Source organism: Acidovorax sp. SUPP3334, assembly GCF_030159055.1.
In the GTDB taxonomy this organism is placed as follows: Bacteria; Pseudomonadota; Gammaproteobacteria; order Burkholderiales; family Burkholderiaceae_C; genus Paracidovorax.
Genome location: NZ_BQXQ01000019.1, coordinates 1 through 94189, shown reverse-complemented (window position 1 = coordinate 94189; position 94189 = coordinate 1). Strand labels below are relative to the sequence as shown.

At 63.3% G+C, this 94189-nt stretch carries 88 protein-coding genes, 1 tRNA gene and 3 pseudogenes; 28 read left to right on the top strand and 64 right to left on the bottom strand.

Features of this window, described 5'->3' with window-relative positions; genetic code table 11:
• The 12 genes and pseudogenes from AVHM3334_RS12850 to AVHM3334_RS12795 form a co-directional block, all read right to left on the bottom strand.
• Nucleotides 1–180: pseudogene (locus AVHM3334_RS12850) on the bottom strand (IS5/IS1182 family transposase); the annotation flags it as partial.
• 184 nt (nt 181–364) lie between these two features.
• Nucleotides 365–441: transfer RNA gene (locus AVHM3334_RS12845), tRNA-Pro, on the bottom strand.
• 29 nt (nt 442–470) lie between these two features.
• A complete protein-coding gene (locus AVHM3334_RS12840; RefSeq protein WP_284412806.1) occupies nt 471–887 on the bottom strand; it encodes a MerR family transcriptional regulator in 417 nt (138 codons plus the stop codon).
• 99 nt (nt 888–986) lie between these two features.
• Nucleotides 987–1343, bottom strand: a complete 357-nt coding sequence (locus AVHM3334_RS12835; RefSeq protein ID WP_502869902.1) for an integration host factor subunit alpha — start codon at nt 1341–1343, stop codon at nt 987–989.
• On the bottom strand, nt 1343–3787 hold the full coding sequence (gene pheT, locus AVHM3334_RS12830; RefSeq protein ID WP_284412805.1) for a phenylalanine--tRNA ligase subunit beta: 2445 nt from the start codon (nt 3785–3787) through the stop codon (nt 1343–1345). The genes AVHM3334_RS12835 and pheT overlap by 1 nt, the downstream gene beginning before the upstream one ends.
• A gap of 73 nt (nt 3788–3860) precedes the next feature.
• Nucleotides 3861–4913: a phenylalanine--tRNA ligase subunit alpha gene (gene pheS, locus AVHM3334_RS12825; RefSeq protein WP_284412804.1), complete on the bottom strand. Its 1053-nt coding sequence runs from the start codon at nt 4911–4913 to the stop codon at nt 3861–3863.
• Between the two features lie 111 nt (nt 4914–5024).
• On the bottom strand, nt 5025–5387 hold the full coding sequence (rplT, locus tag AVHM3334_RS12820) for a 50S ribosomal protein L20 (protein WP_284412803.1): 363 nt from the start codon (nt 5385–5387) through the stop codon (nt 5025–5027).
• Between the two features lie 25 nt (nt 5388–5412).
• On the bottom strand, nt 5413–5616 hold the full coding sequence (gene rpmI, locus AVHM3334_RS12815; protein ID WP_092745026.1) for a 50S ribosomal protein L35: 204 nt from the start codon (nt 5614–5616) through the stop codon (nt 5413–5415).
• Nucleotides 5617–5788: 172 nt separating this feature from the next.
• A complete protein-coding gene (infC, locus tag AVHM3334_RS12810) occupies nt 5789–6385 on the bottom strand; it encodes a translation initiation factor IF-3 (RefSeq protein ID WP_284412815.1) in 597 nt (198 codons plus the stop codon).
• 79 nt (nt 6386–6464) lie between these two features.
• The gene (gene thrS / locus AVHM3334_RS12805; protein WP_284412802.1) at nt 6465–8384 is read right to left on the bottom strand and encodes a threonine--tRNA ligase; all 1920 of its coding nucleotides are present in this window, start codon (nt 8382–8384) and stop codon (nt 6465–6467) included.
• A 263-nt stretch (nt 8385–8647) separates the two neighbouring features.
• On the bottom strand, nt 8648–9967 hold the full coding sequence (gene aceA / locus AVHM3334_RS12800) for an isocitrate lyase (RefSeq protein WP_284412801.1): 1320 nt from the start codon (nt 9965–9967) through the stop codon (nt 8648–8650).
• 253 nt (nt 9968–10220) lie between these two features.
• Nucleotides 10221–10649: a gamma-glutamylcyclotransferase family protein gene (locus tag AVHM3334_RS12795; protein WP_284412800.1), complete on the bottom strand. Its 429-nt coding sequence runs from the start codon at nt 10647–10649 to the stop codon at nt 10221–10223.
• A gap of 45 nt (nt 10650–10694) precedes the next feature.
• Here AVHM3334_RS12795 and AVHM3334_RS12790 point away from each other — a divergent pair, with 45 nt between their 5' ends.
• Nucleotides 10695–11618, top strand: coding sequence for a DMT family transporter (locus tag AVHM3334_RS12790; RefSeq protein ID WP_284412799.1), 924 nt, complete (start codon nt 10695–10697; stop codon nt 11616–11618).
• Nucleotides 11619–11695: 77 nt separating this feature from the next.
• On the opposite strand, the gene AVHM3334_RS12785 is transcribed toward AVHM3334_RS12790, so the two are convergent.
• Complete coding sequence (locus AVHM3334_RS12785; RefSeq protein WP_284412798.1) at nt 11696–12169, bottom strand: Lrp/AsnC family transcriptional regulator; 474 nt, start codon at nt 12167–12169, stop codon at nt 11696–11698.
• Between the two features lie 212 nt (nt 12170–12381).
• On the opposite strand from AVHM3334_RS12785, the gene yedA reads away from it, so the two are divergent.
• The 8 genes and pseudogenes from yedA to AVHM3334_RS12745 form a co-directional block, all read left to right on the top strand.
• Nucleotides 12382–13302, top strand: a complete 921-nt coding sequence (gene yedA / locus AVHM3334_RS12780) for a drug/metabolite exporter YedA (protein ID WP_284412797.1) — start codon at nt 12382–12384, stop codon at nt 13300–13302.
• Nucleotides 13303–13490: 188 nt separating this feature from the next.
• The gene (locus AVHM3334_RS12775) at nt 13491–13799 is read left to right on the top strand and encodes an SWIB/MDM2 domain-containing protein (protein WP_284412796.1); all 309 of its coding nucleotides are present in this window, start codon (nt 13491–13493) and stop codon (nt 13797–13799) included.
• A 194-nt stretch (nt 13800–13993) separates the two neighbouring features.
• Nucleotides 13994–14266: a (2Fe-2S)-binding protein gene (locus AVHM3334_RS12770; RefSeq protein WP_092745018.1), complete on the top strand. Its 273-nt coding sequence runs from the start codon at nt 13994–13996 to the stop codon at nt 14264–14266.
• A 97-nt stretch (nt 14267–14363) separates the two neighbouring features.
• Nucleotides 14364–15065 (top strand): energy transducer TonB, encoded by a 702-nt coding sequence (locus tag AVHM3334_RS12765; protein ID WP_284412795.1) that lies wholly within the window; start codon nt 14364–14366, stop codon nt 15063–15065.
• Nucleotides 15066–15080: 15 nt separating this feature from the next.
• Entirely contained in the window at nt 15081–15797 is a 717-nt protein-coding gene (locus AVHM3334_RS12760) for a MotA/TolQ/ExbB proton channel family protein (protein WP_284412794.1), read from the top strand.
• A 4-nt stretch (nt 15798–15801) separates the two neighbouring features.
• Nucleotides 15802–16209 (top strand): ExbD/TolR family protein, encoded by a 408-nt coding sequence (locus tag AVHM3334_RS12755; RefSeq protein WP_092745015.1) that lies wholly within the window; start codon nt 15802–15804, stop codon nt 16207–16209.
• Between the two features lie 91 nt (nt 16210–16300).
• Entirely contained in the window at nt 16301–16519 is a 219-nt protein-coding gene (gene hemP, locus AVHM3334_RS12750) for a hemin uptake protein HemP (RefSeq protein WP_284412793.1), read from the top strand.
• Between the two features lie 225 nt (nt 16520–16744).
• Nucleotides 16745–17059 (top strand): annotated as a pseudogene (locus AVHM3334_RS12745) (transposase domain-containing protein); the annotation flags it as partial.
• A gap of 152 nt (nt 17060–17211) precedes the next feature.
• On the opposite strand, the gene AVHM3334_RS12740 reads toward AVHM3334_RS12745, so the two are convergent.
• Nucleotides 17212–17619, bottom strand: a complete 408-nt coding sequence (locus AVHM3334_RS12740; RefSeq protein WP_284412792.1) for a GlcG/HbpS family heme-binding protein — start codon at nt 17617–17619, stop codon at nt 17212–17214.
• Between the two features lie 215 nt (nt 17620–17834).
• On the opposite strand from AVHM3334_RS12740, the gene AVHM3334_RS12735 reads away from it, so the two are divergent.
• Complete coding sequence (locus tag AVHM3334_RS12735) at nt 17835–18527, top strand: Bax inhibitor-1/YccA family protein (protein ID WP_092745013.1); 693 nt, start codon at nt 17835–17837, stop codon at nt 18525–18527.
• Between the two features lie 162 nt (nt 18528–18689).
• Entirely contained in the window at nt 18690–19067 is a 378-nt protein-coding gene (locus AVHM3334_RS12730; RefSeq protein ID WP_284412791.1) for a hypothetical protein, read from the top strand.
• Nucleotides 19068–19116: 49 nt separating this feature from the next.
• Here the strand turns inward: AVHM3334_RS12730 and rlmD are convergent, their stop codons facing one another.
• From rlmD to AVHM3334_RS12715, 3 genes are all read right to left on the bottom strand, one after another.
• A complete protein-coding gene (gene rlmD / locus AVHM3334_RS12725; protein WP_284412790.1) occupies nt 19117–20556 on the bottom strand; it encodes a 23S rRNA (uracil(1939)-C(5))-methyltransferase RlmD in 1440 nt (479 codons plus the stop codon).
• Between the two features lie 45 nt (nt 20557–20601).
• Nucleotides 20602–20916 carry a hypothetical protein gene (locus AVHM3334_RS12720; protein WP_284412789.1) on the bottom strand — a complete coding sequence of 105 codons (315 nt, stop codon included), beginning with the start codon at nt 20914–20916 and terminating at the stop codon, nt 20602–20604.
• 122 nt (nt 20917–21038) lie between these two features.
• Nucleotides 21039–21515 carry an Lrp/AsnC ligand binding domain-containing protein gene (locus tag AVHM3334_RS12715; RefSeq protein WP_284412788.1) on the bottom strand — a complete coding sequence of 159 codons (477 nt, stop codon included), beginning with the start codon at nt 21513–21515 and terminating at the stop codon, nt 21039–21041.
• 61 nt (nt 21516–21576) lie between these two features.
• Between AVHM3334_RS12715 and putA the strand changes: the two genes are divergently transcribed.
• Nucleotides 21577–25389, top strand: a complete 3813-nt coding sequence (putA, locus tag AVHM3334_RS12710) for a trifunctional transcriptional regulator/proline dehydrogenase/L-glutamate gamma-semialdehyde dehydrogenase (RefSeq protein ID WP_502869901.1) — start codon at nt 21577–21579, stop codon at nt 25387–25389.
• A 366-nt stretch (nt 25390–25755) separates the two neighbouring features.
• Here the strand turns inward: putA and AVHM3334_RS12705 are convergent, their stop codons facing one another.
• From AVHM3334_RS12705 to AVHM3334_RS12615, 19 genes are all read right to left on the bottom strand, one after another.
• Nucleotides 25756–26505: a DUF2325 domain-containing protein gene (locus AVHM3334_RS12705; protein WP_284412787.1), complete on the bottom strand. Its 750-nt coding sequence runs from the start codon at nt 26503–26505 to the stop codon at nt 25756–25758.
• Between the two features lie 507 nt (nt 26506–27012).
• Complete coding sequence (tssH, locus tag AVHM3334_RS12700; RefSeq protein ID WP_284412786.1) at nt 27013–29820, bottom strand: type VI secretion system ATPase TssH; 2808 nt, start codon at nt 29818–29820, stop codon at nt 27013–27015.
• Between the two features lie 36 nt (nt 29821–29856).
• A complete protein-coding gene (gene tssG / locus AVHM3334_RS12695) occupies nt 29857–30987 on the bottom strand; it encodes a type VI secretion system baseplate subunit TssG (RefSeq protein WP_284412785.1) in 1131 nt (376 codons plus the stop codon).
• Nucleotides 30984–32858: a type VI secretion system baseplate subunit TssF gene (tssF, locus tag AVHM3334_RS12690; RefSeq protein WP_284412784.1), complete on the bottom strand. Its 1875-nt coding sequence runs from the start codon at nt 32856–32858 to the stop codon at nt 30984–30986. Before tssF ends, tssG begins: the two co-directional genes overlap by 4 nt.
• A 66-nt stretch (nt 32859–32924) precedes the next feature.
• The gene (tssE, locus tag AVHM3334_RS12685; RefSeq protein WP_092745005.1) at nt 32925–33449 is read right to left on the bottom strand and encodes a type VI secretion system baseplate subunit TssE; all 525 of its coding nucleotides are present in this window, start codon (nt 33447–33449) and stop codon (nt 32925–32927) included.
• Nucleotides 33450–33472: 23 nt separating this feature from the next.
• Nucleotides 33473–34252, bottom strand: coding sequence for a type VI secretion system accessory protein TagJ (locus tag AVHM3334_RS12680; protein WP_284412783.1), 780 nt, complete (start codon nt 34250–34252; stop codon nt 33473–33475).
• Between the two features lie 193 nt (nt 34253–34445).
• Nucleotides 34446–35942, bottom strand: a complete 1497-nt coding sequence (gene tssC / locus AVHM3334_RS12675) for a type VI secretion system contractile sheath large subunit (protein WP_092745004.1) — start codon at nt 35940–35942, stop codon at nt 34446–34448.
• Between the two features lie 18 nt (nt 35943–35960).
• Nucleotides 35961–36503 (bottom strand): type VI secretion system contractile sheath small subunit, encoded by a 543-nt coding sequence (tssB, locus tag AVHM3334_RS12670; protein ID WP_284412782.1) that lies wholly within the window; start codon nt 36501–36503, stop codon nt 35961–35963.
• Between the two features lie 313 nt (nt 36504–36816).
• Entirely contained in the window at nt 36817–37830 is a 1014-nt protein-coding gene (gene tssA, locus AVHM3334_RS12665; protein WP_284412781.1) for a type VI secretion system protein TssA, read from the bottom strand.
• Between the two features lie 69 nt (nt 37831–37899).
• Nucleotides 37900–38616: a type VI secretion system-associated protein TagF gene (tagF, locus tag AVHM3334_RS12660; RefSeq protein ID WP_284412780.1), complete on the bottom strand. Its 717-nt coding sequence runs from the start codon at nt 38614–38616 to the stop codon at nt 37900–37902.
• Nucleotides 38598–42227 carry a type VI secretion system membrane subunit TssM gene (gene tssM / locus AVHM3334_RS12655; protein WP_284412779.1) on the bottom strand — a complete coding sequence of 1210 codons (3630 nt, stop codon included), beginning with the start codon at nt 42225–42227 and terminating at the stop codon, nt 38598–38600. Before tssM ends, tagF begins: the two co-directional genes overlap by 19 nt.
• Nucleotides 42228–42229: 2 nt before the next feature.
• The gene (locus AVHM3334_RS12650; RefSeq protein ID WP_502869903.1) at nt 42230–43564 is read right to left on the bottom strand and encodes a DotU family type VI secretion system protein; all 1335 of its coding nucleotides are present in this window, start codon (nt 43562–43564) and stop codon (nt 42230–42232) included.
• A 14-nt stretch (nt 43565–43578) separates the two neighbouring features.
• A complete protein-coding gene (gene tssK, locus AVHM3334_RS12645; RefSeq protein ID WP_284412776.1) occupies nt 43579–44913 on the bottom strand; it encodes a type VI secretion system baseplate subunit TssK in 1335 nt (444 codons plus the stop codon).
• A gap of 5 nt (nt 44914–44918) precedes the next feature.
• Nucleotides 44919–45488: a type VI secretion system lipoprotein TssJ gene (gene tssJ / locus AVHM3334_RS12640; protein ID WP_284412775.1), complete on the bottom strand. Its 570-nt coding sequence runs from the start codon at nt 45486–45488 to the stop codon at nt 44919–44921.
• A 29-nt stretch (nt 45489–45517) separates the two neighbouring features.
• Nucleotides 45518–46306, bottom strand: coding sequence for a PP2C family protein-serine/threonine phosphatase (locus tag AVHM3334_RS12635; RefSeq protein WP_284412774.1), 789 nt, complete (start codon nt 46304–46306; stop codon nt 45518–45520).
• Entirely contained in the window at nt 46303–48504 is a 2202-nt protein-coding gene (gene tagH, locus AVHM3334_RS12630; RefSeq protein ID WP_284412773.1) for a type VI secretion system-associated FHA domain protein TagH, read from the bottom strand. Before tagH ends, AVHM3334_RS12635 begins: the two co-directional genes overlap by 4 nt.
• Before the next feature lie 27 nt (nt 48505–48531).
• Complete coding sequence (locus tag AVHM3334_RS12625) at nt 48532–49011, bottom strand: TssQ family T6SS-associated lipoprotein (RefSeq protein WP_284412772.1); 480 nt, start codon at nt 49009–49011, stop codon at nt 48532–48534.
• Between the two features lies 1 nt (nt 49012).
• Nucleotides 49013–49825: a PEGA domain-containing protein gene (locus tag AVHM3334_RS12620; protein ID WP_284412770.1), complete on the bottom strand. Its 813-nt coding sequence runs from the start codon at nt 49823–49825 to the stop codon at nt 49013–49015.
• A complete protein-coding gene (locus tag AVHM3334_RS12615; protein WP_284412768.1) occupies nt 49822–51783 on the bottom strand; it encodes a serine/threonine protein kinase in 1962 nt (653 codons plus the stop codon). Before AVHM3334_RS12615 ends, AVHM3334_RS12620 begins: the two co-directional genes overlap by 4 nt.
• Before the next feature lie 623 nt (nt 51784–52406).
• Here AVHM3334_RS12615 and AVHM3334_RS12610 point away from each other — a divergent pair.
• The gene (locus AVHM3334_RS12610) at nt 52407–52889 is read left to right on the top strand and encodes an Hcp family type VI secretion system effector (RefSeq protein ID WP_092744991.1); all 483 of its coding nucleotides are present in this window, start codon (nt 52407–52409) and stop codon (nt 52887–52889) included.
• Nucleotides 52890–53051: 162 nt separating this feature from the next.
• Here AVHM3334_RS12610 and guaA read toward each other — a convergent pair whose 3' ends face one another.
• Both guaA and guaB read right to left on the bottom strand, forming a co-directional pair.
• A complete protein-coding gene (guaA, locus tag AVHM3334_RS12605) occupies nt 53052–54671 on the bottom strand; it encodes a glutamine-hydrolyzing GMP synthase (RefSeq protein WP_284412765.1) in 1620 nt (539 codons plus the stop codon).
• Nucleotides 54672–54745: 74 nt separating this feature from the next.
• Nucleotides 54746–56221: an IMP dehydrogenase gene (gene guaB, locus AVHM3334_RS12600; protein WP_284412811.1), complete on the bottom strand. Its 1476-nt coding sequence runs from the start codon at nt 56219–56221 to the stop codon at nt 54746–54748.
• 106 nt (nt 56222–56327) lie between these two features.
• On the opposite strand from guaB, the gene AVHM3334_RS12595 reads away from it, so the two are divergent.
• On the top strand, nt 56328–56837 hold the full coding sequence (locus AVHM3334_RS12595) for a DUF4124 domain-containing protein (protein WP_284412763.1): 510 nt from the start codon (nt 56328–56330) through the stop codon (nt 56835–56837).
• A 59-nt stretch (nt 56838–56896) separates the two neighbouring features.
• Here AVHM3334_RS12595 and AVHM3334_RS12590 read toward each other — a convergent pair whose 3' ends face one another.
• Nucleotides 56897–57235, bottom strand: coding sequence for an RnfH family protein (locus AVHM3334_RS12590; protein WP_284412761.1), 339 nt, complete (start codon nt 57233–57235; stop codon nt 56897–56899).
• A complete protein-coding gene (locus AVHM3334_RS12585; RefSeq protein WP_284412759.1) occupies nt 57228–57668 on the bottom strand; it encodes a type II toxin-antitoxin system RatA family toxin in 441 nt (146 codons plus the stop codon). Before AVHM3334_RS12585 ends, AVHM3334_RS12590 begins: the two co-directional genes overlap by 8 nt.
• A gap of 140 nt (nt 57669–57808) precedes the next feature.
• On the opposite strand from AVHM3334_RS12585, the gene smpB reads away from it, so the two are divergent.
• The 4 genes from smpB (at nt 57809) to AVHM3334_RS12565 (ending at nt 60150) form a co-directional block, all read left to right on the top strand.
• Nucleotides 57809–58282 (top strand): SsrA-binding protein SmpB, encoded by a 474-nt coding sequence (gene smpB, locus AVHM3334_RS12580; protein ID WP_284412757.1) that lies wholly within the window; start codon nt 57809–57811, stop codon nt 58280–58282.
• Between the two features lie 95 nt (nt 58283–58377).
• On the top strand, nt 58378–58761 hold the full coding sequence (locus AVHM3334_RS12575; protein WP_284412756.1) for a COG4315 family predicted lipoprotein: 384 nt from the start codon (nt 58378–58380) through the stop codon (nt 58759–58761).
• Between the two features lie 28 nt (nt 58762–58789).
• Nucleotides 58790–59311: a sigma-70 family RNA polymerase sigma factor gene (locus AVHM3334_RS12570; RefSeq protein ID WP_284412754.1), complete on the top strand. Its 522-nt coding sequence runs from the start codon at nt 58790–58792 to the stop codon at nt 59309–59311.
• Nucleotides 59312–59322: 11 nt separating this feature from the next.
• Entirely contained in the window at nt 59323–60150 is an 828-nt protein-coding gene (locus AVHM3334_RS12565; RefSeq protein ID WP_284412752.1) for an anti-sigma factor family protein, read from the top strand.
• 49 nt (nt 60151–60199) lie between these two features.
• On the opposite strand, the gene AVHM3334_RS12560 is transcribed toward AVHM3334_RS12565, so the two are convergent.
• The 5 genes from AVHM3334_RS12560 to AVHM3334_RS12540 form a co-directional block, all read right to left on the bottom strand.
• On the bottom strand, nt 60200–61297 hold the full coding sequence (locus tag AVHM3334_RS12560; protein ID WP_284412750.1) for an enoyl-CoA hydratase/isomerase family protein: 1098 nt from the start codon (nt 61295–61297) through the stop codon (nt 60200–60202).
• 147 nt (nt 61298–61444) lie between these two features.
• Nucleotides 61445–62479 carry an IS630 family transposase gene (locus tag AVHM3334_RS12555; protein WP_284412748.1) on the bottom strand — a complete coding sequence of 345 codons (1035 nt, stop codon included), beginning with the start codon at nt 62477–62479 and terminating at the stop codon, nt 61445–61447.
• Nucleotides 62480–62619: 140 nt separating this feature from the next.
• The gene (locus AVHM3334_RS12550) at nt 62620–63111 is read right to left on the bottom strand and encodes a CreA family protein (RefSeq protein ID WP_502869900.1); all 492 of its coding nucleotides are present in this window, start codon (nt 63109–63111) and stop codon (nt 62620–62622) included.
• Nucleotides 63108–65681 (bottom strand): cyanophycin synthetase, encoded by a 2574-nt coding sequence (gene cphA, locus AVHM3334_RS12545; protein ID WP_284412747.1) that lies wholly within the window; start codon nt 65679–65681, stop codon nt 63108–63110. Before cphA ends, AVHM3334_RS12550 begins: the two co-directional genes overlap by 4 nt.
• 74 nt (nt 65682–65755) lie before the next feature.
• Nucleotides 65756–67960 (bottom strand): cyanophycin synthetase, encoded by a 2205-nt coding sequence (locus AVHM3334_RS12540; protein ID WP_284412745.1) that lies wholly within the window; start codon nt 67958–67960, stop codon nt 65756–65758.
• Between the two features lie 221 nt (nt 67961–68181).
• Here AVHM3334_RS12540 and AVHM3334_RS12535 point away from each other — a divergent pair, with 221 nt between their 5' ends.
• The 3 genes from AVHM3334_RS12535 (at nt 68182) to AVHM3334_RS12525 (ending at nt 71700) form a co-directional block, all read left to right on the top strand.
• Complete coding sequence (locus AVHM3334_RS12535) at nt 68182–70500, top strand: cyanophycin metabolism-associated ABC transporter (protein WP_284412743.1); 2319 nt, start codon at nt 68182–68184, stop codon at nt 70498–70500.
• Nucleotides 70501–70518: 18 nt separating this feature from the next.
• Complete coding sequence (locus AVHM3334_RS12530; RefSeq protein ID WP_284412741.1) at nt 70519–71052, top strand: cyanophycin metabolism-associated DUF1854 family protein; 534 nt, start codon at nt 70519–70521, stop codon at nt 71050–71052.
• A 216-nt stretch (nt 71053–71268) separates the two neighbouring features.
• Complete coding sequence (locus AVHM3334_RS12525) at nt 71269–71700, top strand: hypothetical protein (protein ID WP_284412739.1); 432 nt, start codon at nt 71269–71271, stop codon at nt 71698–71700.
• Between the two features lie 106 nt (nt 71701–71806).
• On the opposite strand, the gene AVHM3334_RS12520 is transcribed toward AVHM3334_RS12525, so the two are convergent.
• From AVHM3334_RS12520 to AVHM3334_RS12505, 4 genes are all read right to left on the bottom strand, one after another.
• Complete coding sequence (locus AVHM3334_RS12520) at nt 71807–72262, bottom strand: EF-hand domain-containing protein (protein ID WP_502869899.1); 456 nt, start codon at nt 72260–72262, stop codon at nt 71807–71809.
• Between the two features lie 89 nt (nt 72263–72351).
• Nucleotides 72352–73257: a 5'-nucleotidase gene (locus AVHM3334_RS12515; RefSeq protein WP_284412737.1), complete on the bottom strand. Its 906-nt coding sequence runs from the start codon at nt 73255–73257 to the stop codon at nt 72352–72354.
• 31 nt (nt 73258–73288) lie between these two features.
• Nucleotides 73289–74524, bottom strand: coding sequence for a type II secretion system inner membrane protein GspF (gspF, locus tag AVHM3334_RS12510; protein ID WP_284412735.1), 1236 nt, complete (start codon nt 74522–74524; stop codon nt 73289–73291).
• 146 nt (nt 74525–74670) lie between these two features.
• Nucleotides 74671–75678 (bottom strand): LLM class flavin-dependent oxidoreductase, encoded by a 1008-nt coding sequence (locus AVHM3334_RS12505; RefSeq protein WP_284412734.1) that lies wholly within the window; start codon nt 75676–75678, stop codon nt 74671–74673.
• 133 nt (nt 75679–75811) lie between these two features.
• Here AVHM3334_RS12505 and AVHM3334_RS12500 point away from each other — a divergent pair, with 133 nt between their 5' ends.
• The 3 genes from AVHM3334_RS12500 to AVHM3334_RS12490 all read left to right on the top strand — a co-directional run bounded on the left by AVHM3334_RS12500 (nt 75812) and on the right by AVHM3334_RS12490 (nt 77383).
• The gene (locus AVHM3334_RS12500) at nt 75812–76255 is read left to right on the top strand and encodes a helix-turn-helix domain-containing protein (RefSeq protein ID WP_284409849.1); all 444 of its coding nucleotides are present in this window, start codon (nt 75812–75814) and stop codon (nt 76253–76255) included.
• The gene (locus tag AVHM3334_RS12495) at nt 76255–76926 is read left to right on the top strand and encodes an IS630 family transposase (RefSeq protein WP_284412732.1); all 672 of its coding nucleotides are present in this window, start codon (nt 76255–76257) and stop codon (nt 76924–76926) included. Before AVHM3334_RS12500 ends, AVHM3334_RS12495 begins: the two co-directional genes overlap by 1 nt.
• A 166-nt stretch (nt 76927–77092) precedes the next feature.
• Nucleotides 77093–77383: a hypothetical protein gene (locus tag AVHM3334_RS12490; protein WP_284412730.1), complete on the top strand. Its 291-nt coding sequence runs from the start codon at nt 77093–77095 to the stop codon at nt 77381–77383.
• 45 nt (nt 77384–77428) lie between these two features.
• Here the strand turns inward: AVHM3334_RS12490 and AVHM3334_RS12485 are convergent, their stop codons facing one another.
• From AVHM3334_RS12485 to gspG, 10 genes are all read right to left on the bottom strand, one after another.
• Nucleotides 77429–78790, bottom strand: coding sequence for a GspE/PulE family protein (locus tag AVHM3334_RS12485; protein ID WP_284412728.1), 1362 nt, complete (start codon nt 78788–78790; stop codon nt 77429–77431).
• Nucleotides 78791–78793: 3 nt separating this feature from the next.
• The gene (gene gspD, locus AVHM3334_RS12480) at nt 78794–81208 is read right to left on the bottom strand and encodes a type II secretion system secretin GspD (protein WP_284412726.1); all 2415 of its coding nucleotides are present in this window, start codon (nt 81206–81208) and stop codon (nt 78794–78796) included.
• Between the two features lie 4 nt (nt 81209–81212).
• Nucleotides 81213–81968 (bottom strand): type II secretion system protein N, encoded by a 756-nt coding sequence (gspN, locus tag AVHM3334_RS12475; RefSeq protein WP_284412808.1) that lies wholly within the window; start codon nt 81966–81968, stop codon nt 81213–81215.
• Between the two features lie 148 nt (nt 81969–82116).
• Nucleotides 82117–82713, bottom strand: coding sequence for a type II secretion system protein M (locus AVHM3334_RS12470; RefSeq protein ID WP_284412724.1), 597 nt, complete (start codon nt 82711–82713; stop codon nt 82117–82119).
• Entirely contained in the window at nt 82710–83945 is a 1236-nt protein-coding gene (gene gspL / locus AVHM3334_RS12465; protein WP_284412722.1) for a type II secretion system protein GspL, read from the bottom strand. The genes AVHM3334_RS12470 and gspL overlap by 4 nt, the downstream gene beginning before the upstream one ends.
• A gap of 56 nt (nt 83946–84001) precedes the next feature.
• Nucleotides 84002–84997: a type II secretion system minor pseudopilin GspK gene (gene gspK, locus AVHM3334_RS12460; RefSeq protein ID WP_284412720.1), complete on the bottom strand. Its 996-nt coding sequence runs from the start codon at nt 84995–84997 to the stop codon at nt 84002–84004.
• On the bottom strand, nt 84994–85752 hold the full coding sequence (locus AVHM3334_RS12455; RefSeq protein ID WP_502869898.1) for a PulJ/GspJ family protein: 759 nt from the start codon (nt 85750–85752) through the stop codon (nt 84994–84996). The genes gspK and AVHM3334_RS12455 overlap by 4 nt, the downstream gene beginning before the upstream one ends.
• The gene (gene gspI / locus AVHM3334_RS12450; RefSeq protein WP_284412717.1) at nt 85688–86071 is read right to left on the bottom strand and encodes a type II secretion system minor pseudopilin GspI; all 384 of its coding nucleotides are present in this window, start codon (nt 86069–86071) and stop codon (nt 85688–85690) included. The genes AVHM3334_RS12455 and gspI overlap by 65 nt, the downstream gene beginning before the upstream one ends.
• Nucleotides 86068–86505, bottom strand: a complete 438-nt coding sequence (locus tag AVHM3334_RS12445) for a pilus assembly FimT family protein (protein ID WP_284412714.1) — start codon at nt 86503–86505, stop codon at nt 86068–86070. The genes gspI and AVHM3334_RS12445 overlap by 4 nt, the downstream gene beginning before the upstream one ends.
• An 84-nt stretch (nt 86506–86589) precedes the next feature.
• The gene (gene gspG / locus AVHM3334_RS12440; protein WP_284412712.1) at nt 86590–87042 is read right to left on the bottom strand and encodes a type II secretion system major pseudopilin GspG; all 453 of its coding nucleotides are present in this window, start codon (nt 87040–87042) and stop codon (nt 86590–86592) included.
• Nucleotides 87043–87089: 47 nt separating this feature from the next.
• Here gspG and AVHM3334_RS12435 point away from each other — a divergent pair, with 47 nt between their 5' ends.
• Nucleotides 87090–87533 (top strand): type II secretion system protein N, encoded by a 444-nt coding sequence (locus tag AVHM3334_RS12435; protein ID WP_284412710.1) that lies wholly within the window; start codon nt 87090–87092, stop codon nt 87531–87533.
• Between the two features lie 75 nt (nt 87534–87608).
• Here AVHM3334_RS12435 and AVHM3334_RS12430 read toward each other — a convergent pair whose 3' ends face one another.
• The 3 genes from AVHM3334_RS12430 to ilvA form a co-directional block, all read right to left on the bottom strand.
• Nucleotides 87609–88220 (bottom strand): histidine phosphatase family protein, encoded by a 612-nt coding sequence (locus AVHM3334_RS12430; RefSeq protein ID WP_284412709.1) that lies wholly within the window; start codon nt 88218–88220, stop codon nt 87609–87611.
• Nucleotides 88217–89029, bottom strand: a complete 813-nt coding sequence (locus AVHM3334_RS12425; protein ID WP_284412707.1) for an adenosylcobinamide-GDP ribazoletransferase — start codon at nt 89027–89029, stop codon at nt 88217–88219. The genes AVHM3334_RS12430 and AVHM3334_RS12425 overlap by 4 nt, the downstream gene beginning before the upstream one ends.
• Before the next feature lie 75 nt (nt 89030–89104).
• Complete coding sequence (gene ilvA, locus AVHM3334_RS12420) at nt 89105–90670, bottom strand: threonine ammonia-lyase, biosynthetic (protein WP_284412705.1); 1566 nt, start codon at nt 90668–90670, stop codon at nt 89105–89107.
• 305 nt (nt 90671–90975) lie between these two features.
• Between ilvA and AVHM3334_RS12415 the strand changes: the two genes are divergently transcribed.
• Nucleotides 90976–91425, top strand: a complete 450-nt coding sequence (locus AVHM3334_RS12415) for an OsmC family protein (RefSeq protein WP_284412703.1) — start codon at nt 90976–90978, stop codon at nt 91423–91425.
• A gap of 9 nt (nt 91426–91434) precedes the next feature.
• On the opposite strand, the gene coq7 is transcribed toward AVHM3334_RS12415, so the two are convergent.
• Entirely contained in the window at nt 91435–92052 is a 618-nt protein-coding gene (coq7, locus tag AVHM3334_RS12410; protein ID WP_284412701.1) for a 2-polyprenyl-3-methyl-6-methoxy-1,4-benzoquinone monooxygenase, read from the bottom strand.
• A 307-nt stretch (nt 92053–92359) separates the two neighbouring features.
• On the opposite strand from coq7, the gene AVHM3334_RS12405 reads away from it, so the two are divergent.
• Together AVHM3334_RS12405 and AVHM3334_RS12400 are read left to right on the top strand one after the other, a co-directional pair.
• Nucleotides 92360–93394 carry a porin gene (locus AVHM3334_RS12405; protein ID WP_284412699.1) on the top strand — a complete coding sequence of 345 codons (1035 nt, stop codon included), beginning with the start codon at nt 92360–92362 and terminating at the stop codon, nt 93392–93394.
• Between the two features lie 217 nt (nt 93395–93611).
• Nucleotides 93612–94013, top strand: a pseudogene (locus tag AVHM3334_RS12400) (porin); the annotation flags it as partial.
• Nucleotides 94014–94057: 44 nt separating this feature from the next.
• On the opposite strand, the gene AVHM3334_RS12395 reads toward AVHM3334_RS12400, so the two are convergent.
• The coding region (locus AVHM3334_RS12395) for an integrase core domain-containing protein (protein ID WP_284412807.1) at nt 94058–94189 on the bottom strand (132 nt) is incomplete at its 5' end.

Below are 94189 nucleotides of genomic sequence, written 5' to 3'. Positions count from 1 at the left end.
CGATGGGCCGAACAGATCGTCCTGCGCAACGGCGCGGCCCTCACGCACATGGCGGGCAAAGTGCGGCGCCAACGCCGCCTCGATCTGCGCCCAGGGCAGCCGGGCAGCCAGCACCGCCAGCGGGTGGCGCGGATCGATCATCTCGGCCAGCGGCTGGCGCCAGAAATCGGTCTCGGACATCTGCAAAACTCCCAGAAAACAAAATCTGATTTGTTGATTCTCGGGGGATCAAGCAACCAGCGGAACTGGCGAAAACCCAGTGTTCATGCGGGTTGCCAGGGTTTTGCAGGGGCGACTCAGTAAGGTCATGCCCAAGAAAAAACGGACTACCGCGTTAGCGATAGTCCGTTAATTTTTGAATAAATGGTCGGCGTGGCGGGATTCGAACTCGCGACCCCTTGCACCCCATGCAAGTGCGCTACCAGGCTGCGCTACACGCCGACAAGACTTGGATTATATGCAGAAAAAACTCACTTCAAGGAAAGCAGCGCTCGAATTTCAAATAATTCCTGTCGCAGCACTTGCGCGTCCAAAGTCTTGATCGCGTGCAAGGAATGTGGAGCAAAAAGCTTGCCCGAGTCCACAACCCCATCCAGCAACGAGGTGGCTGGGTCTGCCTCTGAAGAGGACAACTCGGCTTCCTGGAGCCGGTTTCGTGCGCCACTGATGGTGAAACCTTGCTCATACAGCAGATCACGTATCCGCCGAATCATGAGCACTTCATGGTGCTGGTAATAGCGGCGGTTGCCCCGTCGCTTCATGGGTCGCAGCTGCGTGAACTCTTGTTCCCAATACCTCAGCACGTGCGGTTTAACGCCGCACAGTGCAGCAACCTCGCCAATGGTGAAATACCGTTTGGCCGGAATGGGAGGAAGCGGTGTGCCCATGAGACGCGGTTTTTAACAATCGAGCGATCAAGCGTACTGCAGCAGGACCAAAGGCGCCAGCCACATCCCCTCAAACAAAGACGAGAAAGCGACAGCGTTTCAAGTCACGCTCCCACCCGTCTGGATCTGCTCCTTGAGCTTGCTGCTGGCGTGGAAGGTCACTACACGACGGGCCTGAATCGGGATGGCCTCTCCAGTTCTCGGATTTCGTCCTGGGCGTGGGGCTTTCGTGCGAATCTGAAAATTCCCGAATCCCGACAGTTTGACGTCCTTACCATCGACTAGCCGCTGCGCGATCAGATCGAAAAAAGCATCGATCATGTCTTTCGATTCGCGTTTGTTCAAGCCGATGTGATCGAAGAGAAGATCCGCCAACTGGGCCTTGGTCAAGGCGGGGGTTTCCAGGCCTTCTACCGCAAATTCCATCACGTCAGCGCTCCCGTTCAACATAACCATCACCGCAATCTCGCACCAGTGCGATGGGACAGATGTTCAACCACCGATTGAATCGTGGCGTCGATTTCAGCCTCTGTCAGCGTGGCATCGTCAGCGCCAAGCGTCAGACGGACAGCCAAACTCTTTTCACCAATAGAAAGACCTCCTCCCACAGCCACCTCTCCGTCGCGCAAAGGCTTCGGCCGGAACACATCGAACAGCACCGCGTTGCGCAAACGCGTGGCGGGCACGGCGGCTTTGATTGCATCCATGACATCCGTATGGGTCACGCGCTCAGCGACGGCAACCGCCAAGTCCCGCTCCACTGTTTGGTGCTTGGCAACCGGGTGGAAAGAAGGCATTGGCCGCCGTATGACTGCCGCAAGCTCCAGCTCAAACATGACAGGGGCCTGTGGAAGCTCCCAAGACTGGCGCCAGCGGGGATGCAGCTCCCCGACGAAACCGATAGGACGCCCATCCAACAACACACGGGCACAGCGGCCTGGATGCATGGCCGGATGTGCCGCAGGCTCAAACTCGGCCTTGAACGGCGCCAGCAGGGCTTCGACGTCTCCCTTGGCGTCAAAAAAATCAACGCCTTGTTCCTTGCGTGCCCACTGCAGCATGTCCGAAGCACCGTAAGCGAGACCGGCCACACGGATGGGCTGATGAAAACCCTCCACCGTGGTGTCGGACCCAGCAATGGACTTGTCGCGAATAAAGACTCTTCCCAATTCGAAAACCCGGACGCGCTGGGATTTACGATCGAGGTTGAATTTCAAAACTTGTAGCAAAGAACCCAGTAGAGACGAGCGCATGACGCTCATCTGGCTGGCGATGGGATTCAACAGGCGGATCGGCTCGGGGTTCCCGGCCAGCTCATGCTCCCAGTGTTCTTCCACAAAGCTGAAGTTAATGGTTTCCCGATACCCCAACCCCGCCAATGCTCGCCGGATCGCGAAGGGCCCGCGTTGCTCCTCTGCCCTCAACTTTGGAGTGATGGGTGCTAAAGGGGGCGTAGTCGGCAACTGCTGGTAGCCCACCATGCGGGCCACTTCTTCGATCAAATCTTCCTCAATGGCCAGATCGAAGCGATAAGAAGGCGGCAGTACCGTCAACGTGCCCTCTCCCAAGGTCACAGGCAGGCCCAGACGATGCAACGCGTCGAAGCACTGCTGCTGGGTCAACGGCATTCCGATGACCTTTGCTGCGCGCGCGACTCGCAATGTGACAGGCTTGGCCTCGGGCAGGTTGGGACGCTGATCGTCCATCGGACCGCAAACCGTCTCCGAAGTACCGCAGATATCGATCACCAATTGGGTAATGCGCTCGATATGCTCGGCTGTCTGGCTCGGGTCCACACCGCGCTCAAAACGATGTCCTGCATCGGTGGAAAAGTTGTACCGGCGCGAGCGGCCCGCAACCGCCTTCGGCCACCAAAAAGCAGCTTCGATATAGATATGGCGCGTGGCATCTGACACAGCGGTCGCATCGCCGCCCATGATGCCCGCCAATGATTCAACCTGGCGCTCGTCAGCAATGACGCCGACCGTGTCATCGAGCGTGACGGTGCTGCCATTCAACAGCTTGAGCTCTTCACCCACGTGTGCCCAGCGCACATTCAGGGTGCCATGGATCTTGTCCAAATCGAAGATGTGAGACGGGCGACCCAACTCGAACATTACGTAATTGGAGATATCGACCAACGGTGAAACGCCTCGTTGTCCGCAGCGCGCCAAACGGTCCAGCATCCACTGCGGAGTTACCGCCTGGGTATTGACGTTGCGTACGATCCGACCCGTGAAGCGCCCACAAAGATCTGGAGCACTGATATTGACCGGTAGAACGTCCGAATGACCCGCCGTCACAGCGGGAAACTGAAGTGGTTTCAAAGGTGCTCCTGTGAGAGCAGACACTTCGCGTGCAATGCCATAAACGCTTAAGGCATGCGCCAGATTTGGGGTGAGCTTGAGAGTGAACAACGTATCGTCCAACTTCAGGTGCTCACGAATATCCTGGCCCAGTGGAGCATCGGCAGACAACTCCAAAAGGCCGCCATGGTCCTCAGAAAGCTTGAGTTCCCGTGCAGAACACAGCATGCCCTGGCTCTCTACACCACGCAGCTTACCCACCTTGATCAAGAACGGCTTGCCGTCGTCACCGGGTGGCAATTCAGCACCAACGAGGGCACAAGGGACCTTGATGCCCACCCGTGCATTCGGAGCGCCGCAAACGATGTTGAGCAAGTCGCCCTGCCCCACATCGACCCGACAAACACGCAAGCGATCAGCGTTCGGGTGTTGCGCTGCTTCCTTGATTTGGCCCACCACGATCTTGGCAAAGGGCGGAGCCACAGGCTGCAGTTCCTCGACTTCGAGCCCTGCCATGGTCAACGTCTCTGCCAACTCAGTGGTCGAAATCGGAGGGTTGCAGAACTCGCGCAACCAGGATTCTGGAAATTGCATATTCAGTTTTCGATGATTCTTGAATGCGGACGTTTGAAGAGCAAAACCTGTCCGCCAGCGGCACTCTTGCGGTTTATTGGAACTGCGAAAGGAAGCGAATGTCGCCGTCGAAAAACAGGCGCAGGTCATTGACGCCATAACGCAGCATCGTCAGCCGGTCAGGCCCCATGCCAAAAGCAAAACCGATGTACTTCTCGGGATCGAGTCCCATGTTGCGCACCACATTGGGGTGAACTTGCCCCGAACCCGCAACTTCCAGCCAACGCCCAGCAAGAGGCCCCGTCTGGAACTGAATATCTATCTCGGCGCTAGGCTCTGTGAACGGAAAAAAACTGGGCCGAAAGCGCAAGACCAAATCTTCGCTTTCAAAAAAGGTTCGACAGAAATCGGTGAAAACGACCTTCAAGTCTTTGAAACTGACATTTTCGCCAATCCAGAGCCCCTCACACTGATGGAACATCGGTGAATGCGTGGCATCGCTGTCCACGCGATAAGTACGCCCTGGCGCGATCACCCGAATCTCAGGCATCGCCTGTCCCGCATCAATGAGGTTCCGGTGTTTTTTGACATGCTGAACGGCATGGCGAATCTGCATGGGACTCGTATGGGTGCGCAGCAGATTGGGAGCGGTTTCAGTGCCGCCCTCCACATAGAACGTATCGTGCATGGAGCGCGCAGGATGATCCTCTGGCGTATTCAATGCTGTGAAATTGAACCAATCCGATTCAATTTCAGGGCCTTCCGCCACGTCGAATCCCATAGAACCAAAAATACTCTCTATGCGCTCAAGGGTCAGTGAAACCGGATGCAGCCCCCCTTGCCCACGCTGGCGGCCCGGCAAGCTCACATCCAGTGATTCTGCTTGAAGCTGTGCCTCCAACTCTGCGTCAGCCAACGCCTTGCGGCTGGCATTCAGCGCAGCTTCGATGGCCTGCTTGGCCAAGTTGATTGCGGCACCACGGGATTTCTTTTCCTCAACGGATAGCTGAGCCATCCCCTTCATGAGCTCGGTCACGCGCCCGGACTTGCCCAAAAACTGGGCTTTGGCGTTTTCCAGATCGGCGGGGGTAATGGCTTGCGCAAACAGTTGCCGCGCGCTTTCGACCAGGGAGTCCAACTCGTTCATACCAACTCTCATCGTCTCTTGGAAATAAACAAGGGCTAGTGCCTTTTCAAGCGCTAGCCCTTGCGTTTATTGCGCAAGCAGCTATCAATAAGATAGCTGCAAGTCGTGAACTCAAACAGCAGCCAGCTTGGCCTTGACTTGCTCCACGATGCTGCCAAAAGCAGCCTTGTCGTGCACCGCGAGGTCGGCCAGCATTTTGCGGTCGATCTCGATGGCAGCCTTTTTCAAGCCGTTCGTGAATTGGCTGTAGGTCAGACCCAATTCGCGCGAGGCGGCGTTGATACGAGCGATCCACAGTTGGCGGAACACGCGCTTCTTGGTGCGGCGGTCACGGTAGGCATATTGCCCAGCTTTCATTACCGCCTGTTTGGCGATCCGGAAAACATTACCGCGGCGACCACGGAAACCCGTTGCAAGGGCGAGAACTTTCTTGTGACGGGCACGGGCCGTTACACCACGTTTGACGCGAGGCATGTGAGTACTCCTTGTTCGTCAGTTATTAAAGGCCAGCACCGGGCAGCATTTGTGCGATGGAGCCCATGTTGGTCTCATGCACAGAAACTGCACCACGCAAATGGCGCTTATTCTTGGTGGTCTTCTTGGTCAAAATGTGACGTTTGAAGGCTTGACCGCGCTTGACGGTGCCACCTGGACGAACGCGGAAACGCTTCTTCGCGCTGCTCTTGGTCTTCATTTTGGGCATATGAATGCTCCTTTTGTTTGTGCTCGCGAGGCGTTTGCAGACCGATCCGCAACCTTGTTGGCCCCGAGCCACTTTTTGACGGCAAACCTCGGTTTGCCGTTCGACGCCGCTTTCGCAGCGTCTTGCCCAGAGCAGGTTCGAAGCTGCTCCAGTCAATCCGTCCGAAACAACCTCAGACAGGAGAGGTTGCACCTTCTGCCGCAGGCTTGCCAGCGGGCTTTTTCTTACCAGGAGCAATCATCATGATCATCTGCCGGCCTTCGAGCTTCGGGAACTGCTCGATCAAGATGGTGTCGCCCAAATCATCTCGAATGCGATTGAGCAAGGCCAAACCCAATTCCTGGTGGGTGATTTCCCGCCCCCGGAAACGCAGCGTGATCTTGCACTTGTCGCCTTCCGCCAGAAACCGGCGGATATTGCGCATCTTGATGTTGTAGTCGCCATCGTCCGTGCCAGGACGGAATTTGACTTCCTTGATCTCGATGACCGTCTGCTTGGCCTTGGCCTCAGCTGCGCGCTTTTGCTCCTGATACTTGAACTTGCCATAGTCCATCAGGCGGCACACAGGTGGGTTGGCCGTGGCAGCAATCTCCACCAAGTCCACATCCAGCTCGCCCGCCATGCGGAGGGCTTCCATGAGGCTCACGACACCGAGCGGCTCATTCTCAGGACCCGAAAGGCGAACCTCAGGGGCCATGATTTCACGGTTCAGGCGGTGCTTGCGCTCTTCGCGCTGGCGACGATCACGAAATTCAGTAGCGATGGCTATCTTCCTTCAATCAAAAAGCTACGAACAGCGTAGCTGACTCCGTACGACCATGTGACTAAAGCAGGTGTTTGTCATCCAATCAAGCTTTAGCGGCGATGTCTTGTTCTATGAGCGCAACAAACGCTTCCAAAGACATCACACCAAGATCCCGATTGCCTCGGGCACGCACTGCGACGGTTCCCGCTGCCTTTTCCTTGTCGCCGGCGACAAGGATGTAAGGCAGCTTTTGCAACGAATGCTCTCGTATTTTATACGTAATCTTTTCGTTACGCAGGTCAAGCGCTACCCTAAGGTCTTGATTCGGCAGTGCTTTTTGCAGCTTTGCAGCAATTTCACGACAGTAATCGTCCTGAGCGCCAGTGATATTGAGCACACTCACTTGCACTGGCGCCAGCCATACCGGCAGCGCACCGGCATGCTGCTCGATCAGGATTCCGATGAAACGCTCCAGACTGCCCACGATCGCACGGTGCAACATGATAGGTCGATGACGGGCGCCGTCCTCACCCACATATTCGGCCCCCAAACGCTCTGGCATGGACGGGTCGACCTGAATGGTTCCGCACTGCCAGTGGCGGCCAATGGCATCACGCAGCGTGTATTCAAGTTTCGGCCCATAAAAAGCACCATCGCCTACGGCGATCTGATAGTCGCAACCGGATGCCTTAAGGCTTTCTATCAGTGCGTTCTCAGCCTTGTCCCAACTCTCTTCAGAGCCGATGCGCTTCTCAGGGCGCGTCGCGACCTTGTAGATGATGTCTGTGAACCCGAAATCCTTGTAGACCTTCTGCAATAAGGAAGTGAAGTTGATGCACTCCTGCTGGATCTGATCCTCCGTACAGAAAATGTGGCCATCATCTTGGGTGAAGGCACGCACGCGCATGATTCCATGCAAGCCACCCGTTGGCTCGTTGCGGTGACACTGCCCGAATTCTCCGAATCGCAAAGGCAGATCACGGTAGCTCTTGACGCCTTGATTGAAGATCAAGATATGGCCTGGGCAGTTCATGGGCTTGAGCGCGTAGTCATGCTTCTCGCTCTCCGTCGTGAACATGTTTTCTCGGTACTTGTCCCAGTGACCGGTTTTTTCCCAGAGGTGCTTGTCAAGGATTTGCGGACCCTTCACTTCTTGATACCCGTTGTCGCGATAGACCTGGCGCATGTATTGCTCTACGCCCTGCCAGATCGTCCAGCCCTTGGGATGCCAGAAAACAGTTCCGGGCGAGTGCTCGTCGATGTGAAACAGATCCAATTCCCGGCCCAAACGGCGATGATCGCGTTTCTCGGCCTCCTCGATGCGCTTGACGTACGACTCCAGGTCTTTCTTGTCCGACCATGCTGTGCCGTAGACGCGTTGCAGTTGCTCGTTCTTCGCATCGCCGCGCCAATAGGCACCAGAAACTCGGGTGAGCTTGAACACTTTCAAAAAGCGCGTGTTGGGTACGTGGGGACCGCGGCACATGTCCACATATTCCTGGTGGTAGTACAAGCCCATGGCTTTTTCCTCAGGCATGTCCTCGACCAGGCGCAGTTTGTAATCCTCGCCACGGGCTTTGAACACCTCAATCACTTCGGCCCGGGGCGTCATCTTTTTCACGACTTCGTAGTCCTGCGCAATCAATTCCTTCATGCGCTGCTCAATAGCCGCGAGATCATCAGGAGTGAAGGGCCGCTCATAGGCGATGTCGTAATAAAACCCTTCTTCGATGACTGGACCAATGACCATTCGAGCCGTCGGATAGAGCTGCTTCACCGCATGTCCGACCAAGTGGGCGCAAGAGTGGCGGATGATTTCGACGCCTTCCTCATCTCGCGGCGTGATGATCTGCAGGCGCGCATCGTGGTCGATCAAATCGCTGGCATCTACCAATCGTCCATCCACCTTTCCGGCAACCGTCATCTTGGCCAAGCCGGGCCCGATGGACTGAGCCACCTCTGCCACGGTCACCGGGCCGGGATATTCGCGTTGGGAGTTGTCGGGAAGCGTGATCTGAATCATTGAGAATCCTTGTCTAACGTGGCAAGCGCAGCGCCACAAAGCAAAAAGCGCGGAACGAAGTCCGCGCTTTTAAAAAGAATGCAATCTGTGCAGGCGCGAACATGCAGCCTTAACGGCCGATCGAGTGCTCCGATGTAGTTCGCGGTGTCATAACCAGATGTGCCTTTCTCGCTCTTGTGCTGATGTGAAGATTGGCGGATTCTAACCGGCCAAATAAAAAAGCCCGGCGCCGTGAGGCACCGGGCTTTTCATCGACCCAATAGTCAGTGGAATTGCTCTTCTTCCGTTGAACCGGTAAGTGCCGTCACGCTGGACTTGCCCCCTTGGATCACGGTGGTCACATCGTCAAAATACCCCGTGCCAACCTCTTGTTGATGGGACACGAAGGTATAGCCACAGTCACGGGCTGCAAACTCGGGTTCTTGCACCTTTTCGACATAGGCCGACATGCCGCGCTTCACATAGTCCTGGGCCAAGTCGAACATGTTGAACCACATGCTGTGGATACCGGCGAGCGTGATGAACTGGTACTTGTAACCCATCGCGCCCAGTTCACGCTGGAACTTGGCGATGGTGGCATCGTCCAGATTTTTCTTCCAGTTAAAGGAAGGCGAGCAGTTGTAGGCCAGCAATTTGCCCGGATGCTTCGCATGCACGGCATCTGCAAACTTCTTCGCGAACTCCAAATCAGGCGTGCCCGTTTCGCACCACACGAGGTCAGCATATTCTGCGTAAGCAACGGCCCGGCTGATGGCCTGATCCAACCCTTTCTTGGTCTTGTAGAACCCTTCGGCCGTACGCTCACCCGTCAAAAATGGCTTGTCATTGGCGTCGTAGTCGCTGGTGATCAAGTCAGCGGCTTCTGCATCAGTGCGGGCGATCACCAGTGTGGGGACGCCATATACGTCAGCCGCCATGCGGGCAGCCACCAGTTTTTGCACCGCTTCCTGAGTCGGAACCAGCACTTTTCCGCCCATATGGCCGCACTTTTTCACCGAGGCCAACTGGTCTTCAAAGTGAACGCCTCCCGCGCCTGCGCGGATCATGGCCTTCATCAATTCATAGGCGTTCAGCACGCCGCCAAAGCCTGCTTCAGCATCCGCCACGATCGGGGCGTAATAGTCCACAAAACCCGCATCGCCATGATTCAGTCCCTTGGACCACTGGATTTCGTCGGCGCGGGTGAAGGCGTTGTTGATGCGCTCCACGACCTTGGGCACAGAATCGACCGGGTACAGAGATTGGTCTGGATACATGGCCGCATATTCGTTGTTGTCCGCCGCCACTTGCCAACCAGACAGATAGATCGCCTTGATACCGGCCTTTACCTGCTGCATTGCTTGTCCGCCAGTGAGCGCCCCAAGGCAGTTCACATAGGGCTCGCTGCTCACCAGGCTCCATAATTTTTCGGCACCGCGCCGTGCCAAGGTGTGCTCTACCTGGAAAGAGCCGCGAAGCCGGACCACATCTGCAGCGCTGTAACCGCGTTTGATGCCTTTCCAGCGGGGGTTCTGCGCCCAATCTTTTTCGAGGGCAGCAATTTGCTGTTCGCGGCTGAGCTGTTCATTGAAGGATTGCGGCATAAAGTCACTCCAGAGGTTGGTTGAACATCGGGCGGCAAGCGCTGCCCTTGGGAACGACTTTAAGTCTTGTATAAGAGTTGTGCAATCTCTTATGTCTTATATAAGAGATAAATTTTCTCTTTTAAATTCAATGGATTACGCGAATGAAATCACGATATGAAAATTCACTTCTCATATCGAGAAATTTTGCGGCGATGCACCAATTTTTTATTTCACATCGTGGAAGAAAATTTTTGCGATGTAAAAACTGCCGTCAATGGCGGCGCCCAAGCATCCAGTCTCCGTGAGCGATGAGCGGCGCACTGAGCAGGTGATCAGGATTGATCTCATAGATCAGGCATTGCAGGGACTCTCCTTTGACGACCACAGCAATCTGCCGCTTGATGTATTCGCCGTTGGGTTCCGGAAGCAACCCTTCAATTACATCCAAGCGCGCTTCGAGATCCGCTGAGATCGCGTAGACCTCGCCGTGCACCGGCAGATCTCCAGCCTCCGATGTATCTTTCAAATGCAAAGCCACCCCAGGGTAGGCGCCCAGATCGTAGAGCGATCCGCAGACAGTAGCCTCCCCCACAAACTTTGCACGAGGTGTCAATTGGGTGATGTCATTGCTCCCGCCTCGGCGCAACGTGCCGTACACGAAGACGTATCGAGAAGGAATGGGAAAGGTCTCATCGGGCATGATTGGCGCTCCAGGATTTACTTCCAAAGTCTAGCCCTCATCCCCATGCCAAGCCGCCCCGTCGCCTATCTTTGCCTTGCACTCAGCATGTCGCTCGTAGGCAGCTATGTCGCTTTGTCCAAACCGCTGGCCGCTGCCATTCCAGTGTTTTTACTGGCTTGGTTGCGCTTCGGTATCGGTGGCTTGGGCATGCTGCACTGGCTCAGAAAACCCAAGGATGAGGGCCTGATGACCCCGGAGGTTCGCCGCCTGCTCTTTCTGGAGTCTTTCCTCGGCAACTTCCTTTTCACGCTTTGCATGATTTCCGGCGTGAGCTTGACCAGTGCGGTCTCGGCCGGCGTCACGATGGCTGGCATACCTGCGGCGGTGGCGGTGATGAGTTGGTTTTTCTTGAAGGAGAAGGTCTCTGTACGAACCTGGATTGCCGTCGGCTGTGCAGTGGCGGGCATCGCACTTTTTTCGCTATCAAATTCAGAGCACCACTTCCAAGATAGTTCACGGCAGCCAGGCGAAAGTGCCTCAGATCTGGCTTGGCTCGGTCAGTTGTTGTTGTTGGGCGCCGTACTTTGCGAAGCAGCTTATTCAGTCATCGGTAAAAAATTGACTGGCACGCTCGGACCACGCCGCATTACGTCGCTGATCAATCTTTGGGGATTCGTGCTGGCCACTCCGATGGGAATCTATGCAGCGTGGAAATTCGATTTCGCTGCGCTCACGCCAGGTTTGTGGACGTTGCTTGTTTTTTATGCGCTGGCTGCCAGCATGTGGACGGTATGGTTGTGGATGACGGGACTCAAGGTGGTCCCCGCGGCACAAGGTGGGGTGTTCACCGTCATGCTCCCCATCAGTGCTGCGCTGGTCGGCGTGATGGTGCTGGGCGAAAGCCTCTCGCTCCTGCAGATCATGGCATTCGGCATCGCCCTCGCCAGTGTGGTCTTGGCAACGCTGCCGAGCCGATCCCCCCCTTGATAACAGGCCTGTCGAAAAAAAGGCGGTCGCTGAATGATTCGTTCAGCAGCCCCACGCTGAACAGCGCAATGTCCTGACTACCGCCCGGTCACTTTGCGAATGGGTGGCTTGATGCTCTCGCGCCGGGCGGGCAAAACCGGCGCGTGCTCGCGCGGGGCGTTAAGCACGATACACGTCGATGTCTCCGCCAGCAGACAGAACCCAGTCACAACGGCATCGAGATGGCTGACATCGATCACAGCGATTTCCAAAACCCAGCTGTCCTCGCCCGTGACGTTGTAGGCGTTCAAGACCTCCGGTGTTTCGTCGATCAACCGCACCACCCGCGCATATTCGGCGCGGCCTACACGAATGATTGCTCGGATGCCGTAGCCCAGACGGCTGTAGTCCAAGCGAGCGCCGGAGCTGCGGATCACGCCCGAGGCCTCCAGCTTTCGCACCCGCTCCGTGACCGCTGGCTGGCTGAGGTGTACTCGGCGCCCCAATTCCGCCATCGAAATGCGAGCGTCCTGCTGCAATTCGGCCAATATCCGGGCGTCGTGGGAGTCCATCATTACTCATAAGACGGTAACTTGCCGAGCACGCCAAGACAAGAAAGCCAGCATTCATGCGGTTTTCGAGGCGATCAATGTTCCCCAAGTTACTGACTTCTCAGTAATTGATCGATCATCCGCTCATTTAATCATCAATAAAAAGGCAATCGTCATTTCTCACCTTTGAATTGCCATGGAAAAGAGCGCCTTGCCTGCATAGCATTTGCAGAATGAATTCATCCACTGCCACCACCGCTTCCGCCGCCAAACGCCTGCCGACTCTGGTCATCCTTGCGCTGCTGGCTTGTTACTTCATCTGGGGATCTACCTATCTTGCGATACAGGTGGCGCTCAACAGCTTTCCGCCTTTCTTCCAGATGGGAGGCCGCTTTCTGGTGGCCGGTTCGCTTTTGATGGCTTGGGCCGTCTGGCGTGCCCCTCGGGGACGTATGAAGACCGCTTTGCCCACAAAACGCCAATGGATCAACGCGTGGGTCGTGGGCGCCCTGATGCTGGGCGGCGGCATGGGTTTGACCGCCACGGCCAGCGTGCATATCGGCTCAGGGCTGATCGCAGCCTGTGTGGCCGTGGTGCCGATGATGATCGCTGCCTGGGGGCTGATGTGGGGGCGGCGCCCCACGACCGGGGAGGGCGCGGGGATGGCGCTGGGCGCGATTGGAGTACTGATGCTCATGCAGGGCAGCAGTTTTTCAGCCTCTCCTGCCAGCATGGCTTGCATCCTGGCCGCCACGATGGCTTGGTCTCTGGGCTCGGTCTTGTCCACGACCCGACTGCCGCTGGCTGACGGGGCCAGCGGCTTCGCCAGCGAGATGCTCTGCGGGGGCGCCGTCCTCATGGCCGTTTCGCTGGCCCTGGGCGAGCAACCGGTGTGGCCGCCGCAGCCCAGCGCCGTCGCGGCCTGGCTTTACCTGGTGAGCCTGGGCTCTTTGATCGGTTTCAGCGCCTACATGTATCTGCTGCGCCATGCCACACCCGCCTTGGCGTCCAGCTATGCATTCGTTAATCCGCTCATCGCGCTGCTTCTCGGGAGTGCACTTGCGGGAGAGCATCTGACGGCTGGCGAGTGGTCTGCCTGCGCCGTGATCTTGACCGCGGTTTTGGTGATTTTCCTGTCGCGCCGGACGCGCTGACATCTCTTCCTGGTCATGCCGCCGGAAATCAGGCTCGGTCGATTGCGCTGTGCTCACGCAACAAATGGAGGCAAAAAAAGCGCCTTCTCCCTTGGAAACGCGTTTTTTTCCCAGTAGCATCTGCGGGCCAGTGGAAAAGCAGGTTTTCGCTGGTGACGATATTTCACTTCCAACAAGGAAAACCCAACATGGCAACTGCAAAGAAAGCGCCGGCCTCCGAAGCCAAGGCCGCAGCACCCGCGAAGAAGCGCACCCCGAACGCCGCTTTCATGAAAGCCCTTACGCCCAGCCCTGCCCTGGCTGCCGTCGTAGGCTCGACGCCCTTGCCCCGCACCGAAATCATCAGCAAGCTGTGGGTCTACATCAAGGCCAACAATCTGCAGGACGCCAGCAACAAGCGAATGATCAACGCTGACGCCAAGCTCAAGGAAGTGTTCGGCAAGCCCCAGGTCTCCATGTTCGAGATGGCTGGCCTGATCGGCAAGCACGTCAAGTAAATCCCTGCGTCTGCCTTTCAGGCAGACAGCGGATGAAGCCGGCATGACAGCCGGCTTTTTTTTGCCTGTGTCGAGCCGAGGACCAGCCAGACAAGACGCAATGTTTTCTTTCAGAAACACCCTTGGATTGCAAATGCGATGAATTCGCATTTATAATGATTCATTGTCAACAGCCAGCCAACACTGCCTGCCCCATGATCGTTTGTGTTTGCCGCCGGGTTTCTGATCGCGAGATCGCACGCCATGCACATGCGGGCATGAGTTTCGACGAGATTCAGTTCGAGCTGGGTGTCGCCACCCAATGTGGCCGATGCGAGAGTTGCGCGCGGGACGTCGTGGCCCAGTGCAGCGTCTCCCACCCTGTCGCTGCCCTGCACAAAGAGATCCCGTCGCAGACGATCCAGCTTGCCAACTCCATTTTGGAAAGCAAAGCATGGAACTGCTCTCAACCCTCGCAGGCAGCCTGATCTTCGTCATCGGCTCGGTGTGGTGGATCTTCCGTAAGTAACCTGGTCTTTTAGGCCTCTAGCGCTTGCTACGCTTGCGCTGGCAGCTATCATTTTTATGTCCCAATTTGATCGATATGGTTCCTCGCGGGGCGTGAGTCGCAACGTCGTGATAGCGGGATCGGTTGTGCTTTTGCACGTGGCCGGATTGTGGGCACTGCAGTCAGGCCTGTTGCGCAAAGCGGCAGAGGTGATCGTTCCTGCGGAAGTGTTGAGCGAGTTCATCACGCCCCCGCCCCCCCCCGCCCCACCTGGTCCACCGCCACCGAAACCTGCGCCGCCTCCTCAGCCGAAGCCCGCGCCCAAGGCGCCGGCACCTCGCCCAGCGCCAATGCCGGTCGCAATCCCCGACCCAACTCCCGCACCGAATGCTCCTACAGGCATCACGGCGCCTCAACCGCCGGCACCACAGATCGAGGCGCCCGCAGCGCCGCCAGCACCTCCCCCTGCGCCGCCCGCCCCGCCAGCGCCGCCCAAGATCGAGCGGCCCTCCAGCGACGCGGCTTACCTTAACAACCCCCGACCAACCTACCCGGCGATCAGCAAAAGGCTGGGTGAACAGGGGAAAGTCGTGCTGCGCGTGCTCATCGGCACCGACGGGCTGCCTCAGCAGGTCGAAATCAATAAGTCCAGCGGTTTCGACCGGTTGGATCGCCAGGCACAGGAGGCGGTCATGCGCTGGCGCTTCGTGCCTGGCAAACGCAATGGTGTTCCAGAGACCATGTGGAACCTGGTGCCCGTCAATTTTGTTCTCGAATAATTTTCAGGAGTTTTCATGGAATCGCATTTCGGCATAGCCAACGTTTGGATCCAGGGTGACTTTGTCACCCGCGCCGTCGCCGTACTGCTGCTCGGCATGTCCCTCGCCTCCTGGATCGTCATATTGATCAAGGCCATGGACATCATCCGGTTCAAAAAGCATGCGCGCGGCGCCCGCGATTTCTGGCACAGCGAGGACTTTGCCGCAGGCCTGAGCAAACTGGGAGACGATCCAGCCAACCCCTTTCGACATCTGGCCCTCGAGGGCCGGGAAGCCACTGCGCACCACCGCAACACCAAGGCCCACCTGCATGACAGCCTGGACGTGAGCGACTGGGTTACCCGCAGCCTGCGCAATTGCATCGACGAGTTCACCGCCCGTGTGCAGTCCGGCCTGGCCGTGCTGGCGTCCGTTGGCTCGACGGCTCCATTCATCGGCCTGTTTGGCACGGTCTGGGGCATCTACCATGCCTTGGTCGCGATCGGTACCTCGGGCCAGTCCACCATCGACAAAGTGGCGGGCCCGATCGGCGAGGCACTGATCATGACGGCGCTCGGATTGGCCGTGGCGATTCCTGCAGTGCTGGGCTACAACGCACTCGTGCGTGGCAACAAGTCGATCTTGAACAACCTCAACAGTTTTGCACACGACCTGCACGCGTATTTCGTGACGGGTGCACGGGTCAGCGCACCTGGCGAACAAGCCAAGGTTCTGCCGATCAAGAAGGGCTGAAGCCATGTCTTTCGGAACCCAGGACGACGCCGACGAGGTAATGAACGAAATCAACATGACGCCGCTGGTCGACGTCATGCTGGTGCTGCTCATCATCTTCATCATCACCGTACCCGTGATGAAGCATGCCGTGCCGGTTGACTTGCCTCGCGCTTCGAACCAGCGGGAGGATGTGAAGCCCGAGACGATCCGCCTCAGCATCACTGCGGACGGCAAATACCACTGGAATGAATTGACGATTGGAGATGACGACCTGGAACCTCGCCTGAAAGCCGAGGCTGCCAAGGACCCTCAGCCCGATCTGCACATTCGTGGAGACAAGGAAGTGCGCTATGAGCGCGTGGCGCTGGCCATGTCGGCAGCACAGCGTGCAGGGGTGCGCAAGATCGGGTTCGTGACCGAACCTCAATGATAAATATTTACAAGATAGGCACGCATCGCCCTTGACGAATAATTGAGAATGGTTATCATTAACCCAATCGCAAAGCACAGAGGGATTTCTCATGCACGCTAGTCTTAACGCCCTGCCTTCTTCTTCCTTTTTTGGTTCCGCCGTCTTCCAGGAACGCGAGCCAGCGGGCGCCGCCCATCTGGCAAGTTCTGCACCGGCCGTCGACAGCCGGGAGTTGCTGAAGGGACAGAAAACGGTTGCCATCAGCCATAACGGGTCGGTGTACCGTCTGCAAGCTACGAAGCTCGGCAAGCTGATCCTGACCAAATAGTTTCATCGTGGGGCGACTCCAGGGCACGCTCAGTGCCCAGAGGGTCGTATTTGCCAGCCAACGGGTTGCCCGCGTAGCCAGGCTTTTTTTACCCATCAGCGCATAAAAAACCGGCCCTTGAGGCCAATGCCAGTAAGTTAAGCAAAGGCCCTTCGGGGCCTTTGTTGTTTGTACAGTGCAGGCTTGATCAATCGAGCTTTGACCATAGAGGTCAAGCGATAGCCAATGCTGCTGCAAGAGTACCTGAGCGATACCCACGACTTTGCAACCCCCGAGCAATGGGGCGTGGTCCAAAGCAGCGTACCCCAGCAGTGGATTGAGCAGGCCCTGCAGATGAGCGGCGTGGCGACACTGCGCAAGCGGCGATTGCCCATGGAGCAGGCACTTTGGTTGGTATTGGGTGTTGCCTTGCTCAGAGACCGTTCCATCGTGAACGTGGCAGAGGTACTGGAGCTGGCGCTGCCTGGGCAGCACGATGAACCCATCAGCTCCAGCGCGCTGAGTCAGGCGCGCCAACGGCTGGGCAGTGAGCCCCTGCAATGGCTATTTCGACATACCGCTGCACATTGGACGCACCAGGAGGCCAGTCGCCACCGCTGGCATGCGTGTGGCCTTGGAGTGGCTACAAAGCCAGAGATGGGAAGGCAGTCGCCCCCACGACCCGGACCGATCAGGCTGCACTCGTGTCGAAGTCAAAGACCCAGCGCCGCGATGCCGGCCTTGGCGATCTGTGCATCCTCGGTTGACTTTACGCCGCTAACCCCCACTGCGCCGAGGCATTGCCCGTCTTTCATGATCGGTACACCGCCTTCCAGCAGTCCGTCGATGAAGGGCGCGCTGAGGAAGGCCGTACGGCCTCCGTTGACGATGTCTTCATACACCTTGCTTTCGCGGCGCCCCAGTGCGGCGGTGCGGGCTTTTCCCGGCGCGATGTGGGACGAAACAGCGGCTGCTCCATCAAGGCGCTGCAGAAACAGCAGATGGCCGCCGTCATCGACAATGGCGATGGTCACCGGCCACTGGTTTTTGAGGGCTTCAGCCTCGGCAGCAACAGCGATCTTCTTGACGTCGGCGGCTTCGAGTTCGAGTTTGTTTTTCATGGCGTGTGCGGTCCAGTGCAGTTTAAAGAAACAGGGGCCGGTGGCCCGTGGTAGGGTCAAGCATACCGGCTGGCCCTGGCAAGACCCTGCTGGCATCAGGCAAAAGATTCCATCCTTAAAAGTACGGGATCAAAAGAGGGTATTTGAAACCGCTTGCATCGTCACCACCTAGAATTTGTTGGCCTGCGCTGTGCAGGCCTCAAAGGAGATAGAAGATGAACGACCAAGTCACCACCCTGGGCTCTGCGGGATATGGAGTCTCGCAAGAAGAGCGGCAGAGGGTGCTGCGCAACACCTATTGGCTGCTCGCGCTGAGCATGCTGCCCACGGTGCTGGGCGCTTGGGTGGGCGTCGCAACGGGCATCACCCAGTCGCTGCGTGGCGGCGTCGGGCTGATCGTTTTTCTCGGTGGCGCCTTCGCCTTCATGTTCGCCATCGAAAAGACCAAGCGCTCTGCGGCAGGCGTGCCCGTGCTGCTGGCTTTCACCTTCTTCATGGGGCTGATGCTGTCCCGCCTGATTGGCATGGTGCTGGGCTTCAAGAACGGCACCGAACTGATCATGACGGCGTTCGCAGGCACCGCGGGCGTGTTCTTCGTGATGGCGACCCTGGCCAGCGTGATCAAGCGTGATCTGTCGGGCATGGGCAAATGGCTGTTCGTCGGCGCCATGGTGCTCATGGTGGGCGCGATCATCAATGTGTTCGTGGGCTCTTCCGCCGGCATGATGGCCATCTCGGTCGCGGCCATCGGTATTTTCAGCGCCTATATGCTGTACGACCTCAAGCAGATTCTGGACGGCGGCGAGACCAACTACATCAGCGCTACGCTGGCCCTGTACCTGGACGTGTTCAATGTGTTCCAGAGCCTGCTGGCCTTGCTGGGCATCGTGGGCGGTGAGCGCGACTGATTTTGCGGTGCCACGGCACTGATGGGTTTTCTCCGAAAAAGGCCTCGAAAGAGGCCTTTTTCAATGGTGCGGAAGTTTTTTGACAGCTTCCGCGAATTAATTTCTGCCTGAATCAGCAGTGGGCCCTCAATCCTTCAGGCCCCGTGCCGATAATCAAGGAACATGGCTTACTTACCAGCGCCCATCTCCCGCACGCGTTGCGCTGCCCTGCTCGTTTTGCTGCTTTTGTCGGGCTGCGAAATTCCAGGCCTGGGGCCAGACCCCCGCGCGGTGCAAAAGGAAGCCGAAGCCAAAGCCATCGGCGGGGCCTGCCGGCATGCGTTGCGCGGCCTGGAAGATTGCTTCACGCTGAACCCCAAAGCCGCAAAGGCGTCCGTCTTCGCCGGCTGGAAGGACATGGACCAATACATGCGCGACAACAAGCTGGAAGGCGCTCCTTCCGTGCTCGGCAAATTGGAAACCAAACCAGAGCGCGCAAACCGCTCCGGCGACGCGGGCGAGGCCAGCGAAGCAGGCGCCGGCACCCGCAATCGCAGCTGATCGGGTTTGAATTGGTCGATGCCGCCCGACCGAGCGGCATTTCCAGTCTTTAAGCCCGCTCGAACACCGCCATGCTCTCGACGTGCGCCGTGTGCGGGAACATGTTGACCACGCCTGCTGCCACGCAGCGGTAACCCGCCTGATGCACCAGCAGCCCGGCATCACGGGCCAGCGTGGCGGGGTTGCAGCTCACATACACGATGCGCTGTGGAGGCACCCAGTCTTGCGCCCCGGCAGGCAGCGCGGGCGCCTCTTCGGCACCGGTGCGGGCTTGGTGAATATCGGCCAGCGCCTTCGTCAAAGCAAAGGCCCCTTCCCTCGGAGGATCGACCAGCCACTTGTCCGCAACCCCGTCGGCCACCAGCATCTCCGGCGTCATGTCGAACAGATTTCTGGCAACGAAGTCCGTCGCCGCCAACGCTTTTCCGCCCATCGAACGAGACTGGTTGAGTTGGTAGTTCTCCCGCGAGCGCGCCACCAGCGCCTCGCTGCCCTCGATGCCCAGGACTTCGCGTGCTTGCGTCGCGATGGGCAGGGTGAAATTGCCCAGGCCGCAGAACCAGTCGATCACCCGCTCGTGCTGACGTGCATCCAGCAGACGCAGGGCACGTGACACCAGCACGCGGTTGATGTGGGGATTTACCTGCGTGAAATCGGTCGGACGAAACGGCATGGTGATGCCGAAGTCAGGCAGGGCATAGGACAGTTGCTCCCCCCCGGAATCGAGCAATTGCACGGTGTCCGGCCCTTTGGGCTGCAGCCACCATTGCACGTTCTGCTCCAAGGCAAAGGCCCGCAGCTTGGCCAGGTCGCCGGTGCTCAGCGGTTCCAGGTGCCGCAGCACCAGCGCTGTAACGTCGTCGCCGCAGGCCAGTTCGATCTGCGGACAGGTGTCGCGCGCCTCCATGGACGAAATCAGGTTGCGCAGCGGCACGAGCATGGCGCTCACATGGGGCGGGAGCACCGGGCACACTTCCATGTCTGCCACATAGCGGCTCTTGCGTTCGTGAAAGCCGACGAGCACCTGGCCCTTCTTGATCACGTAGCGGACCGACAGGCGCGCACGGTAGCGATAGCCCCAGGCCGGCCCTTCGATCGGGCGCATGATGGTCTCGGCCTTGACCTTGCCCAGGTGCCAGAGGTTGTCTTCCAGCACCCGCTGCTTGACCGCGACCTGCGCTGCGACGTGCAGATGCTGCATCTTGCAGCCACCGCAGGCTCCTCCATGCAATCCGAAATGCGGGCAGCCGGGTCGCACGCGCTGAGACGATTCACGGTGGATCGCCGTCAGGCTGGCCTGCTCCCAATTGTTCTTTTTGCGGTGGGTGTTGGCGGTGACGAGTTCCAGGGGGAGCGCGCCATCGATGAAGACGACCTTGCCATCGGGCTTGCGGGCCACGCCTTGCGCGTCCATGTCCATGGACGTGATTTCCAGCCAGCCTTCAGGCAGTTCGTTCGTGGGGATCTGTGGTTCTGTGGGGTCGCTCATTCCCCGATTGTCTCAGGCCGCAACCGCCTTCTGGCAAGGCCTGCCTCAGCTGCGGTCGGCGCGTGCGCGGCGCGGTGTCATGCGAGCCGGCTGCGCAGACGTTCCCGCCATGGAGGCCGATGCCGGCAGGCGGTTGATCTCCAGCTCACAGCCGTAATTGTCCAGCGAGAAGACCAGCGTGCCGCCTGGCACGGTGCGTGGCAGGGTCTCATGCACCTGGCGGGCAAGGTCCACCGGCGGCCGCTGCGAGCGGTAGATGATCTGCTGGTCGGCGCTATAGACCAGGTAGCAGGCGGCGGAGGCGCCCTGGGAGAAGAAGCCGGCCAAAAGCGCGGCGGCAGCATAGCGGATGGCTGGCATGGTGGGAGACCCTTCTTGGATGCGTTCACGCAGATGAATGGCGCCGATTATTGCGGAGTTCCGTGCCGATGGCGCATCGGACAATGCCGATGCCTGCAAGCCACCGCAAGGCAGGCGTCTTGTCACCCGAGATGCAGGTGGGTGGAATGCTTGACTTCTTCCATCACCGCATAGGTGCGCGTCTCGCGCACACCGGGCAGTTGCCACAGCACGTGCCCGGCGAATTCCCGGTAGGCCCTCATATCAGCCGACCGGGTCTTGAGCAGGTAGTCGAATCCACCGGCCACCATGTGGCACTCGAGGATCTCCGGGTACACCTGCACGGCCGCCTTGAATTGATCGAACACGTTGGGCGTCGTGCGGTCCAGCAGCACCTCGACGAAAACGAGCAGGCCCGCGCCGAGCTTGAGCGGATTGAGCCGCGCCTCGTAGCCCAGGATGTATCCATCGCGGGTCAGCCGCTGCACCCGCGACAGTACCGCAGTGGGAGACAGCTCGACCCGCTCGGCCAGTTTCAGGTTGGCGATGCGGCCGTCTTCCTGGAGCGTCTGCAGGATGCGGCGGTCGATGCGATCCAAATTGGGTTCTGAGTCCTGCATTGTTAGTTTTTTATTCTGCTAACTGGCTTTTTTTGGAAAGAAATTCAGATTGATCGCTTGCATGATAGTCAGGTCTCCAGCGCTGCTGGTCTTGTCTTTCTACACCGCCATGCCCCTCACCGCCGACTCTGCTGCCGCTCCCGCAACGAACGCCGCCCCTTTTGCGCCACGCGCTCAGGACATCCACCCGCTGCGCCATGCGATCACCCATGCGTACCGGCAGCCGGAGCCCGAGGCGCTGGCGCCACTGCTGGACCTGGCGCGGCTGCCGGCCAGGGTGTCCACAGGCATCCAGGCCCTGGCCCTGCGGCTGGCGGACACCCTTCGGCACCGAAAGAGTGCGGGAGGGCGCGCCGGCATCGTGCAGGGGTTGCTGCAGGAGTTTGCCTTGTCTTCGCAGGAAGGGGTGGCGCTCATGTGTCTGGCCGAAGCCTTGCTGCGCATTCCCGACGCCGCCACGCGTGATGCACTGATCCGCGACAAGATTCGTTCCGGCGATTGGGAGCCCCACCTGGGCAAGAGCCCTTCGCTGTTCGTGAATGCCGCCACGTGGGGCCTGCTGCTGACGGGCAAGCTCGTGGCCACGCACAGCGAGCGGGGCCTGACTTCCGCACTGCGGCACTTGACGGCCAAAGGCGGGGAGCCGCTGATCCGCAAGGGCGTGGACATGGCGATGCGCATGATGGGCGAGCAGTTCGTCACGGGCGAGATGATCGAACAGGCGCTGTCCAACGCCCGAACGATGGAGTCGCAGGGCTTTCGCTACTCCTACGACATGCTGGGCGAAGCCGCCCTCACTGCGGACGATGCCGCACGCTATCTGCGCTCTTACGTGGAAGCGATCCATGCGATCGGCCGGGCATCCGCCGGACGCGGCGTGTATGAAGGGCCTGGCATCTCGATCAAGCTCTCGGCCCTGCACCCCCGCTACAGCCGAGCGCAATATGCCCGCGTGATGGACGAGCTCTACCCCCGGGTGCTGCAACTGGTGGAGTTGGCCCGCCAGTACGACATCGGCCTGAACATCGATGCCGAAGAGGCCGACCGGCTGGAGTTGTCGCTGGACCTGCTCGAGCGGCTGTGCCGTGCGCCGTCGCTCGCGGGGTGGAACGGCATCGGCTTCGTGATCCAGGCGTATCAAAAGCGCTGTCCGCACGTGATCGACTGGGTGATCGACATTGCCCGCAACACCGGCCACCGCCTGATGATCCGCCTGGTCAAGGGTGCGTACTGGGACAGCGAAATCAAGCGTGCCCAGCTGGATGGACTGGCCGACTATCCGGTCTATACGCGCAAGGCACACACCGATGTTTCCTACATCGCCTGCGCGCGCAAGCTGCTGGCCGCCACCGACGCGGTGTATCCCCAGTTCGCCACGCACAACGCGCAGACGCTGGCCACCATCTACGAATTGGCCGGCCCGGATTACCAACCCGGGCAGTACGAGTTCCAGTGCCTGCACGGCATGGGCGAGCCGCTCTACGAACAGGTCGTGGGCGCGCCGTCGGCCGGCAAGCTGGGCCGCCCCTGCCGCATCTATGCCCCCGTGGGCACGCACGAGACCCTGCTGGCCTATCTGGTGCGCCGGCTGCTGGAAAACGGCGCCAATACCTCGTTCGTGAACCGCGTGGCGGACACCACGCTGACGCTCGAAACACTCGTCAGCGACCCGGTCGCCACCGTGGACGCCGCCGCTGCGGACGAGGGCGCCGCCGCCCTGCCCCATCCGCGCATTCCGCTGCCTGCGGACCTGTTCGGGGCACGCCGCGCCAATTCGGCGGGCCTGGACCTGTCCAACGAATCGGTGCTGTTCCATCTGTCGATCGCCCTGGCGGTCGAAGCACGGCAGTTCTGGCAAGCCGAACCCCTCATCGATGGCGAGGTGGCAGAGACCGACACGACGCAGGCCGTGCGAAACCCTGCAGACCCCACGGACGTGGTGGGCCATGTGCAAGAGGCGACGGATGCCGACGTGGATTGCGCACTGCAGGCAGCCTGCGATGCGGCGACGGCCTGGGCCGCCACCGAACCTGGCGCCCGGGCCACGGCGCTGCGGCGAACCGCCCAACTGCTCGAAGCCGGCATGCCGCAGCTGCTGAGCCTGCTGATGCGCGAGGCGGGCAAAACGTGCGCCAACGCCATCGCTGAAGTGCGCGAGGCAGTGGATTTTCTGCGCTACTACGCCGTGCAGACCGAAGGGCATTTCGACAACGCCACGCACCGGCCGCTCGGTCCGGTGGTGTGCATCAGCCCCTGGAATTTCCCGCTCGCCATCTTCCTGGGCCAGGTGGCCGCGGCACTGGCGGCTGGCAATACGGTACTGGCCAAGCCGGCCGAGCAAACCCCGCTGATCGCCGCCGAAGCCGTGCGCCTGCTGCACGAGGCCGGCGTTCCGCCAGGGGCCGTGCAACTGCTGCCGGGGCGCGGCGAGACGGTGGGCGCACGGCTGGTGGGCGACGCACGCGTGATGGGCGTGATGTTCACGGGCTCCACCGACGTGGCCCGCATTCTTCAACGCACCGTGGCCGGCCGGCTCGATGGCCAGGGCCGCCCTATTCCGTTGATCGCCGAGACGGGCGGGCAGAACGCGATGATCGTGGACTCTTCCGCGCTGGTGGAGCAGGTCGTCGGCGACGTGGTGGCCTCGGCCTTCGACAGCGCGGGCCAGCGCTGCTCCGCCCTGCGCGTGCTGTGCGTGCAGACCGATGCCGCGGACCGCGTGATCGCCATGCTCAAGGGCGCCATGGCCGAACTGACGGTGGGCAACCCCGCCCTGCTGGCGGTGGATGTGGGACCGGTGATCGACGACGAGGCCCGCGCCGGCATCAAACAGCACATCGCGACGCTGCGGGCCAACGGCCGGGCGGTATTCCAGCCCGCAGTGGACGCCGAAGTGCTGGCGCGCGGCACCTTCGTCGCCCCCACATTGATCGAGCTGGCCAGCATCGGCGAGCTCAAGCGCGAGGTGTTCGGTCCGGTCCTGCACGTGGTGCGCTATGCCAGCGACGGGCTGGACACGCTGCTCGACCAGATCAACGCCACCGGCTATGGCCTCACGCAGGGCCTGCACACGCGCATCGATGAAACGGTGGAACGCGTCGTTCGGCGCGCGCATGCCGGCAATGTCTATGTGAACCGCAACATGGTCGGCGCGGTCGTGGGCGTACAGCCCTTCGGCGGCGAAGGGCTGTCGGGCACCGGCCCCAAGGCAGGCGGGCCGCTGTACCTGCTGCGCCTGCTCTCGCAGCACCCGGCAGAAGCGGCACGCAAGGCCATCGACAGCACCGCCGCTGCCGAACCCGATCTGGCGGCGCGCACGGTGTTGCAGGGCCCGCTGAAGGCGCTGACCGACTGGGCGCCGGGGGCGGGCCAAGCGGCTCTGGCGTCCACGTGCACCGCCCTGGCCGATGCCGCCGTGGCAGGCCTGGTTTGCACGCTGCCCGGGCCGACCGGCGAGCGCAACCAGTACACCCTATCGCCCCGCGCTCGCACCCTGTGCCTGGCGACCCGCGATGCAGACCGCCTGACCCAGCTGGCTGCCGTGCTGGCCGTCGGAGGCACCGCAGTGTGGCCCGCAGCCGAGACGCAGCGCCTGCATGCACAGTTGCCGGCCAGCGTGCAGACGCGCATCGCGCTGGTGAACGACTGGCACAGCCCGAGCGTGGCACTGGACGCGGTGCTGCACCAAGGCAGCAACGATGCGCTGGCGGCGCTGTGCCAGCAGATGGCGGCACGGCCGGGACCGATCGTGGGCATCACCGTGCTGCCGGAAGGCGCCACCTCCGTGCCGCTGGAGCGGCTGGTGATCGAACGCGCGTTGAGCGTGAACACCGCAGCCGCCGGCGGCAATGCGAGCCTGATGACGATGGCCTGAAAGAGGCTTGGGGTCAAAAACGGCTCCAGCGCATGATTCACTAGGGGGTTCCGCTATCGATTGCATAGCAATGCTCTCGAATGCCGAGGTCGACGGCGGCCGCGCTCCATGGGCGACCGCCGCCCTTGCGGCGCGAGAGATCGCCCGCAGGCAGCCGCCGGCCATCGATGCGACGCGCGCAGCCTGTGGTGATCGCACTGGCGGACACCGGTCGCAATAGGTTTTAGAACAAAAGTGGCTCCAGCGCATATTCCTCTAGGGGATATCGCTACACTTTTAATAGCAATCAATCTCCCGGCATGGCGGTGCAGTTGAGACGCGGCACGGTCAATGGAACTCCCGTTCACCGTGCCGGTTTCTGCACCTTCACTCCGGCACCAACCGATCCTGCGGTTGGGCCAATCCCCGCATGATCTGAACCACCTGGGGCTGATCGACCAGCACGCAGGGCTTGCCCGTGCGCTTGCAATGGTCCTGCACGCGCCAGTAATCGTCGTGGCCCACGCAGCCGGTCTGGCAGATCACGAAATCAGCAGCCACCAGGCTGGCTTCGAGCGCGGCATCGCTGCCCGCCGAAACCGCTGGGCTCTCAGCCCCCCCAAAGGCCGCCTGGCGACCGCCCACCGGCTGCGCGACGAGGCTGCCGTCAGCGTTTGGGGCAATGCACACCACCGAACGCATCGCCGCCGTCTCCGCCGGGTTCGTCGGTGGCTGCGGTGATCCCGCCTTGGCACCAGAACCGGCACCCGGCCCTTCGGCCAGCAACGGAGACAGGGCACCGGGCCGCACCGCGCGCCATTGCCAATGCAGCACCTCACGCATCAGGTCCTGAATGCGCTGCCCCAGCGCTTCGATCTGACGGCCCATGGCGCGGCGCCGCAGGGCGCCTGGGATTGCAAGCGCGGCGGCGTTCTCGGCATGCGCCTCCCGCGCAAAAGCCAAAGCGGTCTCCGCCACGATGGCCCGCCCCCGCAGGCGGATGGCTTGTGCCTGCAGCCGCTCGATTTCGGCGGCCTGCAAGGCCAGCAGGCGGCTGCAGCGGACCTGTGCGCGGCCATATCCGTCCAGCAGGACGCGGTGCTCCTCGATGAGGTCTTCCAGCAAAGTGGCGGTCATTTGCGCTCCCATTCATTTGCGCTCCCATGTGTTCGGTATCAAAGCCGGGCCGCTCTTCGGCGGGTGCTGCCGCCGGAGGCCTGGCCTTCGCCCATCAGCCATTTGATGGGCAATCTATTGATTGATAACCATTCTCATTTAATGATACACTGGCGTCAATCGCTGACCGGTCTTCGGGAGGTTCCTTTCGCGAACCGATCGATGCTTGCGCTCAGCCAACGAACAGCTTCATCGTGGGGCGACTCCCGGACTCCGTCCGAAGGGTCGTTTTTTGCCAGCCAACGGGCGTGCTCGCGTAGCCAGGCTTTTTTTCTGCGATGGGGATAGGTGATGCCGCTGCCTGGACCGGCACCGGCTGACCGGATGGCACGGGCCCGAACGACGGCCCGCCGCGATTTTCAGGGGTCAGGTGCATGGCCCAAACCTCGGGAACCTGTTGCCCTGCCCCGTCAAAGCAACCAGCCCATGGCGGCGGTCGATCCGCCGGCCCATGGGCTTGGGCTCACCTCAACTGAATGCGATGTCGAAATCGCTGTCCGACGCGCTGAGCTCGATCTTGCGGATCACATGCGCATCCACGGACGACTGCAGGAACTGCATGGCCAGCCGCGGCAGCAGGTTCTGGGTGATGATGCCGTCCACCATGCGGGCGCCGGACTCCACTTCGCTGCAGCGCTGGCGGATCAACTGCACCGCCGCTTCGTCGAAAGTGAACTGCGCGTTGTGCCGCTCCAGAATCCGCGTCTGGATGCGCTGCAGCTGCAGCCGGATGATCTGGTCCAGCATCGAATCCGAGATCGGAAAGTACGGCACCACCACCAGGCGGCCCAGCAGCGCGGCAGGGAATTTCTCCAGCAGCGGCTGGCGCACGGCCTTCGCCAGCGCCTCGGGCGGCGGCACCAGATCGGGGTCGCGGCACATGCCGGCGATCAGTTCGGAGCCGACGTTGGAGGTCAGGATGATCACCGTGTTCTTGAAGTCGATGTAGCGGCCTTCACCGTCCTCCATCCACCCCTTGTCGAACACCTGGAAGAACAGTTCGTGCACATCCGGGTGGGCCTTCTCGATCTCGTCCAGCAGCACCACGCTGTAGGGGCGGCGGCGCACGGCTTCGGTGAGCACGCCGCCTTCGCCGTAGCCCACGTATCCGGGGGGGGCTCCCTTCAGGGTCGATACCGTGTGCGCCTCCTGGAACTCGCTCATGTTGATGGTGATGAGGTTCTGCTCGCCGCCGTAAAGGGCTTCGGCCAGCGAGAGCGCGGTTTCGGTCTTGCCGACGCCCGACGGGCCCGCCAGCAGGAACACGCCGATGGGCTTGCCAGGGTTGTCCAGTTGCGCGCGTGCGGTCTGGATGCGGCGGGTGATCGCCTCCAGGCCGTGCCGTTGGCCGATCACCCGCTTTTCAAGCGTGTCCGCCAAAGTGAGCACCGATTTGACCTCGTCGCGCACCATGCGGCCGACCGGAATACCGGTCCACTCCGCCACCACGGCGGCCACCACGCTGGCGTCCACCACGGGCTGCAGCAGAGGGTCTTCGCCTTGCATGCGCAGCAGTTCGCCACGCAGTTCGCTCAGTTGCTGAACGGCTGCGGCGCCAGCGCCATCCGCACCACTCGCACCAGCGGCTGCGGCATGGGTGGATTCGGATGCGGGTGGGGATGCGGATATTGCAGCCGCGGCCCCGCCAGCCTCCACGGGGGTGTCGGCACCGTGCGGCGCAGCTTGCGCGCCGGGCGTTGCCTGTACCGCAGCGGCTTCCTTCGCCAGGCGACGGGCCAGCACGGCCGCCTCGGCATCCACGATCTGCTGGACCATGCCCTTTTCGGTTTCGAAACGGGCCTTGAGCACTTCATGCTCGGCCTCCAGCCTTGCCAGGGAAGCCTGGATTTCGTCGAAGCGTTCGGTTTCGCCCACGCCCAGATCCAGTTCGCGCTGCACGATGTCTTTTTCGACCGCCAGCGACTCCAGTTGCCGGATCACCGCTTCCAGGCGCGCGGGGGTGGCGTGCAGGCCCATCGCCACACGCGAGCAGGCCGTGTCCAGCAGGCTCACGGCCTTGTCGGGAAGCTGCCGCGAAGGGATGTAACGGTGCGACAGGCTGACGGCTGCGGCCACGGCGTCGTCCCCGATGCGCACGCGGTGATGGCCTTCAAGCTTGGCGGCGACGCCACGCAGCATGAGCACCGCCTTGGCTTCGTCGGGCTCGTGGATCTGCACCAGTTGAAAGCGCCGGGTGAGCGCCGGGTCTTTTTCGATGTATTTCTTGTACTCGGCCCAGGTGGTGGCGCCGATGGTGCGCAACACACCGCGTGCAAGCGCCGGCTTGAGCAGATTGGCCGCATCGCCCGTGCCGGCCTGTCCGCCAGCGCCGATGAGGGTGTGCACTTCATCGATGAACAGCACGATCGGTGCGGTGCTCGCCTGCACTTCATCCAGCAGGGCACGCAGGCGGTTTTCGAACTCGCCCTTCATGCTGGCGCCGGCCTGCAGCAGCCCGATATCGACAACGCGCAATTGCACGTCCTTGAGAGGCGGCGGCACATCGCCCGCGGCAATGCGCAGCGCCAGGCCTTCGACCACTGCCGTCTTGCCCACGCCGGCCTCGCCGACAAGGATGGGGTTGTTCTGGCGGCGGCGCATGAGGATGTCGACCATCTGGCGCACTTCCTCGTCGCGCCCGGTGACGGGGTCGAGCTCCTGCTGTCGCGCGCGTTCCGTCAGATCGACTGTGTACTTTTGCAGCGCCTCGCCACGGCCCGAACCGGCCGGGCCGGTGGCGCCGCTCGCTTCGCCGGGCACGCCGGACAGGCCGGAGCCGTCCGCGGCGCCCAGGCGGGATTCCGGCGAGTCGGGCAGCAGGCGCGCGAACGCGTCGCTCAAGCCTGGCTCCGTCAGCCGGCCCAGTTCGCTGGAGATGGCACGCAGTTCGTTGGCCAGCGCACGCGTGCGCACCATGCCGGACAGCCAGTAGGCGCTGCGGATCTGCGACTCGCCGAACATCAGCGTGGCATAGACCCAGCCACGTTCGATGGCGGTTTCGATCTGCGCCGAAAAATCGCTGATCGACGTCGCCCCGCGCGGCAGGCGGTCCAGGCTCTGCAGCACATCGGCGGCGAGCTTCTCGGCATCGATTTCGAAATGGCGAAACACGCGCACGAGATCGGAGTCGGTCTCTTGCAGCAACTGGTGCAGCCAGTGCACCAGCTCCACGTAGGGGTTGCCACGCAGCTTGCAGAACACCGTGGCACTTTCCAGCGATTTGAACAGCAGCGGATTCAGTTTTCCGAAAAGGGCTTGCCGGCTAATTTCAGACATGGGACCTCGGTCAGTCAGTTTTTAAAAAGGAATGCGTCAGGCATGCACGGAGGCAGGCGGTGGAGTCGCGCGGCGGGCTGCGCCTTTGCGCAGGGTCAGCCAGTGTTCGGGGTCGAGGCGGAAGTCGTCAGGGTCGCGGGTGGCGGGCGCCGACAGCGACCAGGTCGTCCAGCCCAGCCGCGTGGCGCCGCCGAGCTGGCAAGGCGGCACGTCTTCGCGGCGCAGAACCAGTTCGAAGTCCCAAGCGAACTCGATGCCCAGATAGTTGCGCACCCAGTCCACCAGGGCCTGGAAGTCTTCGCCGGCCGGCAAAAACCGTTCGTACTGCGCCAGCGTGAGCGGTCCGATCCGAAGGCGGAACTTGCTCTGCGCATCGGGCACGCGGCTTCCGACCACGGTGTCCACACCCAGTTGCGAATTGCAGGCGTTGCGCGAAAGCCGGGTCTGCTGGCGGGGCTCCAGCTCAAGGTAGTGCAAGGTGTATTCGATCAGCTCCACCGGCACGCCGAAGTACACGCGAATCGCGGCCATCAGGCCTTCGGGGTTGCGTGTCCAGCGCGTCAGGTGCCCCGCCATGTATTGCTTGGCATGGTCGGGCACCGCATCACGGCCCATTTGCGTCGGCTCGCCCAAGCCGACCAGGCTGCGCACATGTCGCCCGAACGCGTCGTCGCCCGCGCGGTCCAGCGAGGTGGTCGGCTGCGGGTCCGACCAGGCGCGGAAGAACAGCAGCAGCAGCCGGTGGTGAAAGATGTCCGAAAAACGGGCGAGCGTGGGGTCGTCGTACTGCCGCAGCCGCTCGCGCACGTATTCCGTCAGGTGCGTGGGCATCGGCCCGTTGGGTCCGTAGAGCCCGAAATTCCACACCATCAGCCGTTCGGGCTGGCCCGCCGTCGCCGGCAGCACTTCGGCCAAGGTGGCTGGCGCAAACGCCAGCGAAGGGTCCTGCCCCAGCCGCAGTGATTCAGCCTGCGGCCGCAGCGCTCGGCCGAACCGGGGGAGGCCAGGCTGGCGCGCCTGCAGCAGCCGCAGCGTGAAGAACAGGTCGAACTCGTGCGGGTTGGCCTTCAGCTTTTGCCAAAAGCGCGCCACGCCAGCGCTGTCGGGCGCCTGCGGGCTGCGTGCATCCCGGCCTTCGCCCCCGCCGAGCGTGGGCAACTGGCTCATGTGCAGGGCCTTTGTCCAGGCCGCACGCGCCACTGCGCGATCCGGCCCCGCTGGCGCGAATCGAGGGCCAATTCGGTATAGCTGTTCACGCCCACATGCCGGGCGAAAAACCGCTCCAACACCGCCATCAGCGGCCAGGGGCTGACGCCGGCCAGGGAGCTTTCGTCCACGCCGACCGCCACCCCCACGCCCCGGCCATACACGAGTTGCCCGTGCTGCGGCAGCCGGCGGGTGATGGCCGAGATACCCAGCCCCTTGATGCTGGACACCTGGCCCGACAAATCCTTGTCGCCCAGATCGAGGTAGAGGCGAAGCAGGTCACGCAACGTCGCCGCGCCCTCCTCCTCCGACAGGTCCGTCATCGCCAGATAGTTCAGCGACAGGTGCGAAATGAGGCGCCAGGTGATTTCGTTTTCGGCCACGCTCGATGTGGGCCGCGTGGGCCCCGCCACCGTGCGGACGCGGTCCACCGGGACCGACTCCACCGTGGTGAAGTCGCCTTCGCTGCTGCGCCCACCCATCAGCAACGGCAGATCGCGGTTGGTGCACAGCGTACGGACGCTGAGTTGCTTGAGGTCGTCGGAGAACGGAGCCTCCCGCTGATCGACCAGCGAAATGAAAACCTCACTGCCCAGGTACTGGGTGCGGGGACCGAAGCGCGCTGCATGCTCGGAGAAAAGCCTCGGCTCCCGGCGTGCTGCAAAGTAAGCCTGGTCGCTCGACCGGATGCCGTGGATCGATGAAAACAACGGCACGAACTCGCGATCGTTGAGCTGGCCTTCGCGATGCCCGGTGACACCCAGAACGCTATAGACCTCGAAGTCGCGCGGGCGCGTGCGATCGGGAACCACGTGGTACTCGTTGACATTCGGCGCCACATGGATCCGGTCGGCGGGACGTTCGAACAAGTTGATGGCAGGCACGCAGTGCAGCAGAAACTTGTGCCGATCGACCTGCGCTTCCAGGCTCGGCTGCGCACGGCGCAGCAGCAGGGTGATGGCCACGTTCTTCGTCTCGGCCTTGGCGAAGGCTGCGCGCAAATCGCGCACCGAAAAGAAACGAAAACGCGCCGGAAACGCGAAATACTCGTGGAGCAACCGGTGCCCCTGAAAACTGCGGTGCGAGTAAGGCAGCAGCGCTTGCGACTGCTCATAGCCTTCGGCCTGCAGCGCCTCGGCCGGCAGATGCGCCCAGACGCGCGAAGGATCCTGCGCATCATGGACGACGATGCCGATCAGCGATTCGTGGATCAGCTCCTGCAGGTGCGACGCCACCGCATCGCCCGCGGAAATGTGCACGTCCAGACGGGCCATGCGCAGGTCGCAGAACCTCAGCGCGCCGCGCGTCGAAAGATCGATGCGCAGGTGTCCGGCCGGCTCTTCGGGCAAACGCAGGCGCGACAAGGGCAGGTCGAGCGGAGGGCCGCCCAGCCGTGCATGGGTCAGGTCGATGGGCCAGAGCGTGAGCTCGTGGCCGGTGCGGAAATCGCACGGCGTCTGCTCTTGCGCGGTCTTGCGGGCCCGCAGCACGCTGCCCACGGGCAGCGTGTAGCCATCGGCCAGGCTGCCTTCGCTGGCACTCGGCTCCATCTGCACCACCACCATGGACGGTGTAGGCGCCAGGTAGTGCGGGCAGACCATTTCCAGAATGCGCTGCGACAGGCGCGGGAACTCCGCGTCCATCTTCATCTGGATGCGGGCGGTCAGGAAGCTGAATCCCTCGAGCAATCGCTCGACGTAAGGATCGGCCACTTCCAGTTCGCGAATCGACAGGCGGCCTGCCACCTTGGGAAAGGCGGCAGCGAACTCGGCGCCCAGTTCACGCAGGTAGCTGAGCTCGCGGTTGTAGTACTCGACCAGACGCGGGTTCATCGGGCAACGCCCTTCACGACGTCATCACCCGTTCGGATTGCGCAAAGATGCATGGCCTGGATCACTTCACCGTAAATCAGAGACGACCACCTGCCCTGTTTCCAGGTCGAGACTGGTCTTGAGCAGCAGCTCCAGCGGATACGGCGCCGACCAGAACTGGCAGCGGATTTCGAACTGCAGGGTGTTGTGGTGGCTGAACAATTTGCTGGACGGCGCGAGTGCGACCACCAGCGTGTCGCGCAGGATGCGTGGCTCATGGGCGAGGATGGACCGGAGAATGGCCTTCTCGATGTCCTTCCAGTCCAGTTCGGAGAGCAATTGCCCCGCCAGCGGCGTCATACCGTAGTTGAGGACGGATCGCTCGGCTTCGGGAAGGCCCTCGAAATCGATGTGCGATGTCGCGTCGGAAGCATTGAGCAACCAGTTCAAATCCCGCAACAGGGCTTGGCGCAGGCGCGCCTCGGTGACATAGACGGCATCGGCGCGTTCGGTGCGCTTGGTGGGCTCGTGGTCTGTCAACCGGTCGAGCAAGGCCGGCTGAAGACGGTCTTTTCCGTTGCCGAAATTGTCGTTGGGCCGCGTGGTCGCCATGGGACGGAACTGCCTCGAATCCATCAGGCCGAGAACTGGATCCGGCGTACGTCCAGCAGCGCGTGATCGGCCTGATCGGAGATCCAGACGCGCTGGCCGAGTCCGGAAACCTGCTCTTGACCCAGTTCGGTCCATTCGGTGGTGCGCGACAGGCGCACGCCATCGGAACCAGCGCTTTCCGAGCCGGGATACCGGGTGGGAATGAACCCGAGCATCTGGCCGCCATTGACCAGCGTGATCTCGCAGGCCGACCAGACCAGATCGCGCAAATCCTGAGGCTTCTCGAAATTGATCTGCTGGACCGCCGTGAAAGGCACCCAGTAATAGCCACCATTGGCGTAGAGCTCGCAAACCGGTCCCAGCCGCGCGTCGGAATCAGCCAACCATTCGAAAGGACTGCCGTCCAGTTCGCCCGCTGAGCCAGGCGCTTCTTCGAAAGCGCTGCTGCGCAATTGCGCCGCCTTGTCGTGCTGGCCATCTGCCGCGCATTTGAGCGCCTCGACCATCCAGCCCAGCCAGGCGGAGGGGTCACCCAGGACCTGTGGGGTGCGTTTGCCGGCGAACACGTCGCGCCGAGCGACTTCGCAAAGAATCACCTCCCGATAGGCCTTGGCCATGGGGGCGGTCTTGCTGTCCAGCTGAGCGCAGATCTGGAGCTGGTCGAGCGCCTTCTGCCATTCACCGAACAGCACCAGCATCTGGAAGTAGAAGACGCGCAGGGATGCATCCGCCGGGTCTTTGCGAATGGCATCCTTCAAGGAACTCAGTTGCGTGTCCAGCGGAAGCTTGGAATCGAAGATCATGGGACGGATCGGTCTTGAACGATGGGAGCGTGGAGGCAGGCGCCGCCGTTGCTCCATCAGAAATGGTGGCAGCGCAGGAGCGACGCCACCCCGCAATACGAAATGGCGCCAGGCTGAAGGCGCCACCTGAAAAGTCAGCAACGGAGTGCGCAGGGAAGCAGGGTAAAAACCCCTTCTCCCAGCGCACGAACGCTCAATTGCCGGCTTGCTTGACGGAAGGCAGCTTGGACACCAGACGCAGCGAAACCGTCAGGCCTTCGAGCTGGTAATGCGGGCGAAGGAAGAACTTGGAGGTGTAGTAGCCAGGGTTGCCCTCGACTTCTTCCACTTGCACTTCGGCAGCCGCCAGGGGCTTGCGTGCCTTCGTTTCCTGCGACGAATTGGCTGGGTCGCCATCGACGTAGTTCATGATCCAGTCGTTGAGCCAGAGCTCCATGTCGGAACGCTCTTTGAACGAACCGATCTTGTCGCGCACGATGCACTTGAGGTAATGCGCGAAACGGCAGCATGCGAACATGTAAGGCAGACGCGCCGACAGGTTGGCGTTGGCCGTGGCGTCGGCATCGTAGTACTCGGCAGGCTTGTTCAACGACTGCGCACCGATGAAGGCGGCCACATCGGAGTTCTTGCGGTGTACTAGCGGCATGAAACCGTTCTTGGCCAGCTCGGCTTCGCGGCGGTCGCTGATGGCGATTTCCGTCGGGCACTTCATGTCCACGCCGCCATCGTCCGTCGGGAACGTGTGCGCCGGCAGGTTGTCCACCGCCCCGCCAGACTCCACGCCCCGAATGGAAGTGCACCATCCGTAGTACTTGAAGGAGCGGTTGATGTTCACCGCCATGGCGTAGGCCGAATTGGCCCAGCAATACTTGCTGTGGTCGCCACTGGCGGTTTCTTCTTCGAAGTCGAACTCATCGACCGGATTGGTCTTCGCACCGTAAGGCAACCGCGCCAGGAATCGGGGCATGGCCAGGCCGATGTACTTCGAATCATCGGACTCGCGCAAGCTGCGCCAGGCGGCGTACTCGGTGTTGGTGAAGATCTTGGTCAGGTCGCGGGGATTGGCCAGCTCCTGCCAGGACTCCATCTGCATCATGGAAGGCGATGCGCCGGCGATGAACGGGCAATGCGCCGCAGCGGACACCTTGGCCAGCTCACCCAGCAGCTCGACATCGGTCGGGCTGTGATCGAAGTGATAGTCGCCGACCAGGCAACCAAAGGGTTCGCCACCGAACTGACCGTACTCTTCCTCGTACACCTTCTTGAAGATGGGGCTTTGGTCCCAGCCCACGCCCTTGTAGCGCCGCATGTTGCGATGCAGTTCCTTCTTCGAGATATTCATTACCCGAATCTTGAGCATCTCGTCCACTTCGGTGTTGTGGACCAAGTGGTGCAGCCCGCGCCACGCGCCTTCCAACTGCTGGAACTCGCTGTGGTGGATGATCTGGTTGACTTGCTCGGACAGCTTGCGATCGATCTCCGCAATGATGGCCTGCACCGTCTGGTAGGCATCGTCGGAAAGCGTGGCCGAGGCGGCCAGGGCTTGCTGGGCCAGCGTCTGCACCGCAGCTTCGACGGCCTCGCGGGCCTGGTCGGTCTTGGGCTTGAATTCTTTTTGCAGCAACGAAGCGAATTCATTGCCTTCGAGCGTCTGAGCGGCTGGTGCCGCTTCCATTTGGCGTGCGTTCATGGTCTGGTCACTCCTCGCTTATTTGACGTCCGCCGATGGCTCGGCGGTGGTATCTGCAGGCTTGGGCATGGCCGCCAGCGACTTGAGCAATGCAGGGTCCTTCAAGACCTTGCTGATCAGTTCTTCAGCCCCTTGCTTGCCATCCATGTACGACAGCAGGTTGTGCAGTTGGGTGCGCGCTTCCAACATGGAATTGAGCGCGCCCACCTTGCGCGCAATGGCGGCGGGTGAAAAATCTTCCATGCTGTCGAACGTGAGTTCGATGTGCAGGCGGCCATCGCCCGTCAGCGTATTGGGCACATTGAAAGAGACGCGTGGTTTGATGGACTTCATGCGCGCATCGAAGTTGTCGATGTCGATTTCCAGAAACTTCCGGTCTGCGATTTCTGGCAGCGCTTCCACGGGCTTGCCGGAAAGGTCGGCCATGACCCCCATGACGAAGGGAATCTGCACCTTCTTTTCTGAGCCGTAGATCTCCACGTCGTATTCGATCTGAACCCGTGGTGCGCGATTGCGAGCAATGAATTTCTGACCACTCTTACCCGTTTTGCTCAGTGTCATGATGTAACTTCTCTTTTCCTAGGATTTATAAAACGTGAGCGTAGGTTCTTGTGAAGGCATTGCAATTACAACGACTTCACCAAACACCAACTTACAAATTCACAACAAAGTGGAGCATCGATTTTCAGGATGCTCTCCGCGATCCAAGGTCGCCCAGTTCTTCAACCGCGTGATCTCAGCCACCTCCATAGCCATGGCCTATAAACGCGAACATCTGGGTATCAAGGGAACTTCAGATACACCGAAGTATCCTGGCAGAACTCCATCCCGTCAGTATCCCCATGGTCCAGCTTTCAAATGCTACAAAACGTTTTCAAAGCGGGCTCTTCACGCCGGTAATATTTTCCACCTGCGCCACGCTTTCCGGGGACAGCTCCCGAAGAATGTCGAGAAAATCCAGCCCCATCAATCTGACTGCCCGCCGGATCAGCAAAGGAGCGGGGTTGGTCGGTTCCGTCTTGTCCAGAAATTCAGCGATTTCCATCAACCTTGCCACGGCGTCAGCCCGTGACCGCAATGCAAACCCGGTTTGGACCTGGGGCGCAGAGACCGATTCATGGCTGGCAACAGCACCGTTTTCTGCATCTTCCGCCAATGCTGCAGCGACACTGTCATCAGCGTCTTTTGGAATCAGGTCACGGAGTACCGTGAGCAATCCCTGAATCTGGTCCAGGTCGGGCCGCTGGCTCGCTTCCAGACGGTCCCTGAAGACGGCCTGCATCGCCTGGAAGGCTTCGTTGGCCACCACCCAGGCCCGCAGGGATTCGTTGCCTTGCCGCCAGGCATCGGCCACTGCGCCACGCAGCTGGTCGAGCGACATCTTGATAGTGCCATCAGCCGCCGTGCCGCGGGCCAGGGCCTCCGCATCCCGGACATTGATGGAACCCGCCGCCGACCGAAGGAAGTCCTGCTGCCGCAAATCACGCAGCTGACCAGTGACATCGTTCAAAGAGGCGACTGCATTCATTCGCATGAAATGGTCGCCGTCTTCGGGCAAGGGATGGACTTCCTCCCAGTATTGGCCGAACACGGCAGCCATCAATTGCACGCCCTGGGACAGGCCTCGCACACCCTGCGTGTTCGTCAGCGCCTGTGACAGCTTTGCCACCACCCGAACGTCTTTGGTGCGAGAAAGAAGAGCGATGGACCGTTTTTCAACCTCACGCCAGTCTGGCGGCTCCGCCGGAATCACGGTTTCACCAAACTGCTGCTCGGGCTTGCCGCTGGCCGCATTTTCAAGGGCGAGAAACTCCGCGTCGTACGTCAGGTCTTCCCCGCATGGGGGGGTGTCGCCGGTGGGAACCAGCAGAGCATCAAGATCAATCATTCAATACCCGTCAGCGCCCATGAATATGTTCGCTTGCTTATTTGAGGAAGGATGAAGGAACCAACTTTTCTAGACCGCGATTTTCGTGAAAAGCCGGGCGAAGAGGTGTTCATCGAAGGGGCCGTTGTGCTCCACCATTTCACTGCCGCCTGGGGCATCCGGCCACCAGACACTGCGGGGCTGCTTGGAGCGCAATACGTCTCGACCCACCCCCCAGGGCCGGCCACCTGCTGCCGCGGTGCCTTGCGATGGGCTCAGTCCGAGGTCCGCCAAAATGCCTGCCATTGAGGGTGACGCCACTGCTGGCGCCTTGTCGGCATTGAACGGCCACGGCAACGAAGTCAGTTTTGCATCCAGTTCGTCTGCCGGCCATGCAAGCCTTCGAGCATCCACGATGGCTTCACGGGTGCCGGAAAAGAACCGCTCGAGCATCGAATCAGGCGCCAGGGAGCATGCACGATCCGAAGCGATGGCCAAGGCGGTAATGGGATAGCAGCGGCCGATGCGGTCTGCACTCGGAGCAAGAACGCCACAGATGGGAAATGTTTTTCCACCGAGGCTGGCCACGAAGAACCACAGCGGCGACTGGATGAACCCAGGCTCCCACTGGCCGGACCCTTTGGCACGCAACTGTTCCAAGCCGCGGCTCAGCCATGCATCCCATTCGTCCCCCACCGCACGCGGCATTCTGCGACCGACAAAATCCCCTTGACCCGGAAGCTTTCCAAACCAGGCAATGCGGGACTCCAGTTGCGGCGATGCTTGACTCAGAGGTTGCCAGGACACTCGAACTCCTCCATGGCTTTGAGACGGAAAGGATTCAACACACTGCCCGTGGTCACTTCGAACCGCAGGCGTCGCCCCTCCACATTGAAGGCCGCAATGAAACGCTCCGGTGCATTGCCCGGCGATATCTGCGCCTTGTCGAAGAACCGGTGCAAAGCCCAAGGGCCCTCGGTCACCATGCCCGTGTTTTCAGCGCCGGAGCCTGTCAACTGGAGCCGGACCTGACCGGTGCCGCGGGCACCCGGCCAGTTCACCGACTTGGGGATCTGAGGCCCGTGCTGGTAGCGCAAGACCTCGCCATCCACATCGAGCACCATTTGCGTGATTGCAGCATCCATCTCCAGCGGCTTGATGTCCAGCCGAATCGAAGGCGCCTTGCCTCCCGCACGGAAATAGACGTCCCGGATGACGGCAGCGCGCTGGAACGATGCCAAAGCGGCGGAGCCACCCACCGGCGAACCATCCACTCCCTGTTTGAAGCTCCAGGGATTGGTGGAGATATCCACCATGGGCTGCAAGGTGGTCCGGAAGAACTCGTCCATCGTGCCGCCCACGGAGAACAGGCGTGCGAAGTCATCCGTCGTGACGTCGCGGCTCGCGCTGCGCGTGAATGGATAACGGCCGAGGATGGCGCGCCTGCAAAATGCTCCGATCGTCGCGTTGAGGTTGCCGCCCACGGCGGCGCGCACGTCACGCCCCACGAAGGCCGACGTGGCGCCTGCCAAGTCTTCATACATCACGTTGAGTGGTGGAGGAACCCGCTTGGCCTCAGTGCGCACCCGCTCCAAGGTAGCCGAAAGCGAGGGAGGGACCGTTCCCCCCGCACTCACCTGTTGCCGCGCCGACGCGATGACCGCAGCCGCCTCGTTGAGCACCTGCAGGCTGGCGGTCATTGGTGAAGAACCTGAGCCGTTGGACGTCGCCAATCGCCGGTACTCGCGGAAACGGAAGTCGACCAGATCCGCTTCCAGGGTGCCGCTGGAGGTAAGCCCTGCAACATTGACCTGCTTGCCCGTCAATCGGCTCAGTTGCTCCTGTTCTTCCTTGATGCGATTGATCTTCTCGCCCAACCAGCTGCTGGTGCCGGAGCCTGCGGAAGGCCGTTGACCCAGCGTGGTTTCCTTGGCCACCGCGCGAATGAACTGTTCGAGACTGGAGTTGGCCGCCGAGTAAAGGCGTGCTTGTTCGCCGGCCTGATCGAGCGAGGCGATTCGCACAGGGCGTACATCGGCCAGAAAGTCTTCCCACAGCTTGGCGTATTCCATCAGGTACAGCCGCTTGACCTCCAGCGCCAATTGGCCGGTCAACACCTCATTGGCGGTACTCCGCCGTCCGTCTGCCTTGCCCAGCACCCAGCTTTCTTCCTGAGAAAGCAGTGCGGTCACTTTGGGGAGCTCTTGCGCAAAGGCACCGTAATACCCATCGTACGTAAACAAACCGGAAATGCCCTGCGTCAATGGACGTCCACTGCGGCGCGAGAAGACCTGTGGCGCTTCGGGGCCGCTGGCACGAACCACCGTGAATTCGGGTGGCAGCGAATTTCCCGTCAACAGCAATTGCTTGACGCGGCTGTAAGCCCGCTGTGCCGGAGACATCTGAGCGAGCCGCTGGCGGACCTCGGCCACCAATTGCTGGTCCATCGGAACGGGCGCCACCAAAGCGCGGTCTTCCATCAAATTATCCAGATGGTGGGCCAGTTGATTGACCACGCCGGATTGCACCAGACCGGGCGGAAGCGAAGTCTCCCAATCGTTCACCATCCATGCACGGATGGCCTTTGCGTTGAAGCGCTCGGGCTCATACAGCATCAAATAGACCTTCAGCGCTTCAAAGCTCGCTTCGGGATTGCTGGTGGAGGTTTGCTGCAGCGACCGGCGCAAATGCCGGGACAGGCGCGGCAGCCAGGCATCTTCCAGAAGTCGCATGTAAGTTGCGTCTGCCGCCGTCTGTACCTTCGGGACCTGGAGCAAGCCCTGGCGCCAACTCAACGGAGCAGAGTCACCCTCATAACGCTGGCTGACCGCCAGCGATTCCGCGTTGTTCAGCAATGGAAGCAGGCTCACCATATCTTCGGGATCTGCATCGCGCGCGTCGTTCACTGCCTGCTTGAGTGCGGGCACGCGGTCTTTCACCTCGCCGATGTAGGCCACGTTGTTGTCGTGACTGATCGCCCAGCCGACGGTCACCCCGACCAATGCCAAAACCAGCGCAAGCAAACCTCCTGCCTGCGCTATTCGCAGTTGGCGCTCCTTTTTGGCATTGCGCCCCGTCAAGCCTGCCTCATTGAACATGACGCCTTTGAGCAGCGTTTCAATGAAGTAGCTCTTCCCGGTCTTGCCGGCTCCTACCGAAGCACCCGCCGGTGACGGCACTGCGAAGCGCCGGGAAAGGGCCGAGAGCACGCGGTCGAATGGCATGCCTTCTTGTGTCCCGCTGGTGAAGTACACGCCACGGAACAGCGGCTTTTCCTTGAAGCGGGACGAAGCGAAGATGACGGAGAGGGTTTCCTGCACCACATCGCGCAGCCCTACGAATTGCTGTGGCAGACCATAGATCAGGCCGCGCCGTGCAAGGTCAGGCTCGCTGAGCAGGCGCTGGGGCAGCAGTCGGTTGATTTGCCCAGCCAACTCGTCGAATTCAGCCCGGAAGCGGGCTGCAGGCTCTTCCTGCACTCCGCCTTCGTTGTAAGGGCTGGTGAACCCCCAAACCTGGGAGCGCTCCTCGCGGTTCATGTTGCCGAAGAATTCGTTGAATCCTGCCAGCAAATCGGTTTTGGTGACCAGCACGTATACGGGGAATTTGATGGCCAGTTCTTCACACAGCTCGCCCAGCCGCATGCCGATCAGCCGTGCCAGGCGATCACGTTCTGCATCCGTGCTGCTCAACAGCTCCTGGACACTGAGGGTCACGATCACGCCATTGACGGGTTGCCGCCCACGGAATCTGCGAAGGAGCGACAAGAACCCACCCCAGGCGGCCTTGTCCTGGGTTTCATCGCTTTCTTGCGTGGTGTAACGGCCTGCCGTGTCCAGCAGAACGGCTTGGTCGGTGAACCACCAATCACAATTGCGGGTACCGCCGACGCCCCGGATCGACGCCTTGCCGAACTGGGCTTCCAGCGGAAAATCCAGACCGGAATTGACCAGCGCCGTCGTCTTGCCGGACCCTGGTGAACCGATGATGAGGTACCAGGGCAGTTGGTAGATGTAGCGCCGGTTCAGGCGGCCAAACCAGCCTTGTTCCGTCTGGCCGAAGCGGGTCTTGCTCAGGACGCCGATGGCTTCCTTGAAACGGGTTTCAAGCTCGGCGACTTCTTCTTCCCCCGGACCGGATTTTTCAGCCGGCCTGTCGCTCGTGCCGAACCGCGCCAGTTGCGAGAGCAGCCGGGCGTTCATCTGCTTGGCGCGCCACCACTGGACCATCAGCTTCAAGAACCAGAAAGCGAAGATCGAGAAGATCAACCATCCCCGCACTTGCGGGCTCTCCAGCGGCTGGTAGGGCTTGATGTAGATCAGCGGTCCGATGAACCAGATTACCAAGCTCAAAAGCACCAGCCCCAGCAGGACCAGAGTGAACCTGTTGAACAGGAAATCGAATATCTTGCGGAACATGCTTATTTTTGATTGGTGGCGCTGCCGCTGGGAACTGCACCCGGGGCGAGTTGCAGTTCGTTATCGCGGGTCTGCGGAGCAACATGCAAGACGATCTCGACACGGCGGTTGAGTGCCTTGCCCTCCGGCGTGGTGTTGGGTGCGATCGGGTCACTTTCTGCACGGCCTTCCGCATGAAGCCTTCGGCCGTCAGACACGCTCTTGAGCAGCATGGTGGTCACGGCCTGGGCCCGCTCCTGGGACAAATGCCAATTGGAAGGAAAGCGAGCCGTGCGGATCGGTGAGTTGTCGGTGTAGCCGTTGACCACGACCTTCCCCGACACTTCGTTCAGTGCTGCGGCGATGCGCTGGATCACGGCGACATAGCGTGGCTTGACGACCGTTGCCCCGGCATCGAACAGGCCGTCACCCCGCAGGATGATGATGCTCCGGTCAGCAAGGTCATTCACTTCCACCAGACCTTCCCTGATTTCAGGCTCAAGGAACTGGCGCAAACGAGGCTTCGGCGCGGCAGCAACCACCGTGGGCGCCTGCGGAAGGCGAATGCCATTGATTGCCGCGAACAAATCATCGGACCGCGAGGCCAGCCGATAATTGAACCAGAGAAAAATCAAGAAAGCGATCAACAAGGCCAGCGCCGCTGCGACCCAGAAGGGAATCAAAGTCCATGGCGGCACCGCCGCACGCTGGACGCCGCGCCAATGCAGGGACAGCGCCCCGCTGCGATCTCCCCTGGCCCCTTCGATGACCTGCAGCAGCCGCGCCTTGAGGCTCTCCAACTGGCTCTTCCCGTTTTCAACGACGTGGTATCGCCCTTCGAAACCGAGCATGAGACAGAAATACATCAACTCGATCAGGTCGATGTGCTGATTGGGGGTCTGAACGAGTTTGGAAAGCAGTTGGAAAAACTTCTCGCCGCCCCAGGTTTCGTTATGCAGCGCGACCAGCAGGCTGTACTTTGGCCATACGCCAGATCCACCCCACGGCGTTTGCGCGGCCGCTTCGTCGATGGCAGTGCAGATGCAGTACCGGGCTCCGATGATGGTTTCCATCGGCACACCGGTGCTTCCTGCGCGGCTTTCGAACTGGCGAATGTTTTCCAAAAGGAACTGCTGGAATCCACCAGGGTCGCCATTGGTGGCCATCGCCCGGATTTGCGGGATCAGGTTGAGCAACGTATTGGAAGCCGCCACCAACGGATTGCCGCCACTGACGACATCGGGCAAAGCCGTTTCGCGCACCGCACCGGCAGGCGCCTGAGGCGGCACAGCACCGTCCCTTGCGGCCACAGTGCCGCTGCCCGTGTCGAAGGCAAATAAATTGCCGGAGGTTTGAATGGACATATCGGTTCTTAACGGCGAATCGCCCACATCTCGAGTTGCAGTTCAGGAAATTCCCCAGACACGTGCAAAGCGAGCCCCCCGGAATTCTGAAGCTGGCGCCACAGGTCATGCGCCGTGTCCAGCTCGAAATAAGAATATCCGGCGTGGTAGGGAATCTCCCGCGGCGCGACCGGCAAGGAGCGCAAAGTCACGCCCGGCAAATGCAGATTCACCAGATCGCGAATGCGTTCGACCGGGCCCAGCTTGATCTGGGTCGGGAAATGCGCCCGCAGGAACTCCACGGTGGCTTGCGAGTGGACTGCCAGCACGAAGTCGCAACTGGTCAGCAACTCGGTGCTCGGAATGAGCGCGACATGCACGCCATATTGGCGTTCTTGCAGTTCGATCTGGATGGCGTTCTGCTCCAGCACGGACGAAAGGCCGCGGCGCAATTCAAGCATCAGTGGAAGAAAGGAACTGCGCAGATCGTCATGGTCATAGGCCGGCATGGGCGCAGGACGGCGTTGGTCTCTCGTGAACGTGGCCAGTTCGCCCGCCATTTTGAGGAGGTCGTCAAACAGCCGCTCGGGGTGAACGGCGGATATGCGAACCCAATGCTCCACTGCCGGTTCCCATCGATTCAAGAACTGCAGCATGAGGAAATCCCCGACCTCCCCCACGCCGCCACGACCTGGCTGTGTGAGCCGTTCTTCCAGGGCTGCGCCGCGCTGCCGTAGCAAGCCGAACAACTCGCGGCAAAAAACAGCCAAGTACGACATCTCGGCATTGGTGACCACCGTGGGAATGAAGGTGGGATCCAGCAGGATAGAACCGTCAGCGCGTCGTTCAACCACCTGCACCAGGGGAAGACTCACCCAGCCATCGGCGATGTCCTGCGTTGCACGGAGCGCGAGCTTGATCTGCCCGACCTGAACCTCGGCAGGCTGAGCCCCGACATCATTGACATCGGCGACCTCGGCCACCTGGGCAGCGTAGCGCACCAGCGCGTTCGAATCAGCGCCCAGAGACACTTCGGCAGCCATGCGCCGACGCATCGGCAGCGCCAGATGGATAACAGTGTCCTTGACGTCTTTGCCAATGCTCAAAGCGGGAGGCGGCTCGTCATGATTCGGAAAACTAAAGGGTGTCCCGTCCGGCAGCACACCTTCGGCGGAGATCAAACCGATCTTCCCGAGCGCGAGCAATTCCGTGTCCAGGACCAGGCTCGAAAACCCCCAGAAAAAGAATTGCGTGGGCAGCGTGCGCGCCTGCACCAGAAAATCTGTAAATCGATCTTGCTGCTGAAAATGCTGAGGGCGCAAGAACATGCCCTCCGCCCATACGACTTTGCGCTGCCAGACCATGGTAGTTACTGCGTTTTGTCTTGAACTTGAACTTTGACTGCGTCCTGAGACACCGTGACGAGATAGCGCACCGGATTCAAGCGCTCGGTTTCACCCAATCCCCACCAGTGGCGGCGCATCTCCACCGAGTTGGGGGCCGGAGCGGAGGTGCGCCAAGTGCTCTTTTCCAAATCGCGATAGCCCGCGAAAAAGGCGAAAGCGCGCACTTCCGCACTTCCCTTGCGCTCGATCACACGGCGCTCTCCAGGCACTACCAGGAATTCTTCGCGACGCACGAAGTCGCTTCCCAGTTGCGCTTCATCTTTTTCCTGGAGGTCTAGAAAACTGGCTTTCTCAAACGCTGCGGTAGCCCGCAACTCGTACATCCTGAGCAAGATGGGCTTGGGAGCGCCATGTACGTCGGGATTGAGTTTGGGATCTGCCACGATTTCAAACACCGCTGGCGGTACCGCCGTAGGCGCTTCCTGCGGGCGATTCATCGAACCGATGATGCCGCACCCTGCCAGCCCCAGTGCAATGATGCCCATAGCCGCCCCGAGCACAGGCCGACGTCCTCCAAAAACGCGTTCAAGCATCGTCAATTCCTTTATTCGTGAAAACGGTGTCACAGCACATCTTCGTTGGGTGCTACCCAAATTGCGAAGGCGCTGAAATTGTCTTGATGGGGTTTGCCCTTGGCTCGCAAGGTGGTCTCCATGTGTTCCAACCAGTCTTCCGGATTCTGGCTGAGCCTCAGGGCCTCTTCCATATCGTCCTCATGGATGCCCTCCCAAAGACCATCCGAGCACAATAAAAATGCATCTCCTGCCTCAAGATCGACGGCTTTGGACAGCACGGTTGGGGGAATCTGCGATTCGGCCCCGATGGCTCCCGCAAGAACACTCCGGTTCGGCAAATCCCGAGGGTCCTCATTGCGATAGACCCCAGCATGCAGCAGCTGCTGCACGACGCTGTGGTCTTCCGTCATTCGATGCACCCGCTGGTCCCTGAACCAGTAAAGGCGCGAGTCACCCCAGTGGGCCCACAGGGCCCGCCCATTGGAAAGGTCCAGGCACAACAGCACGACGGTGGCACTCATGTGCCTGCGGGACACCGATACCGGCTGCTCCACGGCCACCGTGTGTTCGGCCAATGAGATCAAAGAGGCAAGGCCGGCTGGCGCAAACAGCGGGTTATGGCGAAAACCGTCCAGGACGGCATGCACTGTGAGCCGCGCGGCCAGCCCCCCGTGGCCATGCCCCCCCGCGCCGTCGGCCAGTGCACAGCAAAATCCTCGTCCTCCCGCATCGACCATGCCCAGGAAATCATCATTGGTCGCGCGCGAACCCCTGTCCGACAGCGATGCGGTAGTGAGACGAAACCGGTATTGATCCCCGACGACGTGCGCGATCACAGTTTTGCCTTTGCTGCCGCTTCAGCGTTCTCATACGCTTCCAGAAACGCCTGACCGGAGAAAGCGGTCAGGTCGTCCTCGGCATCTCGACGGATGGCATCGAAGTTCTTCTTGTATTCGTCCCATAAGGCTGCCTTGCGGCCAATGGAAGAGACCTTGCCCAGCATGCCGCCGATGGTGGAAGCCTGCTTTTCGAGCTCCATAGGATCGAAACGCGAAAGCGCTTCTGCATACGCGGCACGGATGCCGGCCATCAGCGCCAACTGGTGAACGCACAGATCCTGGTAGGCGTCCTTCATGGCAGGAATCGGCTGCATGAATCCGGGAAAATTCTGCCCGATCATCTGCATGATGACGCCATCCGGTGTGGGTAAGAACTTCAAAGGATTGTTGGCGCCCGACGCAATGACGGTAACGCCCGCACGAAATTCCCGCTTGATTTCCGAGCGTGCAGCGAGAAGATCGATAGTGCCTTGCACTGCGACCCGAAAAGCCTCGCCAAAGGAACGCATGAATTCCGGTGTCAGAGTGGGCTCCAGCTTCTTGGGAAGAACGCCCGCACCATCCAGAAAAGCAGTGACCAATGCGTTCAGTTCTGCAGGTGGCAGCACGCCGGGAGTGCCGGATGCCACAGGCATCGTGGCAGGCGCCTGCACGTCTTGCGCAGGTGTCGAATACGCATTGGCCGAAGGCCTCGGGCTGGCGTGTTCGCGGGAGACTTCAGAAATGATTTCTCGGTCAGCAATATTCTCTTGCGGGGGAATCTGGTCCGGGGTTACCTCAACCAAAGGTGCTACCGGCTCGACTGCAGGCATCCACGAAGCTTCGGCAAGGGGCAATGCATCGCCAAAGCTGTCCAAATTCAAACCATCGACTTTGCGCAGGCCGACCAAGGGCTCTGCCGGTTGCTCACCATACGATGGCGTGGGGGACCCGATGGAGGTGCCAGGCGGCAAGGCAATGGCTTGAGCGGATGACACAGCTGCATCGATGCTGATGGCCTCGATACCCAACGATTCCACCGCAATCCGCTCTTCTGCAACGTTTGCCGTGGAGGCACTCTTCGGCATGCTGAAAGCTTGCGACAAATCGCAGCCCAGCGCAGAAGGGCCCGCCTCTTGCTGCGCGGGTTGATCACGATCTTGCTGGAACAGGCGCATAGGATCCAACTCGTTGCGAGGGTCCAGAGTTTTGGGAAGACCCGTGTGCGCCGGGTTGTCCATTTGGTGCTCAAACCGTCCAGAGATAGGTAGCGTTTTCAACAGATCGTCATGCCGAAGGTTGGCGACATCCGCCAAGCTCTTGGTTTGCAAGCCTCCAGCCCAGGGATCGCCCTTTTGCGCCTGTTTGCTGACATCTTGTGCGAACAAATCAAAATCATCCGGAATCACAAGCGCGCGGTGTGCGGCCGCTTTTGCAGGCGCCGGACGAGGTGCGTCGTCCCAACCGGAAGCTGGCACCACAGGGGCTGGGATTGAGGAGGCGACAAGCGCAGTGACGACTTCGGACTGAATGGCTTTCTGAGATGAAACCGAGGATGGCGCTGCGACAGCCTTGTCTGCACTCGAGCTGATTGGCGGCACATCCAAAGCAGGTGCGGCCATGAAGGACGGTAAAACTGCAGGTGCAGGTGCAGTCGATGGAGCCTCTGGTGATGCCATGGCAGGTCCTGAAACCAACCCCAGAATCGCAAAGGGATTGCTGTCATCGGCAGAGGTTTGCGTCTCTACTGAAGATTGCAAATCGAATGGGCTGGAAACGGCGACTGACGCCAAAACCGGCTCTTCAACTGGCACCTGAACTGCGGCAGCGGATTGATCTTGTCGCTCAGGCTGCTGGATTGCCGTCGGCCCATCAGCTTTGACGGGTAGCGGCTGACCTGGCATCAGCGCATACAGGCGGTACGGCCCGATCACCACTTCATCACCAATGGCCAGGGGCACCTCTTCGCCGGACCGAACTTCCTGCCCAGCTACCGTGATGGATCGACGCTCACACAGGTTGGCGATATAAGCCGCGTCAGACTCCATGCGAACCATGGCGTGCACGCGGGCCACGCTGGCGTCGGAATCGGGCAAAACCAGCTTGTTCTGCCCGCCCCGTCCAATCGTGCCTCCGGCAACGCCGAATACCGCAGACCAGGACCGCTCTACTGAAAGATTGGCCTGTTGAGCAACTCTGAGTTCGACTTTATCCATGGGACGTGCCTGACTGTTCCTTGGTGCTCAAGAGGCTTTTTTGTTGGTGCGTTTCGCACGGGCAGCGGCTGCGCGCGCCGCATTGAATTCGCGGCCCCAGACCGGATGGCCCTTTTCCGCTTCGGTCAACTGGAAGGTGGGATCCTGCTCCAGCGCCAGATCAAAATGCTGACGGCACTGCCTCAAACGCCCCATGGCACAGTGGCTGAAGGCAATGAACTTGAGCACCTTCACCTGAGACGCCAATGGAAGTTCAGTGGCGCCGATCAATGGGTTCAGTGCCGCTATCGCATCGTCGTAGCGACCATCCGCATAGGTGTCCAGCGCACGATTCAACGCCTGCTCCTTGGCGGCTACCGGGTCCAGCTTCGTGGGTTCGGGAGTGGCCGACTGCTGCGTCGAAGCATCGGCGGCAGACGTCTTCGGAGCATCCGGCGCTGTCTGGCAAGCAGTCAGCACAAGGCCTAGCACGCAATAGCTCATTAATGATGGAATTCTGTTTTTCATGCTACCTCGCATCAAAATCATGTTCGATGGTGACAGTTTCTCCATCGATGACCGTGATCGTTTTTTTCAGGGTTTCAAAGCCTGGATTAGACAATTCCAGGGAATGGGTGCCCACAGCCAATTTCAACTGGGTTAGCGGGGGACTGACCCCTAACGGTTTTCCGTCCACCTGCACATTGCCCCATGGACTGAGCCGGATTCGAACATTGAATGCCGAGTCCCGGTCTGGAGTTTTAAACAGCGCGCTGACCGGCACTGAACCAGAACCCTGGCTAGCGGATGTACGGGGCGCTGGAACCGCAACGGCCGCTTCCATTGGCCGGGCGGGGGTACCGGCCGTTGCGGGATCTGCCGAGGCATCGAGAACAGGTTTCCCGCAGCGGGTGGCCCATCGCGCCTGTGATCGGAAATACGCGCTCCGCCAGGGGGTTCCATTGAGTTCGTAGCCGTCGATCCTGAATGAAGGACGCACCGAAAAGGCCGCGTCGAACTCAGCTTCGCACCGCTTGCTTTCTCCGTTGGTGCAATAGATGAACGCCAAATATTTGTGTGCGGAAGCGCGCTCTTGCGTATCGGGCAAGCCTGCGAATAACGCGGACTGAAAAGCACGTTCGGCGGTCTGAAAGTCCTTTGCGTCAAACAGCGCCACACCCTGCCCCAGATACTGGCGACCCGTGTTGACCGAAGCGGCGTCAGACCTCGTCGGTAGCGGCTTTTCATCGCAATCCAATGCGGCATGACTGAAGGACGCATGGGCCAGAGCAACGGCGCATGCGGCATACCTGAGCTTTGAAAACGACCAAGAGCGCATCATTCGAACTTATGCGTCAGGACGAACGATTCGCCCTTTTTCACCAACACCATTTTCGTCACGGTAGGCGCAACGGGGTTGGAGATGTCGATGCGATGAAGGCCTTCTGTCAAAGTGAGTTGGGTCAGTGGTGGCGTGGTTCCTGCGGGCACTCTGTCCACAGACACATTTCCCCAGGGCATGACCCGCAAAATAATCTTGCCCTTGTTCTCAGCATCTGCAGCACGAGCAGCTTGGGCCAGCGTGCGTGCGGGGTCTTCTGGCGGGGGCATGACTGCCGGCAACGCAGGCGTTGATGCAGCAGGTGCCGGCGGCACAGGCAACTTTGCAGCCGCGACATCCGTCACTGCGGCAGGCGCAGCAGAGGCTACGACCAATGGTGCAGAGGCCGGCGCTTGCGGCGCCAATGGAACGGATGCAGGCAGGGCCGGAGACATCAAGCCGGCAAGCCTTTCCTCGGCCTCGGCACGGTGGGTCCCGCTAGGAAAAAGACTCAGGTAAGTCCGCAATGAATCAGGCGTGTTGATACGCGAAGCCAAACCCCATTGGTCAAGCTCCTGCGAATTAGGCAGCACCACCTCCTGCTTCGCCCCCTCGTTTCCAATGGTGAACCACCATGCACCTCCGCCTGCGATCAGCACGAAAGCAGCGAAGCCGAGTGCGGGAAGGAGCCATACAGCACGCTTTGATGGCGACCTTTGCGCAACAGCCTCTCCTTTGACCTGCGCCGTTTTAACCTTGCGCGCACGGATGTCGGGTCGAGGCACAGAAGGCGTCAATGGCGGAGGAATGACAGACTGGACGTCTCTTGATGCGCGGGCTTCTGAAGGAATGCGCTCCTGCTGATGGGCGGGAGGAATCGGTATGGGTTGCAAGGCCTGAGGCTGGGCCGTAATACGCCCTGCTTCGAGCTGTGGGATTAAAGGCGTTGGGACAGCCTCTGCAGGGGATGGGGCTGGCGCCGCAGCTGGGATCGATACAACAGCCGGAGCGTCGAAATCCAGAGAAGGAGAAAAAGAAGACTCCGCGGCCCCCAAACCCATCATTCCCGAACTGGGCCAGGACAGCGTGACGGTCTTGAGTCCCAAAAGGTGGCGCAACTCGCCAATGGACTGGGGCCGATCCTGCGGCTTGATCGCCAAGGCATGATGCACACCACTGAGAAATCTTGCACTGAAGCCGGGACAATTCTCGGGAACAAGGGTAGAGACTGGATCGTTGATCATCCGAGCAACTGATGTTGCTGGAGGACGGCCCGTGATCGACAGATAAAGCAATGCCCCCAGTTGGTAGATGTCCGTCCATGCCCCTTGCGGCATCGCTCCATCATCCACGTACTGCTCGATCGGAGCAAAGCCAGGCTTCAGTACCATGGTCAAAGCCTGAGTCATATCCCCGATGATCCGCCTGGCCGCACCGAAATCCAAAAGGACAGGCATGCCGGAGGACTGCAGGAATATGTTGTCCGGGGCGATGTCCCGGTGGTAACAGTCCGCAGCGTGCAGCATCTCCAGCACATCAAGGATTGGGGCGATGATGGCCGAAAGCCATTGCTCATCCATGGCCTTGGGTTGCTGATTCAAGAAGGCGCGGAAAGTCTGCCCTTCGTAATACTGCATGACCATGTATGCAGTCCCATTTGCCTCGAAGAACCGATATACATGCACCAATGCTGGATGGGAAAACTTGGCCAATAGGCGCGCTTCATTGATGAAGCTGCGCAAACCCGCATCGAAAGCACCGCGGTGCTGAGACCGGACATGGATCTGGTTGGACTCCTTGCGGCCTGCCAGCGTAGAAGGCATGTACTCCTTGATCGCAACGATGCGATCAAGGCTCAGGTCTCTGGCCCGGTAAACGATACCGAATCCACCCTCTCCAATGACATCGCTCAGCCGGTATTCACCAACCTGGACACCGGGAGCCAGGCAGTTCGCCGAACCACTTATTTCCTTGTGCATGTTTTCACGCTTCGCGCATCTATGTCTTAGAGGTTGTATGAGAACGAGTCAAGCCAACTCTGAGCGCCCCTCCTTCCGCTTCTGTAGCGGGTGAGAAATGACGCTGGCACCTGGAGGTCAGCATAAATTGCTGGGGACTTCTGAAGTCTCTTGGCAATCCTTGAGCGCGCCGCCGCATCATAGATCAGCAGCGTGACCATGCTCCTCCCGTCAGCCCTGCTACGCGACAGCGATCAAGCGGGCCGCCTGCCCTCACAGTGCTATTTTCGAAACAGGCGAGTCTACCTTCACATCAAGTGAAACAGTTACCAATGGAAGCCATTCTCGCAGCCAACACAAATTGTTTCCTCTGTTTCTCAGCAGCGCTAATTAGACCCAACTTGCATCATCGAAATGACATGCCTAACTCTTATGATCCTCGGCAGATAAACAGATCACAGTTGGCGCTGTAAGACGCAGTTCAACGGGAGGAATGCACAACCCCAACGGGTATTAATTTCTCCTGCCACAGCCCTTCTGTAGTGTGACTGTTTTCTCAGGTCAGCGAATTCCTTCGGCTTGAGGGAATTCGCTGACTTTTCATTGACTTTGCGTACCAAATCGCAACTACAGGAGAAGCAATAATGTCAGTAGATATGTTCATGAAGGTCGAAGGCGCCAGCGGTGAGTCACAAGACTCCAACCATAAGGGCTGGACTGACATCAACTCGTTCACTTGGGGCGCCACGCAGCCGAATTCCATGGCGAGTGGCGGCGGCGCTGGAGCCGGCAAGGTCACTTTTCATGACCTGAACATCGTGGCGTCCATCGATAAGTGCTATCCCGCAGTTCTCAAGCATTGCGCGACCGGCAAGCACTTGGGCCAAGTGGAAATTTCCCTGTGCAAGGCAGGCGGAACGCAAATCGAATTCGGCAAAATCACCTTGACCGACGTGATGGTGACCAGCGTGACCGTTAGCGGCACCGACGGCAGCGACTCTGTGCTGGTGAATTATGCTTTCCAGGCAGCCAAGGTAAAAACCCAATACTGGGAACAAACCAACCAAGGCGGCAAGGGTGCGGAAAGCCAAATGGGCTTCAACATCAAGGAAAACAAGGAAGCCTGATCGTCTTCCCGCCAATGGAAAAGCCACACAAGTGTGGCTTTTTTTATTGGTTATTAGCCTAGGAACACTGAAACAGCGTGACATGCCTAGCAAACTGCACTTTGATTGAAATCGGTGCTTTAACGCATCGATATCAATCCGTCGTCAAGTAGCTTTTCTGAATCACTCCCACTCGATGGTGGCAGGTGGCTTGCTCGAGACGTCGTAAGTCACGCGGTTGATACCGCGCACTTCATTGATGATGCGACCAGACACCTTCTTCAACAGGGTATAAGGCAACTCTGCCCAATCTGCCGTCATGAAATCGCTGGTCTGCACGGCACGCAAGGCCACGACATAGTCGTAAGTCCGCCCGTCGCCCATTACCCCGACGCTCTTCACCGGAAGAAACACTGTGAATGCTTGGCTGGTCAACTCATACCAACTCTTGCCTGTTCCAGGGTCTGTGAAATTGCGCAGTTCCTGAATGAAAATGTCGTCAGCCCGCCGCAGCAGGTCCGCGTACTCCTTCTTCACCTCGCCAAGAATGCGAACCCCTAGGCCAGGGCCCGGGAATGGATGGCGATACACCATCTCTGGTGGCAGTCCCAAGGCCACCCCCAGTTCACGGACCTCGTCCTTGAAAAGATCACGCAAAGGCTCCAACAACTTCAATCCGAGTTGTTCCGGCAGCCCCCCGACGTTGTGATGGCTTTTGATGGTGACGGCCTTCTTGCTTTTGGCACCGCCCGATTCGATGACGTCTGGGTAGATCGTGCCCTGCGCCAAGAAAGTCGCGCCCTTGTGACCTTGGTCGCCCGCTTTGAGTTTGGCGGCTTCTTGCTTGAACACCGTAACGAATTCACCACCAATGATCTTGCGCTTCACCTCAGGATCACTCACACCTGACAGTTTGTCAAGGAATAGATCGCTGGCATCGACGCGAATGACCTTCGCGTGAAGCTTGCCCTGGAACATTTCCATCACCACGTCGCCTTCGTTCAGGCGCAGCAGGCCGTGATCGACGAACACGCAGGTCAATTGGTCTCCGATGGCACGATGGATCAGTGCAGCCGCCACTGAAGAATCGACTCCGCCGGACAGGCCAAGAATCACCTCTTCGTCACCCACCTGATCGCGGATTTTCTGCACCGCTTCGGAGATGTAATCACCCATGATCCAGTCAGGGCGCACACCGCAAATACCCAGGACGAAGCGCTCCAGTATCGCCTTGCCCTGTACGGTATGAGTCACTTCCGGGTGGAATTGAACCGCATAGAACCTGCGCTCTTCATCTGCCATGCCTGCGATGGGGCAACTTTCGGTGCTGGCCATCAACTTGAAGCCCGGGGGCAATTCAGTGACCTTGTCGCCATGACTCATCCACGCATTGAGCATGCCATGGCCTTCCGGGGTGGTGAAGTCGGCAATGTCGCGGAGCAGTTCCGTATGGCCGCGTGAACGTACCGCTGCGAAGCCGAACTCGCGCTTGTGGCCACCCTCGACCTTGCCGCCCAGTTGGTGGGCCATGGCCTGCATGCCATAGCAGATACCAAGCACAGGCACACCCAGTTCAAACACGGCTTGAGGCGCCTTGTCGGTGGTGTCTTCGTAGACACTGGCGTGGCTGCCGGAAAGAATTACGCCTTTGACCGACCCGTCCTTGGCATAGTCGCGAATCCATTCGTCCGTGACATCGCAGGGATGCACTTCGCTGAGAACGTGGGCTTCACGAATACGGCGCGCAATGAGCTGGGTGACCTGGGAGCCGAAATCGAGGATGAGGATTTTCTGGTGTTGCATGGCAGGCGACGGAAACGGGAAAGACAAAGGCCCGAACACTGCTGGGAGAGTTCGGGCCTGTGGTGGCTGAAGGATCAATCGGCCCGGTAGTTGGGCGCTTCCTTCGTAATCTGCACATCGTGGACATGGCTTTCACGAATGCCTGCAGTGGTGATCTCGACGAACTCGGCCTTGTCGTTCATCTCTTCGATCGTGGCGCATCCGCAATAGCCCATGGCGGCACGTACGCCCCCGGCCATCTGGAACACGATGGAAACCATCGACCCTTTGTAAGGCACGCGGCCTTCGATGCCCTCCGGCACCAGCTTGTCCGCGTTGGGATTGCCCGTGCTGGATTCCTGGAAGTAGCGATCCGCACTGCCCTGCTGCATGGCGCCGATGCTGCCCATGCCGCGATAGCTCTTGTAGCTCCGGCCTTGGAACAGGATGACTTCTCCAGGCGCCTCTTCCGTGCCCGCGAACATGCCGCCCATCATCACCGCACTGGCGCCAGCGGCCAGAGCTTTGGCGATATCACCGGAATAGCGAATGCCGCCGTCGGCGATGAGCGGCACCCCCGTACCTCGGAGCGCTGTGGCCACACTGTCGATGGCCATGATCTGCGGCACCCCAACGCCGGCAACGATGCGGGTCGTGCAGATGGAGCCCGGGCCGATGCCGACCTTGACACCGTCGGCCCCTGCTTCGACCAGCGCCAGCGCAGCAGCGCCGGTGGCGATATTGCCGCCGATGACATCAATCTGAGGATAGTTTTGCTTGACCCAGCGCACGCGGTCGATCACGCCTTTGCTGTGTCCATGCGCCGTATCGACCACGATCGCATCGACCCCGGCCTTGACCAGCGCTTCAACACGCTCTTCAGTGCCTTCACCGACTCCAACAGCCGCACCGACGCGCAAGCGCCCTGCAGCATCGCGCGCGGCATTGGGAAAGCTCGTTTGCTTGGTGATGTCCTTGACGGTGATCAGGCCCTTGAGTTCGAACGCGTCGTTGACGACGAGCAATCGCTCCAGCTTGTGCTTGTTGAGCAGCGCCTTGGCCTCGGCAGGCGAGGTGCCTTCCTTCTCGTTCACCGTGATGAGCTTTTCGCGCGGCGTCATGATTTCATGCACCTTGACGTCGTAGCGCGTTTCGAAGCGCAGATCGCGCCCGGTGACGATGCCCACGACCTTGCCACCGTCGCAGACCGGGAAACCCGAGATGCCCAACTGCTCCGATAACTGCGACACCTGCAGCACAGTGTGCTCAGGCGTGATGACCACAGGATCACGGACCACTCCGGACTCGTAGCGCTTGACCTTGGCCACGTGAGCGGCCTGCTCCTGGGGCGTGAGGTTTTTGTGCACGATCCCCATGCCGCCCTCTTGCGCAATGGCAATGGCCAGGCGCGCTTCAGTCACCGTGTCCATTGCGGCAGACACGAGCGGCAGGTTCAGGGAAATATTGCGGGAAAGTCGCGTCGCGAGGGACGTGTCCTTGGGGAGGACCTGGGAGTACGCTGGCACCAGCAACACATCGTCGAAGGTGAGCGCTTTTCCAAGAAGGCGCATGAGAAAGCTCCAAAAAAACGATTGTACCCGCGGGGCTGCTCGCGCGCCGGCGTTGTGGTGCAACCACCATGGCGCCAGCGGGCTGCCGCCGCTAAACTTGCACCGCATGAAAACCCCCAAGCTTCTTTTGGCCGCCCTCGCCTGCACGTGGGCCATGGGCGCTGCGGCGCAATGGCAATGGATCGACAAAGACGGCCGCAAGGTCTTCAGCGACCGTCCACCGCCAGCTGATATTCCCCAAAAGAGCATCATGAAGCAGCCCGGCAACTCCATCTCGGCCCGGCCCGTTGCCGTTGCGCCTGCGGTGGATGGAGCCTCCGCACCTGGTGCCGCCAGCGCGCCTCGTCCCACTGGCAAGGACAAGGAACTGGAAGAACGCAAGGCGCAAGCGGAGGCGGCAGAAGCGGCCAAGAAAAAAGCAGACGAAGAACGACAAGCGAAGGTGCGAGCCGAAAACTGCGAGCGAGCCCGGCAAGCCAAAGCGGCAATGACGTCCGGCCAATTATTCAGCCAGAACAATGCGCAGGGAGAACGCGTGTTCATGGATGAGGCAGCCAAGGCCGCTGAAACCCGGCGCGCTGACAACGTCATCGCCTCGGAATGCGCGCCACGCTGACTTCCATCCCAGGCTCATCACGGAAAGCCTGTGGAGAAAGGCATTCGATCCGCAGGTTTTCAGTAGCCGGCTTTCGCTCCGGGTCTGCGCTGTGCAAACAGGCCGGTGGAGCGTGCGCCCTGGCGAACGAAACGCTCTCGCCGGGCTACTTTGGGGTCGACCACCAAAGGCCTGTAAAGCTCGATCCTGTCCTGATCTCGCAGCAACTGTCCAGGCGTCGCCGGCCGCCCCCATATTCCGCAAGCCGCACCATCCGTGCCGATTCCACAGGCGCTCAATGCATCGGCCAGCGTGGCACCATCCGGCAGCCGGACCTCACGCTCGCTAGTCATGCGTGGCCCAGGCGAATGCACCACGGTGACAACCAGCCAGAGCCCATCGTTCGATGGCTCAGCCATATACCTGCTCAGCCCTCTGGATGAACGCATCCACCATGGTGCTGGCGATGCGGTCGAAAACCGGCCCGACCAGCGCAGCCAAGGCCATGTTGTCGAAGCCGTAATTCAAGGTCAGCTCCACTTTGCAGGCCCGTTGCGAACCATCTGCCACCGGATGAAAGCACCAGTCACCGTCCAGTTGAGAAAACGGCCCCTTGACCAAGCGCATCTGAACGCGACGCCCCGCCTCCTGCGTGTTGCGCGTGACAAAGGTCTTGCGTAAACCGCCCAGCGCAATGCCGACCTCCGCCGTCATGCCTTGTTCATCCTGATCCAGCACGGCGGCATGGTCGCACCAGGGCAGAAACTCCGGGTACTTGCCCACGTCGGTGACGAGCGCGAACATTTCCTCGGGGCTGTACCAGATCAGGACGGACTTGTTGACTTTTTTCATGGGTGGAAGAAGGCGCCTTCAACCGCTGGGCCGATGGCACGATGGAGGGCTTTGGCCTGTGGGCCTAAAATCTTGGAAGCGAGACGACAACGATTGTAGGGAGGGCTTTCATCTCCCGGTTTGCGCCGCATCTAATACCCATGGCCAAGAAACCCGAAACACAGTCCCGCATCGCCGATAACAAAAAGGCAGCCTACAACTATTTCTTCGAGGAACGCTACGAAGCCGGCATGGTGCTGCATGGCTGGGAAGTCAAAGCGTTGCGAGAAGGCAAGGTGCAATTGACCGATGGTTATGTGGTGATTCGCGAAAGCGAGTTGTTCCTGATCGGCTGCCAGATCAACCCGCTCAAGACCGCCTCCACCCATGTCAGCCCCGAGGCTGCACGCACCAAGAAGCTTCTGCTGCACCGGCAGGAGATCGACCGGCTGATCAACAAGGTCGAGCAAAAAGGCTACACCCTCGTGCCGCTGAACCTGCACTGGAAGGACGGCTTGGTGAAGTGCGATTTCGCACTGGCCAAGGGCAAGGCGGAGCACGACAAGCGCGACACGATCAAGGACCGCGAAGGCAAGCGCGAGGTCGAGCGTGCCATGAAGGGCCGAAACCGTTGATTTTTCAGCGGCGCCGGGAATAAAGGCGCATGCTTTGGTGTTCATCCCTGTGCAGGGCCGCATTTCGCGTTGCCCGCACCAAAACTGGAGACACCATGATCCGCATTGCTTCCTCTGTGACCGCGGCCGCTTTCGCACTGGCCCTGGCCGGCTGCTCTTCGATGATGACCGGGCCCGCTGGCGTCCAGGCCAAGGACGGCGCCCTGACCGGTCCCAACGGCATGACGTTGTACACGTTCGACCGCGATGCGACCGGCAGTGGCAAATCGGTTTGCAACGGTCCCTGCGCAACCAATTGGCCACCGCTGATGGCTGGCAACGCCACCCCGACCGGCGACTACAGCGTGGTCCGCCGCGACGACGGCAGCAGCCAACTGGCCTACAAAGGCAAGCCGCTCTATTACTGGGCCAAGGACGCAAAACCGGGCGATCGCACAGGCGACGGCGTCAACCAGGTCTGGCACACCGCCAAGCCTTGAACGGGGGTTAAACACAGGCGCGAGTGCCATGGACCAGATCGTCGATCATCTGCCTGGCCTGCGCCGCTACGCTCGGGCACTGACAGGCAATGCCTGGGCAGCCGACGATCTTGTGCAAGACACGCTGGAGCGCGCTTGCCGCAAGTGGTTGCTCTGGCGTGCCGGCAGCGATTTGCGCGCTTGGCTTTTTACGTTGATGCACCACCTGTACCTCAACCAGCAGCGATCGGCCTCCGCCCTGCCCTTGCTGGACATCGAGACGGTCCAGGACAGCCTTCATCAGGCACCTCCGCCCGCATCGGACGATGCCATCGACCTCGACCGGTGCCTGCAGCGCCTTCCTTCGGACCAGCGGGCAGTGCTGCTCCTCGTCACGCTCGAGGACATGGACTATGCCCAGACGGCGCGCGTGCTGCAGATTCCTGTCGGCACGGTGATGTCGCGGCTATCGCGCGCACGGGCGCGCTTGCGCGAACTGATGCAGGCGCCTGCCCAAGCCGTGCGGCCATCCTCTGCAGATGGCCCACCAGCGCTGCGCCGGCTGAAGTGAGAGCACCGGACATGGCTACCGATAACGACGCTCCGCTTTCCGACGAGGAACTCCATGCCTTGGTGGATGGGCGCCTTCCGACTGAGCAAGCCGATGCGCTGCGGGTTCGGCTGGCACGCCACGCTGGCTCGGACCTTCAAGCCACGCTGGCGGCTTGGCAAAGCCAGCGTGAGCATCTGAAAGGCCTGCATGCGGCCTGGAACACCGCCCCGATCCCAGATGGCATTCGCCGCGCGGCTGACCGGCTGCAAGCGCTGCGTGATCGCGAGGCGCGCTGGTGGCGCCTGGGTGGCATGGCGGCATCGCTGGCACTGGCTTTTGGAATGGGCTGGACCATGCACGGGCAATGGCCGAACCATGCAGGGGAATCAGCATCTGCCCGAATGGCCAGCGCGGCACCGGATGCTCGCCGCTTCGCCCAGCAGGCAGCACTGGCGCACGCGATCTATCAGCCAGAACAACGCCACCCCGTGGAGGTGGCGGCGGCTCAACAAGACCACCTCGTGCAGTGGCTGTCCAAACGGCTGGGGCGCCCGCTCAAGGTGCCCGTGCTGGCGGCGCAGGGGTACGAACTCGTAGGAGGCCGGCTGCTGCCTGGCGATACCGGTGCGCGCGCCCAGTTCATGTACCAGAACGCGGCGGGCGAACGGGTCACGCTGTACCTCGGCGCCCTGCGGGCAGAACAGGCGGGCGCTGCCGACACCGCATTCCGCTTCGACGCGGACGGGCCGGTGCCCTGCTTTTACTGGACGGACAGCGGCTTCGGCTACGCCCTTAGCGGCGCCCTGCCGCGCGCCGCCCTGCTCGGACTGGCCACGGCGGTGCATCCACAGCTGTGAACAGTCGGCATCGGGGGTAAATCCGATGCCTTCGGATCAAGCGGCCAGGTCAGCGCAACGCTGCGAGCGGATGGGCGTGAACCGGCCAGGGGCTGTCAAAGAATGGGGCCACCATGTCCGGTGTCACTTCCTCGATGCGGGCTGGACTCCAACGTGGGGCGTGGTCCTTGTCGACCGCCAGGGCGCGAATACCCTCTACCGTCTCGCTTTGGCCGGGGCGCAGGTAGAAACAATGGCGCACCATGTCGCGCTCCATGCGCAAGTCGGTCGCCAGATCCATACCGCGCGCACGGCGGATCTGTTCCAGCACCACGTGCAGCATAAGGGGAGAGCGCTTGCGCAATGTCGCTGCCGTGGCGCGAGCCCATTCGCTGTCTGCGGCTTCCAGCGCCACGGTGATGGCCTGTACGTCAGCCAGCGAAAAGTATTGATCGATTTCGGCCGTCACCGCTGTATCCAAAGCCTCTTTAGCTATGAATTTTGCAGCAATCAGCTGTTCGATGGCTTTTCCGTCGGCAAATGTTCCGCTGCCGAGCACCTCCCAGACGGCGGCTTGCTGATCGGACGGCATGCAGCCGTCGGCCAAACCCAGCGCAACGGCATCCCCTGCACCGATGGTGTCGCCGGTCAGTCCCAGCCATTCACCGGCATGCCCCTTGCACCGCGACAGGAAGTAGCCCCCGCCCACATCGGGGAACAGGCCGATCGCCGTCTCCGGCATGGCCATCTTCGTGCGCTCGGTCACGATGCGCAGGCTGGCGCCCTGGCTGATGCCCATGCCCCCGCCCATCACGATGCCGTCCATGAAGGCGATGTAGGGCTTGCCGTAATGATGGATCAGGTGATTGAGCGCGTATTCCTCGGTAAAGAAATCTTCCAGCCGTGGGTCGCCCTGGCTGCCCGCTTGGTGCAGGAATCGAATGTCCCCTCCTGCACAAAAGGCGCCGAAGGGCCCTTCCTTGTTGCTGCCGCGGATGGCCACTGCGGCAATGCGCTCATCGTGCTGCCAATCCAGCAGTGTCTGCATGAGTGAGCGCACCATGCCCAGCGACAGGGCATTCAGCGCCCTGGGCCGGTTGAGGGTGATGAAACCCACCTGCCCGCGCACCTCGGAAAAAACCTCTGCTGCCGTCGTCGTCTCCGTCATCGCCATTCCTTTTTTTCTTCAAAAATCGGTTCCTGGTTCTTGCCACACAGACCGGCCAACCGTTGCGGCGGGCCCGGGTGGAATCTTAGGGCCTTGCAGGCGCAAGACCTGTCGGGCCTCGGACAGGCGCAGGCAGCGAACCCTTACTCACAAGTCAGAAATATAGGCGACAGATGGGTGTCTGAAGAATGACCTGATGAGTGCAGGATCTTCAGCCACCGACTGCAACTGCGCATCCACACGCTCCTTGAGCTTGTCTCCCTTTCGCAATGGACTGCGCGCCACCCCTGTGCGCTTGGCGTGGCTCCATACCAGCTCATCTGGATTGAGGTCTGGCGCATAGCCGGGCAGGAAGTGCAACGTCGATGCGCCCGCCGTGCTTGCCACGTATTGCTTGACGAGGGCCTTCTTGTGAGCCGGCAAGCCATCGACGACCAAGTGCACGGGTTTCTCACGCTCGGCCATCATGTTCTTGAGCAGTTGCACGAACAACTCGCCTGTAAGCGCTCCCTGGTAGGTCTCAAACCAGAACGCCCCTTTGGAGTTGACGGCTGAGGCCGCCGAGATCGACTGGCGCTGGCCCGGGCGCTCCACGACCGGGGTCTGGCCCTTGGCTCCCCAGGTCTTGCCATGCACGGCATCAGCGCGAAAGCCCGACTCGTCCCAGAAGAAGACTTCGGCCTTGTCCCGCTTGGCCTGCCGGGCAATGGCCGGATAGGTCTCGGTGACCCAGCGCTCAATGGCTTGCGGGTCACGTTGGTAAGCTCGTTGCAAGGGCTTTTGCGGTGTCAGGCCCAGACGCGCGAGCAAGGCTGCGATGCTAGCCAGCGACAGGCTCACCCCAAAACGCTGTGCCACCAGTTCTCGCACAATCTGGCGGGTCCACAGGCCAAAGTCGAAGCCGTGCTGGCGTGGGTTTTTGCCGTTGACCCAGCGAAAAACCTGGCGCTCCTGCACGGGTGTGAGGCTGCGCGGGCGGCCTGTGCCTTTGGTCGAGCGCAGCGCGCGCAGCCCATTGCCGCGCCCGCTGGCAGCGGCTTTGCACTTGTAGGCCCAGCCCCTGTGCATGCCCAAGGAAGCCGCCACCGCTGCTGGCGACTCTCCTTCGCGCATGCGCTGTACGGCCAGCATGCGCATTTCTTCCAACACATTGTGGGCCAGGGTGCGTCCGTCTCGTTTCATGCCAATGAAAGCACCGATCGCCGCTCTGCGCAAGAGAGTGTTCTCTAAGTTACTGACTTATGAGTAATTGATAGCTGTATAGGCCGTGGATACTGCGGTGGAGGGCGATCTGGCACTGGCCCGTCCCCCTCCGCAGCCGGTCACTTCTTGAGAGGGATCGGCGTGGCCCGGTCCACCGGCACGGCGGTGACCGCGTTCTGCGGCGAGCCTTCGATGAGCCGGTCGGAGTACGTCAGGTACACCAGCGTGTTGCGCGCGGGGTCCACCATGCGCACGATGCGCAGGCGCTTGAACAAAATCGAGATGCGTTCGCTGAACACTTCGTCCTGCTGCTTGAGCGGCGGCTTGGGGAAGGCGATGGGCCCGGTCTGGCGGCAGGCGATCGACGCCTCGGCCTTGTCCTCGGCCAGTCCGAGCGAGCCCTTGATTCCGCCCGTGCGGGCGCGCGACACGTAGCAGGTCACGCCCTGCACGGCAGGGTCGTCGTAGGCCTCCACGATGATGTCGTGGTCGCGGCCGAGCAGCTTGAACGCCGTGTCCACGGTGCCGATGGTGTCGGCCTGCGCACCCAGCGCAGTGGCCGCCAGCCCGAGCGCCATTGCGGTGTGGCGCAGCATGCTGCGGGCGCTCATGCTGTCACCTCCGAGCAGCGCTTGGCCAGGTGCGCCAGGGCTTCCTCCACCTGGTCCACCAGGACCAGGCACAGGTCGCCGGGCTGCAGCCGGTCCAGGGCGTAGTCGATGGCGACGAATTCGCCGCGGATCTCTTCGATGTGCTTGGTGCGCGATGCGCCGGCCAGGCCCTCGCGCAGCAACGCCATCACCTCGCCGTCGGCACGGCCGCGCTGGGCCGCGTCCTGGTAGAGGATCACGTCGTCGAACGCGGTCCCGAGGATCACCGTCTGGTCGCGGATGTCTTCGTCGCGCCGGTCGCCCGCACCGCTGATGACCACGCTGCGGCGGTTGCCGGGCAGCGCATCCACGGCGGCCACCAGGGCACGCATGGCATCGGGGTTGTGGCCGTAGTCGGCGATCACCGTGGCGCCCTTGAAGTCCATCACGTTGAAGCGGCCAGGGGCGTTGTCGCTGTCGTTCACGAAGCCCGACAGCCCCCGGCGGATCGTCTGCCATGGCAGGCCCGCGCCCCACGCGGCGGCCACCGAAGCCATGACGTTCTCGACCTGGAAGCCGATCTTGCCGTTGCGCGTGATCGGCACGTCGCGCAGGTGGATGGTTTCGCGCCACGAGCCTTCCGCCGCGACGATGGACTCGCCATCCATGTACACCGACCGGTTGCCCTGCGCGCGGTGCGTGGCCATCACGGGGTGGTGGCGGTCGCTGGCGAAGTAGATCACCTTGCCCGGCGTGGACGATGCCATGGCCGCGACGATGGGGTCGGCGGCATTGAGCACCGCATAGCCGTCGGGGGCCACGTTCTGCACGATCACGCGCTTGAGCACGGCCAGGTCGTCCACCGTGGTGATGTAGTTCAGGCCCAGGTGGTCGCCCGCGCCGATGTTGGTCACCACGGCCACCTGGCAGCGGTCGAAGCCCAGGCCCTCGCGCAGGATGCCGCCGCGCGCGGTCTCGAACACGGCCGCATCCACCTCGGGGTGCAGCAGTACGTTGCGCGCGCTCTTGGGGCCGGAGCAGTCGCCGCTGTCGATCTGGCGGCCGTTCACGTACACCCCGTCGGTGTTGGTCATGCCCACGCGCAGGCCCTGGGCGGAAAAGAGGTGCGCGATCAGCCGCGCGGTGGTCGTCTTGCCGTTGGTGCCGGTCACGGCCACCACGGGAATGCGGCCGTCCTGACCGTTGGCGAAGAGCTTGTCCACCATGGCCTGGCCCACGTTGCGGGGCTTGCCGTAGCTGGGCGCCAGGTGCATGCGCAGGCCGGGCGCGGCATTCACCTCGACGAAGCCGCCGCCTTGCACTTCCAACGGCTGCAGCACGTTCTCGGCCACCATGTCCACGCCGCAGATGTGCAGGCCCACCATCTGGGCCGCGGCGATGGCGCGGGCCGCTACCTCGGGGTGCACGTCGTCCGTCACGTCGGTGGCGGTGCCGCCGGTGGACAGGTTGGCGTTGTTGCGAAGGATCACGCGCTGGCCCTTGGCCGGCACGGATTCGGGCGTGAGGCCCTGCATGGCCAGCCGCGCGACGGCGATGTCGTCCAGCCGGATCTTGGTGAGCGAGGTGGCATGGCCCTCCCCGCGGCGCGGGTCGAGGTTGACCAGATGCACCAGCTCGCGCACGGTGCGCTCGCCATCGCCCAGCACCTGCGGCGGCTCGCGGCGCGCTGCCGCCACCAGTTGGTCGCCCACCACCAGCAGGCGGAAATCATGGCCCGGCAGGAAGCGCTCGACCATCACCGTGCCGTATTCGGCGGCGGTGCGGAAGGCTTCGTCGAGTTGCGCGCGCTCGGTGATGTTCACCGTCACGCCCTTGCCCTGGTTGCCGTCCTGGGGCTTGACCACCACCGGCAGGCCGACTTCCTGCGCGGCCTTCCAGGCATCGTCCACCGACTCGACCGGCCGGCCCAGCGGCACGGGCACGCCGGCGGCGTGCAGCAGGCGCTTGGTGAGGTCCTTGTCCTGCGCGATGGATTCGGCCACGGCGCTGGTCGAATCGACCTCGGCGGCCTGGATGCGGCGCTGCTTGGAGCCCCAGCCGAACTGCACCAGGCTGCCCGACGTGAGCCGGCGCCACGGAATGCCGCGCGCGGCGGCGGCCTCGACGATGGAGCCCGTGCTGGGGCCCAGGCGCTCGTCTTCGTCCAGCTCGCGCAGGCGCGCCACGGCGGCCTCGGCGTCGAAGTGGCCGCCTTGCAGCGCGGCCTGGATCAGCGCCTGGGCATCTTCGAAGGCCTGCCGGCCCACGGCCTCTTCGCTGTATTCGACGACCACCTGGTACACGCCCGTGTCCACGGTGGCCGAGATGCGGCTGAAGCTCACCGGGCAGCCGGCCTGGGCCTGCAGCGCCAGGGCCGCGCCGCCGAGGACATGGGCGAGGGAGACGTCGGCATCGCTGCCCTCGGGGTGCAGCACGCCCACGGCGGGAAACAGCGCGCGCAGCCTGGTTTCGAAGCCAGCGATCTGGCGCATGGCGAGCTCGGATTCAGCGCAGGTCACCACGGCCTCGATGGCGGTGTGGCGGCTCCAGAGATTGGGGCCGCGCAGGGCCCGGGTGCGGGATACGTCCATGGAAAAGCGTCTCTTTCTGTGGGGTGCCGGCGCAGGCGCCGGATCGAGTCCATGCGGTCGTTGAAAGGGGTCGGTCAGCGGGCGGGAGCGGCGCAAGGCAGCTCGGGCTCGAAGGTCTTGATGCCGGCGCCGATCAGGTCGGGCGCGATGTCCAGCGCCCAGGCCGTGGCGACGATGGCCAGCAGCGTGTCCGGGTCGGCCTGCACGGCGTTGCGGCCGAAGGTCAGGTCGGCCAGCGCGCCGAGCACGTGCTCGGCCGTGCCGGTGGCCAGCACCACGCGGCCCGCCTTCACGAACACGGCGCGGCCACTGTCCTTGGCGCGGTGCTCGGCGATGGCGGGCAGCGTGCCGTCCTGGGCATACAGCACCACGGCGCCGTCCGACAAAGGCGCCAGTTCCAGCACCTGGGGCTCGGCCGCGTTCAGCACGGCGGCGCCGCCGGGCAGCACCACGTCGATCTGCGTGCGCAGCACCTTGAACATCTGGTCCTGCTCGAACACGTCGAACTCGGCGAGCGCGTCCTTGCCGTCCATGTCGGTCACCACGCCCACCTGGCAGCGGTCATAGGCGAGGCCGTCGCGCAGGATGGTGCGGGCGTCGTTTTCGATCACAGCGGCCTGCACCATCTGGTTCATCAGCAGGCGGTGGGCTGCTTCCCAGTGGGCGCTGTCGGCGGTGTCCACGCAGCGGCGGTCCAGGAACAGGCCCTCGCGGCATGCCAGGCCCGTGTGGCGCCCGCCCAGGTGCATGAGCCAGCCCACCACGCGGGCGATGGTGCTCGTGCCGCGCGTGCCGGCCACGCCCACCAGCGGAATGCGGCCGATGGTGCCGTCGGCATCTTCTTCGGCGGGGAACAAATGCTCCGCGATGGCCTGGCCCACCGGGCGGGGTGCGCCGATGGCAGGCTTCAGGTGCATGAGCAGACCGGGGCCGGCATTCACCTCGACGATGGCGCCGCTTTGCTCCTGCAGCGGCCGGCTGATGTCGCGCGCCACCAGGTCGATGCCCGCGATGTCCAGCCCCACGACCTTGGCCGCCAGCGCGGCGATGTAGGCCACTTCGGGGTGGACTTCGTCGGTGCAGTCCACCGCCACGTTGCCGTTGCGCTGCACCACGACTTCGCGGCCGGCCTCGGGGATGGCCGTGGCGGACAGGTCCTGGCGCTTGAGCTCCAGCTGCACGGCGACGTTGGTGTCCACCTGGATCAGTTCCAGCGGGTATTCCTCTTCGTAGCCGCGGCGCGGGTCGGAGTTGAGTTGCGTGTCGATCAGTTCCTGCACGGTGGAGCGGCCGTTGCCGGTGATGCTCACCACCTCGCCGCGCGCGGCCGCCACGACCTTGCCGCCCACCACGAGCACGCGGTGCTCGTCGCCGGGGATGAAGCGCTCGACCATCACGTCGCTGCCTTCGGGGTACGCCACGTGGTAGGCCGCCTCGATGTCGGCCTGCTTGCGCAGGTCCAGCGTCACGCCCCGGCCGTGGTTGCCGTCGGAAGGCTTGACGACCACCGGCAGGCCGATGTCCTGCGCGGCTTCCCAGGCCTCTTCGGGGCTGTTGACGACCTGGCCCTCGGGCACGGGCACGCCGCACGATCTGAGCAGGCTCTTGGTCAGGTCCTTGTCGCTGGCGATGCCTTCGGCGATGGCGCTGGTGAATTCGCTCTCGGCCGTCCAGATGCGCCGCTGCGACGCGCCGTAGCCCAGCTGCACGAGATTGCCGTCGTTCAGGCGGATGTGCGGAATGCCGCGGTCGGTCGCAGCGGTGACGATGCACGCCGTGCTGGGGCCGAGGTACTGGTCATCCACCTCGGTGCGCACGCGCGCCACGGCGGCCTGCACGTCGAAGGGGGTGTCGTTGATGGCCGCCATGATGAGCTGGTGGCCCTGGTCCAGCGCCACGCGGGCCACCCGTTCGTCGCGGGCCCGGAACACCATGCGGTACACGCCGCGCTGCGAGGTGCTGCGCGTCTGCCCGAAGCCCGTGGGCATGCCCGACAGGTTCAGCAGTTCGATCACGATGTGCTCCAGCACGTGGCCGCACCAGGTGCCGCCCTCCAGCCGCTGCAGGAAGCCGCCGCGCTCGCCCACGCCGCAGTGGTGTTCGATCAGCGCGGGCAGCCACGCCGTGAGGCGCTGGTTGAACCCGGGCAGGGCGTTGGACGGGTGGTCCTCGAGCGCGCCGAGGTCCAGCCAGACTTCGAGCACCGGACGGTAGGTCCAGATGTTGGGCCCACGCAGGTAGTTGATGCGCAGCAGTTGGATGTCAGTGAATGTCGCCATGGAGTGCAGCGTAAAGGAAACTGCGGCCCGGAGCGGACCGATATGCGGAAGAGTTCGCGGCCAATTGTGCGCTCACTCGGAGGTGCCTGGCGGATGTCAGCGAGGCCGGCAGGGAAGGCGTTACACGCAGATGCCAAAGCGGCGCCCGAAGCATCGGGGAGAATGGGCGCCAGCGCACGGGCTGGCTTCTCGGGTCGCCCGGGGCGAAAAAACCAACCAAAATGCAACATCACCATCCTGTGGACGCCTCGAGTGTCTTGAATGGCCCCGACGGGGCCGAATGGCGAGCCAGGCTCGCACCCCACGAAAACGTGCTGGCGGCGCTGGAGGTTGACCTGAGCCCCACGCTGCGCTTCGCGCCCGGCCTGCTCGTGCTGACCCCGCAGCGCCTGCTGTCGCGCACCGAGGGCGGCGCCGTGCAGGAGTGGCCGCTGGCTGCCGGCATGGCACTGCGCCTGTCGGACCATGGCGGCGTCGGGGTGCTCGAACTGCACGACGCCGAGCACCGTTTGTCGCTGTGGCGCTTCACCCTCGGTGCACACCCGCAGGCGCTGCGCCTTTTGCAGAAATTCGACCAGCGGCTGGCGGCCCTCGGCATGCCGCACGGCGCCACGGTCGAATCCGAGCAACCCGACGAGCCCCGTTGCGAGGTGTGCCATACCCCGCTGCCACCCGACACCGAAGAGTGCCCCGCCTGCGCCCGCGCGCAGGCCCCGCAGACGTCCACCTGGGTGCTGCTGCGCCTGTGGCGCTTCGCCCACCCCTACCGCAAGCAACTGGCGGCGGGCTTCGGCCTCACGCTCGCCTCCACGGCGGCCACCCTGGTGCCGCCGTATCTCACGATTCCGCTCATGGATGACGTGCTCATCCCCTACCAGAACGGCCAGAAGATTCCGGTGCAGCTCGTGGCGCTGTACCTGGGCGGGCTGTTGTTGTCTGCGCTGCTGGCCTGGGGGCTGGGCTGGGCGCGCACCTACATCCTGGCGCTGGTGTCCGAACGCATCGGCGCCGACCTGCGCACCACCACCTACGAGCACCTGCTGCGCCTGTCGCTCGATTACTTCGGGGGCAAGCGCACCGGCGATCTGATGGCGCGCATCGGTTCGGAGACGGACCGCATCAACGTCTTCCTGTCGCTGCACGCGCTCGACTTCATGACCGACGTGCTCATGATCCTGATGACGGCGGCCATTCTGTTTTCCATCAACCCGTGGCTGGCTCTGGTCACGCTGGTGCCGCTGCCGTTCATCGCCTGGCTGATCCACAACGTGCGCGACCGCCTGCGCACCGGCTTCGAGAAGATCGACCGCGTGTGGTCCGAGGTGACCAACGTGCTGGCCGACACCATTCCCGGCATTCGCGTGGTGAAGGCTTTCGCCCAGGAAAAGCGCGAGGCGCAGCGTTTTCGCGATGCGAACCAGCACAACCTGGAGGTGAACGACCGGCTGAACAAGACCTGGTCGCTGTTCACGCCCACCGTGTCGCTGATGACCGAGATCGGCCTGCTCATCGTCTGGGGCTTCGGCATCTGGCTGGTGGCGCACAACCAGATCACCGTCGGGGTGCTGGCGGCGTTCATCGCCTACATCGGGCGCTTTTACACGCGGCTCGATTCCATGAGCCGCATCGTGTCGGTCACGCAGAAGGCCGCGGCCGGCGCCAAGCGCATCTTCGACATCCTGGACCACGTGAGCAACGTGCCCGACCCGGCCCAGCCGGTGACGATGGACCGCGTGCAGGGCGCCATCGCCATGCGCAACGTGGGCTTTCGCTACGGCAGCCGGTCGGTCATCAAGGGGCTGAACCTGGACATCCGCCCGGGCGAGATGATCGGCCTGGTGGGCCACAGCGGCTCGGGCAAGAGCACGCTGGTCAACCTGATCAGCCGTTTCTACGACGTGACCGAAGGCTCGATCCAGGTCGATGGCGTGGATGTGCGCCGCCTGCGCGTGGCCGACTACCGCCGCCACATCGGCCTGGTGTTGCAAGAGCCTTTCCTGTTCTTCGGCACCATCGCCGAGAACATCGCCTACGGCAAGCCCGAGGCCACGCGCGCCGAGATCGTGGCCGCCGCGCGGGCTGCGCACGCGCACGAATTCATCCTGCGGCTGCCCCAGGGCTACGACTCGCTGGTGGGCGAGCGCGGCCAGGGCCTGTCGGGCGGGGAGCGCCAGCGCATCAGCATTGCCCGCGCCCTGCTGATCGACCCGCGCATCCTGATCCTGGACGAGGCCACCTCGGCCGTGGACACCGAGACCGAAAAAGAGATCCAGAAAGCGCTGGATAACCTGGTGCAGGGCCGCACCACCATCGCCATCGCCCACCGCCTGTCCACGCTGCGCAAGGCCGACCGGCTGGTGGTGATGGACCGCGGCGAGGTGGTCGAGGTCGGGCCGCACGATGCCCTCATGGAAAAGCAGGGCGCCTACTGGCGCCTCTATGAGGCCCAGGCCCGCCGCGCCGAGGAAGACGCCCAGGCGTCGGGCCTCGTCATCGACAGCGCGCTGCTGCACCCCGCCCATCCGGCGGGCAACCCCTGACCTGTGAGGCGCACGCCCATGACCTCTACGTTCCCGCCTTCCGCCCCGCCCACCGCCGCGGCCTCGTCGGCCACCGGCGCCCTGGCCACCATCCGCCTGCAGCGCAACGCCCACGGGCGGCTCGTGTGGACGCCTTCCGACGGCACGCAGCAGCCCACCGAAGTGGTGCCGGTGCGGGCGTTCCCCATTGCCGCGCCGGCCGAGGGCATCTCCCTCGTCGGCCCGGACGGGCATGAGATGCAGTGGATCGAGCACCTGGACCACCTGCCCCCCGCCGCCCGCTCGCTCGTCGAAGAAGACCTCGATGCCCGTGAATTCGTGCCGATTCTGGAGAGGCTGGTCAGCGTCTCCGGCTTCTCGACCCCCAGCACCTGGATGGTGGAGACCGACCGGGGGCCGGCGCAACTGGTGCTCAAGGCCGAGGAAGACATCCGCCGATTGGGCGGGCGCACCGCGTTGCTGATCGCCTCGGCCGACGGGGTGCAGTTTCGCGTGCCCGACGTGGGCGCACTCGACCGCCAGTCGCGCCGCCTGCTGGAGCGGTTTTTATAGCGCTTACGCCTTGCCCGGCATGGGCGCGCGCGGTTTTCCGTGGCGGCTGCAGAGGCCGTGGCGTGGCCACAATTTCGCCCATGAGATAGGGGTAAACCCTTGTTTTTGGGGTGATCCCTTAAAAAGGGCTTAATTTTCCCTTCTTTTTGCCGTTATGGAATACGACGAGGGAGTAATTCCCCTTGACGCTCCACCTTCCATGAACGGACCACTGCCATGCAAATGCCACCTGTTGACCGATCGCCGAGCTGGCGTCCCCAGGGCGCCGATTTGTATTCCACCGGAGCTTCCGGGGCGGTGCCGGTGCGGCCGATCCAGCCGGCCAATCCCGTCGAGTCGATGGACCGGATGGGCGAAGGCGCCATCGTGCGCGAGCCGGACAAGCCGTCCGACCCCGACACGCGCAACCGCGACTGGACCGAGGTCAAGAAAAAAGACGCCGTCGAGGAACCCCCGGAGCCCCCGCCGGAGCCCATCTACAAGCAGTTGCTCGAATTCATCCAGTCGATGTGGCGCGCCAGCGGCAGCGCCATCGAGATGGCGCAGGATCTGAACAAGACCCCGCTGCAGGACCGCCTGGCCCAGGAGGCCAAGGACGAACCGCTCACCTACGCCGATCCGAAGATCAAGCGCACGGGCGGATTGTAAATCGGATTGCTATAAAAATAATAGCTATATCCCCTAGTGCTTATTGCGCTGGAGGGCTATTTGGCTTGAATTCCCGAGGCGCCGGTCGGCCTTGGGGAATGGTGCCTCAGGGCCTGGCGGCGCTGGCCGCACTGGCGGGAGCGCGCGCTGCGTCGGCCTTGGCACGGTCGCGCTCGGCGCGGTACTGGATGGCGAACGCCCGCACTTCCTCGTAAGAGACGAAGCCGTCGTGGTTGGTGTCGGCATCGTCGAACGAGTTGGCCAGCCGCGGGAACAGCGCCACTTCGGAACGGCTCAGCTTGCCGTCGCCGTTGAAGTCCAGCATCTTGAACTCCTTTTGCGCCTTGATTTCACCCTTGGACAAGGGCTCGCTCGCCTTGGCCGCAGGGGCCGAGGCGGCTGCGGCCGGGGGCTGTGCGGCGACCGCGCTGAAGGCCACGGCCATCGCGAGCAGCGAAAACAGCGCCATCGCGCGCAGGGTGGCCGCTTGGGGGCGGGCCGGCGCGGCGGCAGCGAGGGAGCGGGACGATCGGGGGGCTGCTGGGGCGTTCATTCGGGGCATGGTGTCTCAGATGGTGCGGCGGGCCGGTATTGCAATCGGCAACGGCCGGGTTTCACCGCTGGTTGCAAAGGTTGCGTGATCTTTGCCCCTCAGCCGGGGTTGGAGATGCCGCTGCTCACATGGCCCGAGGGCACATGCCGCGCCGCCGAGGTGACGTGGCCCGTCTGGTCGTCGAAGAAGAAGTCGGGCTCGAACTCGCGCAGGAAGCCGCCCTTGTCCAGCCCGCCGAGGAACATGGCCTCGTCCACGGCGATGTTCCAGTTCATGAGCGTCTGGATGGCGCGCTCGTGCGCCGGCGCGCTGCGGGCGGTGACCAGCGCGGTGCGCAGGCGCATGCCGGACGAACTGCCGGCGGCCTGCTGCAGGCGGTGCAGCGCGGCCAGCAGCGGCTTGAAGGGGCCGTCGGGCAGCGGCTGCGCGGCCTTGTCGGTTTCGTGGCGCTGGAAGGCGGCCAGCCCCTGCGCCTGGTACACGCGCTCTGCCTCGTCGGAAAACAGCACGGCGTCGCCGTCGAAGGCGATGCGCACTTCGTGCGGGTTGGCATGGCTGGCCTGCACCGATTCGGTCAGCACGCGGGCGGCCGGGTAGCCCAGTTGCAGGGCCTGGCGCACGTCGGCCTCGTTGGCGGACAGGAACAGGTGCGCGCCCAGCGGCCGCAGGTAGCGGAACGGATCGCGCCCCTGCGTGAACACGCCGCGCTCCAGCGGCACGTGCGCCGCGCTGGCCGAGCGGAAGATCCGCATGCCGCTCACCGGGTCGTTGCGCGACAGCACGACCACCTCCACGCGCTGGTGGCCGGGCTCGTTGAAGGCCAGCAGCTTCTTGACCAGCGAGAACGCCACGCCGGGGCGCGCGGGCATGTCCAGCCGGTCGAGCTGCAGTTGCATGTAGGTCTGGGGCTGCAACGGGTCGAACAGGCGGTTCTCTTCTTCGAAATCGAACAGCGCGCGCGAAGAGATGGCGACGACGAGCTTGTCGTCCAGGGTCATGGCCATGGGGTGCTCCGGTGGAGAAGGCGCATCGACGTCACTTGACGAACTGGTTGAGCTGGATGATCGGCATGAGCACGGCCAGAACGATCAACATGACGATCAGCCCCATCGCCACGATGAGCAGCGGCTCCAGGATGGTGGCCAGCTGCAAGGCCCGCCGTTGCACCTCGGTGGACAGTTGCGTGGCCGCGCGCTGCAGCATCACGGGCAGCTGGCCGGTCTGCTCGCCCAGGCGGGCGAACATGGCGACCAGGCCGGGAAAGCGCTTTTTCTGCGCCATGGCCGAGGCCAGCGGCGCGCCCTCGCGCACCAGCACCAGCGCGTCGAGCGCGTCGGCGCGCATGGCGCGGTTGTTCAGCGTCTCGGCGGCGGCCTGCAGCGCCCGCAGGATGGGCACGCCGGCACCCGCCAGCATGGCCAGCGTGCCGGCGAAGCGCGCCGCGTTGTAGCCGCGCGCCAGCCTGCCCACCAGCGGCAGGGTCAGCCACACGGCATCGAATTTTTCACGAAAACGCGGCTGCGCCAGGGAATATCTTGCCCCAAATGCTATGAAAATAATAGCAATCAGCGCTGCCCAGCCGTAATGGCGCACCGCGTCGCTGATCGCCAGCATGGCCACGGTGAGAAAGGGCAGGGCGCGCTTGGTGCCGGCGAACACGGCCGCCACCTGGGGCACCACGTAGCCCACCAGGAACAGCACGATCACGATGGCCACCACGGTGACGATGGCCGGGTACAGCGCCGCGCCGATCAGCTTGGCCTTGAGCGCCTGGCGGTCTTCCAGGTCGTCCGCCAGCCGCTCCAGCACCAGCCCCAAGTTGCCGCTGTGCTCGCCGGCCCCGATCACGGCGCAATAGATGGCCGAGAACTCGCGCGGGTGCGCGCCCAGGGCGCGGGCGAAGGTGGAGCCGGCGTTGACCTCGGCGCGCAGAGTGGCGACCAGGTGGCGCTGGCGCTCGTCGTCGGCCTCGTCGGCCAGGGCCGTGAGCGCGCGCTCCAGCGGCAGGCCCGAGGCGACGAGCCCGGCGAGCTGGCGCGTCCAGATCGAGAGCGCCGTGGCGCCGAACACCGGCCGTGTGAAGAGCCGCTGGCTGAACGAGGCCGCGCCGCCGCCTGTCGGGCCCTGGCCCGCTGCGAGCGCCTCCACGGCCAGGGGCACGAGCGCCTGCGCGCGCAGCAGGCTGCGGGCGGCCTTGGCGGTGTCGGCTTCGATGGTGCCTTTGCGGGTCTGGCCTTGCGCGTCGAGGGCTTCAAAGGAAAAGGCGGGCATGCGGTTCAGTCGGGGTCGGCAAAAGGGGCGGCGAAAGGGCAAGCCGCAATGGCGGCAACGGGGTGGTGCGTGATGGTAGCCGCTGCCGAAGGCGGCCCCGTGTCCGGCCGCCCGCCGCGTGCCGTTTTACCGCCGTGCGCCGCCGGTCAGTCCGCGCGGTTGGCGGCGGCCACGATGTCCAGCGACCGCAGGCGCAGCGCCGGGTCGTACACGTCGCTCACCAGCATGAATTCGTCCGCGCGGGTTTCTTCGGCCAACTCGCGCAGGCCGGCGCGCACCGTGTCGGGCCCGCCGATCACGCCCGCCGCCAAAAAGTCGCCGATGGCGGCGCGCTCCTGCGGCGAAAGCCGGGCGGCGAAGTCTTCCACGGGCGGCTGCAAATGCAGGCGGTGGCCGGTCAGGATGCCCAGCACCCGCTGGTACGTGCTGCTGGCCAGGAACTCGGCCTCGGCATCGGTGGGCGCGGCGATCACCGGCACGCCTACCACCACGTAGGGCGCCGCCAGGGTGGGCGAGGGGCGGAACAGCCGCCGGTACATGTCGATGGCCTGGTGCAGCATGCGCGGCGCGAAGTGCGAGGCGAACGCGTAGGGCAGGCCGCGCTCGGCCGCCAGCTGGGCCGAGAACAGGCTGGAGCCCAGCAGCCAGATCGGCACCTCGGTGCCCGCGCCCGGCGTGGCGATGAGGCGCTGGCCGGCCTGCACCGGGCCCAGCAGGCGCTGCAGCTCGGCCACGTCGCGCGGGAAGTCCTGCTCGGTCTCCACCCGGTCGCGGCGCAGCGCGCGCATGGTGGGGCCGTCGGTGCCGGGCGCGCGGCCCAGGCCCAGGTCGATGCGGCCGGGGTACAGCTCGGCCAGGGTGCCGAAGGCTTCGGCGACGACCAAAGGCGCGTGGTTGGGCAGCATGATGCCGCCCGAGCCCACGCGGATGCGCTGCGTGGCGCCGGCCAGATGGCCCACCAGCACGGCGGTGGCCGAACTGGCGATACCGGGCATGTTGTGGTGTTCGGCCAGCCAGTAGCGCGAAAAGCCCAGCGATTCGGCGTGCTGGGCGGTGCGGACGGTGACCTGCAGGGCTTCGGCCACCGTGCCGCCTTCGCGCACGGCAACCAGATCGAGCATGGACAGGGCGGGGAAGCGTGGGGTGGAAGTCATTCGCACGATTGTGCGGCGCAGGCCAAACCTGTGCTGGCCCGCGGCCATCGGTTCGGTGCTAGTACATTGACACGTAATTAACGAAACATTAATACACTCCATCTATCGTCACTCAATAGATGGAAATGTTCTCATGCGTCAGACGGAACTGCACTTGAGCGAGGGAGACCGGGCGGTTGTTGAGGAGATACGCAGCAAGGGACTGAGACACTCCCGAGAAGTCAATCGAGCACACGTCCTGTCGTGCCTGGATCGCGGGATTCCAGAGGCTCAGATCCTGGCAGTTCTGGGAATCGGGCGTACATCGCTGTGGCGAACGCGATCGGCGTATCTGCAAGGCGGCGTGGAACTCGCTGTTTTCGATGTCGCGCGCTCCGGCAGGCCGGCGCAGTACGACACGGATGCCCAGGCGCGAGTGATGGCACTGGCCTGCTCCAGTCCACCTGCAGGCAAGCAGCGGTGGACGATCGTGGAGCTTGAACGCGCTGCGCGCTTGGAGCCAGGTCTGTCCAATGTGAGCCGCGAGACCGTTCGCCGCATGCTTAAAAAAACGATCTCAAGCCCTGGCGGCGGCTGATGTGGTGCATCGGCACTCTGACTGAGGAGTACCGCAATCGCATGTACGACTTGCTCGCGCTTTATGCCAAGCCCTTGCGACGCGACGAGCCGGTGATCTGCATGGACGACAAGAGCTTGCAACTGATCGGCCACAGCAGGGCGCCACTTCCGATGAAGCATGGAGTCGCGGGCAAGCAGGACTATGAATATGTCCGCAACGGCACGACGAACTTGTTCGTGGCTGTCGAACCCAAGGCGGGCCAGCGAGTCGTGTCCGTCACTGAGCGCCGGGGTAAGTTTGACTTCGTCACCTTCATCGACGAGCTGCTGACCAGCAGGTATGCCAAGGCACGGCGTGTCCATCTGGTGCTGGACAACTTGAACATTCACTTCAGGAAGTCCTTCGATGACGTGCTGGGTCAAAGCGCGGCAGCCAAACTGCTGCGCCGAGTGCAGTTCCACTACACGCCAAAGCACGCGAGTTGGCTCAACATGGCCGAGATCGAGATCGGCATCCTCAGTCGTCAGTGCCTTGATCGCCGCGTTCCCAATCCTGGCGCGCTGCAAGTCGAGGTGGATGCCTGGCAGCACGCAAGGAATGCGCTACAGCGCACCATCGACTGGAAGTTCACCCGACAGGATGCCGATCAAAAACTCGGCAACCATTACGTTCCGAAACTTACGTGTTGATGTACTAGGCATCCCCGGCACCGTGGGCGCAGTGGACGGATGTCGGTTTTTGCCATGGCCGGGCGAGCGTCGATAATCGCCGGCCATGATGGCAGCGCCGTCCATGCCCCCTGCAGTGCCGCAACCCGCGGCGGTGCCGAGCCGGGGCACGCACCAAGACACCGACATGGGATTTTTCAGCCGCCTGTTCACGCCCCGTGGGGATGGCAAGGCCGTGGACGACGACTGGACCTCCCTGCCCGACAGCAACGCCAGCGAACTGGTGGTGATGGGCGACGAGGCGGCCAAGTTGCTGGCCGAGATCGACATCGACGCCGCCATCGCCAGCCACGAGCGCTGGCTGCCGTGGCGGGCGCAGGTGCTGGAGGGCGCGCGCGACGAGCGGCTGCCGGCGGTAAGGGTTCAAGTCAAAAAAGCCTCCAGCGCAATCAGCACTAGGGGGTATTGCTATCAATAAAATAGCAATGGTTGGCGGGCGCTTCGCGCCGCCCATCCCCTGCCTTCAATCCCGCGTGACGCGCAGCACTTCCTCGGGGCTGGTGATGCCGGCGCGCACCAGGCGCTCGCCGTCGTCGCGCATCAGCGTCATGCCGCCGGCCAGGGCCGTGGCGCGCAGTTCGGCCTCGGAGGCCTGGTTGTGGATCTGCGCGCGCAGCGTGTCGTCCACCACCAGCATTTCGAACACCCCCGTGCGGCCGCGGTAGCCGCTGGGGTCGGACGGGTCGAGCTTGCGCACCAGGCGCTGGGCCAGCACGCCCAGCAGCGAGCTGGACAGCAGGAAAGGCTCCACGCCCATGTCGGTCAGGCGCGTGACGGCGCTGGCGGCGTCGTTGGTGTGCAGCGTGGCGAGCACCAGGTGGCCGGTGAGCGAGGCCTGGATCGCGATCTGCGCGGTCTCGAAGTCGCGGATTTCGCCGATCATGATCACGTCCGGGTCCTGGCGCAGGATGGCACGCAGGGCCTTGGCGAAGGTGAGGTCGATCTTGGCGTTCACCTGGGTCTGGCCCACGCCCGGCAGCTCGTATTCGATGGGGTCTTCGACCGTCATGATGTTGCTGCTGGCCGCGTCCAGCCGCTCTAGCGCGGCATACAGCGTGGTGGTCTTGCCCGAGCCCGTGGGCCCGGTCACCAGGATGATGCCGTGCGGCTGGTGGATCAGGCTGTCGAACCGGTGCAGGGTGTTGCCCTGCATGCCCACGGCCTCCAGGCTCAGCTTGCTGCCGCTCTTGTCCAGAAGGCGCAGCACGGCGCGCTCGCCGTGGGCGCTGGGCAGGGTGGACACGCGCACGTCGATGGCGCGGGTGCCCAGGCGCAGGCTGATGCGGCCGTCCTGCGGCAGGCGCTTTTCCGAGATGTCGAGGTCGGCCATGATCTTCAGGCGCGAGATCAGCGCGGCATGCAGGGCGCGGTTGGGCTGCACCACCTCGCGCAGGGTGCCGTCCACGCGAAAGCGCACGCTGGAGTGGCGCTCGTAGGGCTCGATGTGGATGTCGCTCGCCCCGTCGCGCGCGGCCTGCGTGAGCAGCGCGTTCAGCATGCGGATGATGGGCGCATCGCCCGCCGATTCCAGCAGGTCTTCCACCGCCGGCAGCTCCTGCATCATGCGCGAGAGGTCGGCGTCGGACTCGACCTCGCTCACCACCGTGGCCGCGCTCGATTCGCCCTGCGAATAGGCCGCGCTGATGCGCTGCGCCAGCGCATGGGCGTCCAGCGGCATGAGCTGGCGCACCGCGTATTTGCGCAGCACTTCGGACAGTGCGCCGGCATCGGGCGCGGGGCCGTGCCACAGGACGGTGGCCTGGCCGTCGTCCTCGAGCAGTAGCTGGGCAGTGCGCGCGAAGGCGTAGGGAAGCGGGTGGCGCATGGGTTACTGAGGGCTGAGCTTTTCCGGGGGGGCGGTGTACTCGTCGGACGGCGCGGACATCGACCGGGGCACCGCGCGCTGTTCGGGCACCAGCGGTGCGATCGGCGCCGTGCGCATCGGCGTCTGGGGCGACACCGGCGTGGTCGGCGCGGTGTCGTTGCGCAGGGGCGGCAGCACCGGCGCCTCGGACACGCTGCGCATCACGTTGCTGGGCGCGGGCTGGGTGTTTTGCTGCAGGGCGCGGATGGCTTCGTAACGGTCGGTCATGACGGCATCGCTGGTGGCGGCGTCGCGGATCACGACCGGGCGCAGGAACACCATCAGGTTGGTCTTGCGGCGCGAGCGGTTTTCATTGCGGAACAGGCCGCCCACCAGCGGCAGGTCGCCCATCAGCGGCACCTTGTCCTGGCCGAGCGCGTAGCGGTCTTCCAGCAGGCCGCCCAGCACGATGACGCTGCCGTCGTTCACCAGCACGGTGGACTCGATCGACCGCTTGCTCGTGGTGGGGCCGTTGGCGGCCGTGAGCGTGCCGTCGTTCACCTGCGAGACTTCCTGGTACAGCGTGAGCTTGACCAAGCCGTTCTCGTTGATCTGCGGGCGCACGCGCAGCATCAGGCCCACGTCCTTGCGCTCGACGGTGGTGAACGGACTCACGGTGCTGCTGCCGGTGCTGTTGGCGTACGAGCCCGTCACGAACGGCACGTTGTTGCCGATGATGATCTGGGCTTCCTCGTTGTCCAGCGTCATCAGGTTGGGGGTGGAAAGCACGTTGGCATCGCCCGTGTTCTCCAGGAAATTGGCCAGTGCGCCCAGGTAGTAGTTGCCGTTGATGCGCGGCGCGACGGCCACGTTCAGGCCTTTGCCCAGGCTGTTGCTGCCGGTGATTGCCGAGCCGATGCTGGCTGCATTGCCGCTGGCCGCCGCCAGTGCGAGGTTGATGATGTTGGTGCCGCCGCCCTGCGTGGAGTTGGTTCCGATCACGCCCACCGTGCCGCTGCCCGTGTTGCCCAGCACGCCTTGCCACTGGATGCCGAACTCGGCCACCTTGTTGGCCGAGACCTCCACGATCAGGCTCTCCACCAGCACCTGCGCACGCCGTCCGTCGAGCTGGTCGATGACCGCGCGCAGCTGCCGGAACTGCGGCTCGGGTGCGGAAATGATGAGCGAGTTGGTCGTCGGGTCCGCCTGGATCTGGCCGCCCGTGGATGGCTGGTTGCTGTTGGCCGAGCTGCCCAGGCCGCCGGCATTGCTGCCCAGCCCGCCGCCGCTGCTGCTGCCCCCGCCGAAGGCGGAGTTGCTGCCCATCGAACTGTTGCCGCCGCCGCTGGTCTGCGACATGCCGCCGCCCAGCCCGGTGGAGCCCATGCCCATGCCCATGCCCGAACCCGAAGGCGCGCCGGAGGTGGCCCCGCCGCCCGAAGAACTGCTGCCCATGTCCCCCGACAGCGCCGCGCGCAGCGTGGCCGCGAGCTTGGTGGCGTCGGCGTTCTTCAAATACACCACGTGGATGTTGCCGCCGGCCGCGCTGCTGCCGGGGGTCGGTGGCTGGTCGAGCTTTTGCACCAGCGCCCGCACGAGCGCCAGGCGCGCCGGGTTGGAGGCGCGCAGGATCAGCGAATTGCTGCGCGGCTCGGCCAGCAGCGTGGTGCGGAACGACGTGTCCGACTGCCCCTGGGCGACCGCCGGCACGGCGGCGCCGGTGGTGCCGCTGCCTTCGAGCAGGCGCGACACCAGGGGGGCCAGTTCGGTGGCCAGGGCGTTTTGCAGCGGAATCACTTCGACGTCGCTGGCGTTGGAGACATCCATGGCGGCCACGATGCGCGCCAGGCGCTGCAGGTTGTCCGCATAGTCGGTGATCACCAGCGAGTTGTTGCCGGGGTTCACGTTGATCGTGTTGTTGGGGCTGATGAGCGGGCGCAGCACCGGCACCAGATTGGCCGCGTTCTCGAAATTGAGCTTGAAGATCTGCGTGACGATCTGCCCGCCGCCCCGCGTGCCGCCGAGCCCGCTTTCCGACACGCTCACGTTGCCGGCCTGCAGCTTGGCATCGGCTTCGGGCACGACCTTGTACAGGCCGGCCGCTTCCACCACCGTGAAACCCTGCAGCCGCAGGGCGGCCAGGAATTGCTGGAAGGCCGCGGCAGGCGTTACCGCGCGCTCGGTCACCAGGGTGAGCTGGCCTTTCACGCGCGGGTCCACCACGACGTTGCGGCCGGTGATGGTGGCCATGGTGCGGGCCACGGCCTCGATCTCGGCATTGGCGAAATTGAGCGTGACCGGCTCGCCGGCACGCACGCTGCTGGTGCCGGTGCCCACCGCCGTCTGGGCCTGCAGCGTGCCGCCGGCGCCTGCCAGCAGGGCCGCTGCGGCCAGGGAGTGGAGCGCGAACCGCAGGCGTTGCGAAGTCAAGGAAGTCATAGGGTCAACCCACGGTGATGATGGAGCGCGCGCCGTTGCGCCGCCCGATGATATTGAGAAGATTGGACAGCGCGCCTTCGCGCTCGGGCGCTGCAGTGGCCTCGCCGGTGAAGCGCAGGCGCTGCCCCACCCATTGGCCGTTGCCCGACAGGCGCAGCGCGCCGTCCAGGGTCGAAAGCGCCAGAGTGGGCGCCTGCCCGCCCTGCAGCAGCAACCGGTAGCTGCCCATGGGGCGCAGCGTGGACAGGCGCGAGGACATGTCCAGCGCATCGACCTGCGCCTGGCCGTCCACCACGAGCCGCCCGGCGGACCAGTCGAAAGACAGGCCCCGCGTGTCCAGCGCCAGCTGGCCTTGCGGCTGCAGCGTGTTCCAGGGCGTGCCCAGGCCAGCCAGCACGGCGGCGGGCCACTGGCTGCGGGCGTCGGCCACCGTCACGCGGGCGCCCTCCCAGTGCGGGTGCACGTGCAATTGCACGGCCTGCGGCGTGCAGCAATCGGCCCGCAGTTCGGCGCGGGCACCGTTCCATGTGGGCCGCAGGCGCCAGTCCAGGCGGCCGGGCAGGGCGGTCTGGTCCTGGCTGCCGCGCCCGCCGGTGAGCACCATCTGCGCCGAGCCGGTCCACACCGTGCCGCGCGCCTGGGCCAGCAGCACCTGCCCGCCGCTGGCCTGCTCCACGGCATGGGCCAGCCACTGGGCCGGGGCGAAGACCAGCAGCGCCGGCAACGCGCCCAGCAGGCAGCCGGCCAGCGCCCAGCCCATCGGCGAGTGCGGCTTGCCGGAGCCGGCGAAAGAAGAGCGGGAGGCAGCGGTGCGGGACACGGTGGCGTTCAAAAGGGGCTTGAAAAAAGGCGGGGTTCAGGGTCAGGGCAGTGCGTGGGCAAGGAAAGCATCGGCGAACGGCAACCCATCAACCCGGCGGCAGCGCCAGCACCAGCGTGCCGTCCCAGCGCGGCATGTCGGGCTCCGCGGGCTGGTGGGACAGGGCGGCCGGTGGCTTGTTCGCGGCCGTCGGGCCGACCACGGCGGTGCTGCTGCGCGCAAGGCGGGCTTCGATCGGCACGGTGCGGGCATTGCTGCGCGCCTGCGAAAGCCACAGTGCCAGCGCATCGGCGGGCGCGCCTTTGAGCGTGACCGTGACACGGTCGCCCAGCACCGCCATCTGTGCGGTCGTGCCCAGGCTCTGGGTGAGCGAGCTGCGCAGGGCCTGGGCGGTATCGCCCAGCGGCGGGCGCGGTGCGCTCTGCAGTTGCAGCGCCTCGGCCTGAAGCGACTGCATGTGCTGCAGCTGGGCGTCCAGCTCGGCGTGGCGGGCGGGCGCGCTGCGCAGGGTTTGCAGCGCGGGCGCGACCGCCACCCACCACAGCAGCGCGGCGGCGACCAGGCCGCCAGCGGCCAGAACCAGCGACTGCTCGCGCGACGCCAGTGCCTTCCACCGAGCCCGCAGGGGCGCGGCGGCGGACGCCGACGGCGAATCGGCCGCAGCGAAAGAAGAAGGGCGTTTCATGGCTGGCCTCCGGTGCGCAGCAGCCATTGGCCGTCCTGCAGGCGGGCGGAATACCCGGCAGCGGACAGCCGCTGGTTGGCGCTGGCGAGCACGTCGGGCGGCAGTTCGAGGCCGCGCAGGCGCAGGTCGCCCGCGCTGTAGTCGAGCGCCGTGGGCAACTGCCCTGGCGGCAGGGCGGCACCGGCGGCGGCCAGCATGGGTTCGAGGTCGCGCGGGGAGACGCTGCCGGTGGCCTGGCGCAACTGGGCGAGTTCGCGCTCCATCTGCACGGGCACATCGACCACCACCTTCACTTGGGGAAAGGTCTGCGTGAGCGCGGCGCGCACACCGGCCTGCTTGGCCTCCAGCGCCTGCCGCTCCTGCCACGCCCAGGCATTGAGACCCACCAGTTGCGTGGCGACCAGAACACCGAGCGCCCAGCGAGCGGCGCGCCACTGCGGCGCCCGCGCGAAGGTGCCGAGCGTGCTGCCGGCCTTGCGCAGCGCGCGGGTGCGGCGGCTGCTGGCCAGGTCGAACTGCGCCAGGTCCCACTCGCCGCGGGCGGCGTCCAGCGCGCGCTGGCTGGCGGTGTAGAGCACGGCGGGCCGGCCCAGCATCTGCTCGGCCAGCTCGGCCACGGCGGGCTCGGCGCGCACGGCGGGAGGCTGCTCGGCCTCGGCCATCGCGCCCGTCAGTTGCAGGGCCATGGGCGACAGCGGCAGCACCGCCACGGCCTGATCGGGGCCCTGTGCGGTGGCGACCAGCTGGGCGTCTTCCGGGGTGCCCAGTGCGAAGTATTCGGGGGCTCCGCTGGCGCCGGGGCCTGGAGCGAATTCGGGCACCACGCGCTGCACCGGCCGGCCTGCGGCTTCGAGCGCCTGCAGCGCACCGCGCAGCCAGGCCCGGTCGCACACGGCCACCCAGGCGGGGGCACCCGGGCGGGCGCCCGGCTCCAGCGCGAAGTGCAGCGCAGCGGGGTCGTCCAGCAGGCGCTCTTCGAGCAGGCCTTCGAGCACGGCGCGCAGGCGCGGCGCCTGCGTGCCGGCACCCGGCGGCAGCGTGACGCGCTGCCACGACAGGGCGCGGGCCGGCACCACGGCCACCCGTTCGCCGGCGCGGCCAGGGTCGGGCAGCAGCGAAGCGGGCGCACTCGCGTGTCGTGTGGCGGTGTGGCCGTCGGTGGTCAGCGTGTAGCCGTACTCGGTGGCCGGCCCCGGAATGCCCGGGGGCAAGGAAAGAATGAGGGTGCTCATGGATGGGTTTCGCGGGCCATTTTAGGGGCGTTGCATGACGGATCGCGCGGCTGGGGTCAGCGGGCGGCCGCGTTGGCGTCGCTGCGAGCGAAGACCCCGCGTTCGCGCCAGAGCGTGCGCGCTTCGCGGCCTGCCTTGTAGACCAGGGAACGCTCCTGCACCACCGTGCTGCCCAGCCGCAGCTGGCCGAGCACTTCGTAGTACGACGAGTTGACGGTGTGGGTGCCGGTGTCCATCTGCGCCGAGCCGCTCAGCAGCTTGCGCGCGTCTTCCTCGTTGCGAAAGTGCCGGGCCTCGCGCGCCGACACCAGTTGTTGAGCGCCGGCCATGTCGAGCCCGTCGATGCTGGCATGCAGCACCTGGGCGCTGGCCGTATTGAGGTTCACCCGCGTACCCCGGGGAAGCATGGTGACGTAGGGTTCCAGCGCGGCGATGGTGGCCGCATCCACGCCCAGCCACGACAGCTGCGACACCGAGCGCGGCATGAGCGGCGCGGTGCCGGTATCGCCACCCGTGGCCTTGGCCCGGCGCAGCCCGTCGGCCAGCACGTTCAATTGCTGGCGCGGCAGGCCGAGCTGCTCGAAGAGCCGGGTGAACTGGCGCAGCGCAAGCTCCTGCCCCGTGCCGTCCACCAGATTGAAAAGGTTCATGCGCGACTGCAGGTCGATGATGCGGCCCGACAGGAAGGCGTCGGCCGTGTCGGTGCTGGCGTCCTCGGGCTGGCTCACGTTGCGGTCTGCCGCCAGGAAGGTGGACAGGCGGGCCTCTTCCAGCGGCACCGCCCAGGGCTCGGCCAGGTGATCGGTGCCGTCGCCGTTGCGTGCCATGGCGTCCTCGCGCAGGATGAGGCGCGACCAGTCGAGGGCGCCGGCCAGGATCCAGGCCGACTGCGCCCGCGCGCGCTCGGCGGTCTCCACCTCGACGGCCCGCCACTGCTGCCACATGGCCGCAGCAGCGAATGTGGCCACCAGCGTCACGGTGAGCATGGCCGCCAGCAGCGCAGCGCCGCGTGCCGCGGGCCGGCAGGGGGGAGCGGGGCGGCGCGGCGTCATGACTTGCCTCCCCCGTTCACGGGATTGACCCAGTCGCGGGTCAGCACGCCGGCCAATGCGCGGCCCGGCGGCAGCGTCAATTGCAGGCGAATGCCTTCGGGAATGTTGGTGGCCGCCGTGGGCACTTGCGATTGCGCCACGTTGGCGTTGGTTGCGCTGCCGGAAAGCGCGTTGTACCAGGCGCCGTCGCGGTAGTAGTAGACCTGCCAGTTCACCAGCGGCATGAGGACGGTTTCGGTGCGCCGCTCGGCCTGGCCCGGCGTGCGCGCCCACTGCGCCGCGCGCTGCCAGGACTCGCGCCACTGGGCCCGCGTGCGCACGGGGGGCGACTGCCAGCGCAGCCACTGGTCGATGCCGTTCACGTTGCGCCGCGTCCAGGCCACCACCACGGGGCCTTCGTCGGGCTCGGCGCTGCTGCGGCGCGTCATGCGCAGCACCTGGCCGTCCCAGTCGAGCGGCTCGGTCTGGTCGATGGCCTGCAGGGCGTCCAGATCGGTGCCCCACTGCGCGAGCGCCGCCTGGATGACGAGCAGGCCGTCGGCGCGTTCGCGCGTCTGCTCCTGCGCGCGCACCATGCCGTCCAGGCCGCGCCAGCTCATGATCGCCAGGATCGCCATGATGGTGATCGCCACCAGCAGTTCGATCAAGGTGAAACCGGAGGCGCGCCTATGGCGCTGCGGGCGGGCCACGTCAGTACCTCCCCACGATGGTGGACAGGCGCAGCACCGAGTTCTGCCCGTCGGAGACCTGGGCATCCACCCGGCGGAACTGCGGGTTGGGCGTGGGCCGCACGATGAGCGAGACGTCGTAGCGGCGCCCCGCCTGCTCGCAGGCCAGCGTGCTGTCGCCGATGGGCGGCATCTGGCGCGACAGGCGCACCCTCACCAATTCGTTTTCGGCGCACAGGTGGGCCAGCAGCACATCGGTCTGGCGCGCGGCGTTGCGGGTGAGGGCCGACGTGGCCTGCAGCCCGGCCATCAGCGCGATCGCAACGATGGCCAGCGCGACCATCACCTCGACCAGCGTGAAGCCGCGCGCACCGCGCCGGCGCGAAACCACGGAGCGGCTGGTCATTGCGTGGGCTCCACGGTGAACGGCCGCAAACCATCGGTGACCACGCGCACCGCCCGCCCCGGGTGGCCCTGGTTGGCCAGCAGGATCTGCTGCGGACCGATGAGCGGCTCCGGCCCGAGTTGCACCACAGCCGGTCCCAGCACCTGCGTGCCGGGGTCGAGCCAGGCGCCCGGCGATGGGTTGCCGGGCAGCCCTTCGAAACGGAAGCCGCCAGCGAACGCGCGCCAGCGCACGGTCGCGCCCGAAGCCCGCGATTGCGCACGGGCCGCTTCCAGCAGCGCGGACAGGCGTTCGCCCTCGCGGTCGAGCAGCGTCTGGCCGTTGTCGCGCAGCGCGAAGCCCACGCCGGCGGTGGCCAGCGCAATGATCGAGACCACGACCAAAAGCTCGAACAGCGTGAAGCCCCGGGCGCGGCGGAAAGGGTGCGGAGTCACGGAAGATCGATCGCCACCGGGCCGAAGGCCAGCGGGCTCATGTCCATTGCGCGATGCCCGGGCCGTGGGCCCGTCGGGCGGCTTTCACTGCCAGCTGCCGATGTCAGCATCCTTGCCCTCGCCGCCGGACTGGCCGTCGGCCCCGAACGACATCACGTCCACTTCGCCCTTGATGCCGGGGCTGAGGTACTGGTAGGGACGGCCCCAGGGGTCGTTGGGCAGCTTTTCCAGGTAAGGGCGCCAGTTGCCGGGCGCGGGACCGGATGACGGCTTGGCGATGAGCGCCTGCAGGCCCTGCTCGGCGGTGGGGTAGCGCTGGTTGTCCAGGCGGTACAGCTTGAGGGCCTGCACGATGTTGGTGATGTCGGTGCGTGCCGCGGTGCTGCGGGCGTCGTCGGCACGGTCGAGCACGTTGGGCACGATGAGCGCGGCGAGCACGCCGATGATCACCAGCACCACCATCAGCTCGATCAGGGTGAAGCCGGCCACCAGGCGGCGGCGTGCGGTGCGGACAAGGGAAGAAGCGTGTGAATTCACTGAGGGGCGACTCGGATAGGGCAGATGCGGTCAATCATAATCGGGCGATGGTGACAAATACATACGGCAGGTGGGGCGTGCGCCTGGGCACGATGGCCCTGTGGGCGCTGGCAGGTGCAAGCGTGGTCTATTGGGGCCTGCGCCTGACGGCCCGGCCGGCCGGGCCGGGCGTGGCGGCGGCAGCGCCCGCGCCGCTCGCGCCCGATGCCCAGGCATTGGCCCGGCTGCTGGGCGCCGGCCCTGCGGCGCCCACCGCCCCCGCGGTGAAGGAGCCCAGCCGGTTCGCCCTGGTGGGAGTGCTGGCCGGCACGGCCAGCGGCGGCGGCGCGGCCTTGATTGCGGTGGACAGCCAGCCTGCCAAGCCGTACCGCGTGGGCGCTACCGTGGCCGAAGGACTGGTGCTGCAAGCCTTGAGCCGCCGCCAGGCCCGCCTGGGCCCCACGCCCGATGGCGCTGCCAGCGTCACCCTGGAAATTCCGGACAAGCGATAGCGGAGCGCGGAGCGCCGACAACCCAGCGCCGACGTGCTGGCTCGGCTGCCACGGCGCACATTCGGTGCAACCGATTCAGGCAGGCTGGCGATGCTCTGCAATGGCGCCGCTGGTGCCGTCGCCCAGCGGCACGGTCATCCATTCCCCATAGCCCGGTGCCGGGATCGGCCATTCGTCGGCGCGCGGCATGCGCCCAGGCTCGGCCTGCAGCCATTGCACGCAGCGCGCCACCCCGGCGTGGGTGATCCACAGCACGTCGCCATCGCGGTCGCGCGATGTCTTTCGTGCCTCGTCCAGCGCGGCGCCCACGCGCTGCAGCATCGCGGCCAGGCTGTCGCCGCCACTGGGGCGGGGGTCGGGAAAGCGCTGCGTCCAGGCATCGATGTCGGCACGGGCGATGGCATCCCACGGGCGTCCTTCCCAGGCGCCGAAGTCCATCTCGGCGATTCTTCCGTCGGGTTCGCAAGCCAGATCGGGCCTTGGCGCAATCAGGGCATGCGCAAGCTGCTCACATCTTTGTAGCGGCGAGTGGAACGCGGCCGCCAAGGCGTGCGGCAGGGCCTGGGCCAGCCGGCGCGCGGCGTCGGCGGTGGCGGCCAGGTCGGCGGGAACGTCGAGCGCTCCGTAGCACAGCCCCGGCGCCACCAGCGGCACGGCATGCCGCACCAGCCAAAGGCGCCGCGTCACCGCAGGCCCTGGCCTAGTGCGATGGCCACGCCCAGGTAGATGGCGATCTCGCCGATCTGCTGCGCCGCACCCAGGCAATCGCCGGTAAAGCCGCCCAGCCGGCGCGCGAACCAGCGCCGCATCCACAGCATGGCTGCGGCGCTGAAAGCGACGGATGCCATCAGTGCAGTAGCGCCCAGCGCAGCCGCCATCAGCGCCAGAGGCCCAATGGTCCACAAGGCCGCAGTGCCCAGCGAGCGCAGGCTGATCTGGTCCGCCAGCGGCTTGCTCTTGGACGTGGCCGTGTCGCCCACGTGGGCCAGCGTGCGGACCAGCACCAGCGGCCAGAAGCGCGAAAGCACATGAGCGCCCACCAGGGCCGGCAGCACCACACCCAGGCCGGCCGACCCCAGCAGCGCGAGCAAGGCGAGCTTGGCCACCAGCGCCAGCACCAGTGCCATGGCTCCGAAGGCGCCGACGCGGGAATCCTTCATGATCTCCAGCGCCCGTTCGCGCTGCAGGCTGCCGCCCAGGCCATCGGCCACGTCGGCCAGGCCGTCTTCATGAAAGCCTCCCGTGGCGAGCACCGTGGCCGCCGTGCTGAACACCGCGCACACCCAGGGCGCCAGCGGCTGCGGCCCGAGCCCCCACCCGAGCATGGCGTAAACGGCCACTGACACCGCTGCCACCAGCCATCCCACCCCTGGAAAGTGCCCAGCGCTCGCACGCAGCAGGGCAGGGCTGTAGCCCACCCAGGCCGCCACGCGGCCGGTGACCGGAATCCGGGTGAAGAACTGAACGGCCAGCAGAAAGTGGCGAAGGGCTTGCATCTGGTTTGCTATCGAATAAATAGCTATGTGCCCTAGTGATGATTGCGCTGGAGGCTGTTTTGACTAACGCCGTGCTCAGGCGTGTCCGGCCTGCAGGAAGAGCTGGTAGGCGGGGTTCATCGTCTCTTCCACGTACGGGTAGCCCAGCGTGGCGAGAAAGGCGTCGAACGCCGCCGCATCGCCTGCCGGCACCTGCATGCCCACCAGAATGCGCCCGTAGTCGGCGCCCTGGTTGCGGTAGTGGAACAGGCTGATGTTCCAGCTCGGCTGCATCAGGCTCAGGAACTTGAACAGCGCGCCCGGCCGCTCCGGAAACACGAAGCGCAGCAGCCGCTCCTCCTGCGCGAGCGCGGACCGGCCGCCCACCAAGTGGCGCAAATGCTCCTTGGTCAACTCGTCGTGGGTGAGGTCCAGCGCCTGGAAGCCGTGGTGCTGGAAGTGGAGCGCGATCTTTTCCGACTCGCCCTTGCCGCGCGTGGTCAGGCCCACGAAGACATGGGCGCGCGCCGCGTCGCTGATGCGGTAGTTGAACTCGGTCACGTTGCGTGGGCCTCCCGGCAGCTCGCCCACCACTTCGCAGAACCGCTTGAAGCTGCCGCGCTCCTCGGGAATCGTGACGGCCAGCAGGGCTTCACGCTCCTCGCCGACCTCGGCCCGCTCGGCCACGAAGCGCAGGCGGTCGAAATTCATGTTGGCGCCGCACAGGATGGCAGCGTAGGTTTCGCCGCGCGTATCGTGCTTTTCCACGTACTGCTTGATGGCCGCCACCGCCAGCGCGCCGGCGGGCTCCACGATGCTGCGCGTGTCCACGAAGATGTCCTTGATCGCCGCGCAGACCGCATCGGTGTCCACGGTCATGAACTCATCCACCAGGCCCTGGGCCACGCGGAAGGTTTCCTCGCCCACCAGCTTGACGGCCGTGCCGTCGGAAAACAGCCCCACATCGGCCAGCGTGACCCGGCTGCCCGACGCCACCGACTGCGCCATGGCGTCGGAATCGTTCATCTGCACGCCGATGATGCGGATCTCGGGGCGCACGGCCTTGATGTAATTGGCCACGCCGCTCACCAGGCCGCCGCCGCCGATCGCCACGAACACCGCATCGAGCCGGTTGCTGCCCAGGCTTTGCAGCTGGCGCAGGATTTCCATGGCGATGGTGCCCTGGCCGGCGATCACGTCGGGGTCGTCGAAGGGATGCACGAACGTCAAGCCCTGCGCCGCCTGCAGCTCGATGGCGTGACCGTAGGCGTCGGAGTAGCTGTCGCCGTGCAGCACCACCTCGCCGCCCAGTGTCTTGACGGCATCCACCTTGAGTTGGGGGGTCGTCGTGGGCATGACGACGACGGCACGCGTGCCCAGCTTGTGTGCGCTCATCGCCACGCCCTGGGCGTGGTTTCCGGCCGAGGCGCAAATCACGCCTTTGCGAAGCTGCTCGGGCGACAGGTGCGCCATCTTGTTGTAGGCGCCCCGCAGCTTGAAGCTGAACACCGGCTGCTGGTCCTCGCGCTTGAGCAGCACCTGGTTGTGGAGCCGGCGGCTCAGGGCCTTCGCAGGTTCCAGGGCCGACTCGACCGCCACGTCGTAGACGCGGGCGGTGAGGATCTTCTTCAGATAGTCCAGGGGCGTGAGGTGCTGGGTCATGTCGTTCGAATCATTGCCGCGCCGGTGGCGAGCGGGCCGCCATCATAGAGGTTGGCTTTCGGCACGCCACCGCCACGCGAAGGACAAAAAAAACGGCCCCGGACTGTGAAGACCGGGGCCGAATCCATCCTTTGAGGAGATGGAGGAGACAATGGGTGCGAACAAACTTTCTGGGTTTGCTGTCGGCCCTTTCGGGCAACGCATGGCTCGAAGTGTAGCCCAAAGGATGCTGCGTTGCAGCAAAATTGACGGGCCATCGTGGGATGGAAATGCCGTTTTCGCTTTTTTTGATGGAGAAAAACAACATGGAATGCACAGTCACCTGGACGGGCGCTTCGGGCACCCGTTCCGGCATGGGTTTCATCGCCGAAACCGGCAGCGGCCACGTGCTGGCCATGGACGGTGCGCCCGACGGGGCCAACCCTGCCAATGGCGGGCAGAACCTGGCGCCACGGCCCATGGAAACCGTACTCGCGGGCACCGGCGGCTGCACCGCCTACGACGTCGTGCTCATCCTCAAGCGTGGCCGGCATGACGTGCGGGGCTGCAGCGTCAAGCTCACCTCGGAGCGCGCACCCGTCGATCCCAAGGTCTTCACGCGCATCCACATGCAATTCACCGTGACCGGCAAGGATCTGCCCGCCGCAGCGGTGGAGCGCGCGATTGCCATGAGCCATGAGAAATACTGCTCGGCCAGCATCATGCTGGCGAAGACGGCCGAAATCACCACGGGATTCGACATCATCGAAGGGTGACCGGCAGCTTCAGATGCGGTGAGCCACGGTGGTCATGCATTTGGCGGCCGCCTTCATCAGCAGGCGCACGGGGGCCGGCAATTGCTGTCCGCCTGCCGCCAGCGCGCCGTTGGCATGCCGCTCCTCATCGCTTTTCATGCGGGCCACGACCGAACGCGATGCCAGGTCCCGGGCAGGCAATCTGTCCAGATGGCTTTGCAGATGCCGTGCCACCTGCCGCTCGGTTTCGACCACGAAACCCAGGCTCGCCCGGTCGCTGACCTGCGCGGCCGTCCAGCCAATGGCGAATGCTCCGGCGAACCACAGCGGATTGAGCAGGCTCGGCCGGTGGCCCAGCGCATCGAGCCGTTCCCGCGTCCAGGCAAGGTGGTCTGTCTCTTCGCGGGCTGCTTCGAGCAGATGGTTACGCAGTTGCACATCCCGGGTGACCGCCGCCTGACCGGTATAAAGCGCTTGTGCACAGACTTCGCCCACGTGATTGACCCGCATCAGGGCGCCTGCCAAACGCTTTTCGGCCGGGGATAATTCGGCTTCCGCATGCTCGCGGGCGGGGGAGGGTTCGCTGGCGCGCGGCTTGGCGAACAAGGTGCGCAGCGCGGTGTCCACCGCCGTCAATAATTGGTCCATGGAAAAACGAAGTGAAATTCGAAGTGCAACAAAAGATTTCGGATGGATGCAACAAATGCGAGCACCCTTTGCACAGGCGGCGCCGCAATGAGTCGATTCCGTGACGGCTCTAAGGGTTGTTGCAGCACAGCAACGATTTAGGCCTTTCGGTGCAATTGTGAGGGAATTCCTTTGCGAAACCGACCTGCCTCTGTTGCAATAAGGACAACTTCCCCACCAGGAGGTTGGCCCGGGGACCCGGCGGACTGCGCTTGTGCATCTCAGCCCCCCGAACCGGCGCCCTCGTTTAACCTTGGAGTAACTCGCAATGAAAAAATCCCTGATTGCCCTGGCTGTGCTGGCTGCTTCCGGCGCTGCAATGGCTCAATCTTCCGTCACGATGTTCGGTATCGTTGACGCTGGCGTTGGCCGCGTTTCCGCCGACAATTCCGTGACCGGCGTGTATAACAGCGGCAATGCAACCAGCCGTCTGGGTTTCCGCGGCGTTGAAGACCTCGGTGGCGGTCTGAAGGCTGGTTTCTGGCTCGAAGGCGCTATCCAGAACGACACCGGTACCGGTGCTGGCGGCGGCGCTACGGGTCCTGGCTTCGAATTCAAGCGTCGTTCCACGCTGAGCCTGATGGGCAACTTCGGTGAAGTTCGTCTGGGTCGTGAAATGACGGCTGGCTACGAGAAGCCCAGCTCGTATGACCCGTTCGGTCAAGTTGGCGTTGCTAACTTCCTGGGCTTCGGCATCGCTGGCCAACCTTTCCGTATCGGCAACGGCGTGAGCTACCGCACCCCTGGCAACCTGGGTGGCTTCTTCGGTACCGTGCACTACGCTTTCGGCGAAACGCCTTCCAACGCTGCCTACGACAAGGCTGGCAACTACCTCGGCTTGGCCGGCGGTTACGAAAACGGTCCTCTGAGCGTGACCCTGGCAGCTGACAAGCTGCGCGGCGCTACGGCTCCCCAAGACGTGACCACGTACTCCATCGCTGGTTCGTACGACCTGGGCGTCGTGAAGCCAATCTTCATCTATCACCAAGAGAAGAACAACGCTGCTGTGCAGACCAAGTACGCTACGTACCTGATCGGCCTGACGGCTCCTGTCGGTCCAGGCACGGTGAAGGCTTCGTTCGCGAACCTCGACCTGAAGAACAGCGGCGCCGATTCGCGCGTTCTGGCTCTGGGCTATGTGTATGACCTGTCCAAGCGCACCGCTGTGTACGGCACGATCGCTCACATGCAAAACAAGGGCGGCGCAACGCGCGTTCTGGCCAGCAACGGCCTGACCGGCGCTACCGCTCTGCCTGGCGAGAACGTCAACGGCTACCAAGTTGGTATTCGTCACTCCTTCTAATGAATTGCTGACACCAGTCAGCATTTCTTGAGAAGAAAAAAAGCCGCTGACCTTCGGGTCGGTGGCTTTTTGCTTTTTTGGGGCCGGTTTTCCTCTGTCGCGCATGTAACAAAAAACCAGGAAAAACGCCTGTGGGTCTGCCGCCAACCAGTCTGTTCTGCAAAAAGGGGGATTTCTAAAATGAATTTCCCTTATTCCAAGCAGAAAGAGACAAAACATGCGTACTCCGTTTGTGACAAAGACGATTGCTGCCGCTGTACTTGCCGTGGCTTCGCCATTGCTTTTCGCCCAGGCCAATACCAGTAGCGTGCAGCTGTACGGTATTGTGGACATGGCCTACCGCCATACGAACAATGAGGGTCCGGCAGGCAGCCCGGGTGGCTCGCTGAATCAGATGGTTGGCGGAGGGATGTCGCAAAGCCGTTGGGGTATCAACGTGACCGAAGACCTGGGCGGTGGACTGAAGGCGCTGGTGAATCTGGAAAACCGCTTCGGTGCCGACACCGGCACCGCGGCGACGCCGTACTTCCAGCAATCCTGGGTCGGAGTGCAAGGTGGCTTCGGACGGCTCACGATGGGCCGCCAATACAACATCCTTTTCGACCTCGTCACCAGCACGTAAGCCTCTTATCCGTACTCCCCGTACATGGACGTGTACAAGCCCTAGATGTGAACCGTCAAGAGGTTGTTTGCGGGGATGAGCCTGTCCATCGGGGCAATCGATCCGATGCCGCTGTGCGGTCGGTGCCAGTTGTAGTGGTGCTGCCAGCTCGCCAGGGCTTGGGTTCGCTGCGC

Coding starts and splice junctions, on each gene's coding strand:
- gspN (WP_284412808.1), bottom strand. CDS start 81,968: ATGGGCTGGGCGCTGGCCGGCTGCCTGCTGGGCGCGTTGCCGGCGCTG.
- AVHM3334_RS12525 (WP_284412739.1), top strand. CDS start 71,269: ATGCAAATGCCACCTGTTGACCGATCGCCGAGCTGGCGTCCCCAGGGC.
- AVHM3334_RS12835 (WP_502869902.1), bottom strand. CDS start 1,343: ATGGTTATGTTGAACGGGAGCGCTGACGTGATGGAATTTGCGGTAGAA.
- AVHM3334_RS12720 (WP_284412789.1), bottom strand. CDS start 20,916: ATGCCAGCCATCCGCTATGCTGCCGCCGCGCTTTTGGCCGGCTTCTTC.
- AVHM3334_RS12490 (WP_284412730.1), top strand. CDS start 77,093: ATGGGATTTTTCAGCCGCCTGTTCACGCCCCGTGGGGATGGCAAGGCC.
- AVHM3334_RS12765 (WP_284412795.1), top strand. CDS start 14,364: ATGTCCCAATTTGATCGATATGGTTCCTCGCGGGGCGTGAGTCGCAAC.
- AVHM3334_RS12565 (WP_284412752.1), top strand. CDS start 59,323: ATGGCTACCGATAACGACGCTCCGCTTTCCGACGAGGAACTCCATGCC.
- tssG (WP_284412785.1), bottom strand. CDS start 30,987: ATGAGCCAGTTGCCCACGCTCGGCGGGGGCGAAGGCCGGGATGCACGC.
- AVHM3334_RS12705 (WP_284412787.1), bottom strand. CDS start 26,505: ATGACCGCCACTTTGCTGGAAGACCTCATCGAGGAGCACCGCGTCCTG.
- AVHM3334_RS12575 (WP_284412756.1), top strand. CDS start 58,378: ATGATCCGCATTGCTTCCTCTGTGACCGCGGCCGCTTTCGCACTGGCC.
- AVHM3334_RS12755 (WP_092745015.1), top strand. CDS start 15,802: ATGTCTTTCGGAACCCAGGACGACGCCGACGAGGTAATGAACGAAATC.
- AVHM3334_RS12625 (WP_284412772.1), bottom strand. CDS start 49,011: ATGAAAAACAGAATTCCATCATTAATGAGCTATTGCGTGCTAGGCCTT.
- AVHM3334_RS12560 (WP_284412750.1), bottom strand. CDS start 61,297: ATGACGGAGACGACGACGGCAGCAGAGGTTTTTTCCGAGGTGCGCGGG.
- AVHM3334_RS12775 (WP_284412796.1), top strand. CDS start 13,491: ATGGCAACTGCAAAGAAAGCGCCGGCCTCCGAAGCCAAGGCCGCAGCA.
- hemP (WP_284412793.1), top strand. CDS start 16,301: ATGCACGCTAGTCTTAACGCCCTGCCTTCTTCTTCCTTTTTTGGTTCC.
- AVHM3334_RS12405 (WP_284412699.1), top strand. CDS start 92,360: ATGAAAAAATCCCTGATTGCCCTGGCTGTGCTGGCTGCTTCCGGCGCT.
- AVHM3334_RS12590 (WP_284412761.1), bottom strand. CDS start 57,235: ATGGCTGAGCCATCGAACGATGGGCTCTGGCTGGTTGTCACCGTGGTG.
- AVHM3334_RS12495 (WP_284412732.1), top strand. CDS start 76,255: ATGTGGTGCATCGGCACTCTGACTGAGGAGTACCGCAATCGCATGTAC.
- tssA (WP_284412781.1), bottom strand. CDS start 37,830: ATGATTGATCTTGATGCTCTGCTGGTTCCCACCGGCGACACCCCCCCA.
- AVHM3334_RS12530 (WP_284412741.1), top strand. CDS start 70,519: ATGACCTCTACGTTCCCGCCTTCCGCCCCGCCCACCGCCGCGGCCTCG.
- AVHM3334_RS12840 (WP_284412806.1), bottom strand. CDS start 887: ATGGGCACACCGCTTCCTCCCATTCCGGCCAAACGGTATTTCACCATT.
- AVHM3334_RS12795 (WP_284412800.1), bottom strand. CDS start 10,649: ATGCCCGATGAGACCTTTCCCATTCCTTCTCGATACGTCTTCGTGTAC.
- rlmD (WP_284412790.1), bottom strand. CDS start 20,556: ATGAGCGACCCCACAGAACCACAGATCCCCACGAACGAACTGCCTGAA.
- AVHM3334_RS12610 (WP_092744991.1), top strand. CDS start 52,407: ATGTCAGTAGATATGTTCATGAAGGTCGAAGGCGCCAGCGGTGAGTCA.
- tssM (WP_284412779.1), bottom strand. CDS start 42,227: ATGTTCCGCAAGATATTCGATTTCCTGTTCAACAGGTTCACTCTGGTC.
- gspD (WP_284412726.1), bottom strand. CDS start 81,208: ATGACTTCCTTGACTTCGCAACGCCTGCGGTTCGCGCTCCACTCCCTG.
- pheS (WP_284412804.1), bottom strand. CDS start 4,913: ATGAACGAGTTGGACTCCCTGGTCGAAAGCGCGCGGCAACTGTTTGCG.
- AVHM3334_RS12550 (WP_502869900.1), bottom strand. CDS start 63,111: ATGAGCGCCCGCAGCATGCTGCGCCACACCGCAATGGCGCTCGGGCTG.
- AVHM3334_RS12620 (WP_284412770.1), bottom strand. CDS start 49,825: ATGATGCGCTCTTGGTCGTTTTCAAAGCTCAGGTATGCCGCATGCGCC.
- guaA (WP_284412765.1), bottom strand. CDS start 54,671: ATGCAACACCAGAAAATCCTCATCCTCGATTTCGGCTCCCAGGTCACC.
- AVHM3334_RS12680 (WP_284412783.1), bottom strand. CDS start 34,252: ATGATCTTCGATTCCAAGCTTCCGCTGGACACGCAACTGAGTTCCTTG.
- AVHM3334_RS12570 (WP_284412754.1), top strand. CDS start 58,790: ATGGACCAGATCGTCGATCATCTGCCTGGCCTGCGCCGCTACGCTCGG.
- yedA (WP_284412797.1), top strand. CDS start 12,382: ATGAATTCATCCACTGCCACCACCGCTTCCGCCGCCAAACGCCTGCCG.
- AVHM3334_RS12735 (WP_092745013.1), top strand. CDS start 17,835: ATGAACGACCAAGTCACCACCCTGGGCTCTGCGGGATATGGAGTCTCG.
- AVHM3334_RS12425 (WP_284412707.1), bottom strand. CDS start 89,029: ATGCAAGCCCTTCGCCACTTTCTGCTGGCCGTTCAGTTCTTCACCCGG.
- tssE (WP_092745005.1), bottom strand. CDS start 33,449: ATGGCGACCACGCGGCCCAACGACAATTTCGGCAACGGAAAAGACCGT.
- AVHM3334_RS12455 (WP_502869898.1), bottom strand. CDS start 85,752: ATGCCCAGGTCTCCGACGGGCAGAACTCGGTGCTGCGCCTGTCCACCA.
- AVHM3334_RS12515 (WP_284412737.1), bottom strand. CDS start 73,257: ATGGCCATGACCCTGGACGACAAGCTCGTCGTCGCCATCTCTTCGCGC.
- cphA (WP_284412747.1), bottom strand. CDS start 65,681: ATGGACGTATCCCGCACCCGGGCCCTGCGCGGCCCCAATCTCTGGAGC.
- AVHM3334_RS12740 (WP_284412792.1), bottom strand. CDS start 17,619: ATGAAAAACAAACTCGAACTCGAAGCCGCCGACGTCAAGAAGATCGCT.
- AVHM3334_RS12770 (WP_092745018.1), top strand. CDS start 13,994: ATGATCGTTTGTGTTTGCCGCCGGGTTTCTGATCGCGAGATCGCACGC.
- AVHM3334_RS12500 (WP_284409849.1), top strand. CDS start 75,812: ATGCGTCAGACGGAACTGCACTTGAGCGAGGGAGACCGGGCGGTTGTT.
- gspK (WP_284412720.1), bottom strand. CDS start 84,997: ATGACGCCGCGCCGCCCCGCTCCCCCCTGCCGGCCCGCGGCACGCGGC.
- AVHM3334_RS12505 (WP_284412734.1), bottom strand. CDS start 75,678: ATGACTTCCACCCCACGCTTCCCCGCCCTGTCCATGCTCGATCTGGTT.
- tssF (WP_284412784.1), bottom strand. CDS start 32,858: ATGAACCCGCGTCTGGTCGAGTACTACAACCGCGAGCTCAGCTACCTG.
- AVHM3334_RS12485 (WP_284412728.1), bottom strand. CDS start 78,790: ATGCGCCACCCGCTTCCCTACGCCTTCGCGCGCACTGCCCAGCTACTG.
- AVHM3334_RS12585 (WP_284412759.1), bottom strand. CDS start 57,668: ATGAAAAAAGTCAACAAGTCCGTCCTGATCTGGTACAGCCCCGAGGAA.
- AVHM3334_RS12760 (WP_284412794.1), top strand. CDS start 15,081: ATGGAATCGCATTTCGGCATAGCCAACGTTTGGATCCAGGGTGACTTT.
- AVHM3334_RS12435 (WP_284412710.1), top strand. CDS start 87,090: ATGGTGACAAATACATACGGCAGGTGGGGCGTGCGCCTGGGCACGATG.
- AVHM3334_RS12615 (WP_284412768.1), bottom strand. CDS start 51,783: ATGCACAAGGAAATAAGTGGTTCGGCGAACTGCCTGGCTCCCGGTGTC.
- AVHM3334_RS12555 (WP_284412748.1), bottom strand. CDS start 62,479: ATGAAACGAGACGGACGCACCCTGGCCCACAATGTGTTGGAAGAAATG.
- AVHM3334_RS12540 (WP_284412745.1), bottom strand. CDS start 67,960: ATGGCGACATTCACTGACATCCAACTGCTGCGCATCAACTACCTGCGT.
- pheT (WP_284412805.1), bottom strand. CDS start 3,787: ATGCAATTTCCAGAATCCTGGTTGCGCGAGTTCTGCAACCCTCCGATT.
- rpmI (WP_092745026.1), bottom strand. CDS start 5,616: ATGCCCAAAATGAAGACCAAGAGCAGCGCGAAGAAGCGTTTCCGCGTT.
- gspI (WP_284412717.1), bottom strand. CDS start 86,071: ATGACCAGCCGCTCCGTGGTTTCGCGCCGGCGCGGTGCGCGCGGCTTC.
- AVHM3334_RS12520 (WP_502869899.1), bottom strand. CDS start 72,262: ATGCCCCGAATGAACGCCCCAGCAGCCCCCCGATCGTCCCGCTCCCTC.
- AVHM3334_RS12785 (WP_284412798.1), bottom strand. CDS start 12,169: ATGGACTCCCACGACGCCCGGATATTGGCCGAATTGCAGCAGGACGCT.
- smpB (WP_284412757.1), top strand. CDS start 57,809: ATGGCCAAGAAACCCGAAACACAGTCCCGCATCGCCGATAACAAAAAG.
- AVHM3334_RS12595 (WP_284412763.1), top strand. CDS start 56,328: ATGAAAACCCCCAAGCTTCTTTTGGCCGCCCTCGCCTGCACGTGGGCC.
- tssC (WP_092745004.1), bottom strand. CDS start 35,942: ATGAACGCACGCCAAATGGAAGCGGCACCAGCCGCTCAGACGCTCGAA.
- tagH (WP_284412773.1), bottom strand. CDS start 48,504: ATGGATAAAGTCGAACTCAGAGTTGCTCAACAGGCCAATCTTTCAGTA.
- tssK (WP_284412776.1), bottom strand. CDS start 44,913: ATGGTCTGGCAGCGCAAAGTCGTATGGGCGGAGGGCATGTTCTTGCGC.
- tssB (WP_284412782.1), bottom strand. CDS start 36,503: ATGACACTGAGCAAAACGGGTAAGAGTGGTCAGAAATTCATTGCTCGC.
- guaB (WP_284412811.1), bottom strand. CDS start 56,221: ATGCGCCTTCTTGGAAAAGCGCTCACCTTCGACGATGTGTTGCTGGTG.
- AVHM3334_RS12715 (WP_284412788.1), bottom strand. CDS start 21,515: ATGCAGGACTCAGAACCCAATTTGGATCGCATCGACCGCCGCATCCTG.
- tssH (WP_284412786.1), bottom strand. CDS start 29,820: ATGTCTGAAATTAGCCGGCAAGCCCTTTTCGGAAAACTGAATCCGCTG.
- coq7 (WP_284412701.1), bottom strand. CDS start 92,052: ATGGACCAATTATTGACGGCGGTGGACACCGCGCTGCGCACCTTGTTC.
- ilvA (WP_284412705.1), bottom strand. CDS start 90,670: ATGACCCAGCACCTCACGCCCCTGGACTATCTGAAGAAGATCCTCACC.
- AVHM3334_RS12470 (WP_284412724.1), bottom strand. CDS start 82,713: ATGAAACGCCCTTCTTCTTTCGCTGCGGCCGATTCGCCGTCGGCGTCC.
- AVHM3334_RS12730 (WP_284412791.1), top strand. CDS start 18,690: ATGGCTTACTTACCAGCGCCCATCTCCCGCACGCGTTGCGCTGCCCTG.
- thrS (WP_284412802.1), bottom strand. CDS start 8,384: ATGATTCAGATCACGCTTCCCGACAACTCCCAACGCGAATATCCCGGC.
- AVHM3334_RS12790 (WP_284412799.1), top strand. CDS start 10,695: ATGCCAAGCCGCCCCGTCGCCTATCTTTGCCTTGCACTCAGCATGTCG.
- AVHM3334_RS12415 (WP_284412703.1), top strand. CDS start 90,976: ATGGAATGCACAGTCACCTGGACGGGCGCTTCGGGCACCCGTTCCGGC.
- aceA (WP_284412801.1), bottom strand. CDS start 9,967: ATGCCGCAATCCTTCAATGAACAGCTCAGCCGCGAACAGCAAATTGCT.
- gspL (WP_284412722.1), bottom strand. CDS start 83,945: ATGAGCACCCTCATTCTTTCCTTGCCCCCGGGCATTCCGGGGCCGGCC.
- tssJ (WP_284412775.1), bottom strand. CDS start 45,488: ATGCTTGAACGCGTTTTTGGAGGACGTCGGCCTGTGCTCGGGGCGGCT.
- rplT (WP_284412803.1), bottom strand. CDS start 5,387: ATGCCTCGCGTCAAACGTGGTGTAACGGCCCGTGCCCGTCACAAGAAA.
- putA (WP_502869901.1), top strand. CDS start 21,577: ATGATAGTCAGGTCTCCAGCGCTGCTGGTCTTGTCTTTCTACACCGCC.
- AVHM3334_RS12535 (WP_284412743.1), top strand. CDS start 68,182: ATGCAACATCACCATCCTGTGGACGCCTCGAGTGTCTTGAATGGCCCC.
- gspF (WP_284412735.1), bottom strand. CDS start 74,524: ATGCCCGCCTTTTCCTTTGAAGCCCTCGACGCGCAAGGCCAGACCCGC.